We start from the raw sequence: 115343 nt of genomic DNA on the forward strand, positions 1-115343 counted from the left end.
TGTTTTTTACCTACAAGCACTTGCGTTGCAAGTGGTCGTGATAATGTGCGTAAACGTCGAAGTGAATTCGACTGACACATTATGCCCTCGCTAAAGGGGGAGGTTGAAGAAGGTGAAGTGTGTAATGACATGCTAACGAAGATATTAAAGACGATAGAGTTGTGACTCTGTTGGATGTATTGATTACCAGCTTTCTGAATAGTTAAAGACATACCAGTTTATGTCTGGCGACCATAGCGATACGGTCCCACCTGATCCCATCTCGAACTCAGTAGTGAAACGTATTAGCGGCGATGGTAGTGTGGGGATTCCCCATGTGAGAGTAGCACATCGCCAGACTCCTAATTCTCTGAGAAGAGACAGAAACCCGCACGTGCTGCGGGTTTTTTTATGCCTGCGTTTTATGAGTATGATAAAGTGACACTGTATTGCAAACTTTTCATATCACAAAGTTTGTCGTGTAAGAGTTACTTAATACTTTCTACTAAAATGTCATCAAGTAGCATTTTAACCAAAGAATCACGTTTTGTAGTTTTTAACATAAATTGTAGCTCACTGCGATTTAGTAGTGGATTACCCTTCCAATTAAAAGCGTCATCACCTATCAAACTAATTAATGCTACTCTATTCCTATTGTTGGTCGGCTCGTTTATGATAATAATACCACTAGGATTTAATTGATATGACCAGCTATAGCTGAAACCTTCAAAGTCTTCATATACTGTTGGTCTTTCTGCAAGTGTAGTATGGGTAAATACTGCAACTAGTATTGTGGCAACTATCTGCGCGTGTGACATAATCTAAAGCCCATATTTAATGAACAATTTGTGTTGGACTAGTATATGGCTATATAGTAGTTGTATGTTTAAAAGTAAAAACTTAGACTATAAACACAACAAACGAAGATACATATATCTTTGGCAGCTACAGTAATCTATGAAGTATTCAAAATCCAATATTACGTCCATCGTTACACTCTTTTTCATATCTTCCTCAATAAGCTTAGAAGTCGCGGCTCGTGAGGAAATAGAACAATTTATCGAGGATGTGAGTGCTCCTACATATGATTGCCCTGAACCCAAGCTTATACCGAAGTTGCTTGAATATTTAACATCGAATGAACTAAGTGAAGAGCAAAACATTCTTTTAACCATTGAAAGGACGCAACATGAAATTTGTATCGGGAAAACAAAAGAAGCTGAAGATGAATTGGCGGATATTATTGCGTTACCAAATATTGATAAGACTTCGGCGTATTTTGCAGAAGCAGTATATTTATTAGGTTTCGTTAAGGATCTACACAATGATCATGAGCGTTGCAAAATATATAACCGCGCGATTAAGTTATCTGAAGACAAGTTTAATGATGTGAATGTAAGTGCTAGTTCAGGTTATGTCACTGAATGCGAGAATTTTTCACTTCAGCAACAATTGTCTCAGATATATTCGTTGTTAGACGAGAATAGTAAAGGAAATGACCGGGGCCTATTGGCACACATATACAATAACCTAGGCCTTATTTATAGCCGTCATAGACTAGATTTTTTGGCTGCGGAGCAATATTTAAAGGCTCACAAGCTGGCAGGTGACATATACAAAGGTAGTAATCGTTTATCGTTGTTAACAAGTGCTCTAACGGCCTTAATTACGATAGAAGAGTTTGACCGAGTTGAAGCGCTTTTTTTAGAATATGAGGAAATAAATAAAGATGTAAATACTGGCTTTACTAATTTTATTTACCTAATGCAAAAGAGTCGTATGTATACTCGACAAAAAAAGTACGATGAGTTACGAGAAATAATAGCTAAATGGCGACTGGTTGACCCTGAAATAACCAACAAAGTATGGAATATGTATTTCGGGTGGTATGAAACAGTCTTGTGTATACATGACAATAATACAGAGTGTGTAAAAAACTTCTTTTCTGATCCAGAGTATAAAGCTAGCAGAGATGTCATGAATAACAGCAATAGCGTCGAATGGGTGACTTTCAAAATTAGAGCGTTATTTTTCCTTAATGAAATTGATGCGGCACGTGAAGCAGTTGAGAAACATATTAGAATTGAAAAGATACTAAAAGCAAAATCTAACAGAATTGCAAAGTCTTTAAACATAGCTGATTTATATACGAAGATTGAGGAATTGGAATCAAAAGTTGAGTTAGAAAGTAAGGTTGTTCGATACTTTAGTTATTTATTTGTAATGTTAGTTGTAGTTATTCCATTTGCAATCTATTTCTGGGCAAAACAAAGAGCAAAAAGACAATTGGAAATAGATCCAATTACTGGTTTATTTAGCCCAGAAGCGGTTATTAACAAGACTGCAAAGCTGCATGCGCCAAGTCAGTCTAAAGTCCATGCTTTAGCTATTTTCGATCTAGCTAACTTTAGAGATTTAAACCGATTAATAGGCGCAAGTAAGGGAGATTTGATCCTCAGAGAAGTTGCACAGACTTTAGCTACTGTCACGCGTTCTCACGATATTTTAGGCAGACTATCACCAGAACAGTTTTTAGTTTGCTTAACAGATATAGAGGAAGCGACGGCTAAGTCATTTTTAGAGCGTGTTAGAAAAGCCTTGGAAAGGACTTTCCTTGGCGGGCAACATGGAATAGACGCAAACTTACAATCTAGTATGAGTATATTTATTACCAGTGAAAAATTCGAAGATGTTAAGTCGATTTTAGATGATATGGTTTCATCTTTGAATGTAAAACCAATTGCTTAAATTAGATGAAGAGAGATTAGGTCAAATAGTTTAACTGACGCATGCTGATATCTGACTATGGGCAAAGATTAAACCTTACAAAAAATGGTACCAGAGGCCGGACTTGAACCGGCACACCCTTGCGGGCGGTGGATTTTGAATCCACTGCGTCTACCAATTCCGCCACTCTGGCTTTGGTAACCATGCTTTTGCAAAGTGGGCAGAATTATAAAGAGATATTACTTCGGTTCAAGTAGTTTTTGTCAAATTATGAAATTAATTAGCAAATTGATTTAAATATCAACAATTAAGTAAGGTCTGAGCAAAAGCTACACGATAATGTTTTAAGAAAAAGTTCTAGCTTGTACATTCTGATATACTAAAAAAAAAGACATTGAATATGCATTACTATGAGTACTTCTTCCAATAATATCGCTCAACGCGCAGGCTTTTTTAGACGGTTAGCGGCAATGATATATGACTGCTTAATTGCGGTAGCGATAGCGATGCTTTCTGGTTTGGTAATAGTGACATTTTTAGTTGTACTGTTTGAACAAAACATTATTGCTAATCATGGTTATCAACATGCCAATGAATTTCTCCAACAATCATTATTATATAAAATAGTTGTGCAAGGCTGGGTGTTACTTTGGGTCTCAGTTTTTTTCCTATGGTTTTGGAAGAATGGTGGCCAAACACTCGGCATGAGAGCGTGGCGTCTTCGTATCTACACACTGGATGAAAATCAACATATGGGCTATGGTCGCTTATTTATCCGCTTGGTTGCGTCGCTTTGTGGTTTAGGGACCCTATTAGTGCTGTTTGATTTTAAGAATAAACAATCCTTGCAAGACCGAATTGTAGGTACCGAGATGCTACTGTTAAGTAAGGACGAAAATCATCATAAAAGTTGGAGATAGTATTAATAGTACTTCATTTGCCTATTAATGACGCTAACAATTACCTTACCTTTTCAATAGGTAACCTGCGACGCCTGCAAATACTACGCTTGGCAATATCGCACCTAGTAGCGGTGGTAGCTGAAATACTAAACTTACCTGACCAAATACCTCATTGCTGATGAAAAAAGAGAAGCCGGCAAGTACTCCCATTATTATTCGTGCGCCCATGGTCACGCTCCTCAAAGGGCCGAAAATAAATGACATTGCTAGTAATAACATTACGATAACTGAAACGGGTTGTGTTACCTTTCGCCAAAAGGCTAGCTCATAGCGTGAAGAGTCTTGTTGATTATTTTCCAAATAGGAAACATATTCAAACAGCCCTTGTATTGATAGTGCTTCGGGTTTTACTGCCTCTATGCCAAGCCGGTCGGGTGTAAGACTACTCAGCCATAAAAAACTGCCTGTTTGTTGCGTATTTATTTTATTTTGACCAAAATTAAGTGAAGTGAGTTCGCTTAACATCCAACCAGTTTCAACGTATTTCGCATGTTTGGCTGCTAGAATTTCTTCAATTGTTAAGTCGTCGTTAAAGACATATATTTTTATGTTTTGTAGATTGTTTTGGTCAATGACATCAGAAATACTGACAAAATTATTCCCGTCTTTTGCCCAGGTGACGCTGTCAGATGACAGTATACTGCCGCCAGATAAGGCCTGCGTTCGAATTTCTTTGGCTTTGCTCTCACTTTGAGGCGTCACATATTCGCCGATTGCCATTATTGCAATAATGATGACTACGATAGATTTTGTGGCCGACACCGTAATTTGTGATCTACTCATTCCGGCGGATTGCATAACTACCAATTCACTACTTTGCGCCAATATTCCCATTCCGATAAGTGCACCCAGTAGTGTAGCCATTGGTAGAAATAATTCGATTTCACGAGGTAGGCTCAATAGAACATAGAGCGCGGCTACCGTCATGTCGTAGTCTCCTTGTCCAACACGCCTAAGCTGTTCAACAAATTTTATTAATGCGCTTAATCCGATTAGTACCGAGAGTGTAATCGTAGTCGTACTCAATAGGGTTCTGGCAATATATATGTCGAGAATTTTAAGCATCGTGTCTCCTTAAAAATAGCCGTCTAATATATGCCCCAGTTTTTCGATCTCTTGCAATTAAACCAATCCCTACCAAGAGCATTACTAAGTGAACCCACCACAAACCAATGACTGACGGTATCTTACCATCCTCCATTAAGCGGCGTGATGCCAGTAAAAGTAAGAAGTAACCTAAGTATAGTAGTAATGCAGGCAGCATTTTCCCAAAGCGCCCTTGTCTCGGATCTACTGCAGACATAGGCACGGCAATCATTACCAATAAAGGCAGGCTTAATGGAATAGCTAATCGCCACTGAAATTCGGCAGAGGCTTCTATGCCATCAATTTGCCATAGCTCAGAAGTACTTATTGCTGATAATTTTTTGCGTTGTTGCTCGTTTTCACCTTCGGTCACGACAATTGAATACTCGTCGAAATTGACAATGTGATAGTCACTTTCATGCATACCACCTTGATATTGCGTTCCAGCTGACAGCACTAATTTTTGTTCGCCGGATGGGCCTTCTTCTATGTTGCCCTTTTGAGAGTATATAATCTGATGTTCATCTGAGTCTTTTCTTTGTTGAGATAGAAATACTTTTTTAAGTTCGCCGTTACTGACTTCATGCGCAAAAATAACGGCATTATTGTCCCCGGTTTCTTGAAAACGACCAGGGATAAGTGCTGCTATACCTGATTTAGCTGCGGCGTCTTCTTTTAATTGGTACTCTTTTTCTAATGCTAGAGGAGAAAGATAAAGGGTGACACTAGCGGTCGCGATAGCGATTAGCAATGAAAAAACTAAGGTAACCCGAGTGATATACCACTCGCTGACACCACATGCTTTTAAAACAGTAATTTCACTTTCAACGTACATTCTGCCATGGGCTAACATTACACCTAGAAAGAGGCTTATAGGCAGCACTAGACTAGCTAATACTGGCGAATACAAGGTAATAAAGCCAAGCACTAAATCTGCCGGGACATTTCCGTCTGTAGCATCTCCCAATATACGCACGAAGCGAAGGGTGATAAAAATAGACATCAAAATGAAAAATACGGCGATTTGCGATTTGAAGGTTTCACGCAATAGATACTTAAAAATCAACATTTAAATTTTTTTCTTTTCCACAAAAATGGGTTTTTTGGTGGCAAGGCGCACATATTGCGTTAAACTTAGCATTTTTAGCACTTATGTATGTGAGCACGCTATATTCCACAAAGTTTAGCATAAAGGTATCCAACTGTTATACATAGTTTTGGCCCTAGCTCCGAGCAATTGTTCTTACGTAGATAAAAATAATAAATGAAACCACTTCATCCAATAAAGGGGATAGCATGGAATTTGGAGTAAAAAGCGGCAGTCCAGAAAAACAACGTAGCGCTTGTATTGTTGTAGGTGTGTTTGAACCTAGACGGTTAACTCCGGTAGCTGAGCAGCTTGATCTTGTGAGCGATGGATATATTAGTAATCTTATCCGTCGCGGTGATCTTGAAGGTAAAGCAGGCCAAATGTTGCTATTACATCATATTCCCAATGTCTTGAGTGAGCGAGTATTACTCGTTGGTTGTGGCAAAGAGCGTGAGCTTAATGAGAGACAATACAAACAAATCGTAGCCAAAACCATAAAAACCCTGAATGAAACGGGTTCTATGGAGGCAGTAAATTTTTTGACTGAGTTGCATGTTAAAGGGCGTGATACTTATTGGAAAGTAAGGCAAGCTGTCGAAGCTGCAAATGAGTCCGTTTATACCTTTTTGCAGCTTAAGACAAAGAAGGGTGAACCGCGTCGACCGTTACGTAAGATGATTTTTAATGTACCGACACGTAAAGAACTCACTGTAGGCGAGAAGGCGATTGAGCACGCTCAAGCGATAAGCCGAGGTGTTAAAGCCTGTAAAGATGTGGCGAATATGCCGCCAAATATTTGTAATCCACAATATCTAAATAAGTTAGCTTCAGAGTTAGTTAGCGAATTTGACAGTCTTTCGCTTGAAACAGTCAACGAGGAAAAAATGACTGAGCTAGGGATGAACAGTTATTTGGCGGTTGGCCGAGGCTCCGAAAATGAATCCATGATGAGTGTTATTCATCATACTGGTGGCCTCTCTAGTCAAGCACCAGTTGTGTTAGTTGGTAAAGGATTAACCTTTGATTCTGGTGGTATTTCGATTAAGCCTAGCGACGCCATGGACGAGATGAAATATGATATGGGTGGCGCAGCAGGCGTCTTGGGTGTAATGCACGCGATTGCCGCACTAAATATACCCATCAATGTTATTGGGGTTCTTGCCGGTTGTGAAAATATGCCTGACGGAAAGGCTTATCGTCCTGGTGATATTTTAACGACAATGTCTGGGCAAACCGTGGAAGTATTAAATACTGATGCTGAAGGTCGACTAGTGCTATGTGATGCTTTGACCTTTGTAGAAAAATATAAGCCCGATACAGTGATTGACGTTGCGACACTTACTGGCGCTTGTGTAATAGCCTTAGGTAAACATGCAACGGCGGTTCTTAGTAGCCATAATCCACTTGCGCACGATATTGTCAATGCATCAGAACAAAGTTCTGATAGAGCATGGCGTTTACCGTTATGGGATGATTATCAAGAGCAAATCGAAAGTCCTTTTGCTGATATGGCAAATATAGGTGGCAGACCTGCAGGTACAATTACTGCTGCGTGTTTTTTGTCACGTTTCACTAAGAAGTACAATTGGGCACATTTAGATATCGCTGGTACCGCTTGGGTGAGTGGAGCTAATAAGGGGGCTACCGGGAGGCCTGTTCCAATGCTCACTCAATATCTAATGAATAAGTCAATGGCCGCTACAGAAGATTAATATATGCCCTCACAGGTTATTTTTCACGAATTAGATGCCTCTGTTGATGATGCTGCCGCAATTTTATCGTTGGCGATAGCGCTTATTGAACAAGGTTTCGATGCCAAAAGATATACTACTGTAGTTTGTGCTGATAAAGCACAAGCTGAAGCTGTTGATGAATTACTGTGGCAAAACCCGGCAGACAGATTCATTCCTCATGCGCTATATGGTGAAGGCGATGATAAACCGGTACCTGTAGAAATAATATGGCAACAAGCGTTGTCTTCCGGGGGAAAAATTAGAAATCGCAGATTAATAGTGAATATGTCGATGGAAATGATTGAAAACTTCCATCAAATTGAATGTATACATGATTTTGTGCCAAGTGATACGACAGAAAAAGCCAACGCTAGGGCGCGTTATGCAAATTATAAAAATGCACAATGCAACATGTCGTTTAACAAAGCAAAATCTAATTAAGTAAGAGATGTAGTTAATGGAAAAGACCTTCAATCCCAGCCAAATTGAAAAAGCGTGTTACGCGCATTGGGAATCAAATGGGATGTTTCGTGCAAGTGGGTATGGTGAGCCATATTGTATTTTGTTGCCACCTCCGAATGTTACCGGCAGTTTACATATGGGGCATGCTTTTCAGCATACCGTGATGGATGCGCTTGTTCGTTATCGAAGAATGAAAGGGGATAATACGCTTTGGCAGTGTGGTACTGACCATGCTGGAATTGCTACTCAAATGGTTGTAGAGCGACAGCTCAATGCAGAAGATAAAACTAGGCATGACCTAGGGCGTGAAAAGTTTATTGAGCGTATTTGGGACTGGAAAGAAGAGTCTGGTGGCAATATTACCCAACAAATGCGCAGATTAGGCACATCGCCTGATTGGGAACGTGAAGTTTTCACCATGGATCCCAACTTGTCGAAAGCCGTGCAAGAAGTATTCATTCAACTATTTGACGAGGGGCTTATTTATCGTGGTAAGCGTCTAGTTAATTGGGATCCCGCTTTATTAACGGCCGTATCTGATCTCGAAGTGATTAGCGAAGAAGAAGATGGGCATATGTGGCATATGCGCTATCCATTAGCTGACGGGTCTGGTGAATTAGTGGTTGCCACCACTCGCCCTGAAACGATGCTTGGTGATACTGCGGTTGCTGTTCATCCTGACGATGAACGCTACAAGCATCTTGTTGGAAAAATGGTCAAGCTTCCAATAACCGAACGAGAGATCCCAATCATTGCAGACGATTATGTGGATCCTGAGTTTGGTACAGGTTGTGTGAAAATTACACCCGCGCATGATTTCAATGATTATGAGATGGGTAAACGTCACCAACTGCCTATGATAAATCTTTTTACCGATACAGCTTGCTTGAACGAGAATGTACCAGAAGCATATCGTGGTTTAGAGCGTTTTGAAGCACGAAAAAGGGTTGTAGAAGCGCTCGACACTAAAGGATTATTGGTACAAATTAAACCGCATAAACTTAAAGTACCACGCGGTGATAGAAGCGGTGTAGTGATAGAACCATACTTAACTGATCAGTGGTATGTCGCAGTTGAGTCTTTAGCAAAGCCGGCGATTGAGGCGGTGGAATCCGGTGAAATCCGTTTCGTGCCTGAAAATTGGAATAAAACCTATTACCAATGGATGCACAATATTCAGGATTGGTGTATTTCTCGTCAATTATGGTGGGGACATCGCATTCCCGCCTGGTATGACGAAAATGGAGAAGTATATGTCGGTGAGAATGAATCGGCAATTAGAGAAAAGCATGGACTAGCACCTGACATCTTGCTCAAACAAGACAACGACGTACTTGATACTTGGTTTTCTTCTGCCTTATGGCCATTTGCTACTATGGGCTGGCCGGATAAAACACCAGAGCTTGAAACGTTTGTGCCTAGTTCAGTGCTGGTGACAGGGTTTGACATTATTTTCTTCTGGGTAGCTAGAATGATAATGATGACTAAAAAGTTCACCGGCAACATTCCTTTCAAAGATATTTATATTACAGGCCTTATTCGTGACGAAAATGGCGATAAAATGTCCAAATCGAAAGGTAACGTTCTTGACCCGATCGATTTAATTGATGGGATTGAATTGGAAGCATTAGTTAGTAAACGTACATCAGGAATGATGCAGCCTCAACTAGCTAAAAAAGTAGAAAAAGCGACCAGAAAACAATTCCCTGATGGAATAGCGTCCTATGGTACAGATGCATTGAGATTCACTTTTGCGTCCTTAGCGTCCACAAGTAGAGATATCAATTTCGATATGAGCCGAGTGGAGGGTTATCGAAATTTTTGCAATAAAATATGGAATGCGACCCGGTTTGTGCTAATGAATACAGAAGAATTTGACACAGGCAAGCAAGGTGGTGAACTAACGCTTAGCGTTTTCGACAGATGGATATGGTCTCGTTTTCAAGATACTTTGAACGCATTTGAACAGCATATTAGTGATTATCGGTTTGATTTGGCCGCACAGAGTCTCTATGAATTCACATGGAATCAGTTTTGTGATTGGTATCTAGAGCTAAGTAAACCAATATTAAACTCTGATACGTCGAGTGAATCGGCTAAGCGCGGTACGCGCCACACGTTAATTAATGTGCTAGAGCATATGATGCGTTTATTACATCCATTTATGCCATATATTACAGATGAAATATGGCAGAAGATTGCACCACTATCTACTCAAAAAAGTGATGTAATTAGTATTATGTTGGCGCCATTCCCAGAATCATCCGAGGCACTTAAAGACAATCAAGCGGAAGCTGATATTGAATGGGTAAAATCTTTTATTGTCGGTATTCGCAACATTCGTGGTGAAATGGATATTGCGCCGTCTAAAAAGCTGGACGTACTTTTGCAAAATCTTTCTGGAGCAGATGAGATTCGACTAGCAAGCACTACTGACTATTTGTTGAGTCTAGCTAAGCTTGACTCCATTCAAGTACTAAGTAAAGGAGAGGAAGCGCCGGCTTCGGCTACCGCCTTAGTAGGGGAAATGGAAATACTTATTCCTATGGCTGGTCTAATCGACAAGGATGCTGAATTGGCTCGCCTAACAAAAGCGGAAGATAAGCTAGAAAAAGATGTGCTTAGAACACAAGGCAAATTAAACAACGAAAACTTCGTTAGTAAAGCGCCTCCTGCTGTCATTGATAAAGAGAAAGCCAAATTGGCGGATGCCCAGATGCAATTGGCAAAGGTAAAAGAGCAGAAGATAGCAATAAATGCGTTATAGACGCTTTTGAAATACACGAAAAAAAGCGGCTTTGTTACTATAAATTAAGCCGCTTTTTTACAAATTTTCTTTCAAATACAATGTGTATTCACCTAAATGTTTACCAAAGCTTAATTTGGCTTTTCGATAAAGTACGTGCCCCAACCATCATAATGAACGCCATGTTTTTGTGCGATTTTGACGAGTGCGTCGGTATCTTTGTTGAATGCCTCAAGGTTAAGCTCTTTCTCAGTGACAGCATCGTAGCAAAACACTATACCGCCATCATCTAACACTAATTCTTCAGCGTCTGAGACTTCGAAACCGGCCTTAAAGGTATCAACCGCGGCTTTTTCAAGTTTATCAAAATTATTGCAGGCAAAGTGATGCTCAATAACATGAGGTTTTGAATGGTCGGTGCCATCTTCCATCAGTGCTTCAATGGTTTCTTCGTTAAATTCATGCCATTCGAGCAATTCTTCATTATCCACGTATTTATTTCCTGTTAACAGTTAGGCTTTACTTGCCCGCTTGGCTTCGTCGGTGAGTGCAGCAAGCTTTTCTTTGTACATGTTTTCAAAGCGTTTGGCTATTTCTTTTGCGCTTTCGTCAGTATCCGAAGGTTCTGGCGGCATAATATCAACTAGCACCGTACCATTATTCCAGCGATTGAATCTAATATCGCTCAAATCACTGCAGCAAATCGGTACTATTCGTTGATTTGTTGCTCTTGCTAAACGAAATGCCCCTGTTTTAAATGGAAGTATGCCTTTGCCCCTGCTACGAGTGCCTTCAGGGAACATATAAATTGAAAGCCCTTTTTCTTTTACTTTTTTACTGGCTACATCAAGAGTGCCTCTTGCACTCGATGAATCTTTTCGGTCAATCAATATATTGCCTGACAACCAGTAAATAAGACCAAATATAGGCACCCATTTTAAACTTTTTTTCCCGATAGTAACTGCACCAGGTCTCGCTGACCTGCTGACAGTAATTAAGTCGTATGTATTTTGATGGTTAGCAATGTATAGATAAGATTCGTCATTTTTTAACTCGGGCGATGTTCTAACAATTAACGTAATGCCCATAATTTTCGACATCGTCGAATACGTGCGCCCTGCCCAATGAACATTATTAATATGCATGGGCCGGATTAAACAAAAAATCACTAAACCGGTATTGATAATAATGAAATAAATAAAAAGTACCAAAAAACGAAATACTGCTAACACCTGAGATCCAAAAAATATTCACATAGCGTGATTATACCTTCTGGTGATAAAACTCATAGTATATGTGTAAATTAATATTTAAATTTGCCGATATCTTACACAGTTGTCTTAAATAAGAATGAAAGTAATATGGCGTTATTTACCCCTGATGATCTTGACGAAGATATATTGCAAGATCTAAAAGAAGAAATACTTGAACTGTATGAAGCAAGCGAGCAAACACTCATTGAGTTGGAGTTAACACCTACTGACAACGACTTACAACGTGCTTTGTTTAGGTCTGTCCATACGATTAAAGGCGACCTTGGTCTCGTTGGTTTTACGCCAATGATTGAAGTACTTCAATACTTAGAAGACATACTTGATCTTTTGCGAAAGGGCGAGACAGAATATACCAGTGTGTTGAGTGATTTGGTTATGCGTCTAATGGACCGCGTGACTCAATTTGTCACGGAGTGTATTAGAGATGGAAAAGTTGAGTATGATAAAGAATCTCTAGACGAAACCATTGAAGTCATTAAAGCAGTTAATGACAAAAATAATAAGGACCATGAGCGTTTAATTTTGAAGGCATTGAATCGCCTTCAAAATAAAGAGGATGAACCGGAAGAAAATACCGTACAACTTGCTAAAACCGGTATTCCAAAAAATTTATCGCCAGAAAAACAAGTTGATCTTCTCTTTTTCAGGGAAGTTATGCGACCAATTGAGAAGCGATCCGGGTACAAGGAAGGTAGGGGAGATAGATTGGCAATACTGGCGTTTTATATAAACAGTCTACATGAAGCCCCTGTTGATGAAGCTCAACTCGCGGTCGCGTGCTATGTACATGACTTTGGTTTGGCATTCATGCCGCATGATATTGTTTGTAAGGAAGAGCGCTTAAGCGCGATGGAATCGAATTTACTACGTTCTCATGTTTATAAGAGTACTCGCTTGATTGAGCATCTAAATGAGTGGGACGAAGCTCGAAAGATAGTAATGCAACACCATGAAAATGTTGATGGCAGTGGTTATCCCTTAGGCATCGATGGCGAACAAATGTGTGAAGGTGCTAAACTGCTGAGTATTCTCGACCGCTATGACAACTTGATTCACCAAGCGCAAGAAAATGGGGAGCCACTCTCACCAAAAGATGCGGTGATTGCACTGAATAAAAATTATAGAGGTCAACTGAGTGGCACTTGGCTACGTTTATTTAATCAGGGTATGACACGTTATTTGACCTAACGCATCTGATTTTTCTCAAAGCAACGGACAAACGTTGAACACCTTCAAAAGCCGATAATTTATATCGGCTTTTTGAGTTCATACAGTAAAGCATTACCGGTTTACTGTCGTAAATTAGGTATGAAAATGTTGTTTATCCCGTAAAAACTTCGTTTTATCACATAACTCTGATATTTAAATTTCTATCCTCTACACTTTATTTGCCTTATATAGTCTTTCCCTAGACATTGGCATTGGAGGCTCATTGAGCCTCTTTTTTTCCTACCGCAAATTGCCTAGGTGAAGACAAAGCGCGGAATTACAAGTTGATTAGGAGCATATCATGCAAAAGTCATTTAAAGTCGCCATGTTAGTTGTTGGTTCTTGTTTCATTGTTAGTAACGCTTCTGCTGTGTCTAAATACAATGAGACTAGATTGATTAAGGTATGTGAAGCAATTCAGTCTGGTAGTAAACTCAAAGTATCTAAGCGAGTTAGAGACTTGGGCATTAGCTATCGTAAGCTGAATGAAAAACTAGTTTGCAATGGCGAAGACCCAATTAGTTTTGCAATACGACACGGTGCAGCCAAAAATGCTGAGTTCATAGCTAAACGCGCCGGTACAGAACTCTCAGATTCTCAATTAAATTTACTTGCCAAAGTAGCACAGAAAAAGTTAAAGCAGAAAGGATAGTAATATAGTGTAGGCAATGGCCTTGCTCTCTAGAGCTTGACCATTGCTATGGGTATGTAAATGGTATAGCAAGTTCTTCTTAAATTGCCTTCTTCGTTATTTCCAATCATAAAAGGTCTAAATTTTTATCTCTATTCTGACGATCCTCGGTCGATAAACTCTTCATTGGGACACAACATTTGTGGAGTAGTTGATTGATGTATAAATTCACGTTAAGAGGGAACTTAAATGCCCCCATTTCGGAGGTATATAAAGCATTTTCTGATCCTGAGAGAATTGCCAAATGGTGGGCGCCTGGCAAACTAAGTGTATGTCGGTATGTGGGCGAAGTCGCTGAAGGAGAGCAGTTTAGATTGGTAATGCAAAGTGATGACGGATTTCAGCAATCAGTTGAAGGAATGTACAATACAGTCGAAACGAATAAACGCGTGAGTTTTACGTGGCGTTGGGAAGATACCCACGAAATGACTAAAGTAAGCGTTAGTTTTGAACCCCAAAAGAATCAAAATACTAAATTTGAGTTGTCTCAAAATGGATTTAAATATCACAATGATATGTTACAACAACAATATGCGTGGTTAGACTGCTTAGAAAAATTGAGTAGCTTTTTACCAAACCCATCAATGACCTTGTCCGCTTAAGTTAGTGGCTTAAGGTTGATTCCATAAACAAAAAAACGAGCTAAGATTAGCTCGTTTTTTTGTTTTTACACAGTGCTCTTACTTCATCGCCAACATAATTCGCTTATTGTTGTCTAGCAAGCTCTGATGTTTGTCTGCTACTACTAAAAAACTGTCTTTTTCTGATGCTTTAATTGGCTTAGCTTTAGGGAGTTCTACCGTTCTCGGATTTCTGTGTACGCCGTTGACTAAAAATTCATAGTGTAAGTGTGCACCAGTAACCATGCCAGAGCGGCCAAGGTAGCCAATAGTTTGTCCCTGTTTGACCCATTGGCCTCGTTTTACTGCTTTGCGCTTAAAGTGCAAGTATTTGGTTGTATACTTTTCGCCATGCTGTATGAAAACATAATTTCCGTTGAATCTATTGTATCCGGCTTCTATAACTTTACCGTCACCAGAAGCTACGACGGGCGTGCCGATTGGTGCAGCGTAATCTACACCACGGTGAGGTTTGATGCGTTTTTGTACAGGGTGAAACCGTCTGGGGTTAAAATTAGAACTGACGTAGTATTTGAAGTTGATAGGCGCACGCAAAAAGCTTTTACGCATGCTTCGCCCTTCAGGTGTATAATAATTGCCGTCTGTATACCTAATCGCAGTAAATGTATCCCCTTGATTGATAAACTCTGCCGCGACAATATCACCAAATCCAATAAACTCGCCGTCAACATACAGTTCTTCATAGGCCAAATTAAAAGAATCGCCTCGACGTATCTCTTGCGCGAAGTCTATGTCCCACCCAAAAATACCAGCAAGTTCCATAATTTGATTGTCGGTTAAGCCGCCCTCAATGCCGGCGTGCCAAAAACTACTTTTAATGGTGCCTTGGCCAAAGCCAATAATTTTTTCAACATTTTTTGTCTTAATATCACTGTGATAGTTATTTTCAACTAATGATATTTGTAGTGTTTCGGTATTTGTAATTGGGTATTGTAATGACGTAAGTTGTCCTGCTTCATCAATATGGAGATATAGTATGTCGCTCGGTTTGATGCGTTTTAGTTTTTGTGCATGTTCACCTGCTTTACTTACTTTGTAGGTTGTTTGTGCAGATAACTTGTGCTTTTTGAGTATGCTTGCGAGTGTGTCGCCACGTTTAACTTTATGTGTAATATAATCTTCGGCTTCAAATAATGACTCGTCTAGGATACCTTCAGAATTAAGTTCTGGCACCGGCAACTCATATTGTACGCCGGGTTCAAGTTGCATCACTTTTACGTTACGTGACGCGCTAACATTGTCTGTGGGAAATATAAATAAAACGATCGTGACGAACAAAACCGCACCTAAAGTGTAGCGGTGCTTTTTTGGAAGATGTTTTATTGTATTGTTTATCATAGGCTCGTAAAATACACAGGTTAAAGGTCAGAATATACCGAATTTAGTCTGGTTTCCAGTCAAAAGGTTCACTTTACCATCTAAAGTATTATCGGCGCAAAATGAGTATCCTTCAGGATTTGGTTACTCCGTAATTATACCTTTATATATAAGTTACTTACTAAAGATTTACACAACATTCATTATTTTTTAGGATACAAACATGGCCAGTTGGGAAACAGCTTTCGCGGAAATTAAACGTGGTTCCGATGAGATTTTAATAGAAGAAGAGCTGATTGAACGCTTAAAAACCAATAAACCACTAAAAATTAAAGCTGGTTTTGACCCAACCGCGCCCGATTTGCATTTGGGGCACACTGTTTTAATCAATAAACTTCGAACCTTTCAACAACTGGGTCATGACGTTATATTTTTGATTGGGGATTTTACCGGTTTGATAGGGGATCCTACGGGAAAAAACGCGACTCGTAAGCCACTTACGAAAGAACAAGTGTTGGAAAATGCAAAGACCTATCAAGAACAAGTATTTAAAATACTAGATCCGGCAAAAACAACTATCCGCTTTAATTCAGAGTGGATGGATGCCTTGGGCGCTGCCGGAATGATTAAGCTTGCGGCAAGCCAAACTGTGGCCAGAATGTTAGAACGAGATGATTTCAAAAAACGCTACGCTAGTAATCAGCCAATTGCTATTCACGAGTTTTTGTACCCGCTTGTGCAAGGGTGGGATTCGGTCGCACTAGAGTCAGACGTTGAGCTTGGTGGTACTGACCAACGTTTTAACTTATTAATGGGACGAGAATTACAAAAGTCTCAAGGGCAAAAACAACAAACGGTGCTAATGATGCCATTGTTGGAAGGCTTGGATGGTGTGCAAAAAATGTCTAAGTCACTGAACAATTATATTGGTATTACAGATGCACCGAATGATATGTTCGGAAAGGTGATGTCAATTTCTGATGATCTGATGTGGCGTTATTTTGATTTGTTAAGTTTTAGACCTTTGAAAGAGATTGCAGAATTAAAAGCATCTGTAAAAAGTGGTAAGAACCCTCGAGACCTTAAAATCGAATTAGCAAAAGAATTGATTACACGTTTTCACAGTGAAGAGGATGCAGATACTGCTCACAATGACTTTATTCAGCGTTTTCAGAAAAACGCTATTCCTGACGACATGCCAGAGATCAATATTGCCTTACCATCTGACGGCATAGTTATAGGAAGTTTACTTAAATCAGCCAAACTTGTTGGTTCAACTTCCGATGCTATGCGGATGATAAAACAGAATGCGGTTAAGATTGACGGTGAAAAAGTAGCAGATACTCGATTGATATTGAATGAAACCGGCACCCGAGTGTATCAAGTAGGAAAGCGTAAATTTGCTCGTATTACCTTGTCATAACATCATGTTCAACTGATGTATGTGATACTAGGGAATTTGTTTCAAGCATTTCGCGGCAAGTAAAATACGCATTGTGTTTTACTTGCTTTCACTTTAAACCTCTACAAGTCGTTTTACGTTTGCGCCTGAACTATTGACCAAATAACTAGTAGTATTATACAAAATAAAATAATTAGCGTGCGGTCGAGCAAATTGAGCGTTCGCTGAATATCGGATAATTTAGGCTCGTGCTTACCATAGCACTTATCTCTTTTATACTTAATACCTTCTCGCATAACTGTGCCGCCAACGTGCACGTTTAAGGCAATACTTAGGGCGTGGAATGTGGGGTAACCACTAGCTTGCCAGTTTATGGGGCTGAACAAAAATGTGGGTAGTTTCCTGTAGCTGAACGCTTTCCCCGCTGCGATAACCAATAGAATATTCGTTATTTTAACCGGAATAAATTGAAGTACTTGTGTCAGCAAGTAACTAAAATAGCCAAAATAGCGAGATCTCTGCACCTTAATGTTCCAGGTTTGATGTGCTTCATATGCGAGTCGGTAAATTAGCGCCAATATTATGCCTCCGATACAATAAAGTATGATTACACAGCATTGTTGATAAATAAATCTTAGTGTCATGCATTCAATTAGGGCCTTGGTAATCCCAATTGGAGATAATCGGCGGGTTTGCCTAAAGATTTGGGATTGCAGTATATCTCTAGCTAATTGCTTTTTCTCATTTGCAAGTGCCTTTTTAACCCTTAAGGCATTTACTTTTAACTGACTGTACTCTAAACATACGTATAAAATTAACAAGTCAAGTAGTGCTTGCACATCTGCGAGGAAGTAAATGGTATAAATAATCGCTAGAAAAGGAGAGAGCAGCACAAAGAACCCTAATACGCCAGATATAGTGTGTTGCCGCTTCGCGTCGTTTGATGACACTACTTTATCTCGCATTCTAGCGCAGAGTAAGCGCCAGAATGTTAATGGGCTCGCGCTATTTGGTGTGGGAATTAATCGTTCGCAAATCCACGCGACTAATACTATCAGTATCGTAGTATATTCCGGCGCTATGTCGATATTGATAAGATATGCGTCCATTGACGAGGCTTGTGCAGCGTTAAATACTTTCCAACATGCTGAGAACTAATCGGGAAGAATTTTTTGATGCAGTGATTAAGTATTGTTCAAACGATACTGTCGACGTTTTTCCTGCAATGTCTGAGAGGCTGCGAATAATGACGAACGGTGTATCCATCATATGGCAACACTGGGCAATGGCGGCAGACTCCATTTCAACGGCTTTCATATCAGGAAAGTTCTGCTGTATACCTTGAGCAACTTTGTCATCGCAAATAAATTGATCACCACTGCATATTAATCCCGACTTTACCTTAATATCTGGAAGACTATCTGCCGCAGTATATGCTTTCTCGCTAAAACTGGCGTTAGCAACAAAACGCGCAGGCATTGAGGGCAATTGACCCAATGCATATCCAAAATTAGTTAAGTCGGCATCATGGTGTATCAGACTATCAGCTACAACAATGTCACCAATATTTAGCTCAGGATCAAAACCGCCGGCAGAACCAGTATTGATCACTAAATCAGGGGAGAATGACTGAATCAATATACTTGTCGCGACTGCCGAAGCTACTTTGCCAATACCGCTTTGTACCAAAAATATATCATGGCCAGATAATGTGCCAGCAAATACCTCTAAATACTCTGCTTGAATGGTGTTTGCGCCTGCCAAAGAAGCCTTGAGTATTTCTACCTCTTCTTGCATTGCGCCAATGATTGCAATTTTCATTTTTGTTCCTGACTGTAAAAAGCTGAGCGCAATAATAGCTACTCAGCCTTGAAATACAAGTATATGGACCTTCGAAAAGGATTTGCTTACTAGGCTACCGCTTTACGACTTGTGCTTAAGGGTCTCGTCGGCTTTGTCGACCGTTTGATTACTTCAGGTCTGTCGTTAGCCGCTACGAAAGGAATTTTGCCTTGTCTTCTGCGTAGTGGGATGAGTTTCGTTTCAATGCATTCTCGAATTTCCGCAAGCGTGTAACCATTTTTAGCTTTAATCCTCACGTGAGGTATAGATGCGGTGTCTAAAGCACCATTCACAAAAAAGTCTCGCTGCACGTTGTGGCCATCTTTACCAGCACCATAAACCAAATCAATCGCCATAACGGGTGTTAAGTCATTTTTATCACAAAGAACAAAATCAATATGTTTATTGCCTGCTTTTAGTAATGCACTGTTCGCTAGCTTTTTATTAGTGTCTGTTTTTAGACTCAATAGGTCAATTAGCCTAACTCTGCACAATACCCGGAACTCGTTTCCGACTGCACGTTCAATTAACATCAAAAACTGACGTTCTGCAGCGGTAAATAATTGCTTTTTCATTGCAAATGGGAAACTTAGTTTTGTATCGCTTAGTTTAATTGCAACAACGGACATACAAATAAGAGCGGATATTAATATAATGGCAATTTCCATGATGACTCCAAGATTTAACAACAACGACAATTTCGTTATCTATAAATATTAGAAAGCAATCAATGTGCCACGTTAAGAAGTTATGCTTTTTGTTTGACTAAAATATCGACTTGAGTACCGTCACCGTCTCTCGAAATAATCAGGGTTTTATTGTCGTCTGAGCTCTTAAGCAGTGTGCGCTCTTTAATTGTTGAACTTAATATTAGTTCTGGGTTTGTACTTTTATAAAATGAAATGACGTCATGTGGTTTCATTGGAATATGAAAAATCATACTTGCCGGGAATTCAACGGCAAAAATCTGACAAAGCTTGCCGCTCTCATGCACTTGAATGTTATTGAAACTAGTTGGACAATTTTCAGACGCACGTTGGCTTAAGTCAATGCCCTTTGTGTCTGAGGCAAATAACTTTGATGCGGTAAGTAAAAGTAGTAAAAAGCAAAGGTGCTTTGTGACCATAATACAAGTAGCGAGTTTTTGATTATCTTTCACAACAACCTCCTAGTTCTAATGCTTACATTAAAACGTAAAAGGGGAGGTTTAGGGTTTTTAAATTAGTTAATAGGTATAGAATGTAACACCATTGTTTCATGGTGTATTAAAGTTAATTGGAAAATGAAAAAACGCCGAGAGGTCTCCCTTCGGCGTTTCGATAAAGCGTCGTGTTGACCTTAAACTTCTAGATAATCGAGTATTCCGTCAGCCGCTTTTCGGCCTTCATCAATTGCCGTCACGACCAAGTCAGAACCTCGTACCATGTCCCCACCAGAGAAGATCTTTGGATTTGTTGTTTGGAACGGATAACGTGCGTTTGCTGGCGCTCGTACTCTTCCTTTTTCATCCAAGATTATGCCATAGTCTGCAAACCAGGTAGCAGGGCTTGGTGAGAATCCAAAAGCTATAATCACTGCGTCAGCTTCTAAGACGTGCGCTGAACCTGGGATTTCTACAGGACGACGGCGCCCCGCTGCATCTGGTTCGCCCATTTCAGTTTTTACGACGCGGACACCAACGGCATTGCCGTTTTCGTCAACAGCAATATCTACTGGTGAGATGTTAAACTGGAATTCGACGCCTTCTTCTTTTGCATTTACAACTTCACGACGAGACCCCGGCATACTTTTTTCATCGCGGCGATAAGCGCATATTACGGAATCAGCTTCTTGTCTGATGGATGTGCGTACACAATCCATTGTAGTATCACCACCACCAAGCACAACGACACGTTTACCTTTCATATCAATAAAGTCTTCAGGTGACTCTTCAGTCCCCATCACTCTTCGCGTATTTGCTACCAAGAAAGGCAGTGCATCATATACACCTGGTGCATCTTCGTTAGCAAAGCCACCTTTCATCGACGTGTAGGTGCCCATCCCTAAGAATACGGCGTCATAGTCGTTTAACAAATTTTCAAAAGGAATGTCTTTACCGATTTCGGTATTTAGTACGAATTCTATTCCCATCTCTGTAAATATCTTACGACGAAGTTGTACTATTTCTTTTTCAAGTTTGAACGATGGGATGCCAAAGGTAAGTAGCCCCCCAATTTCTTCATATTTATCAAATACTACAGGTTTAACACCGTTTCTTACAAGGATATCAGCACAAGCTAAGCCGGCTGGTCCTGCGCCGACGATTGCCACCTTTTTGTCTGTTAATTCCACGCCAGACATGTCTGGGCGCCAGCCCATTTCAAATGCCTTATCAGTAATGTATTTTTCAATACTACCAATAGTAACTGCGCCAAAATCATCATTAAGGGTACATGCGCCCTCACACAACCTATCTTGTGGGCAAACACGACCGCACACTTCAGGCAAGCTGTTTGTCTTGTGACATAAATCTGCCGCCTCGAGGATTTTCCCTTCATTAGCAAGTGCTAACCATTGAGGAATATAATTGTGTACTGGGCACTTCCATTCGCAATATGGGTTACCACAATCAAGGCACCTATCTGCTTGACCTTCCGCCTGAGACGACGTCATCGGCTGGTAGATTTCGCCAAACTCTTCTTTGCGCACTATTATCGGTTTTTTTGGTGGATCGATACGCGCAACGTCCACAAATTGGTAAATATTCTTTGCCATACTACTGTTCCTTATTGCGCCTGTACTCTGAGTTCAGCACTTGAGCGACTGATATGCCCAAGTAAGTTTTTTACATCACTTGTTTTTGGCTTAACTAATCTAAAGCGCTTCATTTCTTCCGCGAAGTTAGTTAATAAGCCCAGTGAATGCGCACTGCCAGTCGCTTCATAATGTTCGTTAATAAGGCCTCGTAAATGCTCTGAAAGAATTACTTTATCTTCTATACTCAGTATTTCTACTAATTCGAAGTTAACTCTGTGTGCTAGGTCGTCAAACTCGTCGTACAGGTAGGCAAATCCGCCCGTCATACCTGCGCCAAAGTTAACCCCAACACTGCCAAGGACCGCAACAATACCACCTGTCATGTATTCACAACCGTTGTCGCCCATGCCTTCGATAACCGCAATTGCGCCGGAGTTGCGCACTGCGAAACGCTCACCTGCGCGACCCGCAGCATAAATTTTACCGCCGGTGGCACCATATAGACATGTATTGCCCATAATAGCACTGTTATGTACATCGAAGCTAACGCCAGTGGGTGGGTGAATAACGAGCTTTCCGCCAGTCATTCCTTTACCTACATAATCGTTGGCATCGCCAATCAGCGTCATTTCTAAACCGCCAGCGTTCCATACGCCAAAGCTTTGACCAATGGTGCCTTTTAGCGTTACTTGAATCGGCGTATCCGAAACACCAGAGTTTCCGTATTGTTTAGCGATAGCGCCAGACAGTGTCGCGCCTACAGAGCGGTCGGTGTTTTTTACGTTGTATGATAAAGATATTGATGATTCAGTTTCTACTGCCGCTGCAGCATCCTGAAGCATTTGAATATTTAGCTCGCCTTTATCAATTGGCGTATTCGTTGTTTCGGAGCAAAACAATTGCGTGTGTTTACCCGCTTCTGGCTTTTCTAATAACGGAGAAAGATCCAGTTTTGCCTGCTTCGCTGTTTGACCATCAATTAATTCGAGTAACTCAGTACGGCCAACTAAATCTTCAAATTTGGCGACACCAAGACTAGCCATTATTTCTCGTACTTCTTGCGCAATAAACTTGAAGTAATTCATTACCATGTCAGGAAGACCAATAAAATAATTGTCTCGAAGCTTACTGTCCTGTGTTGCAACACCTGTTGCACAGTTATTCAAGTGGCATATTCTTAAGTATTTACAACCAAGTGCAACCATAGGGCCAGTGCCAAAGCCGAACGACTCTGCACCTAATATACCTGCTTTAACAACATCAAGACCGGTCTTTAGTCCACCATCAGTTTGTACGCGAACCTTGTGGCGTAAACCATTTTCAACCAAAGCTTGCTGTGTTTCAGACAAGCCTAGCTCGAAAGGGCTGCCTGCATACTTAACCGAGGTTAACGGGCTTGCACCTGTTCCACCATCGTAACCTGATACTGTGATCAAATCTGCATACGCTTTAGCTACACCTGTTGCAATTGTGCCCACGCCTGGTTCAGAAACGAGTTTTACTGATATTAGCGCAGTAGGGTTAACCTGCTTCAGGTCAAAAATTAGTTGCGCTAAATCTTCAATCGAATATATGTCATGATGGGGCGGAGGTGAAATAAGGGTTACACCTGGCACAGAGAAGCGCAGTGTCGCAATATATTTGTTTACTTTGTCACCAGGTAACTGGCCACCTTCTCCAGGCTTAGCACCTTGAGCCACTTTTATTTGTATGACGTTTGCATTGACCAAATAATGCGGTGTAACACCAAAACGCCCTGATGCGACTTGTTTTATTTTTGAGTTCTTTTCGGTGTTAAATCTTGCTGGGTCTTCACCACCTTCTCCTGAGTTGGATTGACCACCTAATCGATTCATCGCAATGGCTAATGCTTCATGAGCTTCTGGACTCAGAGCGCCAATCGACATTGCAGCTGTATCAAAGCGTGGGTACAAGTTTTCTGCACTTTCAACCTTATCTATGTCAATGGGAGTTTGGCCTTCACGAACAACCATTAAGTCTCTCAGATGACTCGGCGCTCGGTCATTTACAAGCGACGCGTACTTTTTATAGTCTTCGTAATCACCACTTACTACAGCCACTTGTAATGTTTTTACAACATCAGGGTTGTATGCATGGTATTCACCGTCATGCACATATTTAAGTAAACCGCCATGAGACAGGGTTTTACGTTTTATCCATGCGATACGGGCTAGATTTTGTAAGTCTTGTTCAAAATCTTCGAAGCCTGCACCTTGAAGACGACTCGTTACACCATTGAAACATAAATCCATTACACTACGATTAATGCCAATAGCTTCAAATAGTTTTGAACTACGGTAGCTAGCAACCGTACTGATACCCATTTTGGACATAATTTTGTAAAGGCCTTTGTTTATACCTTTACGATAATTTAAAACGGCCTCTATTGCTGTTGTGTCTATGTCTCCTTCTTCTACCAATTGCTCGATTGTTTCATAAGCGAGGAATGGGTAGACAGCAGTAGCACCTAAGCCAATCAAAACAGCAAAATGGTGTGGGTCTCTAGCCGAAGCAGTTTCGACGACTATATTTGCATCACAACGCAATTGCGCTTGAACTAAGGTTTTTTGAACAGCACCAACAGCCATTGGCGCTGGAATTGGTAATTTACCTTTTTCTATATCGCGATCAGATAGGATGACAAAGGCTGCATTTTTCTCTTTTACTGCAACAATCGTCTCTTCACAAATGCGTTTAACAGCAGCTTCTAAGCCTTCCTCTGGTGCGTAATTCAGGCTTATTGTTTCGTTGTGATAGTACTGTTGATCATATTCACGTAACTGTTTTAAATCGGTATAAACGAGTATGGGTGAATCAAACAATACACGTTTTGCATATCCACTTGTTTCGTTGAATACGTTTTGTTCGCGACCGATACAGGTAGCCAAAGACATCACATGATTTTCACGAAGCGGATCAATTGGTGGATTGGTCACCTGAGCAAATTGCTGACGAAAGTAGTCATACATTGTTCGATGCTTAGAGCTCATCACTGCCATAGGTGTATCGTCACCCATTGATCCAACGGCTTCTTGTCCATCTTTTGCTAAGACTTTAACAACTTGTTGAATTTCTTCGTAGCTGTAATTAAAAAGTTTATGGTATGTCGACATTTCGTCATTGCCATACACTCTTTTGCCTATCGCTTGCGCGTCACATTCTTCTATAGGTTTTAAGCGTTCGATATGGTCATTTAACCATTCAGAATAAGGATGGCGAGCCATTAAATCTTCGTCAATCTCATTTGAACGCCAGATTTTGCCCGTATGCGTGTCAACGGCAAGCATTTCACCTGGTCCAACACGCCCTTTTTCTAGTACATCTTGCTGGCGATAATCCCAAATACCTATTTCAGATGCTAGTGTGATTGTACCGTCTTTTGTCAACACATAACGAGCAGGACGTAAACCGTTTCGATCTAGATTACATGCAACGTGCCTACCATTGGTCATTACGATACCTGCAGGGCCATCCCAAGGTTCCATGTGCATTGAATTGAATTCATAAAACGCACGTAAGTTAGGATCCATCGTGTCGTTGTTTTGATATGCTGGTGGCACAAGTAAGCGCATTGCTCTGAATAAATCCATGCCGCCTGCTAGGAATAACTCAAGCATATTGTCAAGTGAACTCGAATCAGAACCTTCAAGATTTACAAATGGCGCTGCTTCTTTTAAATCAGGTAGTAAAGGCGTAACAAACTTGTTGGTGCGCGCTATTGCCCACTCGCGGTTACCTTTAATGGTATTTATTTCACCATTGTGTGCTAAAAATCTAAAAGGTTGCGCGAGTGGCCATTTGGGTAGTGTGTTTGTTGAGAAACGTTGGTGAAAAACACAAATAGAAGACGTTAAATCGGGATCTGCCAAGTCTAGATAGAACTCCGGCAGATCTTTAGGCATCACTAAACCTTTATATATATGCACAAAGTTGGACAGGCAGGCAACATAAAAATCTTCGTCATTTACCAAGCGTTTTTCTGCTCGACGACGCGCCATATATAAACGGCGTTCTACATCTGGGGCAATCCACCCGTTTTGTGCATTAACAAAAACTTGTTCAATCTGTGGTACACCTGTGCGCGCTAAATCACCCAATATGTCGTGATTAACAGGCACTTTTCGCCAACCAAGGACGTTGAGCATCTCTTTTTCTAGCTCTTCGTTTAATACGTCTCTAGCGGCATTGGCTACAGCATCGTCTTGACTAAGAAATACCATGCCCACGGCGTAGTTATTATTTAGTGTCCAGCCCTGTTCACTAGCCACTTTGCGAAAAAATGAATCTGGTTTCTGTAGTAGAAGACCACAACCGTCGCCTGTTTTTCCGTCAGAAGCTACACCACCGCGATGTTGCATGCGGTCTAGTCCCTGGATAGCAGTTTGAACTAATTTATGACTAGACTCGCCGTTGATATTGGCAATGAGGCCAAAGCCACAGTTGTCTTTCGAATCAGATTGATGATACAAACCCATGTTTTACTCCTTCCACGCGCAATTGCCTAATGCAATAATATGCGTGATTTGTTCTCATATTTTACATCAGAACCCATAACAAAATAACGACAAAAATGCCGACTACACGTTTTTTTTGATTTTATTATTAGTCGTTAGCGTGCTTTCAGAGGATACTTTGGCCTGAGGCCGTAGCGTATCGAATTATTATTCATTCCACTAAGCGGGGGGGAGAACATACCTATTTCGTGCCGAAAAATCAAATATCACTGAGTTTAATATTTGTATTCATATTATGAATGTATGCTAAGTATTTGAAAGTATAGGTAATAAATTTTGACAAAAAATTGACACTAGCCCGTAAACTAATTCGAACATTTTCAGAAAATACTTAAAAATAGCTACTTCATTTAGTTTCGCTTGTCTACATATTTATTCATTGGACGTGCAAAGTAGGTCAGAGAATGTACTTTTCTTCTTCCATCAAAGAACAAAGTACTCTATTTATATGAAAAGAATCCTGCTAGCATTCAACGTGATTAATTAGGAGTTATTGTATATGTTTTTGAAGCAACCGCCAGAGTCTTGGGCGATTAAGTTTGCGCAGTTCATAGACAAAATGGGTACTGTAAAGGTGAGTATCTTATTTGTCGCTTTCACACTGTTTTTTACGATTGTGGGCAGTTACATCATTCGTGCAAGTTTTGGCAGCGATATTGAACTGGATGACTTTATTAGTGCGATTGTTTTAACGCTGATTAGTGCACCTTGGGTACTCTACTTTTTTAGCGAACTTATTAAGCAGTTGGAACATTCACGCATAAACTTAGAAGAAGCAGTCTCGCAGCTAGAAAGATTAAGGCGACATGACGTTATTTTGAATAGAGAATTACAAAATAATATTCGCCAACTAAATTATGAAATTGAACAACGTAAAAATGCGCAGTTAGAGCGCGAAAAAATGTATACCGAACTTGAGCGGCAGATTAAGGAAAAATCCGAGCAAGAGTTAGAGGCTCGCCGCTTGTCTACTTTAACTCGTTCTATAATCGATGCGTCACCTGACCTAATTTATTATCGCAATGAAGAAGGGCGTTTTGCTGGTTGTAACAAGGTCGCTGAACAGTTAACAGGGAAAACCGAAGAAGAGCTCTTCGGTTTAACGCCACACGAAGTTTATGATGAAGATTTAGCCAGCCAAGTTGTAGCATCAGATCAACAAGTACTCGAAAGCAATACAAGTATTACCGAAGAACTTTGGTTACGCTTTGCCGATGATCGTAAACGCTACTACGAAATGCGAAAAGTACCATTTTATGATGGTGATGGTCATCGTTTAGGTTTATTGGCATTCGGTCGCGATATGACGGACAGAAGACGTTCGCAGCAAGCTATTGAGCAAGCGAGCAAAGATAAAACGAAGTTTATTGCGACGATATCGCATGAGCTGAGAACACCACTGAATGGTATTGTAGGCCTTAGTAGAATGCTACGTGATACCGATTTATCTACGGAACAATTCGAGTGGGTGAGTACTATTTATGCTAGTGCAATTACCTTAGGTAATATATTCAACGATATTATTGATTTGGATAAGCTCGATAGAGATAAGGTGGAAATACAACTCAAGACGGTAAATTCCGCAAATTTCATTAGTGAAATTGCCTCGATTATTCGACTACTTGCTGCGGATAAAAATTTAAAATTTGAGCATTCCGTTGTTGAACCTTTACCTATGGCGTTTGAAGCCGACGGTACGCGATTACGTCAAGTCCTCTGGAACATGCTTTATAACGCAGTTAAGTTCACTCAAAAAGGCTCGGTAAGTTTGCATGTTGCTTCTGAACAAGTTTCTCCTACACAAGCGTTAATGCGGTTTACAATCCAAGATACTGGTATTGGCATACCCAAAAAAGAATTAGACAAAATTTTTGCGATGTATTACCAAGTGCAACGTGATGATTTTCAGTCTGCTACTGGCACTGGTATTGGTCTAGCGATTTGCAAGCAAATGGTTGATAAGATGGGTGGGGAGATTCAAGTAAACAGTGAGTTAAATGTAGGGACTTGTTTCGAGATTACCTTACCCGTTACTATTTCTGAGCAACGTAGAGAATCGGAGGAGCTTAAGGTTGCCGGTCTTAACATTCTGTTAGTGGAAGATATTGAACTTAACGTAATGGTCGCCAAGGCCTTACTTGAAAAGTTAGGTCAACACGTTAGTGTCGCTATGACTGGTCAAGCAGCGATTGATATGGTGAAAGAACATGACTATGATCTTATTTTATTGGATATTCAGCTACCCGATATGACGGGGTTTGACGTTGCGAAAACGTTGCTAGATGAGGATTTAGTATTACACACTCCTATCGTAGCGCTGACAGCAAATGTTATTAAGACGCGTGAAGAATATCTGCAAAATGGCATGGATGACGTAATTGCTAAGCCGATAAAGAAAAGTAGGGTTATTAAAGTATTCAACGAATTATTTGCCGACGAAAATTTACTCGACAGCTCAGAAACAGTGGTGGATAAAGTGGAAATAAAGGAATCAGCACCGAAAGTAATAGATGCAGAGTTACTTACTATGCTAATTGATACAATTGGTGAATCGATGGTGTTTGCTAGCTTAAACGTGTTTCAGGATAAAATTCCAGAATACATGGAATTGTTGAGAGACTCGCTTACGGCAGAAGATAAAGATGAAGTATGCTCACAAGCTCACAAGATCAAAGGCGCTGCAGGCTCTGTTGGCTTGTCTAGAGTCCAGTCAACGGCCAACCAAATTCAGCAAGGCGATCACCCTGCGTGGTGGGAGAATGTGCATGATTGGGTTGAGCAACTTGACATGGCTATTCAGCAAGATGTGGATGTATTGAGTGCTTGGCTGAAAGAACAGCAGGTAGATGATTAGTCGATCAAAAATATCGTTGCGGTGCCTAAAAATGCAAATATTCCAACAACATCTGTAATCGTTGTTAGGATGACGCTTCCTGCCAATGCGGGATCTATTTTTAACTTCTTCATAATAATTGGAAGAGTGGCACCTGATAGGCCCGCGGCAATCATATTCATCATCATGGCAAATGCAATAACACCACCCAACGCATAGTCTTGTTTCCAAATAGCGATGACACTTGCTATTAACACAGACCAAATTAGTCCATTAAAAAAACCAATCGCTAGCTCTTTACGAACTAACCATAATGAATTGCTTGGACTCACGTGTCCTAATGCCATCCCGCGGATAACCAGAGTTAACGTCTGATTTCCTGCTACGCCGCCCATACTAGGGACAATCGTATTTAGTATGGCAAGCACGGCGAGTTGGCTTAGCGTCGTTTCAAACAAATCACTTACTGCAGCGGCTAATAGCGCCGTAATCAAGTTTACACCTAACCACACTGAGCGCCGTTTCGTACTTTGTCCAACGGGCGCAAAAGTATCTTCTTCGTCATCTAAGCCCGCCATGCTCATCATTGAGTGCTCGGCATCTTCTCTAATAATATCAACAACATCATCAATTGTAATACGCCCGACTAAATTGTAGTCATTGTCGACAACTGGTGCCGAAAGCCAATTATAACGTTCAAACATCTGGGCGACATCACTTTCTGGTGTATCAACATTTATTGCTTCAGATTCATCATCCATGATTTCATCAACGTTTACGTCTGGATGTGCTGTCAATAGACGCGATAACGATACAGTACCGAGTAAAACGTCACGTCTATTTACAACATACAGCGTGTCAGTATTTTCGGGCAACTCCGTCTTCAGCCGCAAGTATCTTAGTACAACGTCGATGCTGACATCTGATCTTACGGTAATAGTGTCGGTGTTCATAATGAAACCGGCAGTGTCTTCGCCGTATGAGAGGGCTTTTTCTGCTCTCATTCTGTCTTGCGCATCCATTGACGCTAAAACAGATTGAAGCACGTCTTCTGGGAGTGTACTTAGTGTTTCTGCTAAATCATCCGTGTCCATATCTTCAAGTGCATCTACTACACTAGAAGGTACCATTTTACTTATAATGCCGTTTCGAACGTCTTCAGATAACTCTTCGAGTACGTCACCGTGAAAATCTGCATCAAGGAGCTGCCAGAGTTCTTGGCGAGTTTTTGCTGGACTGGATTCTAATAGAAGTGCAACGTCACTTGCAGGTAAGTCAAGTAACATCTTGCGGACACGCACAAACGCGCCTGCATTTAGGTAGTAGGCTATTGAGTTTAAGCGCTCTTGAGTGTTGCTGATTACTTCTATCGTTTCAGACATAGAGATCCCTATCATTCTCTTTGTCAACTATACCATCAAATCAGTGTCATTTGTGTGAATCTTTGATTTATAAGGACTTATTCGTCTTCATTAAACTTATTTTCTATTAAAGATACCACAGCAGCCATCGCTGATTCTGCGTCTTTACCTTCGCATATTATGTTAACTGTTTTGCCTTGAGAGCTTTCAAGCATCATCAACGCTAGTACACTATTAGCGGGTGCTTCGTTGTCACCGTGAACTAAGGTAATTTCAGCCGTATGCATATTGGCTAATTCGACAAGTTTGGTAGCCGCTCTTGCATGCAATCCTAGCTTGTTCACGATAGTGACAGGACGTTCTAACTTCATGGTTGTTTATTCTCGTCTTTTTGTTTGATTCGCTTTAATTCTCGATGTTTTATTTGAACGTCACCATGGCTGGCTTTGAATGCCTCAGATAAGGATTGAGCAACAAAAACAGAACGGTGTTGCCCCCCTGTACACCCAATTGAAATAGTGACATAGCTACGGTTGTTGCGCTCTAAATGAGGAAGCCACGTACTAATAAAATTCTGCACTTGCCATATAAACTTCATGACCAGAGGTTGGCCAGAAAGAAATACTTCTACGGGGCCATCTAGACCAGTTAAAGGCCTTAAATCCGGATCCCAGTGAGGGTTTGGTAAAAATCTTACATCAAATACATAGTCGGAGTCTTTTGGTAGGCCATACTTAAAACCAAATGATTCAAAGACGATAACTAAATCAGCAGTTTTTTTACCGAGTACTCTTTCTCTGACTAATTCTGCTAGCTCATGGATAGATAAATGGTCTGTATTTATTTTTAAGTCTGCTTTTTCAGCCACTGGGCTGAGTATCTCTTGTTCAGTTTGAATGGCCTCTGTGAGTGAATTACTTAATTTAAATAGTGGATGCAGCCGCCGCGTTTCGCTATAGCGCTTTATAAGTACATCGTCACTAGAATCTAAATATATGATGGTAATTTCACAAAAATCAGGCAGGTAATCTAGTACTTCACTCACTTCTTTTTGTGCTCGAGGAAGGTTTCGAACGTCTATACTTACGCCCACTTGTTCATGTTCATCAGCAATTGCATTGACCAATGTGGGTAGAAGGTGCACCGGAATATTATCAACGCAATAATAACCTAAATCCTCTAAAGACCTAAGTGCAATTGATTTACCTGATCCAGATCTACCGCTGATTATTAGTAGTTTCACGTATGCTCCAAGGCAGTTTAGGTCTGGTTATGCTAGTGCTGCAACTATTTCATTTTTGTTTTCGGCATTGCGAATCGCTTTCACTATATCTTTGTTACTTAATTTTTTTGCAATGCCCGCTAGTGCTCTTAAGTGTGATTCTGCCTGTTCTTTAGGTACAAGCAGCGCGAAAAAAATATCAACGGGTTGATTGTCTATAGCATCAAAGTCTATTGCATGGTCGCTAGTGACGATGATCGCTGTCACATTTGATATGCCGTCAATTCGCCCATGGGGTATTGCAATTCCATTTCCGATACCGGTACTGCCCATTCGTTCTCGGCAAAGTAAACTGTTTAATACGTCCACTTGATTGAGAGATGGGTTTTGTTTAATCGCGAGTTCGCTGATTATCTCAAAAATTTTCTTTTTGCTGTGACACTCAACCGAACATTGAGTTCGGTCGAGTGAAATAATATCGGAAATTATCATATCTTACTTAGTGGCGCTTTAGCTTCTCTTTATGCTTAATGACTTGCCGATCTAACTTGTCAATTAATCCGTCGATTGCTGCATACATGTCAGTATGTTCTGAGTTTGCAAATATTTCTCCTCCATTGATATGCAAGGTTGCTTCTGCTTTTTGGTTCAGTTTTTCGACATTTAGAATCACATGTACATTGTTTATGTGATCAAAGTGGCGTTCCAGCTTTTCAAACTTAGTGTCGACGTAATTACGTAATGAATCAGTAATATCTACGTGATGACCAGTTAAGTTAATTTGCATAGTGCTAGGTCCTCTTTTCGAACAAGTCTAGATGAGACTTTTACGTTGGTTGGAAGGGGGAATATTCAGAGATTCCCTATATTTTGCGATTGTTCGCCGAGCAACTTTTATACCTTGTTCGGCAAGCAATTGTGCAATTTTACTGTCGCTGAGAGGCTTTGCAGGTGGTTCATCAGCAATGAGTTTTTTTATTAAAGCGCGTATCGCTGTTGATGATGCATTTTCTCCAGAGTCGGTTGCCACATGGCTGGAGAAAAAGTACTTAAGTTCGAAAATGCCTCTGGGCGTATGCATATACTTTTGCGTGGTTACCCTTGAAATCGTAGACTCATGCATATCAACCATTTCAGCAACATCATTCAGCACCATTGGTATCATTTTCTCAGGGCCTTTTTCAAAAAATTCTTTTTGTCTAGAGACAATACAATGCGACACCTTTAACAAGGTCTCGTTTCGGCTTTCCAAACTTTTAATAAACCATTTCGCCTCTTGTAAATGAGACTTGATAAATTGAGAATCGTTCTGATTTTTTGATGTTTTTGCTATTTGCGCATATGTTTCATTTACCGCAAGTGCAGGTAAGGCGTCATTATTTAATTCAACCATCCATATACCTTTATTTTTATAAACATTTACGTCAGGTACAATGTATTCAGGCTCTTTGGTTGAAATGGCGCTTCCAGGTCTTGGGTTTAAGGTCTTTAATAGACGCATAACTTCTTTTAATTGTTCTTCTTTTAACTTGGTTTTACGCATCAGCGTGCGGTAATCTTTGCTGCCAAGTAAATCAGCGTATTCTTTGATAAGGTTTTTTGCTTCCTCGAGCCACGGAGTGTCATCTGCGTATTGTTTTAACTGAATAAGTAAACACTCTTGTACATTTCTTGCCCCAGCGCCTATTGGATCGAGGAGTTGAATGCGTTTTAACACACACTCTACCTCTTCGATTTCAGCATCTTCACTGTCGAGAGATTCAACAATCTCTTCGCATGATGCGTTTAAGTAGCCCGACTCATCGATGGAGTCGATGATTGCCATTGCAATACTTTTATCTATCTCTGTGAAATGGCTCATTTCTACTTGCCAGAATAAGTGATCCTGAATTGAGTCGCTGGTTTCTCCTTGGAATATAAAATCTTCGTCAGGGTTATTACCTATCATCTTGATAGGCGCAGAGCTTGAACCTAAGTATTCTTCCCAAGAACTGTCTATTGGAAGGTCGTTGGGAAGGTCTCCATTTTGCAGGGCATCATGGCTATCAACTGCTTCTTCCATCGTGGTTGATGGCTCAGATGTCGAAGGCGTTTCAGTATTTGTTTGTCTATCAGTTGATTGTGGTTCAGCAGTTTGTTCGTTTCTTGTGCTTTCTTTGGAGTCTTGCTCAACGCTGGCCTCAGATAATTCCAATAATGGATTTGACTCTAATGCTTCTTGGATTTCTTGTTGTAGGTCGAGCGTAGACAGCTGCAACAGTTTTATTGCCTGTTGAAGCTGTGGTGTCATAGTAAGTTGTTGACTAAATTTTAACTGTAACGAAGGTTTCATTACTTTCCTTTTCTTGCATCTAACCCTAATTTAAGCCCAATGACTTATTACTAATGAGAGTTTTAGGCGCCTACATCTATAACGAAAATTGTTCACCAAGATATACATCTCTAACTTCTTGGTTTGATAATACTTGCTCAGCGGTTCCAGACGCAATTAGAGAACCATGACTAACGATGTACGCTGTTTCGCATACATCTAATGTCTCTTTTACGTTGTGGTCTGTAATAAGAACACCTATTCCGCGATCTTTTAACTGATATATGATCTTCTTTATATCACTCACAGAAATTGGGTCAACACCTGCAAACGGTTCATCGAGTAAAATAAATTTTGGGTTTGCAGCTAAAGCCCTTGCTATTTCTACTCTGCGGCGCTCTCCACCAGACAAACTCATGCCCAAATTATTACGTATATGATTTATATTGAAATCGTCCAATAATTCATCAGTCAATTGTTCTCGTTGCTGCGAACTCAGTTCTTTACGCGTTTGTAAAATGGCCATAATGTTTTCGAAAACACTCAGTTTTCTGAAAATCGACGCCTCTTGTGGCAAGTAACCAATACCATGTCGTGCACGTTCATGCATTGGTTGTAAGCTTAATTCGTTTTGGTCGATTGATATTTCACCTTTATCTAAGGGGACTAAGCCAACGATCATATAAAAAGTGGTAGTTTTGCCTGCGCCGTTTGGGCCAAGTAGCCCCACGATTTGGCCTGTCGATACTTCAATGCTGACATCTTTAACGACTTGTCGAGATTTATATGATTTAGCTAAGTTCTTGGCACTGAGGGTACTGATCACGGCTCATTACCTTTGTCATCGTCCTCAAAATCACCCACGCTGATGACCGTAGTAACTGACTGTTGGCTATCTGCATTAGTATTGGCAACGATTTGCTCTTGTACCATATTGTAAGATATCGAGTCAGCAGATACTGTAGAGTCATTTTGGGTGATTCTTGCAGCCCCTTCTAGACTAATTACCTTAGTTGCCACATCATATTTTATTAGATTTGCTTGCGCCTGTACCAAACTACCATCTTCTAATCTTTGCTCATAGCTCGCAGGAGTACCAACTGCACTTATTACTTCATTCCCTTGCCCTTTTGAAGCATCGGCTTCTACTCTATCGGCGTTTATCTTAAGGCTGCCTTGCGTGATTAATACGTTGTCTATAAAAACCGATGTTTTTGCTTTTCCATCTAACATTTGGTCTCGAGACGTTGCGCTAATCGTTTTCTGGAAATCGGTTAAGATCGAGTCAATTTGTTTTTGAGTTGTATCTACTTCAATATCTTCTGTTTGTGCAAAGATACTGAAACTATAAACAGTAAGCATCGCAATGCTAAATAGTGAAAAGGTATTCTTCAGACAGCTGCTACTGCGGAAAATACTGGGTTTGTACATGTTGTTTTAACTCATATTGTTGTGTTGCGAGATTCCCAAGAATCCCAATACTACGTACATTATAGTCCTCACCAATCATTTCAACCGCTTGATCTGAATAAATTGTTTTGTCGGTGAGATTAATTTCAATATACTCAGTTTTGATTTCTTTGACGTATTCGGTCGTATTTAAGTTCGATATAACAACGTTTCTTTCGAGCTGAATTTTACTACTTTCATACAACGTACCTTCTTCAGCTGTAATTTGCCAAGGTTCACCTGATTCGAGAAAAACGGTATATACCGGATTATCGAATACCATAAATCCAAACGGTTGATAATGTTCCATTTTGTCAGCAGCGACTTGGTGGCTTAGTACACCATTTTCATCAAATAACTTACTGTCTAAATTCACGGCTTCATATGTTGGTGTTAACACTAGCTCGTCGACTCTTTCGTTTATCTTTTTGTCGTCATCAAATAGCATCAACATGTACAAACCCAATAAGACAGTAAATACAATCGCAATACTTAAGCCTATTCTACTCATGTGCTAGATACTACTACCATATTGCTTATCCAATAAATCTCTTGATAAAAGCAGTAAATCACAAAATTCTCTAACGGCGCCTCTACCACCATTTAATGTTGTAACGTGATTTGCTAACTGTCTAATATATGGGTGTGCGTCATTTACGGCAACCTTGAGATAACTATTTTCGAATAAGCCTATGTCAGGCATATCATCACCAATACAAGCCACGTTGCTCTTAGTACAGGCTTTTTCTTTCATAATTTTTTGAATAGCGTCTGATTTGTTTTCTTGCCCTTGCACTATGTATTTTACGTTCAGCGACTGCATTCTCTGTTGAACAATAGAGGATTGTCTTCCAGTTATAACAGCAACTTCTATGCCTGCACTCATAACAGCTTTTATGCCATATCCGTCTTTGGTGTTAAAGGTTTTTAATTCTTCACTGCTATTGCCCATATATATATTGCCATCAGACAATACACCGTCAACGTCAAGCACGAGCAATTTAATTGACTTACACGCGTCAAACACACTTTGTTTTACAGGGCCGTACAAAGTACTTATTGTTGGCTGTTCGATTAAAGACATTACACAACGCCTGCTTGCAACAGCATGTGCATATTAAGTGCGCCAATCGGATGTCTATCTTCATTCGTCACTATTAGCGCATTTACTTTACGCTCTTGCATAAGATTGAGCGCTTCAACCGCCAGTGAATCAGCGTCGATAGATACGCCAAGAGATGTCATTACGTCTCCGATAAGGGCGTGTCTAACATTTATCCCCTTATCTAAGGCACGTCTTAGATCGCCATCTGTAAAAACGCCAATCATTTTATTATTTTTGACTACCGTGGTTAACCCTAAGCCTTTTGAAGATATCTCCAAGAGTGCATCAGAGAGTACATCAGTATGTTGCGAAATGGGTACTAAAGATTCTTTAAGCATAAGGTCTTGCACGGTTAAAAGTAGGCGTTTACCTAATGTTCCACCTGGGTGAGAAAAAGCAAAATCTTGTGCAGTAAACCCTTTTGACTCTAGCAAAGCAATGGCAATAGCATCACCCAAAACTAAGGTTGCCGTTGTGCTAGTAGTCGGCGCCAGCCCAAGCGAACATGCTTCGCTTTTAACATGTAAATTTAGCGCGACATTTGCAAACTTGGCAAGACTACTATTTATATTATTTGTAATCGCGATAACTGGAATTTTCAGACGTTTAATTGATGGTAATAAATGAATTAGTTCTGATGTTTCTCCGCTGTTTGATATAGCGATTAATGCGTCTTTTGAATCAAGCATTCCTAAGTCACCGTGATTTGCTTCACCCGGGTGCATAAAAAATGCCGGCGTACCTGTACTTGCTAATGTCGCAGCGATTTTATTACCTATATGGCCTGATTTACCCATACCAGTAACAACTACCTTACCTGTACAGTTGTTAATAAGTGCACATGCATCATCGAACTCTTCATTGAGCGAACGACTTAGTGCGTTCAACGCGTTAATTTGATTCTCAATGGTTTGTTTAGCGGACAATCTAAAGCTCATATCGGTCACGTGAATAGATATATTTGGTACGCTAAGAAACTTGAAATTAAAACGCCACCTTCTAATCTAGATATTCTGCGCGTGCCACGAATGTTAAAGCAAAAAACAAATAGTAAGACAGTTAAGCCAAGCATGACGAGAGAGTCTCTGCTGGCCGCAGAGATATCTAATGCGGAGGGCATTATTAGACCGGGCATTGCGAGCACCGCTAATAAATTGAAGATGTTAGACCCAATAATATTGCCTAGGGCTAAATCGTCTTCACCCTTTAATACCCCAGCTATGCTTGCTGCGAGTTCGGGTAAGCTTGTACCAATCGCAATTATTGTGAGACCAATGACTAAGTCACTTATGCCAAAGTACTTAGCAATAAAAACGGCAGAATCAACTAAAAAGCTCGCGCTTAATGGGAGTAGAACCAAGCCAATAAGCACCCAAAAAACGGCTGTTTTGGTGCTCACGCCAGATGGAATTTCATCTTCAGTTTCTGCAATTAATGGATCGCCTTTATCTACTTTAAAGGACAGCAAGGCCATCCCAGCAATTACCAATACAAACAGTGTGATTAATACAATGCCTTCCATGCGCGACATATAACTATCGTCAATGAAATAAACGGCTAATAAAGATATCAGTAATAGAACTGGCAGTTCTCTTTTGAGGGTGGTAGACGAAACCAATAAAGGTTTTATAACGGCAGTTAAACCGAGGACTAAGGCAATATTTGTAATGTTAGAACCGAGGGCATTTCCAACCGCGGTATCTGTTTTACCCGCGAGAGACGCTGTCGCACTAACCACTATTTCTGGGGCTGAAGAACCCATAGCGACTATTGTTAAGCCAATCATCATGGGTGAGACACCGATGTTTTTAGCCAGCGCAGATGCACCATATACAAATCTATCAGCACTCCAGCTTAGTACTAATAGTCCAACGAAAAATATGACAAGATTTATTATCACTATTTGTTTCTATTTTGTGTTTTATTAAGGACGTCTACGTATGACCTAAAGAATAGGTTTTCAAGTAAACTCTTTTTATCGCTGCAAGTCTACCATAAGTTAATTTACATTAATGACGTTTTTAAAGCAGCATATGAGTAAGCGATGTATTTATGAACAAAGTAAAGGAAGATATTTAGATGCGCAAACAACATCCACTAATTTTCTTACAATTTTTAACACTATATTTCGGTCTAATTACTTGAAATACGCTAGAATGTATCCATAAACAGGGAGCTAAAGGGATAAGTTGCTTCCTAAAAAATAAGCGATTACCAAGGACCACATCAAGCAAGTTATGACAGACAATATTATTACAGTGGAAAATATGTCGTTTTCTCGCGGTCAACGAACTATTTATGACAATATTTCGTTGAATGTAAAGCGAGGGAAGATTACCGCCATCATGGGCCCTAGCGGTATTGGTAAAACGACTTTGCTTAAGTTGATCGGTGGCCAGTTAATACCGTCTGTGGGTAAAGTAGAGTTTGCTGGGCAGGATGTGCACAGAATTTCGCGTTCCTCTTTGTATCAGCTGAGAAAAAAGATGGGGATGCTTTTCCAAAGTGGCGCCTTATTTACGAATATGTCTGTATTCGACAATGTGGCGTTTCCGTTAAGAGAGCACTCTGAACTGAGTGAAGATATCATTCATACCCTAGTTTTGCTCAAACTCGAAGCAGTAGGGTTGCGTGGCGCGCATGATTTAATGCCCAGTGAACTTTCTGGTGGTATGGCGCGACGTGCTGCGTTGGCTAGAGCAATTGCGCTTGACCCAGAGCTTATTATGTATGATGAGCCATTCGCTGGACAAGATCCCATTTCTCTAGGAGTACTGCTTGAGCTTATAAAATCGTTAAGCCAAGCCTTACAGCTAACCAGTATTGTTGTAACACATGATGTAACGGAAGTCCTTTCGATAGCTGATTATGTATATATATTAGCAAATAAGACAATTATCGGAGAGGGCACACCGGAAGAGATTCAACAGTCTGAATCTGCGCTTGTGCAACAATTTCTCGAAGGCAAGCCTAATGGGCCAGTACCTTTCCATTTCCCTGCTAAAGATTTAGCTAGCGAATTTATAGGAAATCAATAATTGGAAATTCTTCAACGGCTTGGACGTAATACGATAGATACTTTTGCATCAATTGGTGCGGCAAGTTTAATGCTCTATGGTGCTTTGATCGCAATTCCTAAATGGAAGAACATTCGCCTGACGGTTGAACAAATGTACGTTGTCGGCGTTCAATCGTTATTAATCATTTTGGTTTCTGGTTTGTTCATTGGGATGGTAATGGCCTTGCAAGGTTATACCATTTTGGTGAACTATGGTGCGGAGGGCAGTCTTGGACCAATGGTTGCGTTGTCGATATTGCGCGAATTGGGGCCAGTCGTTACTGCACTGCTTTTTGCGGGCCGTGCTGGTTCTGCACTGACAGCAGAAATTGGTTTAATGAAAGCTACCGAGCAACTTAGTAGCCTTGAAATGATGGCGGTTGATCCGCTACGTAGAATAGTATCTCCAAGATTTTGGGCGGGCGTTATTAGCATGCCAATGCTTGCTATAATATTTTCTGCTGTCGGTATTTTAGGTGGTCATTTAGTTGGCGTTGATTGGTTAGGCGTAGATGCCGGTAGTTACTGGTCGATTATGCAATCAACAGTAGATTGGAACGAAGATGTCATTAATGGCGTAATCAAAGCGTTAGTATTTGCGGTTGTTATTGTTTGGATTGCTTTGTTTAAAGGTTATTCGTGTATTCCGACCTCAGAAGGGATTAGTAAAGCGACTACAGAAACAGTCGTTTATGCGTCATTAGCTATACTCGGTTTGGATTTTGTATTAACAGCGTTAATGTTTGGAATAAGTTAGGGAACTATGACTAGTAGAAAAAATGAAATTTTAGTCGGACTATTTGTCGCGCTTGCGATTATCGCAGGATTACTACTTGCACTAAGAGTGGCAAATCAGGGCATGGCAGGGAACGGCGAAACGTATAAGCTCAATGCTAGGTTTGACAACATTGGTGGGCTAAAAGCGCGTTCATCAGTAAAAGTTGGTGGTGTTGTTGTAGGTCGTGTTTCAAGAATTTACTTACATGAGCAAGACTTAATTCCCGTTGTTGAATTAGAAATTGCGTCTGAATACCAAAATACTTTTCCAGATACGAGTAGTTTGTCAATTTTAACTTCTGGGTTATTAGGAGAGCAATTCATTGGTTTGCAACCAGGTTTTATTTTTCCTGAAGATCTAGAGATGATTGAAGAGGACAAAGTTTGTGACAATGCCCCATATTCAGATTGTCCATACTTGACGAATGGTGAAGAAATTTTAGATACAAAATCAGCACTGGTACTAGAAGATTTAATTGGCCAATTTTTATTTAACCAAGGAAATGAATAAATTATGAATCTATTTATCAATAACGGCATTAAACAATTTTCATTTCGCGGGTTTGTATTTATTGCGGCGCTTTTATTTGCAAATTTAGTATCTGCTCAAGACGTAGAGAAAGAAGATCCTTATCAAATGGTACAGGATGTAGCTTCAAAAACGTTTGAACGAATTAAAAAGCAACAGGATAAAATTAAGGCTGATCCTGAGATTCTACGTGCCATCATGGAAGATGAATTGATGCCATATATAAATTATCGATTTTCAGCATACAAAGTGTTAGGAAAATATGCGCGAAACGCTGATAAAAAGGATCTTTTGGAATTTATTACGGTGTTTCGTCAATACTTAATTACTAGTTACGCCGTAGCAATGGGGTATTACGATGATCAGGTCGTAGAATTCGAACCTGCAAAGAGTTTTGACGATAGAACAGATGTGACCGTACGTGCCGTAATTAAAGATGACGGCCGACCTGATATAAAAGTAGCATTTAAAGTGCGAAAAGATCGTAAAAGCAATGAATGGGCCGCTTATGACATGATTGCTGAAGGCATAAGTTTGCTATCCAGTAAGCAGAGTGAATTTGAAGAAGTGTTGCGAAAGGATGGCATTCAGAAAGTGATTGCATTAATGAGGGAAAGTATTAGTCAACCGATACAGCTCGAAGCAACTTCCGAGGCGAGTACTGGCTCGTGAGCATAAGTGTAGAAACTGAGGGTACTACATTTCGTGTAAACATAAATGGGCGCTTTAATCGCAGTGTGATTAAGCAGGATTTAATGTTGACAGAGCATGCAAATGCCATGACATTGCCATCAATAAGCCTAATTGAGGTTGATTTTACTGGTTCTGAGGAACATGATACAGCCAGCCTTGGATGGCTAGTGAATTTGGTTCGTGATATTAAGGCACATAAAAAACAAATAAAGCTAACTAACGTGCCTAGCGCGTTGCATGCGCTGGCAAAACTCAGTAACGTTGACGAGCTTATTTTTGATGAGAATTTAAATGACAAATGAAGAAGTAGAACAATTGCTGAAAAGTGATTTGGCGTTGAGTGATGTAAAAGTTAAGAGCGAAGGCACTCATTATCAAATAATTGCTATTGATGACCAATTTGAAGGTATGAGTCGAGTAAAAAAACAACAAATGATTTATTCGCCATTGTCTGAAAAGATTGCTGATGGCACTATTCACGCTATTACTATAAAAACATTCTCAAACTCACAATGGGAAAGAGAAAAGTTGTTCAACTCATAAAAGGTTCTTAATGGATAAACTGGTCATAAACAAAAGCCCTGCTTTAAAAGGTTCGGTAGTTATTTCTGGTGCAAAAAATGCTGCACTGCCGCTGTTAATCGCCAGTTTGCTTGCGGATTCTGTATGTACATATACCAATGTACCTAACTTAAAAGATATTAAGACGACCTTACTATTGCTCAAAGACCTAGGCGCATCCACTAATCATATTGATACCAATTCAGTTGAAATAAACGCGAGTCAATTGGAAAGCGTTACGGCTTCATATGATTTAGTCAAAACAATGAGGGCGTCCATATTAGTGTTAGGCCCACTGTTAGCTAAGCATGGAAGGGCAAATGTGTCTTTGCCTGGCGGGTGTGCAATTGGCGCAAGACCCGTTAATTTACATTTGTCTGGTTTAGAAAAAATGGGTGCTAAAATAGATGTAGAAGAAGGCTACGTTAGAGCTTCTGTAAACGGACGTCTCCAAGGAGCCCGTATCTATATGGACATCGTGAGTGTTGGTGCTACTGAAAATTTGATGATGGCTGCTTCCCTAGCCGAAGGGGTAACCGTAATCGAAAATGCCGCTAGAGAACCAGAAATTGTTGATTTAGCGGATTGCTTGAATGCTATGGGGGCAAAGGTCTCTGGAGCAGGCACAGAAAATATTACGATCGAAGGCGTGGAGCGACTGAACGGTTGCGAATATAGTATTCTGCCCGATCGAATCGAAACCGGCACTTTCTTAGTTGCCGCAGCCGTTACAAAAGGCCATATTCGGTGTGAAAATGCCGCACCGCATACACTTGATGCAGTGCTAAATAAGCTGGAACAGGCGGGTGCTAAAATTGGCGTCGGTGAAGATTGGATAGAGCTTGATATGCAAGGTAAAGCGCCAAAAGCCGTAAATATCAAAACGGTGCCTCATCCTGGTTTCCCAACGGATATGCAGGCACAATTTGTTACACTGAATGCTGTTGCAGAAGGTGCTGGTGTTGTCACAGAAACAATATTTGAAAACCGTTTCATGCATGTGCCCGAGTTGCAGCGTATGGGAGCAAAGATTGAATTGCAAGGCAACGCTGCAATTACTGAAGGGGCTTCTGTGTTGAAAGGGGCGCCGGTAATGGCGACAGATTTGAGAGCGTCAGCAAGCTTGATTATTGCTGGTTTAGTTGCTGAAGGTGAAACCACAGTATCGCGTATTTACCATCTTGATCGTGGCTATGAAAAAATAGAAAGCAAGCTAGGCAACTTAGGCGCAAATATTCAGCGAGTTGCTGAGGCGTAACTGTATACTAAGACCCATATTAAATACCATACAGAGGGCTTTATTTAAGCTCTCTTTAGGACGATAAGACTGACTAACTTCTTGCAATCAATGCTGGATTTAGTTTCCCAATTACCGCCTGAATGTGAATAACTTTCCCATTTCTGTTTACTTGAAAGGTCAAGTTAGTGCCTGGTGCACTTTCCGCCACCACCTCCATGATTTCTGCGCTAGTGACTGTCTGTCCGTTGACAGCCGTTAATACGTCATTTGTTCTTATGCCGGCTAGTGCTGCTGGACTTCCCTTGTCGACACTTCTGACAAGAAAACCAGTACCATCACGGAGCTCACCACCATCAACCCCTAAGTGACCTCTCGTAACCGTTCCGCTAGTAATTATTTCATCCATTACACGTTTTGCGAGTGCATAAGGCACCGCAAAGTTAACGCCGTCAACGCGCTCGTTCCTAGATTGAAAGCTCGCATTGGTTATACCAACCAAATACCCATTGCTATCAATCAATGCACCGCCAGAGTTACCTTGATTAAGGGCGGCATCGGTTTGGATGAAATCGAAGTAGTTTGCCAAGCCTTTTCTACCGGTTCTGCTCACGATACCAGATGTTATTGTTTGTCCAAGGTCAAGCGGGTTTCCAACCGCCATTACGATATCTCCTACACGAAGGTTAAGAGATTCCATTTGAGGCATTACGACTAGATCAGGTGCTTCGTGAATTTTTAGTACGGCTAAATCAGTAATAACGTCAAAGCCAACCAGTTGGGCATGAAATTTTCTATCGTCCTGCAATTGAACAAATATGCTATCTGCATTACGAATAACGTGATAACAAGTTAACAAATAACCTTCATTTGACATGATGACAGCGGAGCCAAGTGATATTCTTGAGTACGATCTATTGCTAAATATTCCCGTGTTTTCGTAACTTTGGCTGTAGATATTTGCTACTGCAGGTGCGCTTTGTGCTAAGGCTTCGTAATAAGATAGCCTCGGAGGTACAGTTTTCTCGCGATTAAGAATATTTACGTTCAGCCCTTCACCCTCCCTGAATTCAGGGAAAAACAAGAGTAATATTGCTGCAACTACGCAACCAAGCAAGGCAGGCTTTAATACAGCTATAAAAATCTTATTTATTGCAGACATACAGGTATTGGTATATTCCTTTTATGATTAAACTATAGCAAAAATAAGTACACCACAACAGCTCATACGCGGTCTTCGGATAAACTAAAAAAAGCTAACACCCATATATAGTGCCAGCTTTTTGTAGAAATTACTTTTGCATCAAAAAGTTAAGCGATAAATTAACGAATAATGATAAACAATGAGCTATTGCCACGTTGCACATTTAGCGCAATTACACCTTCACTGTCTTCTATTCTTGACGTCAATTCAGATACTGAGCCAACACGTCGACGATTAACGCCAACAATCACGTCGTCTGTTCGCAAGCCAATTCTAGCAGCAGGAGAGCGTTCAATGACTTCTGTCACCAAAACGGCACCAACATTATTCTTTTCGGTATTTTCAAAGGTAGCACCTTCTAACGCAGGGTGTATCTCTTTTGCTTCTGCAATGAGATCTTCAGCAGCACCCAAAACAACATTAAGTGTTAGTTCTTCCCCATTTCTAAGTATGTTTAACTTTACTTCGGTCCCGGCGCCAAGGCTACCTACTTTGCCACGTAGTTCAGAGAAGCTGCTAATTTCATTATCATTTATACCAGTAATGATATCGCCAGATTGAATACCCGCTTTTTCAGCGGCTGAATCTTTTGTTACTTCATTGACAAATGCAGCTTTATTCGTTGGGGAATTCATCGCTTCAGCTAGGCCAGCATCTAAATCTTGTCCTTGTATACCCAAAAGGCCTCTGCGTACTTCGCCAAATTCGATGATTTGGTCAATTAAGCTTTTCATCATGTTACTGGGGATCGCAAAACCGATACCTACGTTCCCACCATTAGGCCCGAAAATAGCAGTGTTAATACCGACTAACTCACCGCGCAAGTTTACGAGCGCTCCTCCAGAGTTGCCTCTATTTATGGCTGCATCTGTTTGAATAAAATCTTCATAACCACCAATATTTAGGCCAGACCGTCCTAATGCACTTACAATGCCTGAGGTTACCGTTTGACTTAGTCCAAAGGGGTTTCCAATGGCAACAACAAAATCTCCGACGCGAATTGCGTCCGAATTAGCAAGTGGCAGTTCAGCAAGGTCTTCAGCCGGCACTTTTAACAGTGCAATGTCACTTTGCGCATCTGCGCCAAGCTTTTCTGCTTCAAGTTCTCTGCCATCAGTGAGCTTAACCAATATCTTGTCGGCATTGTCTACTACGTGGTTGTTTGTGACAACATAGCCTTTTTTTGCATCAATGATGACACCAGAACCTAATCCTTTGAAAGGTCGTTCACGTTCCTGCTGTTGTGGATTTCCAAAAAAGTACCTAAACATTTCAGGTACTTGTTGTTGACGAGCTGTTTGCGTACCTTCAACCGCAATACTCACAACCGCTGGAGTGGCTTCTTCCAGCATAGGCGCTAGAGATGGCACGTCTTTTTCAGAGAAAAAGGGAATCCCAGCATTTACAGATGTCGTCACAAAAAATGAAAAGGCAGAAATCACTACAACAAAACATTTTCTATAAATAATATTCATTTAACTCATTACTCCTAATGTCAAATACCCTCTACAGACTCAACGTTGGGTTCATTAGTTCAGAATCCAAGTGCTATTTGACGACTTTTTCATCAATTGAGTTATCAACAAAAAGTCCTGATGGGTTATTTGCAAAGTCTCTTGGTTGAGCATCTTCGATTTCTGCTTTCGGTGTATTAATTTCAATGGTCTTATTACGTAGGAAGACACTTGCTTGTTCACCATAAAAAGTTGACTTTTCACCCGGTTGATTTGGTTGAGTCAGCGCATTTTCGTAATTGTCGATAGAGTTGCTCAGAATATCAAGCTGTTGCTTTAAGTTAGAAAGCCCGCTTTTTGTCGTAGAGACATGTTCATGCGCTTGTTGCGCTAACAATGCCTTCAGTTCAGCTTCAGTACTAGCCATTTGTTTAGTCTTTTTTGATTCATGATTTTGGGTCAGTTTCCAAGCGATCGTGGCACCTAATAGAATACCCACAATTAGTCCGATTAAAACGCTTATTCCGTCCATTATATACTCCTATGCATGCTAATGAGTCGGATCATTGAACATTCGGTGTGTTCATGCAAGAGGATATTGTGTAAATTTATGTAAGCGTCGTATAATTTGGTCAACGACGACAGACAGGAGCCTAGACAAGTAGTATGACGCCATGGGAAAAATATCAGGACGATTTGACGCGTATTGAATTTCAATATGACTCCGCCCAAGAGCAGGCTGTAAAAGAGCTTCAGCGCTTGTATGATGAGCTTACTCAACCGACTAAGAAGCTCACTTGGCGGGTAAAGTTAGCGTCAAGGTTTGGTAAAGGAATGTCAAAGCCGTCGATACAAGGTATCTATTTTTATGGTGGTGTGGGGCGGGGGAAAACTTATTTAGTTGACACCTTCTACGATTGCTTGCCATTTCAGCGCAAGTTGAGAATACACTTTCACCGATTCATGCATCGTGTCCACAAAGAGCTGAAATCGCTTCAAAGCCAGCCTGACCCTTTGAAAGTCGTCGCGAAGACATTGTCTGATGAATGCAAAATAATTTGTTTTGACGAATTTTTTGTATCAGATATTACTGACGCAATGATTTTAGGTACGCTTATGCAAGAACTGTTTGCGCAGGGAATAGTGTTGGTTGCAACATCAAATATTGTGCCCGATGAATTGTACAAAAACGGTCTGCAACGTGCTCGATTTCTGCCTGCAATAGAACTGATCAATCAAAATACGCGTGTTGTGAACGTAGATAGCGGCGTTGACTATCGTTTAAGAACCCTAGAACAAGCTGAAATTTATCATTATCCATTGGACGATATAGCACAACGGAATTTGAATACGTATTTTGCTCAGTTAGCGCCGGATGATGGAAAGGTCGATACATCGATAGAGGTCGAAGGGCGAGACATTGCAGTAATGAAGATATCCGATAGTGTCGTCATGTTCGACTTCTTGGCGCTATGCGATGGACCTCGAAGCCAAACGGACTATATTGAACTTAGTCGAGAGTTTAATACGGTATTGCTGGCAAATGTATCTCAAATGGGGGAAGCGTCTGATGATATCGCAAGGCGATTTATTGCTATGGTAGATGAGTTTTATGAACGCAAGGTGAAGTTAATAATTTCAGCAGAAGTTCCCCCCGAAAAACTCTATTCACAAGGTCGCTTAAATTTTGAATTCAGGCGTTGTTTAAGCCGCCTTAGCGAAATGCAGTCGCATGAATATTTAGCACTTCAGCACATGGCGGGATAAAATTCACTTTGTTAGGTGAAGTCTTAGTGCATATTCGATTATACTAGGGTGTTAATTAGTTCAAATTAGTGTCGCTAGTATAGATACCAAGCGCCAAAAAACTAAAAATGAGATTGTAATGGGAAGAAAATTCGAAGTAAGAAAAGTGTCGATGGCAAAAACAGCTGCCGCAAAGACCAAAGTTTATTCTAAATATGGCAAAGAAATTTACGTGGTTGCAAAAAATGGCGGAGCAGACCCTGATGCTAATTTGTCTCTCAGGCGATTGATTGAAAAAGCAAAGAAAGATCAAGTGCCTGCACATGTAATAGAAAAAGCAGTTGATAAAGCCGCAGGCGGCGCAGGTGAAGACTTTGCACCTGCAAGATATGAAGGTTATGGGCCTGGCGGGTTTATGGTTATCGTTGATTGTTTAACCGACAACGTGAATCGAACAATTACTGATGTGAGAAATTGTTTTACCAAAACAGACAGTAAATTAGGTGCACAAGGCTCAGCCGCGCATATGTTTGATCATTTAGCTATTTTTGGCTTTAAAGGCGATGATGATGAAGTTGTGTTAGAAGCGTTGATGGAAGCTGATGTCGATATTCAAGATGTGGAGGTCGACGATGGTGACGTGACTGTTTATGTGCCCCACACTGAATTTTTTAAAGCCAAAACTGCGCTAACAGACGCGTTTGATGGTATGACTTTTGATGTAGAAGAAATTACGTTTGTGCCTCAATCACAGACTGAAATCAGTGATGATGCCCGCCCAATGTTTGATAAATTTATGGATATGTTGAACGATTGTGATGATGTTCAAAATATATATCACAACGCAATTGTGCAGGAGTAAACTTCTTCTGATATACTCGCCGCCGAAGTCAGCCAGACAATCGCTGCTAAGTAACTTTTTCGTTATTTAGGGGAGGAAAGTCCGGGCTCCACAGGGCAGGGTGCCAGATAACGTCTGGGCGGCGTGAGCCGACGACAAGTGCAGCAGAGAGAAGACCGCCATGTTTGCCGTAAAAAGCGCGTGGTAAGGGTGAAAGGGTGCGGTAAGAGCGCACCGCATTACTGGTAACAGTTGATGGCGAGGTAAACTCCACTCGGAGCAAGACCAAATAGGTTTCCAATCGATGCGGCCCGCATTGGAAACGGGTAGGTTGCTTGAGCTAGTTAGCGATGACTGGCCTAGAGGAATGATTGTCCAAGACAGAACCCGGCTTATGGCTGACTTCACTTTCAAATTTAATAGGTACTTATTTGTATTAGTTGAGCAATTATATCATGCTCAGTTCTATCGCTTTTAGTACAGCTCTCGTCCGATCCCTTACGCCTAGTTTTGATCGAATATTAGATACTTGATTTTTTATTGTGCCTTCTGAGCGGCATAGGCTTAATGTCATTTCCTTGTTACTACATCCTGCTGCTATTAAACGCAAAATTTCGGTTTCACGCTTACTAAGCGATTCTGGTAACGAAGCTGACTCAAATTCATTTGGAATGTGCTGTAAGCCTTGCAGTAACTGCTCTGTAATTGATGGTTGTATTAACGTTCCTCCCGCGTGAACGGTTTCGATGCTTGCAACCAGCGTTTCTAGAGAGACATCCTTCAACAAATAGCCTTTTGCACCAGCTTTGACAGAGCCTAGAACTGATTCATGGTCATCAAAGGTCGTTAAAATAATAACGGGGATAAAAATGCCTTCTGCATGCATTGCCTTTAAAGTATCAATGCCATTTTGATAGGCATTCGTATGTCCATAAGTACGACATGGATATCGGTGATGTTCCTGATTATATTTAAGGCTTCTTTACCATTGCTTGCTTCGGCAACAACGTCGATGTTACTGGACAATGCCAGTAAGCTTTTGATACCGTGCCGCACAAGCATTTGATCGTCAACAAGCAGTACTCTTATTATGTCAGCCTACCGGTAGTTCAATAGCGGTTTTAAATACGTCAGGTTTTAGGTCAAAGTGTAGTCTACCATTTAAGTTAGTAATTCTTTCCTTCATTCCCTTTAAGCCATTTGGCATTTTAGCTGTGCTTATGTCACTGAGTATTTTGCAACATGTTTTTAAGGAAAATATTGCTAAAAATCAATGGATTTTGGAGCATATTGGTCACATGATTGGTTCAGGGATAGAGGCGTATACTGCGTTTCTCAGTTTTGGTGGCAGACGAGTCTTGCAGGTTGGTGTGTGGGAAATTCTATTTTGGATTGCGCCAGGCATTATAGGTAGCATCGCCTCTTATATTGTTTCCAAGAAATACAAAAAGCTATTTCATATTAAAGTGATTGGTGTTGAATAATACAGGTGTAAACCACGGTGTCGTTTTAGTCTTCACCCTCGTAATAATACTAGGCTACAAGCCCCCTGCCTAATATTCGATTTGAAAGTAATGACAATAGTTCCAATTCGTCTTCACTGCGCTTTCCGTCTACTTCTGTAATTTCCATTGCGACCTCAAAGGCGCGCGCTGGATTTAAGTTTAAATCTTTTCCTAGGTCTCTTAGATATTGGGTCGCTTGCCGAGTATCTATTGCTTGCCTAGATTCATGGATTGCCTGATTTATGAAAGCTGGCTGCACTACGCCGTTATGCCACGCCATTTGTTCAACTAATGCCGTTAAATAGTCCTGCTCAGTTAGTGTTACTTTGCCGTCTATTTGGTAAAGTAACACCGTCATCCGGATTAGCGCTTCATTAAATAATTGTTCTTCTTCTAAATTAATCATTTGTTGATTCTCGATAGCCATCAAATCTTGCCGTACAGACTTTTTATAGACTAGGCAGAGCTTATATGGTTCACAATACTTCCGTAAGATTTAGAATTGTTAGTGACTAAGCAATATTTTCAGATGACGTCAGCAGCTTTGAAAAGTTGTAAGTGTACATTGGTCAGTGAGTTAATATCTCGTTGATATCCGCCACCGATAACTGCGATCAGCGGTAAGTTTAACGCCTTACACTTTTCAAAAACGAAGCGATCTCTTTGATATATCGCTATCGTTGATACATCAAGGTGCCCTAAATCGTCGTTTTCGTGCACGTCTACGCCCGCATCGTAGATCACCGCATCGGGTTTTGCTTCTTCTATCGCTAGTTCGAGTGCATTTTTTACAGTTAATAAGTACTCGTTATCACGCGTGCCTTTCGGCAGAGGGAAATCTAAATTTGATCTCTGCTTGTTGTGAGGAAAATTCTTCTCTCCGTGAATAGAAACAGTGAAAACAGAAGCATTGTTTTGTGCTAATTTTGCTGTGCCATCTCCTTGGTGTACGTCACAGTCGAATATCAATATTTTCCGAATACTTGCATGTTGCAACATATTGAGCGCACATAAGTACAAATCGTTAATCATACAAAAGCCGGCGCCAAAGTTTCCAAAGGCATGGTGGTAACCGCCTGTAAGATTGATTGCTCGTCCTTGTTGTAGCGCTAATTCTCCGGCAAGTATGGTGCCCGCTGATGCAGTCAGAGTGCGCAAAATAAGTTGCTCTGACCAAGGGAAACCGATTTTTTTCATTGCAGCAGGTTCAAGTGTGCCCGCAGTTAAGTTTTTGATATAGCTCGGATCAAAAATCTTCGATAATACAGCTGGATCCAAGGCTTTAGGTTTATAAAAACGTGTATTCGATACGCCTAAGGATATTAATCTATCTTTAAGCGCCTGATACTTTTGGATTGGAAATCGGTGTTTAGTCGGTAAGTCAAGTTGGCTATAAATAGGATGGAAGACCAATGCAGTCATAGTTTACGCTAACTCAAAATAGACATTGTAAAAGTGAATATCAATATATCTACGTATTGTGATGCACTAATAATTAAAGAGTAAAATCACGTTTTTAATACGCGTTTTTATTAATAAAACCTTTAAACACAGTGGCAAAAATTATTTTGACGTCGAGCCATACTGACCAACGATGTATATAATCCAAGTCATATTCGACACGCTTCACCATTTTATTCACTGTTTCAGTTTCACCTCTAAAACCGTTTACCTGCGCCCAACCTGTAATGCCTGGTTTTACTTTGTGGCGTAACATGTAACCTTCAATCAACTTTCGGTATTCCTCGTTGTGCGCAACCGCGTGTGGGCGAGGGCCAACAATGGACATTCGACCTTGTATCACGTTGATGAATTGAGGGAGTTCATCTAAAGAAGTGCGTCTAAGGAAGCCTCCAAATGGTGTAATACGCACGTCGTTCTTTGTTGCTTGTTTTACGACATCTCCATTGTCTTGCACGGTCATTGAACGGAACTTATAGACTTTTATTTTTTTGCCGTCTAGGCCATATCTGAATTGCTTAAACAATACAGGCCCTTTAGATGTGACCTTGACACCGATCGCAATAGCAAGCATCGGAATACTGATCATTGCCAATATTAGTACTGAGAAAACTATATCTTCAATACGCTTTAGAACATTGTTTGCACCCTGAAATGGCGTGTCGAATACGCTTAAGGTTTGTACTGCGCCAACGGTCTGCCAACGAGCATTTAGTAGATTGTAAATAAAGAAGTTTGGAATAATATAAACGTTACAGGTTGTGTCGCTACATTGATTGAGGATCTGCATTATTCGTGATTCTGCGCTCATTGGCATCGCTACATATATGTAATCAATCTTACCTTCTTTGGCAGCCTTTACGACATCAGCGATAGTACCGGCAACTTGATTCTGAAATTCATGGGGTAGGCGTTTATCATCACGATCGTCAAAAATACCGAAAAGTTGGATACCGAGTTGTTCATTTTCGACTAACTGGTTCATTAAATTAAAACCAGAGGGGGTAGCACCAATAATTGCGGCTGCCCTAGTATTTCGCCCTTTTTTACGAACCGAAAATAGTACTTCTCTAAATATTAATCGCCAGGCGGTTAGTGCAGGGAAACATAATCCAAGCCACGTCATTAATAGGTTTTGCGGCAGGTTTACTAAATTAGGGAAAAAGAAAGAAAATATAACCAATGCTAAGAATGTTATTGCCCAAGTGATTGCGGTCATCTTTAACAATGTGGTTGTTGATTGCGTTCTCCATGACCGGTAGAGATCGAGTGCTTCGGCAAAAATATTGAAAATAATTATGCCTACTAGTAGCATTATTGACGTGTCAGGTTTTATTGGGAAACCGTTGTTAAAAAGAAGGAAGTAGTAAATAAGCGTTATTGATACTAAATCAGTAAGTCTGTAAAGCGTAGCAAAGCTACTTTTATTCGACTGAATTATTCCGCCGCGGTTGTTCCTGATTTTACTTTTCATTGTTGATGCTACATCCTAAAACGAGACTTTAGATCTGCTTTTGCTGTATTTATATTCTAATTATATGTAGTTAATATTAAAGGTAGTATGCGTGATTAACTACATAAAAATAAGCTTTTATTCAGAATTTTTTATTTTTGCTATTAAAAACAATTTAAAGTAACACAAATTTTTAAAAAGTAGACAAGCTTGTTCTACTAATTTTAATTGTTACAGATGCATGAAATAGCATGCACTTAATTTTCATTAGGTAGATCTTAATGTATACTCGCGCTCAGTTGCTGCTATGAGATTAGCGTAGAGAATAACATACGAACAGTTTTAGGAAGATTGTGTGGCTTACAATTTGCTTGCACAAAAGAAATGATACTTACTATCGTACGTCGGGTACGCAAAGAAATTAAAGGAATACCATGTTAAAAAGACTTTCACTAGCTGTAATTATTTCCGGGCTTTGGGGAGTGAACAATGCGAATGCACAAGTAGGCCAAGATGCTTCTAGCGTCAATATGGGTCCTTTTGATTTAGTACCAAAGGTTACGACCGGATTAGAGTATAATGACAATTTAATTCGTTCAGCTTCTGGAAGTGTTGATTCTTGGTCTTTTTTTGTTGCACCAGAATTGGGCATGTATACATCGTTAGGGGCAAGCGATTTCTCCGTCAGATATAGGCTTTCCGACAAAAATCACTTTAGTAGTTCCGAAGATGATTATACTGACCATTTGCTTGTAGCCAATGTTGACATTGACCTAAATGCTAGGAATCGAATTCGCTCAGGTGTCAGATTTGAGGATGGGCATGACGCCAGAGGTACGGGTTTTTCTATTGGTAGCGGAGATACACTGGTCGAACCTGATCAGTACAAAAGGTCTTCTGTAGATTTCCTCTACTCTTACGGTGCAAGTGGCGCGGATGGTAGACTGAATGTAGACTTCAAAGTTGATAATTTAGATTATGACATTGCTACATTCCAGTATCTCGCAAGAGATAGAAAAAGAACGACGCTCGGAGGTACTTTCTTCTATAGAGTTGGCCCTGCAACTGACCTTACATTTGATGCACGAAGAAGTTACATAGATTACAAGGTTGCACTCAACCCAGCGAACCCTTTCGATAGCAAGCAAGATGAGTTTTTGGTTGGACTGAGCTGGGAAGCCACATCCCAGACATCCGGTTTTGCTAAGATTGGCTATCAAACAAAATCTTTTGACTCTAATGAACGTGATGACTTTAACGGCGTGGATTGGGAAATAGGGATGATTTGGGAACCGGTTTCTTACTCTGAATTTACCTTTAAAACTGAGTCACAAACAAATGAGACTAATGGCGAGGGCGATTTCATTCAGGCTGACTTGTATGAATTTGCGTGGGAGCATGAGTGGTTAGCTAGATTAAGTAGCAACGTGAGACTTAATTTTAGAAATGACACATATGAAGGTGTAGCGTTGCTAGGCCAAGAACTGCGTTCTGACGACAATTTTGAAGGTGCAGTTTCTGTGAACTACGACTTTAGACGCTGGGTAAAATTTCAAGTGACTTATCAATATACTGAACGAGATAGCAACCGGAGTTTTGTGAATTTTGATCAAAATTTATTTATGTTTAATGCATATTTGTCTCTTTAAGTACGGCTTTTAGTTATGAAAATAAACAATGTTTTTTCAAGTTTCTTTTTTGTGTGCTTGTTATTGATTGGTATGGCAGATAGTCATTCGCAAACTGACGAGAGCGATTATGTTTTGGGGCCTGGTGATGTTATTTCAATTACTGTTTTCGGACAGGGTGACTTAAGTGTTGAGGCTCGCTTATCTAATTCTGGCGTTTTGAGGTATCCATTTCTTGGTGACGTGCAACTCATTGGGAAGACCGTTGAGGAGCTAGAGCAACTTATTGATACTGGTTTGAGAGGAGATTATTTGATCGATCCTTCGGTTTCTGTTTCCGTCAAAGAATATCGTCCCTTTTTTATTAACGGAGAAGTGAAAAAGCCAGGTGGATATGCATATCAACCAGGTTTGTCTTTGGATAAAGCTATAGCCTTAGCCGGAGGGTTTACTGAGAGAGCCAATAAAACTGAGGTTTCACTCAAAAGAGTCGTTGATGGTGAAGAGGTCGTGCTGGATAAAACAGTGAATGAGACTGTTTCGCCAGGCGACATCATCACAGTCAAATCAAGATTTTTTTAAATAGATATTTCACCTTCCGGAAAAACAGATGATAAACGAAAAATCAAAACAGATAGACGCTAAACTATTTGATGTTGATACAATAGACATTGGACAATACATACAGACGATTAAACGATATATATGGAGAATACTTGGTTTAGCGGTCTTTTTAACAATTTTGGCGGCACTTATCGTACTCTCAATGAAACCAAGCTATACTGCTAAGGTGTCGTTGTTGATCGAAGCAGAACAGGCAAACGTTTTATCTATAGAAGAAGTTTATGGGCTTGACTCTAGTAGGAAAGAATATTTTGAAACGCAATACCAGATATTACGGTCACGACAAATTGCGGAGAGAGTAGTTGAAGAACTTAATCTGCAAGATAATGAACATTTTAATTTAGACATTCATGCTGCTAATAAAAGTGGTTTCAAGAAAGAGCTAGAGAAAGCCTCTGACAATGTTCGTGAACTGCTTCCCTTTCTTCCTAAACAGGAGAGAAACACTCCTACGGAAGAGCAGCGACTTAGTGCTCGAAAAAATTTCGCAGTGTCAATTTTAAAAAATAGTACAACTGTTAAGCCTATTAAAAATACGCAAGTAGTCGAAGTTTTGGTTGAAACACCCGATGCATTGCTCAGTGCTGAGTTAGCGAATAAGATTGCTGATATATATATTGAAAGTTATTTAGAAGCAAAGTTGGAAATGACGGAAAAAGCTACGTCATGGCTTAATGAAAGCTTACAGGAGCTTCGTAGTAAATTAGATAATGCAGAGCAAAGTCTCTCTGCATTTTATGAGTCAAATCAGGTTGTCGACATTGACGGTGTGGTTGGTTTAGCTTCCGAGCAGGTCCAACAGTTGAGTAGTCAGTTACTAAATGCTCAAATAACTTATCAGCGTGCCGAATCTATCTACAATCAAGTAAATAGTCAGGACTCCAGTATTGAGCAATTGGCTAAAGTACCAGAAGTCTTGAATCATCCGTCAATTCAGTCAGTAAGAAAAGCGGAGATAGATGCTAGTAGCCAAGTATCTGAGCTATCTGAAGTATATGGCCCCAAGCATCCTAGGTTAGTTTCAGCTAAGGCTGAGCTTAGTTCAATTCGTCAGAGTATTGAATCTCAAGTACGTAACCTTGTATCTGGTATTAACAGCGAGTATGACACTGCCAAAACTAAAGTTGCATCTTTGCAACAGGATTTGAACAGTGCTAAGTCTGAATTGCGCCAATTGGCTAGCCTAGATAATCGTCGTAAGGTATTGCAGCGAGACGTTGATATAAACCAGCAATTGTATGATTCATTTTTTACACGTTTAAAAGAGACTGATCAATTAGGTGGTTTTGAATCAGCAAATGCTAGAATTTTGGATAAAGCACAGCGCCCTCATTCACCGTCTAAGCCGAAAAAAGGCTTATTGATAACGGCTGCCTTCGTCTTTAGTTTTTTCTTTGGTGCATTTATGGCGTTATTGTTAGAGGCATTAAACAGCGGCATTCGTTCAGTTGACGACGTAGAGAAAAAACTATCACAACGTATGCTCGGTATTATTCCTTGGGAGCCACACAAGAAAAAAGAAAATTTGTCAGTTCGTCACTTTTTCGACCCGTCTCATCATTTATTTAGTGAGTCTGTACGAACGCTAAGAACTAGTCTGCAGTTACTTAATTTAGAAAAGACGTCGCAGACTATATTGGTGACTTCAAGTGTGCCAAAAGAAGGCAAGAGTACAGTGTCGGTTAATTTATCTTTTGCACTTGGTCAGCTTAGTAATGTGTTACTTTTAGATACAGACCTGCGCCGTCCGTCCATTGGAAAGCTATTCGAATTACCTGGCTTTCAACCTGGAGTAGCAAATATCGTGGCAGGTACGCATACACTAGATGAGTGTGTTGTTAGGGACGAAGATGCCAACTTAGACATTCTGGCTGCCGGTACGCTACCACCAAATCCACAGGAGTTACTTGCTTCTGATAAGTTTGCAGCGTTAATGGAGCATTTAAAAAGAAAGTATGACTATATTGTTGTTGATAGTGCTCCCACGCAAGCGGTGAGTGATGCGATAGTCGTCTCGAAGCATTGTGATTCATTAGTTTATGTCGTAAAAGCTGACAGCACGAGTGCAAAGGTAATTAACAGTGGATTGTCTAGGTTTGTTGAGATCGGCCACAGAATTGATGGTGTAGTTCTAAATCAGGTTGATTTAAGAAAAGCTAGAAAGACTGGCGAGTACACCGGATTCTACGACCAATATGGTTACAACAGTTATGTCGGCTCTGAAGGTAAATCTTGATTGACTTACATAGCCATATTTTGCCTGGAATCGATGACGGAGCCAAAACGCTACAAGATTCGATAGAAATGGCAAAGTATTCAATTGAACGAGGCGTAACACATATGATGTGTACGCCTCACATTCATTTTAATAGATTTAACAACACTTATGACTCCATAGCTCATATTTTTTTTCAAATGCTCGAGGCTGTCGCTGAGCAAGGGCTTGCACTCAAGTTGGCGTTTGGAGCCGAGGTAAGAGTTGCGCCAGAAATTATCTCTCTGGTAAAAAGCAATACGCTTCCATATATAGGTGAAATAAATGGCAAGTCTTGTGTGTTATTAGAGTTGCCTCATAGCCACGTTCCCGCAGGTGCTGATACTTTGATAAAATGGCTCATAGCCAATGAAGTACAACCAATAATTCCTCATCCAGAAAGAAACCGAGAAATACTCGATGACTACAACAAAGTTTTATGGCTTAAAAAATTAGGTTGCTTGTTTCAATTGACCGCGGGTGCTGTCGTGGGAAAGTTTGGTCAAGATATCCAACTACTTTCCGGTAGAATGCTAGACGACAGTCTTCCATATTATGTTGCTTCAGATATGCATAATCTGGATAAACGTGCAAATGACATGTCTGATGCATACGATTATGTCGAATCGGAATATGGGACGTCACATGCAGAATCACTATTCATCACTAACCCAAAGACAATTACCGCAAGAGTTGATTGGCAATAACAAGTGTTAAAATTGAAAACGTTTTTACTAGCAATTAGGGATAGCGTTAAGGCAATTTCTAATTATCCTCTGTTGGCTTTTATTTCACTCATTAGTGTGATGGGGTTTACTACGTCATTAAGATTTGGTCTTGCCAATATTGATTTTTATTTTGTTAAGAACTCGATTGATGAATGGCGTGCTGAACAGACAGTCCAAAGTAAAGAGTCTTTTGTCAGTACTGTTGACGCGATTTCGTCCGCTAGGCATAAACATGCTACGCACCCATTGTATTGGGATATGACAGGGCAAGTCGTCGAATGGGGGGTCGTTAATGGTTATCTGACACATTCGCAGCTGGATAATGCCGAAAAATTATATCTCAAAGCAACTACGCTGCGGCCTGCTTGGCCGGTTACTTGGGCCTCATTGGCAATGGTCAAATGGCGTAAACGTCAACTAGATGAGCAATTCTCTACCTATCTTGATAACGCAAATAGACTAGGGACGATGAAGCCAGAGGTTCACGTTGCTTACGCTAAAATTGGCTTGGCGCTGTACCTAGCAAATCATCCTTTTTTTAATAAAATAAGGGGTATAGTAATAAAACGGTTAATGTCTGGACTAAGACACCCAGCAAGTAGGCAGGAAATACTTAATTATATTATTAAGTATAACCACATGCGCACGGTATGTCGTTGGGCGGAGATAAGTCAAGAAGAGTACGTCCGCTTAAATATTTTGCGCTGTGAAATTTCGAGTGCGAATCTTTAAACTGCTAGAAATCATTGATAATGCAATAAATAAGACAAAGTAACAGGCGTTAGCATACGCTTGAAATGGGAAATCAACTGTTGCATGAAGCATCATTCCGAAAATAGCCATTGAACATGCAAACCCTACTCCCTTAAATATAGAATTTTTACGCTTTTTCATTGCCCTAAGGCCTTTGTATAAGCTAAATAGTACTATGGCTGATAAAAGGATTGTGCCAAGTAAACCGTACTCGATAACAAACTGTAAATAATCGTTATGTGCATGGTCATAGAAACCAGAAATGTTTGACTCTTGGTAGCTCGGGAATATGCTGTAAAAACTGCCGCCACCTGTGCCGAAGACAGGGTAATCTTCTATTATTTTAGATGCTTCTTTAACTACCTCATCTCTAGATTCCTGCTCAATACTCGTTTGGACTATTCTGTCTTTGACTCGTTCAAGTCCAAAGTAGGCGCTTACTATCAGCAAATCGATAATAAATATGCTTGCTACCAATATAAGCAATCCATTACTTCTATTTCTTATTAGCGTTAATGCGAGAATTCCAGTTATTGCCATTGAAGAGAAGAATGCTGTATTCCCCATTCTGGAACGAGACATTACTAACGCAATGACCATCACGGCAAGTGCAATACGCACCAATGCCTTGCTACTTAGCATCGTCGAAGCAAACGCTCTAAGCATATCCTTTGGCGACACGTTTTTTTCTTTTTCAATTGACGTAACTAATAAGCCCATACCTGCACATAAGCATAGCATTAGGAAGTTTGCATAGTGGTTTTTATAAACAAAACTGCCTGTGGCGATATCGTTTACCTCTAGTCCAAAAACTAAGCTAGAGCTTGCATTCAGTAAAATTTCCAATGACCCATAGACTGCTTGAAATGTGCCGCTAGCCACCATTGTAGTGAGTAAAAGTTTTACACGGGATTCAGTGTTGACTAATTGCAGTGTCAACATTAATAAACAAAAATAGCTGAGCAACTTAATTAGATTAATTTTGCTCTGTCCTAAATCTGTTGATATATATCGTGAGGCGGCATTGGTCAGATCATACATTGCCGCAGAGTGCGGGGATAAGAGCTCTAGTAAAAATGAGGGCAAGGGTAAAATTTGAAAAACAGAGTAGATAATAAATGCAATCCAAATTGTTAGCATGGATATATATTTACTGACGCCGAGAAGTTTGTCTTTCCTAAGTGCCCAAGCAACATAAGTTGACACGCCAAAAATTGCTAATTGCATTATACTCCACGCCCATGGCCGATTAGAGCCGAGAGGGATGGGAAGGGAAAATATGATCATTAATAAGCAATAAAACGACTTTTGAAGATTTGTGGTATTAGGCGTGCCACTAAAAAATTTTGTCAAGCAAGATACCTACAGTAAAAAGCCCCTTCGATGAGGGGCTTATGATACATAATTTGTTTAGTTTGTCGAGGCTGTTGTATCGCCACCGCCAGTTCCACCAGCACCTGTTCCAGCACCTAGGGGGGCGATTAATGTCGTCACCTCTCCACCAGCCGCTGCAGCTTCAGTAATTGTGCTTGGGTCTGCTCCAGCCTGTAAAGCAACTAATAGAGCATCTTGTGCTGGGATTACGCCAGCTAAGGTCGCGCCATCTATCGCTTCCTGCGCAAAATTAGGATAAAGCTGAACAGCTAAAGTAACAACCTGAACGACTTTCCCAGCGTTCAACTCGCTAAGTACCTTTACTGCATCAATTAGACTGTTAGAAAGCAACATCTCTTGAAAAAAACTTGCAGATAGCTCTTTATCAAGCGCGACTGTAGATTTTGCCTCCGCTGACAAAATTGTGGCGTTCTTTTCTAATGCAATGTCAATTGTGTTAGATACTGCGTCATTCTGACTAGCACCAGCGTCCATATCTCCCAATATCTGTTTGTGAATCCTTGTCCCTGGCTGATTATCATCGCCGTATACTGCAAGTTGCTCTTGAGCAGCCAAAGTAAATGGCAGTATGAGGAGTAAGCAACTTATAAAATAACGATTTAACATAAAATTTCCTTAAATTAACAGCGACTCATTTACACTGTTTCTCGTATTTTACTGCTAGTGTGATTTGTAATCAATAAAGATATTAGTTCAATTAGAAATTAGCGGCATTGGTCTGCTAATATGATACCCTTGGAAATACTTTATTCCACAACTTGACAACCATGAAAGCTCTGCTTCCGATTCTACCATTTCAGCAATAATATCAATGGATAAGCTCTCCGCGATACTAGTTAAAGACGAGACGAACAATTGGTTGTCTTGATGCTGGTCTATATCTCGGGTAAATTTGCCGTCTATTTTGAGATATTTTGGCTTGAGTTTCTGCAAGTGAGAGAAGCTAGCTAGTTGTGCGCCAAAATGTTCGACGGCAATTTCGACACCCAGTGCTTTTAGTCTAGATACAACGTTTTCTAGATATTTCGCATCTTGGACAAGTGCCCGTTCTGGAATTTCGATAACCAATCTTGTGCATACTTCTCTATGATGGTGCAATTTCGTTAATAGCCATTCACTAAAGTCATTATCTAACAATGACAACCTGGAAAGATTTAAACCTACTTTTTCAGTTGATTGAGGGGCTATCTGTATCAACATATTCGCGACAATCAGTTTATCGAGTACTTGTGAAAAATCCAGTCTTACCGATGCAGGAATCAGTTGGTCCATTGGCGCTGATTCATGATTGTCATGATGAAATCTAGCGAACCATTCAAAATAGACCGGCTCGCTGTTTGTCTTATCAACAATAGGCTGTTTGACAAAGGTCGCATGTTGCCTCTCGACTATTTGAGTAAGGATTTCTTTCCAATCCGTATTAGAGTGAAATACATTCAAGTCATCTGCCAACTGCCAACTTTTGTCGTTCTGCAAGGCCTTGGCTAATGCACTATCGGCTTTTTCCAATATCGTATGTAAAGAGTCACCCGTAACAAAGGATGTAACGCCAAGGTGCGCGAAACCACTCTCATGTTCACTTTTCTCTTTGCGTTTAGTTTCTCTAATAAACTGTTTAGCTATGTTTTGTGCTGTTTCACTATCGCAGTTTTCTGCAATCATCGCTATGTCTGCGCCATTCAATCGAAAAATTGGTGGGGTCTCAAGATAAGTAACTGCGGAACTCCGTAATAACGCAACCATAGATAGAAGGTATATATCGCCCGCGTTCATCCCACTATTTTTGTTTATTGAATTTAGGCTACTTGCTCGCGCTATAACGAGGTAGTTTGTTGTCCCTACATGACGGCCACGCAAAACGTTATTCATATTGATGGTGAACGCCCGCCGATTGCCTTGTGCAGTTAAACTATCGACATATGCAAATTTTCTATATTCCTCACTTTGAGACAAAATGCGATTGAACATTGTTGACAAGGATTTAGACATTGCATTTAACGCTATAACAATTTGTGACAGTTCTCGTGTAGACGGGACCTTTTCTATCATTTGAAATTTTTGATGGCTGATGTCATTGGCTTGAGCAACAACCGAGTTTAACGGCGCTTGAACAATCTTTTTAATTAGTAGCCATACGAAGAGTAAAGAAAATAGAAAGGCAGCAAGGATGATCGCGGCAGATTGTTTTGCGCTCAGCCAGAGTTGAAGGTAGCCATAGCTAGGGTTACTCTCTACAACTAAATATCCTTCAATGACCCAGCCTCCGTTAATTTCTGTGCTGGCTGATGGCGCCCTAATACTAAAGGTTTTTATAAACCATTGGGGCACATCAATATATTTTTGGTCAGATTTTTTTTCAATTAATACATTGTGTTGCGCATTTTTTAATAGGATAGAGTTATAATATCCACGATCAAAAATTGCATTTGTCATTGTTTCAATGATAGGTAAGTTTGTGTTATCTCCAATATATGGCGTTATCGACAAACCTAAAGATGTCGCAGTATCTTGGGCGTGAGACTGCAATTGCGTTTCGATAAATTGTCGAGTACTAACTACATTGAAAATCAGTGAAACTAAAAACACGAGTAACAAAATAATGAAAAAACCACTACTTAATTGTTTTGTTAGCGACATTACAAAGCTCCTTGTGTTGCTAAGCTATACCTGTAGAGTATTAAGGTCATTTAAGTTCCTCTTGCATTCTTTTATTTAGATCGACCCACATGCTATTCTGGCCGCCTTTTTGTACCTTTCGCCCTCGTCCTTGTGACTTTGCTAACCATAACCCATCGCCGTTGAAACTAAAAATTGGAATTAAATCTCTGCGCTTAGATGCAGGTAGAATTCTACGATTAATGTTGTCTAGTACCAAGGGAACTGAATTTGGTTGTTCGTAATAAGCTAACACCATATGGGCTTGTCTAGTCGGTCTTGTGGCAGTTACATACATTAGCCTAAGTTTGTCGTTAGATACGCCCATTTCTAACAACGTGAAGTATTTGGCTATGACGAAGTCTTCACAATCGCCAGCGTTATGGCCGATAAACTCGGTGGGTGTCGCCCAGTAATCACTTGCTCCCCATTGGCTAACATCGTTGACAAACTCATGCTGGTTAAAAAATTTATTGACGGCAAAAAGCTGTTCTTCGAGCTCTTCATTCATGTGTTCATTAATTAGCGCTTGCCACTCTCTCGCGCGACCTTCTGCATCGTCCCCATATTTGCTCTTCATTGCTTCAAACAGTTTTTCATTGAAATTAATCTTTGATAGTCCATACTGCGCGATCAACATCAAGCTTACACAAAAGCATATGTTTTTGAATCTGCGGTTCAACATGGTCAGAAATGATGTTCAATGTGAGGGGTAGATATTGTATTTAACGTAGTTTCTTCATAAAACCTTAATCTTTTGAGGCATAATTAGGGTGTAATTCATTAGAACATAATTTTACTTTGAGCTGACATTGCGGGAAACTATGGCTTGGGCGCGTAATTTGCTTAATACAAAATTCAGATACTCAATATGGGATTGGCATGGAACTGATGGATGTTACTTTTACTAATGTGGGGGAGGCTGATAACAATCAGTGTTTTACATGAATTTTCCGATAACTCTATCCCTGAGTGCAGTGCCACAACGGATATTATCCAATATGCCCCTAATTGTTTGCGACGAAAATATTCATCATTTATTGCTTGGAGCAAAAAGTATAGATATTCCAGTTATTATTATTTTAATACTAGCGGCTATTTCGAAATACCTAAATGGATTTACAACTGCTGAATTGAGTCGATGGATAGAGCTATCATTCAATCGGGCAAAGTCATTGTATTACGGCAATCAGATTCTTTTATCCGTCGTTCATAACGAAGTAGGTAAAGATGGTGCTTATGGTCGTTTTCTTGATAATAAAAATATAAGTGAGTTTGCGAAATATTTGATTAATAGATTAGATTAGTAAAAGATCAAAACGGTCGGTGAAGCTATCAAAAATTTACTTTCAGGAATGCAGTTAATGAATGTTTTGAATTTACAGGTATATAAAGATAATGGCTAATATCGCAATAGTGTTGCATGATTTACGAGGTGGTGGCGCCGAAAAAATGATGGTTAGACTAGCAAATCAACTTGCCGATGAAGGCGATGTTGTTAACTTGATCCTAATAACGAGTGGTGGCATAAATAAGCGATTTTTGCAGCCTAATGTTAACTTGATTGAACTTAATTGTAAGCGGACTTTGTCGGCATTTAAGCCCCTAAGGACAGCCCTAAAAAAAATTAGGCCTGAAGGGATCTTGGCTGCATTAACTCACATTAATGTGATTACCGCGATAGTTTGCTATAGCTTGGGCTGGTCTAAAAAGTTAAGCGTAAGTGAGAGAAATGCGTTTTCTCTCGATAAGAATGTAAATACGAATGCAGTAATGAAAGCAGCATATTTTCTTGCGCCTTTTGTATATAGAGCATTACCCAATCCCGTCATTGCCGTCTCAAAGGGGGTGGCATCAGATTTAGTTGAATCTACGATCACGCGGGACAAAGATGTGACGACTGCGCCGAACCCAGTCGTCATTAAAGAGACAATTGATGCTGCAAAAGCGCCCCCAAGCCATAAATGGCTTGTCAATAAATCTTTACCTACGATTATTGCCGTTGGTCGGCTCACTAATCAAAAAGGCTTTGATATGCTTCTTGATGCATTCTACCAAGTTAATAAGTCTCTCAATTGCCGTTTAATTATTTTTGGTGAAGGCGAATTACGTGAACAACTGGAATCTCATGCTCGCAGTCTTGGTATAGAAGACAGAGTGTCCCTGCCTGGATATACCGCAAATCCGTTAGCAGAAATGAAAGCTGCTGACCTTTACGTTTTGTCATCTCGTTTTGAAGGAAGCCCGAATGCAATTGTAGAAGCAATGTCTGTTAGCACGGCAGTAGTTGCGTTTGATTGCCCTCATGGGGCGAGAGAAATTTTACAGGATGGCAAAGTTGCACCACTCGTCGAGTATATGAATGTTGAAAAGTTAAGTGCAGCGATTGTGCATGAATTACAAACTGCCCTGTCCCCAGACTATTCGGCAGAAATAAAGAAATTTACAGCGCAAGCCGCCGCAAAATCATACCGCAAACTGATAATTGAGCGAAAGTCTAGGAATCAATAATGAACAAGATTGCTTATAGGGTCTAAATGAAATTAGATATTAACCAGATCTACAAACTGTTTTTGCTTATTAGTATGAGCTTTTATATCGGCTTGATAGACTTTGTAAATAGGTTATTTACTGGAGGAGTGAGTTATGGCGACATGGAGGGTGCTTCATCAGGAAATATAGTTAATCAACTACTTGGACTCTCGTTGCTTGGATTTATCTTCGTATTTCTCCGTTTTTCTAGTGTGTTTTCTATAAGTGCGGCGCTAAAAAGCGGGAAGATTTGGTGGCTATTGATTGCTTTTTTTGCGGCAAGTATTGTTTGGTCTTACGAACCGACTGTATCCATTCGACGAATCATCGCTTTCTCTACACTAATAGTAACTTGCTACTCGCTCGCAGTAATATTCTCGGCAAAAACCTTAATTACCTTTGTGGCAGAGCTCATTTTTTGGGTAACGCTTGTTGGTTTTTTATATCACTTTGGCACTGGCGGGGGGCTATCGTTCGGCTTCGGTGATAGAGCCGCGGCTATGCGGGGTATTTACTTTGATAAGAACGGAGCTGCAAGAGTGTATGCTTATGGTATTATCTTATTTTTTGCTCTTAAGCGGTACGCTACTTGGAGTGACATAACAAAAATAGCAATATTAAGTTTTGCTTTGCTGACATCTGCATCTGCCTCTGGCGTCGTGATGGCATTTTTTGGCGTCGGGTTACTTTTTGTTTTCAATTTGTTTAAGGCTAGAACTAAGCAGCAGACTTTGCTGCAATTCGTTATTTTAATATTGGCGCTGTTCCTAGGTGCTTATTTAGTATCAGTACTTTACGAACTATTGCTCGCTGCTTTAGGTAGAGATCCTGAGCTGTCGAATAGAGCCATAATATGGGAATTAATTTTTCCATTAATTGAAGATGAATGGCTTAAAGGTTATGGCTTTGGTGCATTTTGGGCAAGTAGCGCTGTGCAAGGCTTTGTTGAACGATGGGGATTTATTGGTAATGCGCATAGTGGCTATTTAGAGGTCTTGCTCCATGGTGGCATTATTGGTTTAGTAATTTTAATTCTTATTTTTCTTAATCATCTTAAGCATGTGTTAGCACTTTACTTAGAACGCAGAGAAGACGATTTGTCGAGCTTGTTCTTTGTGTTACTTATTATTCAATTAGTAGTAAATGCAGTCGGGTATGTTATTTTAAATCATAACAGTTTTGATATGTTTTTATTCACCCTGCTGTATTTTGTAGCAGTCAAGCAGTATTTAACAAAAAGTGTAGGTAAGAATGTATGGGTGAGCGAAAGATAAAAGTTTCGATGGTAGTTGCGCAATATAATCGCGCCGATCGAATCGCTGAATCTATCGGGTCTGCGCTAGATCAGGACTTTGAAGATTTTGAGGTGGTAGTCGTTAATGATGGCAGTCCTGACGACAATGTAAGAGTAGAGTTAGATAAGCTTAATAACGACAAACTTGTTGTTATTCACCAAGAAAATACCGGTTTTGTCGGTGCCGTCAGAAAAGCGATTTCTGCTTCCAAAGGTGAGTATATCGCTATACATGGTGCAGGCGATGTGTCTTTGCCGAGTCGTATTCGAAAGCAAGCGGACTATCTTGACCAGCATCAGAATATTGGGGCTATCGGTTGCTTTTATGAAAATAGAATCTTTGGTAAAAGTGATGCGTCTGTGATTCAAGTGCGAACAAACGACAGGGAGTTGTTTACGGTAAAGGACTTTGAAAAAAACCCAATTCCGTATGGGCATGGCGATGTAATGTACCGGAAAGCGCTTTATGACGAAGTTGGCGGTTATCGCCCATTTTTTAAGTTCGCACAAGACCACGATTTATGGTTACGCATGGCGTCGAAGGCTGATATGGCATTGTATCCAGAAGTGCTGTATCAGCGTGGTTATTTCGAGGCTGATGGTATTGCGACAGACATGAAAAAATTGGTGTTACAGAAGTACTTATCTCACTTTGCAATTCAGCTACACAATGAAAGAAAGCTTGGTGGCAAAGACAGTTTAGATAAAATTGGCCCGCAAGCTGCCTTTTTACGTGGGTCTGATAAGGATTTGTCCCAATATTTTTCATGGAAAGCATTAAGTCACTTTTACCAAGGAGATAAGGATATGGCACGCTATTTAGCAAAACTATCGGTGAAAGAAATGATCAGTACCAAGTCATTAGTGGTATTCGCACTAATATCGCTTGGTCAAATCGAACTCGTTCACAAAGGTTTAACAAAGTTAATGTCATTTCACCCTAGAGAAAAAAAATGGAGAATGTGATCTTGGTCTCACACAATAATAAGATTGCAGCCTTATAAACTACCAATATAGTAGAACCAAATGTTAAATCAATTAATTGAAAAATGTTTATCTGAGTTTGGCGAGATATGTAATACAAGCAGCAATGCAGCGGATTTCAGTTACTGGAAAATTGGCGGCCCTGTTAAGCTATTAATTGAACCCTCATCAGTTGAACAATTACAAAAAGCAATTAAATATATAAATCTATACTCAGACGTGCCTAGCCTATGTGTAGGCGACGGTTCAAATTTGCTATTCGATTCAGCAGGTTTTGATGGTGTTATCATCAAGATAGGAAACGCACTAAGTAAACTGGAGTATGACCAAACGGGCACCATAGCCACATGTGAAGCAGGTATATGGGTGCCTGAGCTTGCTTATCAACTTTCTTTAAAAGGCCTTACTGGCGTTGAGCACATTTGTGGTATACCAGGTCGAATTGGTGGTTTAGTTTATATGAACGGTGGAAGCAATCGTCGCTCAATCTTAGAAAATACCTTAAAGGTCGAACTCATAAATCGTCTAGGAGAACTCGAAGTAGAGCACGCGAAGGATTTACCCTTTTCGTATAGAACATCGCCGTTTCAAAACGATGGAAGGATTGTTGCAAGAGTCACCTTGTCTTTAATGCAGGGCGAGCGCAAAGTCGTGCGCGCGAAGATGCGCAGTATTCTTGCATCTCGTCGGAAAAAATTTCCCCGTAAGTTGCCAAACTGCGGTTCTGTATTCCTGTCTGACCCCAAAATGTACGACCTTATCGGGCCTCCAGGCTTTGCTATCGAAAAAGTAGGTTTAAAAGGGTTGAAGCAAGGGCAGGCCCAAATTTCACCAGTGCATGCCAATTTTATTGTCAATAATGGCGGCGCTACTAGCGACGATGTACTGTATCTAATTAGAAAAATTAGACAGGACGTTTATGCAGATACTGACTTTTTAATGGACTGTGAAGCTCGCTACGTTGCACCCAATGGTGGCCTTTGCCAGGCACATATTAAAGCGGAAGCGTTGTTTGGAAGTGTCGGAAAATAACGTAGCGGATACGCTTGCAAGACGCTCTGAGTTAGACAATTGGGTATATAATTAAATGTATTAGAGTATGATTGAATAGCTATCATCTATAGCTATTCAATCGTTTAACGTGTTACTTAAGTTGAATCTTTGCGCCGAGTAATTCCATTTTTTCAGCGAATCTATCGTAACCACGTGTAATTTGCCACGCATCATGGATGCGAGTTTCGCCTTCGGCAAATAATGCTGCAAGAGATAAGGCTATGCCAGCTCTTAAATCCAAGGCTTTAACATCTGCGCCTTTTAAAGCAGTACCACCATCAATAATCAACATATTTCCATCGGTATGAGAATTCATGCCCATTTTATTTAACTCACTCGCATATCCGTATCGACCCGGAAAGCGTAAATCGACAAACTTTGATTGTCCCCGTGCTCGGGCTGAGTAAACCGCTAATATCGGTTGCATGTCAGAGTTAACGCCTGGATATGGTCCTGTGCTTAGTTCTAGTGGATAGCATTTTGAGCCTTTAACTATTAAAGAATTGTTGTGGCGGTAAAGCTTAGCGCCAGATTCTCTTAAATAAAACAGAGGGATATCTAAATGTTCGTATGGAAAATCAAGGATCTCTACTTCCCCGTCTGTTACTGCGGCGCCAACTAACCAAGTTAACGCTTCAACATTATCGGGGATTACGGTATGGGTCGTACCACGTAATGAATCTTTTCCTTTTACTTCAATATGCTCTTGCCCATAAACGGTTATTTCAGCCCCCATCGAGTTTAACATATCAATTAAATCTAATATTTCCGGGCGTACATGCGGATTCCAAATCCTTGTAATACCATTTGCTAAAGAGCCCGCGATTATTGCATTTTCTGTTGCGCCAGTAGAGCGAATTGGTAGGTGTATATCTGCGCCAACTAGACCGCCTTGGGGCGCTTCTGCACACAAGTAGCCATCTTCATCCCACACTTTTGCTCCAAGAGTTTCTAGGAGCATAACGTGCAGATCGTAAGCACGGTCACCACCACCACCACCAATACTACAACCGCCAGGCAGTGGTACCGCTCCTTTTCCAGTTCTTGCGGTTAGCGCGCCTAAAATCAATAGTGTGTTACGAATTGAACGACCATCCCATTTAAGATAGTTGTCAGGAGCGCTTGTTTCGTTTACGACTAAGGTGTCACTTGTGACTACACAAGATTTCCCCAATACATCTAACATCTCTTTATGCACTTGAGCATCTAACAAAGTCGCTGGGTAATTTTGAATGACCACAGGATCTTCCGTAAGTAGCGTGGCTGCCATGAGTCTTAGAACAGAGTTTTTAGCCCCACTCACTTTGACAGTGCCATTCAGTGTTGCAGGTGAAAGCGATATAGTGTTTATCTGTTCAATATCTATTTGGGTCATTGCGATGTTTCCATAAAGAGTTTGTAGTTCATTTAAAGTACTGCTATTTAAATTATACCAGAATAAAAAATTAATTAATCTTCTTGTCGGATGTATCTAGCCACTATTAGTTTTTATGATTTGGGAGATATTAGTTTTGCCGGTACGCCGACAAGCACACCGTTTTCAACTGAGCTTGATTTATTTACAACCGCATTGGCTCCAATTTTTGTTCCATTCGCTATTTTTATTTTACCGTAGAGCTTAGCTCCGGGCGCTATATAACATTCATCTCCGAGTTCGGGAACATCATTACTATTATCGTAACTAGCGCCAACATTTACGCCGACGTGAATCTTACAATTTTTTCCTATTTTTGCTTTCGGATTAATTACTATATTTCCGTAATGCGGTAAGCACAGTCCAGGGCCGATTGTATTTATTGGAATGCTAAAACCTAATTTTTTGCTTATACGTTTGAATCTAACTAAATAAAAAAATTTAAAGATTTTCTGGGTAATGCCAGTTTTAGAATTTGTATAAAACTCAAGCTTCCTTAGCATTCTATGAAATCGCCACATATCACTGGTAAAGTAATCGAAGGCTCTGGTTCGAAAACCGCTTTTCGAAATATCGCTTTGTAAATAGTAATCTAAATCTGCTCTGTTTTTTATCATTTATTTTTGTTGCCGTATATTTACGTTATTAACTGCTCGATCGACATCGATGTCATCGATAAATATATTTTTATATATATCAAATCGATATCTCTATGTTAAAATTTACTCTGTTTTTTTGTCAGAAGCTTTAAAATGGTTAATTTTATTCTGAAGCCTCTCAAGTTTATCTCGAACCAAGCTTTTAACAACGCTTAAATAGCCCATTTCTTTACATACTTTTAATGTATAAGTTAACCAATTGTTGCGTTCAAATACGCTCTCTAAATAATAATTTGTCATCCTCTTCTTAAATGCGTTTTCGCCAATCAACTCTCGATTCTTGTATGTAGCTAAGCATTTTTTCTGTATTTCCAAGAACGACATTTGTGAAAAGCCGGTAGTCATTCGCTGAAAATGCCCTGTATTATATATAATTAGAGGTTCTTGGATAGAATATATATCACCATATTCAAACAACCGTAAGTAAAAATCCCAGTCCTCAGAATGAGGTAGTGTGTCATCAAATCTCACTTTTTCGGCAAACTTTAAACGGGTCAATAGTTTACTTGGGGGGCCAATCCAGTTTCGAACCAAAATGTTATCCTTGGTAAACACGCGAATGTTGCGGTCTAAAATTTGCCCGTTTCCAGACATAACGTGAGAAGAGGAGCACGCTACATATGTTTTATTCTCAAGCAAGACTTTTAATTGTAGTTCCAGCTTATGCGGCAGCCAGATATCATCATCGTCAAGAAATGCTACAAACTCAGCTGAAGCTAGTTCGATTCCTTGATTTCGACTAGCAGATAGACCTTTGTTCTGTTCATTTCTAAAATACTTAAAGCGCTCGTCACCTGCATACTTTTCGACAACAACTTGGTAATCTTTTTGAGAGCAGTCGTCGACTAATATCAGTTCAATATTGTCATGCGTTTGCCCGAGCACACTATCAATTGCTTCGCCTACCAATTCAGGGCGATTGTAAGTAGTGATAATACAGCTCACTTTGTGCGCTTTGTTGGTCATAAAACATCCTAACTTTATATTATATTATATTACTCGTAAATATCACTTTCTATTTAACATCGCGTTTATTTTCTGGAGAGAAAACCCTTAAAGTTGCTAACAAACCTCCGTTCAACTATTGATAGCAGAGTTAAATAACTCATAACAGCGATGATAATTTGGTATACAATAAGTTCGGGTAAACTGACAACGCCGACAAGATACTGTTTGGCTACTAATAAAACGATAACCATAAACGCCGTACATAAACTCGGTTTCAAAAACGACACCATTAATGTTGAAAAGCTCACTTGAGAGACATTTGTCGTAACCTTAAAGTTTACAATACATACAATGAATAGGCGCAGCATAAGTCCAATCACGAATGAGAATAAGCCAAAGTATTTGTACAATAGCATGTAAGCGACTAACGCAATCCCGCTACCAACAATCTCACCAATCATACCTTTGATTGTTTTCTTTACGGCAACTAAGTAGCTAGGAAGAAATATGAAGTAAAAACTAGCAGCAACAACTAATGATATATACCCTAATAACGGGTATGCCTTCTCCCACTTTTCTCCAAAAATAAGCGACACCAACTCTGGACCGACTATACCAAATCCAGCAAACAGCGGCATAATAAAAAATAATGCTAAGCGAGTGGCATCCACAAAAAAAGTATCGATGTCTTGGTTATTATTTTTTCTGTTTGCGAATACTGGTTGCGCGTAATTAACTATTGCGCCAAGTATGGCATCTCTCGGCAAATAAACGAGCCTATTAGCGAAATTGTAAATACCTACGGCGGCAGCGCCTAACGTTGCCTCAATGGCAATAATGATTCCATTGCCAAAAAATTTGAAAGAGAATGCTTTTCCACTTACTGGCAAGCCTACTCGTAGTAAATCGTATGCCAATGTTTTGTCAAACACTAAGGGGAGTCTTAGGGGGTGTGCAACAAATAGCATTAGACTGGACACTGCAGACATAATAAATGCTTGTGCGACAATGGCCAATGAGCCAAAGCCTTGAAATGCGAGAAAAATGGCGCCGCTCATGCCTATTACTTTGCCGATTAATGTGCGCTTAGCTAAGGACTTAAAATTGCCAGACTTACGTAGCGTAGCAATATGAATACGAGTACTAATTTGCACGGGCAAATAAACGGCCGCGATAAACAACGTGAGTGTAAGCGTTGGGTCATTAAGATAGTGGTGTAAGCTAAAGAAAAGTATAGGAGCGGTAAGAGCGCAAATCAACATTGAACTCCAAAATACTGTACCGCAAAGCCTATCGTTAATTTTTTTAAAACTGATTAACGCACTATCAAGCACAGAGCTATAGAAAAACGATAATAATTCGAATATGCTCAGTATAAATATACCAATACCCAGTTCCGTTGGAGTAAGTAATTTAGCGAATACTAAAAATGAGATCACGGAAAGAAAAACAACACCAAATTTTTCTGTAAAAACCCAAAATAGTTTAAATAGACGACCTTTTGCAGCCACTAATGCTAGCCTTGTTAATGTGAGTTAAAAGAAACTACAAATTTTATTTTGTAGTTTTGAAAGAGTATTCTAATTTTATTACGATTAAATTGCACGCAAACAACAAAACATAGGGTATTTACACTTCAAAATGCCGGAAGATGCCTTAATACTGGTAAAATTATTATTCTACGGTAAGCGACGAGTGCTCATTAAAATTATAGCCAAATAGCTGTATTTCTTTCGCATAATAAGTATCGATAATGTTTTTCGCTACTTTACTCATAATAAGATCCTGATTTTTCGTCGACCCATGCGTTTCCTGAGGTAAATCATGGGTATCAAGTTTCAATACCTTGCTAATATGCATAAAATCTGGTTCTAACGTCTCGAATTTCGCAACAAAGTCCATTTGAATGTTGCCATGATAATCCTGTAGCCAAAACAATTGAGACTTTAAATACCCTTTGCCTACATTTTGCTGCATAAATTGTTCGAAGGTAAGTTCACTTGGAATGCCGTAGTTTTTTTGATGCTCAGGATCACGGATAACATTCATGTACCAAGAAAAAGCTCTGTCCCAGGGGTTTCTCACTACGGTAAATTTAAAATACTCTGCTAGTTGGCGTTTAGTTACCGAAAGGTTGTTATAAGGGTTTTTGTGCGGTTTAAGCTTGTGTCGAATAGTCTTCACAACTTCTTTTGTGTTTTCTTTATTCGATAAGCAAATTGGCAGATTGCTTGCCAGAGGCTGCATCATACGATAGGTACGATGATCTTGTCTGCCTCGACCGTTATACTGTTGGAAATGACCCAATTTTTTTTCAATACTTGTGCCAGCACATTTAGGTATGTGGACAAAAACACACTTGTGAATATGTGAGATCAAAAAGTTACCTGTATCTTGATAAGGAATTAATAATATTCATACTTAAAGTGCGTGATAATACATAAAATATATCGATTTCCAATTAGAAGATTTGAAAATGTATAATTTTTTTTGTTTTCTCTAAAAATCGTTGCAAATTAGAGACATAAACGAGATTTTTATTGATTCGATTTGTATGTAAGCGAAAAAAATATGACACTAAAGGAAACGAGGATCATTATCCTCTCGAATTTCGTGGGGATGTAAGTTGATTTCATTTTCTGGAAACATAATGGGATGGGTATTGGGAAAAATCTTTGGTGTATTTGGACATACCTTTGTGAGGCTGAGGGACTGCTATATTCTCAAATACAGCACAACGATCCGCAAACAACTTGGCAACGTTTCCTCAAGCCGGTTAGTGCGAATATTTTAGTAAACTTCCTCGGGATTTATTATGTCTATTTTTTTCCACGAAAATACAAGAACGGCAAGAGCGGTATCTTTATTGTTATTTCTCTTTATTCTTAGTTCATGTGTAAACTTTTCTACTAAACACGATGTTACTCGCACTAGCTCTCAGCTAGGTGAAGAATTACAAAAATTGTTATTGACGACGGGTAGTACCGTTATCTCTGATAACTCAGTGTTAGCCAATTTTAATAGTTACCCAAATGCCAAGATAAAGGATTTTGTGTTAGCAAACGAGAATTTGGTGTCTGCACTTTTATTGCGACGTGCAAAAACTAACAGTCTGTCTATAGCACTTGAGCAGCTTACAAAGTTTGATGATGAGGAAGATACTACGCTGGTAGTGAGCGCTTTATTACTCTTTCCAGACGAACAGCAACATTTACTTCGTAGCCTTAAACAGTCTAACGTATACACCGACGAAATACTGAACGATGCAGTGCTCTATAGTGCGCTAGATCCTTCTCTTCTCTTTGAAAAAACGGCAAGTAACGGCGGTAGTGAGTACAGAATTACGCCACTGATCAATTCTGTCAGTGTATCTCTTTATACATATGAGTCTGGCGTCTACAATCAGGTGTATTTTAGAAAAGTAGGTACGCCAGAGTGGCAAGACGCAAGAAGTCTTGAATGGGATGCAATATCTAACGCAATGACGGGCTCCATAATACACTTGGAGGGAGATACTGATTATGAGGTTAAAGTATTTGTTGAACAAGGCAGTAATGAATACACACACCTATATGGCTTTTCGACGCGTCCCAACTATCCTAGTGTAAGTAACAGTACTATTTATTTAAGGGATATATATTCCGGCGGCTCAATTGATTTGAGCGAATATATTGACGCGGGTACACCGGATGCTTGGGTTAGGGTCGATGGGACTGATGTTGAAATTATTGGTGACCAAGAAAATAATTTTGCGCTGTCTTTAGGTGACCTTAGCCATATCGTATTGGAAAATATAAACATCACAAACGCAAAAATATACGGCATATATGCACGCCAAGCACACCATGTATGGATAAATAACTGTGAGATACAAGGGTACGGTCGCACTGCAGGCGATGTAAGAGATGGGGTATCATATATAGATGCGGACGCGACTCGTCCAATCAATTATGATTCGGGCATATATCTTCGCGAAACCGGCGTGGTTACGGTAGAAAACTGCGAAATTCATTCACCAAATATTGCAGCAAATCATTGGGGCCACGGGCATCCCTATGGCGCCAATGCAATGCTAGTGACAGCCAACCATAGCAATCCAGAGTATCAAGGGCAGTATATTGTCCGAAATAATAAATTTTATGGTAGCGATGATGTAAGATTCAATGATGTTATCGAGAGCCGTTTGAATTTAAGACGCCACGGTGGGTTTATAAGAGACTCTGCTATTCATGATAATTATTTGGCTTTTGCGAACGACGATATTATTGAACTAGACGGTGGGCAGCATAATGTACTCGTTTATAACAATAGAATCACGCAGGGATACAATGGAATCAGCATTGCACCTAACATGCATGGGCCTAATTTTATTTTCAATAATTACATCTACGATTTAGGCGATCAACGAAACTATGAGTGGGCTGCGCTGAAGATGGGGGGAATAGTGTCAGCGCCTGGAGGAGTAACAAATTTCTTTTACAATATCGTCCATACTGACGGAAACGGCATTGCGGCAGGGCGTGTACGAAATGATAGTACTTTTTGGGTGAACTCTAGAAACAACTTGTTTTTACTAAATCAGTATTCCGACGGCAAGCGAGGCTACCCCTATCTTGATACTGAGAACTATTTCCTCAATGAATTCAAAAATGACATTGTGTTCAATCTACGTAAAGTACGACCTGAATTATATGCTTTAAATGCGTCAGATATATTGTTACATGAAGACTCTTACGACATGGAGTTTATTTATTCAGCAATAAATTCTGCGACAGTGTTTTCTCGCATTTCTTTTGAAAATAATATAAAAAACTTTGGTGTCACACCCAATGCTACTGATCCCGTTGGAGACCAAGACGATAAAACCAATTTGATCGATTTACATGAAACGTTGCTTTCTTCTTTTTCGAACCAAAATAAAGATAACGGGTTTTATGTGCATTCTGAAAGCAGTATTGAGTTAGAGGGCAACACTTGGGTTACACTGCCTGTTGACCCTAGTCAGATCAATGATAATACTGAGTTTTACTACCAACTTACAATTGAGGGTGAAATGCCTGAAATTGTAGGGTTTGCTTTTGAAAACGACAATACACTCTCGTCAGACCGAACTGTAAAACTTGCGGGCACTCAATCTTACGGTATAGCAATTGGTGAGCATGCGTCTAAAACGATTTCTGGCAGTATAAGGATTAGTGACCTTATCGATGGTAAAGTTGATAGAATTGTTTTTATTCTTGACAATGACTCTCGTCGAGATTCAAAAGTTACTTTTGCTGACCTTAGTATTGAGGTCGACGTAACAAATGTGTTTAACGCGTTATCCGATAATCAAACTACAGATTTACAGGTAATCGGACTGACACAATAAAACTTTGCGCTATCAAAAAACGCTTTTTTGCCCAACGTGAAAGGGGGAATTGAGTTGACCATTTTAGTCATGGATATAATTTTAATATAGGTGCTGAAATTAACACCAAAAATAACATCAGAAATTACACGAGAATTGGTATAAATTGTTTCCAATATTCTGGTAGACTTTAAGGTAATGATATTTCGAGTTTCGTCTATTTGTATGTTAGGAAGAATTCACGATGGATGTAGATGATATAGAGTCAGTGAATGTTGGTGGATTGAAGACTGCCTGCATATCGAGAAAGCAATTAGTTGAGATAATACAGGGTGTGGCTGATGGTTATGACAGAAGTTCAGGAAATTCCAAACCGTTCGTAATTTTTGATTCAAATGGGCACGGTGTATCTCTAGCGAATGCTGATTCATCCTTTATGAATGCACTTTCACAGGCAGACTTAATACATGCTGATGGACAAAGTATCGTGAGCATGAGCAAATGGATCGATGGGCCAAATATTCCTGAACGGTCGGCAACTACGGATACAATTCATGACATCCCAATGTTTAATTCAAGAGTCATGAGGCATTATCTTTTAGGGGGAAAAGAAACCGTTGTAAATGAATGCGCAAAAATTTTGAGCGAGAAATACGATAATTTTTTGGTTGCGGGTAAGCACAATGGTTTTTTTGATAGGAGTAATTGTGAAAGCGTTATTCAGGAAATTAATGAATCAAATACTGATGTATTATGGGTTGGTTTGGGTAAGCCTCTCGAGCAAAAATGGATTATTGAGAACAAATCAAAGCTCAATGTACCTGTAATTATTACATGTGGCGGTTGCTATAACTATATTACAGGCGACTACTCTAGGGCACCTGAATGGTTGCAAAACTTAGGACTTGAATGGTTACACAGAGCATTAACAGAACCTAGAAAATTTTTATGGCGTTACATCACTACTAATCCCCATAGTATTTATTGTGTACTTAAGCACAAATCTAGATAGCTCCTATGAAAAAAGTACTTTTTTTACACAAAGATTTTATTAAAGGTGGTGGGATTGAAAGGGTTCATCAAAATTTATCTATTGCGCTAGATGGTATTGGCGTCAAGAGTTTGTTTTTTGTCCTCCAGGGTTATGGTGATAGCCTAGAAGGATTTGATGCATTGAGTTCCCACCGAGAAGCGTTTCGGCCGGAAAAAGACTGTAATAGATTCAATAAATTAATTACGTTGACGAAATTCTGTAAACAAAACCAAGTTACTTCCATTATATCTGCTACTGAAACTGCAAATATATATGCATGTATGCTGAAGATTGTAATGCCAAGTATAAACGTGATTTATACTAGGCACTGTGCTTTTGATGTAAGTGATCAAAAATTGTCTCCATTTACAATTAGACTGTTATATAACGTTTTTGCGTTAAACGGAAAGATTGTTGGTGTGTCTAAGGCTCTGTGCAAGGATATACAGACATCTCTTTTGTTTGCTAGAAAATCTAATGTCAATTTTATTCCAAACGCAGTTGTTTCCATAGACATACTAAAGAGCTCGGAAAATAACACTGATGGCTGGCGGTTTTCAAATTACTTCATAGCAATAGGTCGACTAGTAGAACAGAAGGGCTTCGATATGTTAATCGACGCTTATGCGCTCTCCAAAAAGAAAGACCCAACTCTACCTAAATTGGTAATTGTTGGTGACGGAGTAGACCGCAAAATGCTAGAGAGTAAAATAACAACAAAAAATTTAGAGCACTCTATTTTTTTGGCGGGTTATACAATAAATCCATATTTTGCATTGAGTAATGCTGAGGCTTTCATTTTATCTTCTCGACACGAGGGAATGCCTACAGTACTTGTTGAATCTTTAGCGTTGAATACTCCAGTTATAGCGTTTGATTGTCCAACTGGGCCAGGCGAATTAATTAATCCGAAAAATGGTTTGCTAGTAGATAATGCGAACGTGGGTGCTCTCAGTGAGGCAATTACGAATTGGTCTTCGTTGCCCAATAAAAATCTAGCTGAAAGCGTTGAGCATTTCCACTTTTCAGTAGTGGCTAATAACTACTCGACCCTGCTTTAGGAGTTTATACAGCTTTGGCTAAAATCTCTTTTGCCTCATTTTACAGTGTTTCATTAGTGGGTTTTTGTTACTGAGTTGAATAAGCTTACTATCAGTCACGCGTTGTATCTCTAATATCGCTGCAATCTTTTCATTCACATACCAGAAAAAAGCTAAGTGGGATTCCCAGACGTTTCCAACTTAGTTTGCGAATACGTGTTTACTAGACGTTTATCCATGGCTAAGAACATAACATTAACAAAAAAAGCGCTTCATGATTTAGAAGCGCTTTTTGTCGAAGAAACACTGTTTAGACTATTGGTTTTTTGCTCTTCCAGCGTACAATGCACCAAGTATTAACGTAGATAATAACAATCCTAGATAGGGAGTATTTACACTACTCACTGCAGTATTTACAGCACCAATACGAAATTCGGTAATCTCAATATTTTTTAGTTGAGCGCCGGTAATATTAAAATCAATCTCGTCTATACCGTCTAACGCTAATGCTGGAAGCAACATTATTTCGTCAAACGTATTCATATCCAAGTTTGAAAACGAGTGACTTGAACTGACTATTCCATTATCGATAAAATCAACATTTAAACCAGTAATCTGGTGTAACAAAAAATAATTCCAGTCATTATAAAGAGAGAACGATGTAATTGAAAACTCACTGTTGAGCTTTATATTAACGTTGATCGGATTGGTGTCTGTAATATCGTCACCGGCACCGCGCAAGCCAACGAACCGCTTATCCCAATCACCATGTTGTCTCAGTACGCCATCAAACAATGCGTCTTCATACAGTATGTTCCAACCAGTCGGCGCTGTTATAGATAAAGAGTCAATATCATCGTTTGATATGAATGACGCCGAAGCGTTGAATGTAATGGCTGGTAATACTATAGATGACAAGGCCATAATAAACTTTTTCATATATAATCCTTTTTAACTAATTCAATTAGTATTAACTAAGCAAATTAAATGCCAATTGTGTAAGTGCTTGATTGGCTGCCAATAAATACTATTCTTTAGTTTAAATATATGCTAATTTTTTGAACACGTAAAGAAAACTGACAGATATTTTTCGGACACAAAAAAGCCGCGTAAAAACGCGGCCAAGATTTATAAGCGTAATATGTTTTACACCCTATTGCGCCTAACTAATACAAAACCTATAAATAGAGCAAGTAAGCTGCCCAGAGCTGGTACTGAAGCGCTAACAGGGTTGGTACTAGCACCGATTTGTATTTCAGTGATTTCAATATTGGTTGCCTGGACGCCACTTATTGCAAACTCGATACTGTCGACGTTCGCGATAGATAAGGCACTAGCTAACTCAATTTTAGCAAATGTATTCTGGTTCAGCGACGTAAATAAGAAGCTTGACACTACAGAACCTCCAGAAAGAAAATCAACTGAAAGATCAGTGATTTGTTGATTTAGTATACTACCCCAGTCATTAAATAGTGCAATTGAGTTGATAGTCACTGCGTTAGATAAGTCGATAGAAAAATCGATAGTATTAGTACTATTGAGCGCTGCGCCGCTACCCCTTAATCCGACAAAACGATTTGTTTTCGGTCCTTTCTGTGCAGTGTGGCCATCAAACAATGCTTCAAAATTTAAATGTGTCCAGCCAATTGGAAGAGATATAGAAGACGATGAAATATCACCGGTTGTAATAAAACTAGCTGATGCGTTGTAACTAGAGACTAAAAGCATGATCAACATCATTTTGGTAAGAATATTCTTCAAAATATAATCCTTTTTAACTACGTAAATAAATTTCACTAAAAGTACCACTAAGCACTTTATATGCCAAGCAATCAAAGTTGTTGAATATCAGGGAATTAGGCCACTTTAAACTGACCGAAACTCACACATTCGTCTTGATTTGTAAATTATATTGACAAGTAACCATTAATAGCTTGCCCCATATACTTAATATTAGTCATATTTCATTTTTTAATTCGCGTATAATTTCGTCAGCCCCTTGTTTGGTTAAATGGCCATAATCAAATTGAATTGGTGAATTTGGGTCAGTGCGGTATTTACATAGCATATTATCGTCACACATAATCTCGTTAAGATCGTAATAGATCGAATTTAAATGCGGCACCATATCTTTCATTTTTTCATTTAATGTAAATTTATTTTTTATAACTGAATCACTGAGGTTCAAACTCTTATTTAGTAAAACTGACCGTGCTAGCAATAGCGGTAACGCAGTATCATACTCTACAATTGGCCCGAGGAGTATAGTTTTGCTAGAGTTTAAAGATAACGCATTCATAGTTGCTTCAAGATAAGTAAGATCATCTTCACGCCAACGCGCAGAAATGAGTATAACGTCAAAGCTTTCTTCAAGCAGTTTTTCAGAGTAAAACCAGTTCATCATGTCTGTACAGCGTGTTTCTCCTTTAGCCTTTAAGAGAGGGCGACAACCACTTGCATTAATCTGAATCCAATTGTACTGAGGGTAATTTTCAACTAAACTTCCATAAAACATAGCAGCATGACTGTCACCAAGTAGTACCGCATTTGGTTTTTCATTTGACGTGCTTGCACATATATTTTTATCATAATCCGCAAAAGAGTTGGTCTTTGACGTACTTGTAATAAAACAAAGGTCACGCCTAAATTGTAGTTTATAGTCTGAAAATTCCCTATAATTTACATAATTTGATAGTTGTCGAGCTTGCTCAGGCACATTGCGTAAATTTAGTTTTTCGTGTGCAAGCAATAGTCCTAAAAGTGCAGTAAAAATAATACATACGGCTGATGTTAACGTTACAGCTACTTTGTCCCAATGTTTTGACTTTTCTCCTCGGAAGGGTCGCTCAATAAATTTAGTAGAGAGGAAGGCGGCTAATAAGCTCACTAACAATAAGCTTATTTTTTCTGGTAAACTTATAATTCCTCCAGAATATAACTTCCAAAATACAACTAACGGCCAATGCCACAAATATAAACTATAGCTTACTTTTCCGATCTCAACGAAAGGTTTACTAGTTAAAATACTTCCAGTTATTCCTCCAGAACCGAACAGAATGATTAGAGACGCTCCGACGCAACTATAGAGTGCATTGATGCCGGGAAAAGCATCACTAGACGAAATAAGAAAGTAAGGTGCGACAATAAGGGCCAAGCCCATTAACGAGCCAAGACCATTAGATTTTTGTATTATTAATGATTTGTGTATAGCAATAGCTAATACTGAACCCAAGCCTAACTCCCAAGCTCTAGCGGGCAGCAAGTAGAAGCCAAATGCAGAAAATCCGCCATCTACAGTTAAGTAAAGGCTAAAAGCAAAAGAGAATATACAAGCTAGAGAAATTATTTCTAATACCCTGCCTTTAAAATATTTACATATAACAAATAGTATCGGCGGGAAAAAGATATAAAACTGCTCTTCTACTGAAAGAGACCACGTATGAAGCAGTGGCTGGGATTCTGCTAGTGGGGAAAAGTAATCTAACTGTGACCAAAAGTAGAAGTTTGATGCGAAAGCTGATGCTGCTGCAATTGATTCACCAACTTGTTTTTTCTCGGCAGGAAGCATTAACAACTCGGCCATTAAAAGCGTAAAAACAAATACAACGCACAATGCTGGTAATATTCGTATTGCTCTTTTTTTATAAAAGTCTAATAAACTGTATGTCTGACTTGATATTTGTGTCAGTAAAATACTAGTGATTAAGAACCCACTAATTACAAAGAAAACGTCAACTCCCAAGAAACCGCCAGAAATGGCTTTTACATCGAAGTGATAGAGCACTACAGGTAATACAGCTAGAGTGCGCAATCCATCAATGTGTGCTTGATACTTCATATTTTTAACTCACTTTAGTGCTAGTTTTAAAGAAAAATTTAGGGATTGGATATAACCAAGTGTGGAAGCAAAATCATTGAATCAACGATGTCTAAGCTTTAAATTAAAAAATAATAATGACACGATATCCTGTAAATTCAACCCCCTCTCCATTCAGTTTTTAATAGGCTCTCGACTTCCAAACTTGATGTAATGGCCTCTTCCTTTTTTTTGTATCGTTTTATCATGATTGAATTTTCAAACAACAATCAACTCAGGAGAAAACCAAATGGAGGTTGCAATAACAGGAATTGATTTAGCAAAAAATACTTTTCATTTAGTATGCTGTAATGACAACAAAACTATTGCTCGTAAGAAAAAACTGATAAGGCATTAATTATTGCCATTTTTAGTCATTGTTCCCAAGCATCGGTGTTTGTCAACGGCGCATGTCGGTTGCTCTATAACTTCTTTCCAGCTTCAAACTGCATGTTATTTAAGATAAAGTTCGCTGCAATTTGAGAACCTTTCTTACTTAAATGGGCTTGGTCAGCAACCATCATGTGACCATTCTCGTAAATTGTGCAACGCCTTTCATTTTTACAAAAAGCGCTATGGACATTTATTATACTTACTGTGTTATCATTTCCAACAATGTTTATAAATTTTGTAACCGTATCAAGTCCCTGTGATGGCGTCATATCAAACTTGTTATTTGGAATTTTCTTCCCTATAAGCCTTGACGCTAAAAATTTGGGACTGCCGAGAGTATAAATTGGTAGTTGATTAATTAATACAACTTGAAAGTTTTCTTTTTCCAATGCCTTTAACGTATCTAAGATGTCATGTAAGTCATAGCTATTTTTTGTTTCAGCGTAATGCCAGTTCGAAGCTAAAATTACGGTGTCTATATCATTTTTGCTTAAATAGTCAAAAAAATCGTTATTATTTTTTTTACAGTTTGGCCTAGCTAAGATTTCAATGTTTAGGGTAGGGGGGCAGCCAGCATTAGCAAAGACTTGCAAGTCAAATGGGAGATCTTTTGCAGATTTAAACCCGCTAACAAGGTGATTCGCATGTGAATCACCCCATAAAACTGCATTCGAATTGGATGTTATACTTTCTATGATACAACTATCAGGCTGCCATTCTGAGAAAGTTTGATTTGTTTTTAAGAAGCAGTTTTTCCAAGAAGAAGAGTCTTCGGAATATACCTCAACGGAACTTATATCAACTTTAATTCTTTCAGGCATACCTTGCTTTATACTTATGTACCCACCTAAGAATATAAAAAACGCAGAAAAAACAATCGTGTAAATTAAAGGCGTTGCTATTGACGAGTTTTTAGACCGCTTCCTAAAGGGTTTTTCAAGTGCATAATACGATAGCAGGCTCAAACCAAGAGTAATACATATTAATACCATTTTGTCTAAATTCGTGAAAGGCCTGATTATCCAATATCCATAAAATACGACTACAGGCCAATGCCACAAATAAAGGGAGTAGGAAATTTTACCAAGGTAAACGAATAAAGGAGAACTTAACATTCTAGAAATGTAGCTGTCATTCGGTCCTGCTGCGATTAGTAGTAACGTGCCAATAACAGGCAGCAACGCTAAATAGCCGGGGAAGCTAGATGTTTTGTCCAAATACCAAATTGCAAACGCTATTAAGCTTGCACCTATATAGCTCATTGTATTGCTTAGCTTTTTAAAGTTTAACTTGTTATTGTTTAGCGCCACGGCAAGTGAGGAGCCGGCCAGTAACTCCCAGAACCTCAATGGAGAGACATAGAATGCTGCACTCGGAGAACTTTTTAAGACTAATGTTCCAGCTATAAAAGAAATTAAAATTAAAAAAACTAGTATTTTAGCAATGTGTTTTTTCAAGTTCTGGTGTAAAAAAGCCAGCAGGATTGGGAAAATAAAATAATATTGTTCTTCTACTGCTAGGGACCACGTATGCAGGAGAGGTTTTAGCTCTGAAGGGCCAGAAAAATAGTCACTTTTTAGCCAAAAAAAGAAATTTGAAAGATAAATGGATGTTGCGATTGCGCTCTGGCCAAATTCTTTAAACTCATCAGGCATGAAGAGTAGGTAAGCAAAAATAAACGATGCTATTATCATCCCAAAAAGCGCAGGAAATAGGCGTCGCATACGTTTTTCATAAAAATGAGCAAAGTTAAAATTACCACCATCTAAGTCTTTGAGTGTAATAGAGGTTATTAAGTACCCCGAAATTACAAAAAAGATATCCACTCCAGCATACCCTCCAGATAGAGAATAAAAACCGAAATGAAATAACAGAACAGACGAAACCGCGATAGCTCTTAAACCATCAATATCAGGGCGATATTTAATCATAATTTTTTTATTCTCATCGGACAGGTGTGCTTATTGCTAAGAGTTTATTTTTGCAATAGTGTTATTCTTAACTAATCCACTCGCCCATATCGGTCTGAATACCTAACAATATCGTCTTCACCTAAGTAAGAACCAGATTGAACCTCGATAAGTTCAAGTAAGATTTTGCCTGGATTTTCGAGTGCATGTACGACTCCAACGGGAATGTACACCGATTCATTTTCAGTCACTAATTTAGTTTCTTCACCAATCGTGACACTTGCCGTACCACTGACCACTATCCAATGCTCAGCTCGATGATGATGCATTTGCACTGATAGCTTTTCACCAGGCTTAACAGTTATCCGCTTTACTTGATATCGTTCACCATTATCGATACTGTCGTAACTTCCCCATGGCCTAAACACTTCTCGGTGAAATTCGAACTCAGGTCGCTTTTCTGACTTAAGTCGGCTTACCACTTTTTTGATGTCTTGTACTTTGTCTCGATTGGCAACCATTACCGCGTCTTTGGTTTCAACCACTACCACACTATCCAGGCCTATAACACTGACCATGCGCTCTTCAGCGTTGACATAGCTATTGCTAACGCCCTCAAGAATAACGTCGCCTGAGACTGCATTATCTGCATTATCTTTGTTACTGGTATTCCATAAGGAGCTCCAACTGCCGACATCATCCCATCCTGCATCCAAAGGCACCATGCATGCATCAGATGTTTTTTCCATGACAGCGTAATCGATTGATTCGTCTGGGCAAGCCTCAAAAGCCGTTTTTTCCAACCTAACAAAATCGAGATCGTCTGACGTTCTCTCGCAAGCTTTTTCACAGGCTGCATAAATATCGGGTCGATGCTTTTTTAGTTCTCGCAAATACACATTTGTTTTAAACATAAACATACCACTATTCCAATAATATTTACCTGTAGATAAATATGCCTCTGCGGTTTTTTTGTCTGGCTTTTCTACAAATTCAGAGACAACGAAGCCATGTGTATTTTTATTACCTGATTTGATATACCCGTAGCCCGTATGAGCTTCCTGAGGTACTATACCAAAAGTGACTAATTTGTCTTGACCGGCTAGTTTATAAGCTTTATCTATAGCTTCTTCGAAGGCTTTATTGTCTTTAATTAAATGATCTGCTGCCAGTACTAATAACATTTGTTCTGGCGCCTTTTTACTTGCTAACATCGCGGCCACTGCAATCGCTGGGGCAGTATTTCTTCCTACCGGCTCGAGTAAAATTGCATCATTTTTTGATGAAATCTGACGTAACTGTTCTGCCGCTAGAAAGCGATGGTCTTCGTTGCAAATTATTAGTGCACTATCGACTTTCTCTTTTGGTAGGCGTAACAATGTGTCTTGCAGCATAGTATGTTCAGAGGTTAGTCTAAGGAATTGTTTGGGCAACGCCGCTCTTGACTTTGGCCAAAGGCGGCTTCCAGTGCCGCCAGCTAGTATTACAGGTTTGATCATTCTTTTTCCTATTAAGCGCTTAATCATGGTTAGTATTTACATAACCGACTAACCATCTTATCGACCGTAATACGATTTGTACCAGTCAACAAATTTGCTTATTCCCTCATCAAGATCGGTTGAAGGACGATACCCTACATCATTCACTAATGCTTCGACATCGGCATACGTTGCCTCGACATCGCCCGGCTGCATAGGTAGCATATTTTTTTCTGCAGTTTTTCCAAGTGCTTTTTCGATTGTTTCAATAAAAGTCAACAAGTGAACCGGCGTTTGAGCTCCTATATTGTATACTCGCCATGGCGCTTTACTGGAGCTTGGTTTTGGTGCCTTACCATCCCAATCAGGGTTTGCTTTAGCTATATGAAGAGTAGACTGAACAACACCCTCTACAATATCATCTATGTAAGTAAAGTCTCTACGATGGTTACCATAATTGTATACGTCAATAGGCTTACCTTCACTTATTGATTTGGTAAACTTAAATGGTGCCATGTCGGGTCGCCCCCAAGGTCCATATACAGTAAAGAACCGAAGTCCAGTTGTGGGTAAGTCGTAAAGGTTACTATATGTATGCGCCATCAACTCATTTGCTTTTTTACTTGCTGCATAAAGTGAGACTGGGTGATCTACATTGTCGTCGATTGAAAATGGCATTTTTTCGTTCGCACCGTAAACAGAACTGCTTGAGGCATAACAAAGGTGTTTAGCTTTATTATGTCTACAGCCTTCTAGTATATTCATAAAGCCAATGATATTTGAATCTATGTAAGCATGCGGATTTTCGATAGAATATCTCACGCCAGCTTGTGCTGCCAGATGGATAACGTGAGTAAATTGGTGTTCTTTAAATAGGGTTTCCATAGCGCTCTTGTCAGCAATATCCATTTTCATGAAGCTGAAGTTATCGGCGTTTGGGTGCTCGTTTATCCACTCTATTCTAGATTCCTTTAAACTTACATCGTAGTAATCATTATTGTTGTCTATCCCCACAACTTCTATTGCGTCATCTAATAGTTTACGTACGGTATGTGAGCCAATAAACCCAGATGCACCGGTTACTAATATTTTCACTTGATTACCTTAATGTTTGTCGATTGCCCGTTTCGATTAATTAGGAATGATAAATCCTAAAACCATCTTACGTCAGATTATGCCATGAATTTTTTTTTTCTATAAATAAATTCTTGATTATAATCAAAGTAGCTTTAGGTTGTTTAACATTCGGTACTATGATTTTATACATTGTTAACCTCTGGGCTACATGTAAGTTGCCTATTGCTCCATTAACCACTTAGCAATTGCATCTCGCGCCATTGGTTTACTGATATAATAACCTTGTCCTTTATGACAGCCCCATTTTCTCAGGAGTCTCATGCTTGCTCTGTCTTCGATACCTTCTGCTACGACAGTGAAACCAAAGTCATTGGCTAACGCGATTATACGACGGCATATCCATTGGTTACATTTTTGTGTTGGCAGATTTTTTACAAACCAACGATCAATCTTGAGTACATCTATGGGCAGGGTCGTTAAATATGAAAGCGAAGAATACCCTGTGCCAAAGTCGTCGATGGCTATTTTACACCCCGTATCTCGCAATTTTTGCAGATGAAATTTCGCAAGTTCGCTATCGTTAACGATTATTGATTCCGTAAGTTCGAAGCTTATTGCATCATGACTTAACGCATAGTATCTAAAACTTTGGAGGCAATTGGTCACGAACTCCTCATCAATAATATCTTGTGCAGATATATTTATTGCAATCGATATATTTTCTTTAGTTGCTCTAAACGCAATAACGTCTTTCATTGCAGTGCGTAGCACCCAAAGAGTAAGTTGATTGATAAACCCTGCATCTTCTGCAATTTGAATAAACTCGTCAGGTCTAATAGTACCTAATTCGTCGTCATGCCAACGGGCAAGAGCCTCTATATGACTCACTTCACCGGTCTGCAAATTCAGTTGTGGTTGGTACTCCAAGTAAAGAGACGCTGAATCCGTTAGGAGTGCATTTTTCAAGTTGCATATGATTTTTCTTCTACGAGAGAATTGATTTTCTGCCGAGGTTGAGTAAGTTTCAATTTTCTTATTCGATTTTTGAGCTATATCCAATATCATACTTACTCGATTAAATAATTGCTTTGCCGTGTCTGCGTCATCTGGACAATGCATAATGCCGATCGCCGTTGAAATGTTAATCGAAATTCCGTTGCAGAGAACGTCGGCCTCTAATTGTCTGCATGTTTCGATGATTTGCTGTCGGTTTCTGCTCGTTTCTGGTAACCACAAGAACTCCCCTCCATTGAGCCTAGCCGCCATACCTGGTAGGGCCTTTAGCCGTTTTGCTATGACCCTTAAACACTCATCTCCATACTCATAACCGAAAACATCATTTATTTCTCGAAACTTAACCAAGTTAATCCCAATGATTTGAAAGACATGCCTTTTATTTAATAAGTGATCTATATGAGCTTGCATAAAGCGTCTGTTATACAAGTTGGATAAGGCATCTGTTTGAGATTGACGAAGGATCTGCTCTTCTCTCGACATAATGTTTTGCTGCATCGATTTAAAAGCATTCAATAGCCTTCCAAATTCTACTGTATGAGCCTTTTCATTTATCTCTTTTGGATAGTGTCCTTGCGATATAAATTCACTATATTCAGTGATTTTTTCTAATGGCTTGGAGATGTGCTTAGCTTTATAGATGGCGGTTATGATTGCCAAAATAATGGCGATGAGGGATAGTCCAGCAATTGTCGCTACTAATTCTACAAAATTTGCAGAAATACGTTCCGCATTGAGTGATAAGTAAATATGAGGTATGACGTTAATACCATTCTCTATGTCGACTTTAGCGGTGTAAAGTGGCTGAAGCCCAAAAACGACAGATAAATTAAATAAGTCAAAGTGGCTACTGGATAAAATCCAATTGTCTAAAGATTTTTCAGTAAGCTCTAGGCCCTTAATGGTGGATAAGACCTTTGTTGGTTTGTCAGGAATAACCAATGATAAATTTAGCCGTATTTCATTGGAAAGTGTTTTCAATAGCGCTTGATTGAGTTCATACCCTGCCACCAAATACGTGTCTTTCAATAGTGCTTGTTGGTTGGCACTAATTAACCAAAATAAACGCTCGTTCACATAATAGAAACTATAACTTTTTGTATTGTCACGGAAGTAAGCTAGGATCTCGTTAATTGATTGATCATTAAAGTCGATCTCGTTGTTTATTTGGCTCTTAGCCGTCAAATTTGGAGCACTAAAGAATAATAAATCACTGTTTAGTTGCGTTAAAAATTCTTTTAAAACAGCGTCAGTCTCTGACTGTTGTAACTCATTGTGTTTCGTTGAGTCTTCAAGTAGTAACGTTAATTGGGAGGATTTACTTGTCGCAAGATTGTTGATCTCTTCGTTAAGCAAAGGTGCAACATTTTCAAAAGTACCGTAAATGTTTTTATGTACCGTCGCACTTAAGTTATCCCATACTGCCAATAGCATTATAATTGCCGTGCCTGATACCAGCAGCACAACCATTCTTACAATACTAAAATACAGAGTTTTATGCATGGCTTTATCATACATAAATTAAAGATAAATATAAGGTGTAGATAGCTCGTGAAGTCTATTTTTTGACCGCTAAATTACACTTTGACACAAATTCGTCATAAAATTTACACTTTAAACGTTATGCATAGTTTAGACTAAACAGCCGGAATGTATTTTGAGTGGACTTGAGTAACGATTGTTTGAAAGTCGCCACCGTAATAGTTTAAGAAGAACACAATAGATAATGAAAAAACCGTATTTAATAGCCATCGGATTTACTCTTGTACTAGTTTTATGGATGTTATCTGGATTATTTGTAGATGCTAACGTTGAAGAAAAAGCGTCGATAGAGTCTGATAATAGGCCATTGTTTACTGTGGAAGTTGAGGAGATGTTTGCGGTAAAAACACCCCTGTACTTGAAGATACAGGGACAAAGTGACCCAAATCGAATGGTAGAGGTTAGAAGTCAAATTGATGGTTTAGTAAATAGTATCGACGTGCTTGAAGGATCGCTTCTGGAACAAAACGTCAATATGATAACTTTAGACATTGAAGACCGAAGATTGCAGTTAGCGGAACAAGAATCTTTATTAAAAGTTAGGCAAAATACCAACGAACGTTTATCAAAATTGGCAACTAAGCAATATCAATCAGAAAACGAAATTGAGCAAGCTAAAGCGAATATTAAGGCATCTGAAGCGGCAATTGCGCAAATTAAGCAAGCGATATCGTTTACAAATATCGCAACGCCGTTTCGCGGATATTTGCAAAAGCTGCATATTGAGGAAGGAGACTTTGTTCGCATAGGTGATGTCGTCGCTACATATATAGAAACAGACCCTCTGATTGTCGAAATACAAATTTCCCAACAAGACATTGAAAAAATAAAAATGGGTGATCTTGCAGATATCGACTTAGCGACAGGGCAAGTTGCGTCCGGGAAAGTAACATATATTGCGCCAAAGGCTAATGATGAAAGCCGCACATTTTCGGTAGAGCTTACGGTTGAAAACCCTGACAATAGATACAAAGCTGGCATAAGTGCGCAGGTAACGTTAGCGACAAATGAAGTTGAAGCGCATTACATTACGCCATCACTTTTTTCGTTAAACAAATCCGGTGCTGTCGGTGTTAAAACGGTTGACGCCTTAGGTGTCGTCAAATTTCATCCAATTCAGTTACTGCAATCCGACACTGGAGGGAGTTGGGTTAGTGGTTTGCCTGACAAAGCCAATGTCATTGTCACGGGGCAAGGGTTTGTTAGCGAAGGTACTACGGTGAAGGTGGTAAAAACAACTCAAGCAAACGGCACACGTTCGAGCTTAGGAGTGCAGTAACATGAATGGGTTTATTGACGCCGCGTTTTTACGTACACGGACCGTTGTGCTTGCCTTTGTCATGATTGTTATTGCTGGAAGTGGCGCATACGTCTCTATCCCTAAGGAAGCCGACCCAGATATTGCGATTCCGATCATTTATGTGTCTGTCGCTTATGACGGTATTGCGCCTGAAGACAGTGAACGCTTGATAGTACGGCCCTTAGAAAAAGAATTGCAGTCTATAGAAGGCCTAAAGGAAATGCGCGGCACAGCAGCGCAAGGATACGGGGCAGTTACCTTAGAGTTTGATGCCGGCTTTAATGCCGAGCAAGCCTTACTTGATGTGAGAGAAAAAGTTGATTTGGCGCGTGCTGAGCTTCCCCCTGGTAGCGAAGAGCCGCGGGTTATGGAAGTGAATGTCTCTTTGTTTCCAGTACTTACTGTTATTCTATCGGGTAATATACCGGAGCGAACGCTTGTAAAACTTGCTCAGCAACTTAAAGACCATATTGAGGCGATATCAGGCGTACTCGAAGTCGATATTGGAGGGGAAAGAGAAGAACTACTTGAAGTTGTCATCGACCCAATAGCGCTTGAAACATATAACTTATCATTTACAGAAGTATTTAGTTTTGTCGCACAAAATAACCGTTTAGTTGCAGCAGGGGCCATCGACAATGACGCTGGCCGAATGGTATTTAAGGTCCCGGGTGTAATCGAAAATCTCCAAGATTTAAGCTCTCTTCCAGTTAAAAAAGTAGGCAATACGGTTATCACCTTTGATGAAGTTGCGAGTATCAGGCGTACGTTTAAAGATCCCAATAGTTTTGCCCGAATTGAAGGCGAAAATGCGATTGCCTTAGAAGTATCAAAACGCACAGGTGCCAATATTATTGATACGATTACTGACGTACGTGCTGTAGTCGAGCGTGCACAAGTGTTTTGGCCTAACAACGTCAATATTAGTTATCTACAAGATAAGTCCGACCAGATTAAAACAATGTTGGGTGACTTAGAAAACAATGTGCTTACCGCCATTTTATTAGTCATGGTTGTGATAGTCGCCATTTTAGGCGTAAGGCCGAGCATCTTAGTTGGTCTGGCTATTCCGGGGTCCTTTCTTGCAGCTATGTTGGTATTGTACTTTTTCGGAATAACGATGAATATCGTTGTGCTATTTAGTTTGATATTGGTGGTGGGCATGCTAGTTGATGGGGCCATCGTTACTATCGAACTCGCTGATAGGAAGATAAGCGAAGGGGAATCGCCTAAAACGGCATTTGCGTCTGCGTCTAAACGTATGGCATGGCCAATTATTGCATCAACTGCGACTACACTTGCCGTGTTCTTTCCCTTACTTGTCTGGCCTGGTTTGGTCGGCGAATTCATGAAGTTTTTACCGCTTACAGTAATTATTACCTTAGTTGCCTCGTTGTTCATGGCACTTATTTTTATTCCTGTCTTAGGAGCCGTTATTACACGAGCGCGCAGTGGTGCGAATGACGTAGAGTCGCTCCGAGACCCGGCTTTTCAGTCAATCAAAGCTGCTGAGAGTGGAGATTTGAACACTATTGGTGGTTGGGTTGGTTCATACTTGACTGTTTTAAGAAAAGTAATAGCGCACCCAGGTAAAACGACTGCTGTTGCTGTCTTCGCACTAATTGCCACTTATTTTGCTTACATATCATTTGGTAAGGGCGTTGAGTTTTTCCCGAGTATTGAACCCGAGTTTTTGCAAGTTCAAGTACAGGTAAGAGGAGACTTGTCCATCAATGAGCGAGATGCACTAGTGAGGAAGGTAGAAGCTAAATTACTTGGGCACGAACACTTAAAATCTGTATATACCAAAACGATTGGCGGTGGTGCACAAGCACAAAGCGATATGCCAGAGGATGTGATTGGTGTAATTCAGCTGGAATTAAATGATTGGCAAACAAGGCCAAACGCTGTGTCGATTATGGACGATATGCGCGACGATATCGGTGATATTCCAGGTATCAAGTTTCAACTACGAGAACCTGCACAAGGGCCATCTGGCGGCAAACCAGTTCATCTAGCCATTCAAGCCATGAGCAACGAGAAGCTCGCCAAGGGGGTAGAGCACACCTTGAAGTTAATGGACAGCCTAGACATTTTTACCGACATTGAAGATAGTCGCCCGTTACCTAGCATCGAATGGAAATTGAATGTGGACAGAGAGCTAGCGGCCAAATTTGATGTCGACGTCAGTATATTAGGTAATGCTGTAACACTTATTACCAACGGCGCGCTTTTAGCCGAATATCGCCCTGATGACGTAGAAGAAGAAGTTGAGATACGCTTACGATTTACTGAGGAGTATAGAAGTCTTGAGCAGTTGTACCAGCTTAGAATTCCGACGGCTAATGGTGCAGTTCCTATTGCTAATTTTGTCAGCTTCGAACCGGCACCAAAGATAGGCCGCTTAGACCGAGTTGACGGTGTGCGCACAATGACTATTAAGGCGAATGTCAAAGATGGCGTATTGCCCGACGATGCGGTAAAAAGTATGCGCCTAGCGTTAGCAGATGAACCACTACCTGAAAGTGTGAACTTGTCATTTAAAGGACAAGATGCCGACACACAGCAAGCAATGACTTTTTTAAGTACAGCGTTTGTTGGCTCGATATTTTTGATGTTAATAATATTGGTCACGCAGTTCAATAGCTTTTATCAGGCCTTTGTTGTACTAAGTGCAATTGTATTTTCAACGGCGGGCGTGTTGCTAGGTTTGTTGCTTTCCAATCAAGCCTTTGGTGTTGTAATGAGCGGAATTGGCGTCATTGCACTAGCCGGCATTGTTGTGAACAATAATATCGTGTTAATTGATACGTTTAATGCACTAAAGGCATCTGGGCAAAGTGCGCACGAAGCAATTCTCAGAACCGCAGCGCAACGAGTCCGCCCTGTGTTATTGACCTCGGTTACCACTATTTTAGGCTTAATCCCTATGGTTTTCGCGTTAACTATCGACATCATTGGCCGAGATATTGCGGTCGGTGCTCCGTCGGCTCAATGGTGGACGACACTCGCTAGTACTATTGCTGGTGGGCTTACCTTTGCAACAGTGCTAACATTAGTGCTTACGCCAGCCTTGCTTATGTTAAGGGAGGGCAAAACATAGCGCAAAAAGGAACGCAGAGGGTATGTTAGTTAAGTTTTTAGTATTTACGTTGATAGCAATATCTACATACAGTTTAACGTCGACTAAAAATGCAAAAGCTTACGAGACAGAAAATGGTACTTATTCGTCAAACGATTGTGCTTCATGTCATCAAGCACAAGCAACAAACTGGGCTACATCGCATCACGCACAGTCAATGATGCCGTTAACACCGAAAAGTGTCAAAGGGGCATTTGGTTCACAAAGTAACCCAGTTACAGCGTCTCATATGGGATTGTCTGCGTCGTTTTATTCAAGTCGTAAGCCTGACACTCCCAATGACCTAAAAGATTATTTTTTAACGCTAACTCGCAATGGAAAAACCAGTACATTTAAAGCGAGTTATACTTTTGGGGTGACACCCTTACAACAGTATCTTGTCGAAGTTGAATCAAAGATCCCCATCAACGCAAGTCTCAAGCGTAAAGACAATACGGGCCATCGCTATCAAGTATTTCCGTTTGCATGGGATTCACGGCCTAAAAGTGAAGGCGGTCAACGTTGGTTTACGCAATACATTGACGAAGACATAAAACCAAATGATCGGCTGCATTGGCAGCAACCGTTGCAAAACTGGAATGGCATGTGTGCGGATTGCCACTCAGACAACCTAAAGCGCGGATACAACAGCAGTACAAATATGTTCGATACGTCGTTTTCGGCAGTTAATGTTAGCTGTCTTGCTTGCCATGATGATAAAGCAGTACCACATCAAGCATCTAAAAAGAAGGTAGCTAACGTTGGTTCGTGGGTGCATGAGCAGGGCACTGCAACGGCAGTATGGAAAGGGGAGCGTAAAAACAATGATTTTATGGAAACGTGTTTTGCTTGCCACTCTTTGCGTTCTCCATTGACTGATGGTTTTAACAGTCAAGATGGCTTTTATGATCAATTCATTCCCTCATTATTAACGCCACCTTTGTATCATGACGATGGTCAAATTAAGGAGGAAGTGTATGTTTATGGGTCATTTTTACAAAGCAAGATGTACCATGAGGGTGTCACTTGCCTAGATTGTCATAATCCTCATTCAAATAAAGTAAAATCTGAGACGAATGCACTTTGTGCGCAATGCCATTCGCCGCAGGTATTCGATACCAAAACACATCATGGTCATCCTTTGGGCTCTGAAGGGGCAAAATGTATAAATTGCCATATGCCCAAAAAGAACTTTATGGTCGTTGATGATCGAGGAGATCATAGTTTTAAAGTGCCACGTCCAGACTGGTCGCAAAAATACGGTATTCCAAATGCTTGTCAACAATGCCATGACGATAAGTCAGATGACTGGGCAAGTGCTGAACTTGCTAAACTGCACGGTAACCTTAAGGCGCGACCAGCTGAAGAGTCTTATATTCAACTGGTGTCAGGCGTAGCTACAAACTTGAATCAGTACTGGACATTTATTTTTGATGAATCTGCGCCTGCAATTAAACGCGCGACGGTTCTTTCAATACTTGGTCAGCGACACGCTGTAGATCCTGAAAAGCTTCGAAAGGCTTTGCGAAATGAAAATGTTTTAATTCGCTTAGGCGCGATGGCCGCGACAACTAATATGCAAGCGCAACAGGTTGCAAGTCTCTTATCTCCTTTGTTGAACGACACTGCTAAAGCCGTGCGTGTCGATGCGGCAAGTAGATTAGCAGGCACACAGTTGCCACAAAATTACTTATCATTATTTAGACAAGCATTTACTGAACTGGAAGCTATGCACGCGACAAACAATTGGCGAGGTGAAGGTCGAATGAATGCTGGTATTGCTGCATTAAAAATGGGACAGATAACTGACGCAGAATCTCAATATGAAATGGCGACGTTTATTGATCCTTATTTTGCGCAAGGATATGTGAATCTAGCGGATGTATATCGCTCTGTTAACAAGGTAAAGAAAGAACATGACGTTTACAAGAAAGGTATTCAATATTTACCCAAAGATGGTTTAATACGATATGCCTATAGCTTGTACTTTGTTCGCCAACAAAATTATAACGATGCACTCGTACAAGTGAAAAGCGCTCATGAGTTTGAACCTGACAATACGCAATACGTTTATGCATATGCACTTATACTTGAGCGAAATAACAGGCTAAAAGACGCGGTAGAATTGCTCGCGCCATATGCTGTAGATATCACTAGTCCGTTAAGTGAGTTGTATCATCAATATAAGAAAACGTGCCAATTAAAAAATGAATGCTAAAGTAACGGCTTGTTAATAAAGTAAAGCGTGCCGAGCGCGAAAGGCTTTCATGTGATTGAATGCAGCAATAATCATAATTACTTGTGATTACTGCTGCAAATGCTGTAATTAAGTACTGGACTTCACTTTTTCAATCCACGCTGTCACTCGACGTTCTAATAACGCCATAGGCATAGCACCACCCCCTAATACAGTATCGTGAAAGGCGCGAATATCAAATTTATCTTGAAGTATAGATTCAGCTTTTTTACGCAATTCTTGTATCTTTATCATACCGATTTTATAGCTAGTTGCTTGCCCCGGAATTACTAAGTAACGGCGCACTTCACTGCTTGCCTGTTCGGCGGTAATTGCCGAATTTGCACTAAAGTATTCAACCGCTTGTTTTTCGGTCCAGCCTTTAGCATGTAAGCCCGTATCAACGACTAGGCGAATCGCCCGCCACATCTCTGAGCCTAAGCGTCCAAACTCTGATAACGGGTCAACATAAGTATTTGGCATTTCTTTCGCCAACCATTCAGAATACAAGCCCCATCCTTCGCTGTATGCGGTAAAGCCTGCCTGAGTACGAAAGGTAGGGATTTCGGTGAGTTCTTGTTGAATAGCGATTTGCATATGATGGCCAGGTAAACCTTCATGGTAGGCAATCACTTCTAGTTCTCGCTTTGGCATTGCAGTCATATCTGACAAGTGTGCATAGTAAATACCCGGGCGCGAACCGTCAGGGGCTGATGGATAATAGTGTTGTGCTGCGCCATCTTGTTCTCTGAAGGCTTCAACACGCTTTACTTCCATATCTGCTTTAGGGAGTATGCCAAAATATTCGGGTAACACAGCTTTAATGCCGTTAATTGCGGCGGTTGCGTCATCAATATATCCTTGGCGTCCTTCATCTGTATTTGGGTAATATAAGCGTTCATCTTCCTTGGTATCACGTAAGAAGATAAAAAATTCAGATAGTGAGCCTTCGAAGCCAAATTCTTTTTTAACGGCTTCCATCTCCTCACGCAATCTAGCGACTTCTGCAAGCCCTATATTGTGGACTTCTTCTGCAGTAAGACTAGTCGTTGTGTGATTGGCCAATCTTTCATTATAAAAATCAGTGCCTTGAGGTAATTGATTTGCGCCTATGGCAACTGCGGGCGCGTTTACCTGATCTTCTTTTTGCCAAGCGATTAAGTTTTGGTATGCTGGCAACCATTCATCAATTAACGCTTTTTTTATGCTACTACGCAATTGCTCTGCTTTATCAGTGTCAATTTTTTCTTGTTCAACTAGCGCAGCTACCTTTTTCTGAGCGTCTGCCCATATTGCACTGTCTTCACCATCATCGAAAGGTGCGCCAGTGATTATCTTTGTGGCTTCATCAATCACTGATTCGAAAGCAAAATAAGGCGGCCTAACGCCCTTGTCTGCAATTTTCTTCGATTGCTTAATTAACTCTTCAAGCGCGACGGCACTGCCAGTTATTCTCGAAAGGTAATTGTCCATGTCTTCACCGCTTTCAACCCTATGAAAGGCGATAAGTAGCTGTGGAAAAAAGCTGTGTATAGATTGCATTTGTTCAAATACGTAGCTGTTATACCTAAACTTGTCACTTTTTTCTGATTGTTCAGCCTGATAGACCCAGATGTCGTAAGATATCTTTGCGTCTTCACTCAGTTTGTCGTAATCAAATGATGATTTTAGTTCGACGAGGTTAGCTCGGCCTCTGGCTAACGCAGCGTCCTGAGCCGCTTCTGAGACATCGTCTATTTCTCCTTGCCGTTCACTTCTGCCTAAAAATGTCAACTGAATGGGACTTTGTAGAAGTTCTTCTTCGTACTTGGCTTCAAACCATGCATTTAACCGTTTAGTTTCCGCCTGTATTTTCTCGGACGTAGTTGCCATTGCGGTGTCAGCTTGAACGGCTGAGTTGTTGGTTTCTGTTGTGTTTTTATCGCTGCTGCATCCACTTAAGGCAAGCGTGACAGCAAGCGCAATGATAGTATTTCGCACTGTAGTTTATCCCTTATTGTTTTAGTTATTATTAACCACTTATTATTAACAATTATTGTTTGCCAAAGCGATGGCAGAACAATACTAATATATATTAGCAGTTCATTATTGATAGTCATAAAAGTTTCATCGGATTTCATTTTATTGTTGACAATTGTACCGTTTGGTAACAGGTACGAATGGCATGAGTTTAGTAAAGCCAAACGCGAGTGTTTTATATTTGGCTGGTTTTCTCAATATTGCGGTGCACTGATAACAATTAGTGGTTGATCTGATATGCAATAGTACGATAGTGTTCAAATACAAAAAATATCCTTCAAATATAAAAGGTGGGGCCGGGTATGCGTTTGAGCTGTCGCTTATTATTCACGTTGTTTCTTGGCGTGTGCATAGGTGTAAACGTATCAGCTCAGTCAGAAGTTAATGGCACTACTTCATTATCACTTGATGCGCAGTTAGATGAAGAATTACGCGCGTTATCAATTGACAAAACAACGCTAGCACAAGGCAAAAATAAATACATATTGTACTGTCTCGCATGTCATGCAAAAGACCTGTCCGGCGGGAATGGTTTTAATCTTAAAGATGGCGTTTGGGTGCACGGTAATCGGCCAAGTGACCTTTTTAACAGCGTATCTCGTGGGTTTTTAGCTCAGGGCATGCCAAGCTTCAAAGACATCTTATCAGAGAACGACAGAAAGCAAATCGTTGCTTACGTTATGTCAAAAAGAGAAGGTTTTGACAACCTAACATATGAAGTATATGCCCTTGATAGTAATGATGACACTTCGCTTGTCGGAAAAACACCCATAAAAACTGGGAAACTTCATGACAATCTCATGGACTTTACAATACCGGAAATAAAAGAGTTTGGTGTCGTGTTCGAGGGGGACTTTTATACTTACAACGACCAACCCACACGTTTTCGGATGGGAGGGCGTGCATTTGATTTAATGACGTTAGAAATTGACGGTGAATCGGTTGAAAAACTATGGAAAAAAGGCTGGAATCCGACTTGGCTCCTTAAACCCGGTAAGCAGTATATAAAGCTTACTTATTTGAGTTCAAAAAATCCCGATTATTTAGATACTAACTTTTTAGGCTATGTTACGCCTGAAGATGGAAGTATTAAATATTTTGCCACAACTGCGAGAGCGCAGGGATTAATGGCAAATCGAACCTACAACATAGAAGCAAAAGCACACCCAGTACTCCAACGTAAAAAGATCCATAAACTGCCAGCAGGCACCATTAGCGTTGGACTGCCTGAGAAAGTGAACTTCGCATTTGACCCAAGCAAGTGCGCAATAAATGCATTGTGGGTCGGTGATTTTCTTAATATTGGACCAAACATCGATAGAAGAACCGGCGATCCTAGCTTGCCATTGAGTGAGTTTATCTTTTTTGCGCCTAATGGGATTTCGCCGAGCCAAGGTAATTGCGAGTATTTAGGTTATGCGCGTAATCAAAACATCCGTTTCAATTACTTGCTAAATGGCATTGACGTTTCTCTGTCTGCTAATTCGTTGGAAAAACACCGCATCTCATTCATTTTTGAGATAAAAAAATTGGACGTTGATGGAGAAAACAAAAAGATGACTTTCTCATTGCCAGATATTCCGTCACTCAAATATTTAAGTGAAGACGGAGCTATTGATGAACTCGGTTGGTCCTTTTATCCAAAAGAAAATACTAGTTTTAAGTTGGATGTATTGGTAAGTAAGGATAGCTCATGAAAGCAACATTGTTTGTGTCAAAGTCACTAGTCGTTAGCGTATTGTTTACATTCTATAGTGCATTCGCGGACAACAGTTTTACCGCACCTAAGGGCTACAGTATCGAAACCATTAGTCTACCCGAAAACACAAAAATGAATATTGCAGGCTTGGATGTAGCGTCTAATGGTGATGTCTATGCTGCTACTCGTCTAGGTGAAGTTTGGGTATTAAAAGGCGGAGCTGACATAAGTAATACAACGCCGATATGGCGTCGTTTTGCAGATGGCTTGCACGAAGTGACCGGTCTTTTGGTGGACGACGACAGCATTATGGTTGCGCAAAAACCAGAATTAACTCGACTTGTCGACACGAATAGTGATGATATTGCTGAACAATATTTGCGGGTTGTCAAAGGTTGGAAATTTCACAATAACTATCATGAATATCATTATGGTCCAGTAAAAGATAATGAAGGGAATTACTATGCGGCGTTGAATTTAGCGCATGGTGGTAAAACGAGTTTAGCGATGATGGGCAGCGACGGCGGGTGGCGTGGATGGATGTATCAAGTAAACACGAAGGGCGAGTTTGTGCCCTATGCCTCGGGCTTACGCTCGCCTGCAGGTATCGGAATTAGTCCATCCCAAGAATTATTTTTTACTGACAATCAGGGGGATTGGATAGCCACGTCTAAATTGCATTACGTTGAAAAAGGCAAATTTTATGGGCATCCGGCTTCTTTGATTGATCACCCTGACTACAGTTTTGACAAAGTACATAATATGACGGCAGGTGATTTTGCGGCGTTAGCGGAGCCACCAACGGTATGGTTTCCTCATCGTGAGGTCGCCAATTCGCCCGGCAATCCTGTATGGGACACAACGGACGGACAATTTGGTCCATTTGCGGGGCAGATGTTTATTCCAGATTATACGTTTTCAAGTATTTTTCGCGTAATGTTAGATAAGGTAAATGGGCAATATCAAGGCGCCGCAATGAATTTTATGGATGGCTTTCAGAGTGGCAACATCCGCATTCAGTTTGATGATAATGGTCAGCTTTGGGTTGGACAAACGGCCAGAGGGTGGCCTACTCGAGGTAATAAGCCCTTTGGTTTACAAAAAGTTGTTTGGAACGGCGAGCAAGCATTTGAATTACAAAATATAAAACTTACTCGTGCTGGGTTTTCTCTTACATTTACCGACACAATCGATGAAACATCTGTAGTTCCCGACGCCTTTAGCATTCATCAATGGCGTTATCGATACAGCAAAGAATATGGGTCGCCAAAACTTGATGAACAAATTATTGAAGTCACCGATACGGTCCTGTCAGAAGACAAAAAGACGATAAATATTTCACTCCCCCTAACGCCAAACAGGGTATTGTCTATTGCGTTTGACGGCATAGCGGCAAATAGTCAGCAAACACCAAGTACCACTGAATTGTTTTACACATTAAACCAAGTTATTCATTAGTAAGGGAATCTGTAGTATAAATTGTGGTGAATTTAACGATGCGTTAAAGATTGCGCCATCATCCACAAGTACAAATTTTCATTAAATGGGTAGTCTTGCCTGCGGGCTTTACCAAACCCATCCAAGGTAATTACGTGCCCGCTGACTTGGTGGCCGAACCCATCGAAGGTTGTAAATCTTGCAGGCTGGCGAGGGTGGCAATCGTTTATTGCTTCCACTGCTCGACGGCCTATACTTTCGTTAATAACATTGTCTGCTAAACCGTGAAAAGCCCATACAGGTACTACCGCAGCGTCACATATATTTTGCGGTATCGCCTGATTGAAAAAACCGCCAGCAATAGGCACTATCGCCGCGACTTTGTTTGGATATTCTAACGCGTAGCGCCACGCCATTAAGCCACCTTGGCTAAAACCTGCCATGTAAATTCGGTTAGTATCTATTTGGTAGTTGGCAATTGCAAAATCAACAAATGCATTCATGCGCTCTATGCTGGGGTTTCTTAGTACCGAACGTTGCGGAGAAAGGGTGATTAACTGAGATTCATTATTCCATACTCCATCACTTGCTAGTGTGGCTGGGCCGCCACCAAAGGCAAATGCATTGATTGTATCAAATCGTGTGTCATTGATTGTTGAGGCATCCCCTCCGCCACCGTGATGATAAATGAACAAGGGATATTTTTTGTCAGCGTCTTCGCCATAAGACGCTGGCAGCTGTTCTATATATCCAAGATGAGAGTTGCTTTCACCGACGGGGCGAACTGAGTAGGATTGTGTGACATCATCAATGACTCTGACAAGCCGAGTTTTAGCGATCGCATCATTCCCGTTATTGTCAGTTACTCGGTAACGCAGCAAATAATCGCCCGCAATTGATGAATTGACTTCGCCATGAATAGATATGGCTGCACTTATATCGTTATCTTGACTATCTATTGCTTGGGCTCCTAATTCTTCATATATGTCGCCGGCGGCTATACGTTGTGTAATGCTGCCATTTATACGTATTTCCGGGCGCTCATTATTGACCGAGAAATCAGGTGTAGGAGTATTCCAAAAGCCAGGTTCTGGATTGGGGAGGCTTGGCGTTAAATCTTTCCAATTCTCGACGGTAAAGACGAGGTCTTGATCTGTGTCCGTTAATTTAATCGTTCGATTGACAACATCTTTTCCGGAAGGACTTACTTCAACGCTACGCCAATTGCCACGAGTAAATTTGAATACTATTCTGTTACCTGCATCGGTTTGAAAATTTAGTGCGTAATGTCCGTCAATAAGATGTTGAAATGAGAAATCTGAGTTGCTACCACCTGCCCATTCGTCGATATTGCCTGACATATAGATATTATCACTTAAGGGCGTGTTATTAGGCGCATGCAAGCTTATCGAAACATTGACTAAACCTGTGTACATAGGGTCTGGCTCACTGCCCGGCGCAGCGATAGGTGGAATGTTAGTCGCATTTGAGGGTGGGCTTGGTTCAGGTGTTTCAGGTACAGCGGGTTCAGGAACTATTGGCTCAGGAACGACTGGTTCGGGAATCATTGGTGCGGTGGTTGTTGGCGCTTGAGTGTTCGATGGGGGAGGAGAGTCCGAGCTACCACATGCATTAACAAGTAACACTACAATAAGGAAAAACCATTGATATTTAGTGTGCATAATTCGTCCTTTAATTGACACATTTTATGTGCAAAATCGCTTTCGTTATATGACATAAATATACTGAGAGTAGACCTAATACTATGCGCTTTCCAGTTATGGCGAGCTATTTAGTGGTTATTCTGTCATAAATAGTGCAACTAAGATCGGCGTCCTTGAGATATTTTACCAACGATAGATGAATCTAAAGCCACACCATAGCTGATTTTTATTGTCATCAGTACGCTTTATATCGTTGCCTGCAATATTGTATTCGACTGTTCCTTGCAGTGACAATTTGTCATCAACCCAATAAGACAGTGCGCTTCCAACCATAGAATGACTATAACCATCATACAAGTCACTTGCGTAACCATAGTCATAGGCGACACCAAGGTATAGTGAGAGGTTTGAACGGGGATTAATATCTATTTCGTTGCTCAACGTAAACTCAATAAAACTACCATTAGTCTCCTGACTATATACATAGTCAATTGACGGTCGTAAGGAGGTCAACACAAGGGTTGATACGCCTGCGGTTAGCTCATGATCGTTTTCATCATCGACGATAAAGTCAATATAAGTGTAAGCAAGGTAGTAATCGATGTTTTTGGCGTTGTTCGCATATTCAAGCGTTAGGAGTAATTCTTGATAATCAATGGACGCAGCGTCGCCAACACTCACATTGACGGAATACGACTCGCTCAAATCTTTTGTCGCAGATAGCCAATATATACCGCCGTCTGTTAGATTGTCTCTGCCTTCGGTAACATATTTATTGTCAAAGCCTATGCTAAATTCGCTTGCCAAGACGGATGCAAAAATTTGTAAGCTTAGGCATACAAGTAAAGTCTGCATTGGTAAGCGAATTTTATTCGTGCGCTTGATTGTAATCAAAATACTTAAGGGATAAGAATTAATTGCAGGATAATAACGCTATGTGGGTATTAGTGCCACAGGGAAAGTTTTGTAATAGATATGAAAGGTTTGTTCGATAATCTGCTATGTGTGAGCTAACTCGTGTCTTTCCGGTAACTGACTAATTTACCGATAAGTGGTGTGTAAACGAAGAATGCGTGGACGTTAGGATAAATCCTGCCCAATATTTGGGGTGTTTATACCTTCCAGAGCGAATAAACTTCTGCCTACTGGCCTGCAACGCTTTAGTAGAGTCGCCATTAAACTTAAATAAATTCTTGTAGTAGTGCAGCATGAAGGTAGCCGTCGGCTTGTCTGGTACTTCCCAGAGCGTACCAATCGTTGAGCCAACCCCTTGCGCCAAAAAACTGTAGGCCAATCCTTTTATACCTTGTCCACCATAAAAACGGCCCATTTCAGACTCACAGGTGCTAAGTACAGCTAGGTCTGCGTTAAATGGTGTTAGCAATAAATCATCTATGGATAAAAAACCTAAATCATCGATGTCAGATCCTGTATTAACTTTAGCGGTCACAAGCCCAATAAAGTCTTGTTGCGTGTCACTGACAAACCCATGCATGCCTACATGCAGTATGCCAGCATTTCTGACATCTTGATTAAAAAATATTGATGCCGTTGCTTGTTGTTCCGTATATACGAGGGCATCTCCATTTGCGAATAATTTTTGGATATCTATTGCAGATTCACCGGTCCATGGCAGTGGCTTAAAGTTTTTGTACCAGTGATTAAAATCTTTGTCTGTTGCAATGTTTTGCTGATACGTAGGGTTAGCGACGATAGCTATTTTTTTTCTATCTTTTAACACCTTGTCCTTTTTAGATGTATGAAAATATAGAGAGGCTGAGGGAGTGCGAGTCAATGTATATTTCTCACCAATATAGGTGTTGTCATTGAACAATTGACTGAAAGATGTTTTATGCAAATCTGCTGTTGGCAGGATAATAAGTCCTTGCAAGGTTTTATCTGAAAGCAGCTCGTCACGTATCAATAGATTTGCCTGTTTGTGTTCGGCTGCTATTGACTTGGCATCCAAATGCAATAAATCAAAATGCCATTTGTTTTTAGTTACTGTAAATCTATAGTACTGTTCATCTACCGTGATGTATTTTATAAGCGCAGTGCCATCGCTCAATTTCGTTTGTACTTGGTCAATATCGATTACGCCGAAGTCATTGGCCGTTATTTCTGCCTCTTTATAGTGCTTCTGAGCAAGATATATATCTTTCGCTTTATTGAGTTCAAACTGCAACGTATCTTGCGTTTGGGTACTGTCAGGTCTCGCACTTTTCAGTAATGCTTTGGTTATCTTTGCTCGTTTGTTTAGTTCTTGGGTTATATCCAATTCACCGTCACTGCTTTTTGCTTGTGAGAAGTAATATCGTCGTTGTTGGTGCACTGCAGCGTTTATTGTTTCATGCATTGTCCAAATTAATTTATGTGCCGCTATGTCGTCAATTTGCACGAGAAACGTTGATGCTTCATCAATAAAGTTGACTGCCTGCTGAGTCCAATTTAAGCCTAATTCGTCAGCTTGCAGTGTATAAAGTGTTTGAATTACGCGTTGCATAGCTTCTTCAAATAAAATGTGGATACGTTTGATTTTTGCAGTGTCGGATAACTTGCTGGGAATAACTTGAATTTTAATGGTATTAAGTCGAAGAAAATCGCTGACGTTAGGTATTGTTTTTTGATGCAAGGCCTGGATGAGGCTATTGGTAACGGAAGGTTTTGAATAGGCGATGCTTGTTTGTGTGAAAAACAACAGATCTTCTATGTCAACGGTATTTACCGAAGAGAAAATTTCTTTTCTTAATTCATCGAACTGCGCATCGTCGAGTATGCCAAGTTTCGCTCGCGCAAACAGTGCCCTTATTTTTACACCATTGGACAATTTCGGTAGATGCTCCTGTATTAACGGCGCAGATTCTTCAAGCGCATGTAACGCCTGATCATATTGGTTTTTGAGTAAGAATAATTTGCCTAATTGGTATTTAGCGTCACCTATGCCGACTTCGTGCTTTAAATGTTCACTTACCTTCAATGCTTTATTTAAATATTGCTCGCCTTTGTCATAGTCACCGAGTAAGACATAAGAGAACCCTAAATTGGTATAGCTTAAAGACAAAAACCTAAGATTATTTAATTCAACATCATAGTAGATGCTTCTGCGTAAAAAGTGTTGGGACTTAGCGAGTTGACCACTCAGCGCCATAAGCCGCGAAGAGTTGTGAGTAAAATCTGCTAATAGCCGCTTAAGCTGCATGTTCTTGGGTTGTTGAATAAGGAGACGCTCTAATTCACCAATGGCATCGACAATGATCTGCGCGGCGATTGGATAGTCTTTCTTTATTCGATAATACGTCGCTAAGCCGTTCTTAATATCGGCAAAACAATCACTCGTTGGATAACGTATTCTGGCATCTTGACACAGGGTAAGTGCAGTTTCTAAATAAACTCTACCGGTTTCGATTAACGCTTGATTTTCGCCATAGTCGCCTGCTAATAATGATGAAAACCCAAGCAGCGCCAAGCCTTCATACGTTGGTGTTGCGTCAGGTGTATTTGAAAAGCGCTTATACCATTGTTGCATTGTATTGTAGGCGGTAACGTAGTGTTCCCCAGCAAATTCCATATTTGCTTTAATTAACAAGTAATCAAGCATGTGTTTATTGTTTAGTACTTGGCTTGTATTTGCATGTTGAATTGCATCGTTGATAAGAACAGATGCTTCGTCGAGCTGATACGTATTGAGAAATAAGGTGGCGTGTAGTAAGACATGTTGAGGTAAGGTGGGTGTTCCGGCGGCTATCGTTAGGTATTCAGACGGGTTAATAGCGTCGTCGAAATAAGATTTGTTTACGACCCTTTGTAAACGAGCGAATTCTGTGTATTCAGCATTATTTCGTAGGGGGGTTGCTGTAATTCGCCTGTCCTTGGTAAATTGTTTTAGCTGCGAAATACTGCAAGTTTCAAAGTCGCTCTCATAAACAAATAGGGGAAAATGCCGATTGCCTGACGACGCATATTTGTGCGCAGGATAAGCGCACGCTTCAGCAATGAGTGCCAAGTCACCCTCTAGTTTCCACAGTTGTTCAGACGCTTCTGGTAATTCTGACGTCGCAGCCTCTACATTAAATGCTGAGAACAACCATAAGAAACATAACGTTAAATGAGGGAGTAATTCTTTATGTGTAATGCCTAGCCGCGCCATCGGTAACTAGTTGTGCTAGCAGTACTTTTTTGTTCGTTGCCGGATGTGTTACTTTTAATTTCCCAAAAATTAGTGGTGATGTAAGCTTTTTCTTTTGGGTCAAACTCAATTGTAACCATCAACAAGGAGACTAATTGATTGTTCAGTTTTCCTTCCATATTGCATCTCAATAGGTATTTATTATGAGGATCTTCGTAAAATGTACTTGTGTTAAAGAACGCCAAAGCTGCATTGTCCCACTGACCAGCTGCCGTGAGCAACTTCATTTTATATAGTGGTAGCGATGCTTCTGGCTGGGAGACAGTATTCATAGACAGCATAAACGAATCATCAGTATCTAACACCGGTGTGGCTACCGGCATATATCTGCTTACTTCCGGTGGAATATTTTCTCTATCAAGCACCTGATCAACCCACGCATTTTGCACTTCCCATATGTTGCGGTTATCTGCCATGTTCTTTTCCTTTCGTGATAGGAGATGTATTATTTGCCATAAATTTATTCTATTTTCTTTTTTGATTTCATCGATATTGTAAAATGGCTTTACACGGTCAAGCAGAACGCTTCTGAGTTCTTCAAACTTACAGGTACCATACTCAGATTTAACGTATTCATAAATCGACTTTCTGACAACATCAGCTACAACTATACTCGTAAGTAAACCAAGGCTACGCTTGTTTTGACGAGTTCGTCTATTGACTCTAGCTTCATCTAGCACGGTTAACCATAAAGGGCTTGGGAGCTCCTTGCCCTGGACAGTGAGTACATTTCTCAATTTAGCTGACGGCTGATATCTGAAGTTTTTTAACAAATTATCTGCGGCGTTTGAAGGTAATTTATTTTGCAGTTGAGTATACAAGTGCCGCCCTGATATAAGCTGTTTATTATTGCCAGCATGAATATTCGCTTTTGCTATATTTATTTGAGTAGCATTGTCTAGAATGTTGTGCATTCCCATAGCAACATTCAATGAGACCATTTTTGCGGATTGCATGCTGGGGGAATTTTCATTAAAAAAGAATTGCCAATCTATTTCAACGTCAGACGTCATTGGAGACTTAAAATTTAACAAATCGTTAAGTGTCTTAGTCGTATCTTGGCTAAGATCGTAAGACGGTTGTACCATACTATGCCCAAATCGAAAGCAAGCGTGAGAAAACTCTGTCGGTACTGAGGGGAACGTGGAGCTTTCACTCATTAGTCCCAATGGAATCGATTGATCCTCAAAGTAGCACTTATAAACATGCTCATGTAACACATGCTGCAAATAATCATCTATAGTTATCAGTTGAAACAGCGAAATAGTTAGTCGTTTGGCAGTGTCGAATCGAGTATCAACAGGTACAACGATACCTAGTTGTTCATTTACTCTTTGCATACACATATTGTGTATACGCTGCCATAGACGATGAAATTGCAAAACAATAGCATTTTCTGCATTTCGTGGTTCTGGTATTATTGCACGATAGTTAACATCTCTATATACATCAAAGCTCTTTCCTGAATGTCTGAAGAGACCATCGGAATCAAACAGTATTGAATGCGAGGCACTGTCACCATATAGACTTTCTAAATTTAGTAGAGGGGAAACATTTCTGCGATCAGCCAACTGTCGCCCCATAGTATTGCTTTTGGGCACTATGTCGTGAGCAATGAATTGCCCAAAATATGTAAAACCGGCAGGTAGTGAATTTGCCCCCGACGTTTGCATTTGACTTTCGTCTGATATTGCCTCAGTAAATTTAGTGTTATCTATTGGCAGTAACAAGTTCTCAGCGATGTTTGTTACTTGTTCTTCTGTTAGCAAAGGCTTTTCGAGTGGTTCGAATAAATACCATCCATTGTTGTTATTCACTGTTTTTTATTCCTTTGTCACTTGTAAATCGAAAGATAATAAGGCTTTTTCGGATTGAGTTAATGTCAGTTTATACATACCATTCTCTATATTTTTCGAAGATAGTAGATGTATGATTTCATTATTGCTATTGGGAAGCACTCGTGTTTTTACAACCGTGGATACATTATTTTTTATGACTAAATTAAATTCTCCGGCACTATTGGGCGGCAAATCTATCACTAAAATTTTGTCGTTATCTTCTGCAGAGAAATCGACTTCTATTATCTGTTGCGCACTTCGATAGGTTTCTAGATAAATTAAACTTGGACTACTATTGCCACTCGGTGCCGATGTTGGAAAATAGACTAGGGCAACAAAAATAATACTTGCGGCTAGTGCAAAAATACTCGTCGATATAGGGATAGAGAAGGTGCTTTTATCGTTGTGTTGATACTGATAACGTTCCTTCAATCCGGCTTTAAGCGCAATATCCATCGTTAAATCATCTAGTAAGTGAGGGTGGTCCATTAAATACTCTTCAAACAATACGGCTTCTTCCGCATTTAGTTGACCGTTTATGTATCTGTGAGCAAACGCTTGCTCATTGTCTAAGTTCACTACAAAGTCGTTCATCTTAAGTGCCCTACACTTGATTTCGCCTTTACGAATTCACTTTCCGAGGCTGTACTTAAAATTTTATTTATTTCGCTTATATATACACTGTGTTGTTGAGTTAAAAAATCTCGCATGGCTTTATCAAAAAAATTTGGTGGGGGGGAGTGATTGTCGTGATACCCAAAAGATGCAAATATAAAAAATGCAAAGACGAATACCGCTAATTTACCACTATCGCTGTTTGCCAGTTCAGGATACTGTTCAAAAATTAGGCCTTTCAGGCGCACCCTTGCTCGATGTAATACTCGGTCAAATTGAGCGACCGTTATGTTTAGCTCGTTACATATAGTAGATTTTGGTTTTTCGTAAACGAAATAGTCAATTAATATTGTTCTATCTCTGGTTTGTGACAACTGGTTAATGCATTGCTCTGTGATGTTTAGTAATTTTTGAGAGTGCACTAAATGCAATAATTCTGCATTTTGGCAAGCATGTTTAAGATCTATTTCATCCGTTGCTTCAGTGGCTTGTCTTTTTCGCTTTCGGCAATAGGCAATATAAAGGTTTATACCCACCTGACGAACAAAAGCACCAAGGGCTGACGGGTTGGAAATCTCAGCGTTTCGGGCTTTTTCGAGTACAATGATGAATGTATCTTGCAGCAGATCGGCTGTTAAATCAGGATCTTGTACTCTCTTATATAAAATAAAATATAAGCTTTTGCTATATCGTTCTATTAGTTGATGTTCTGCCTTCCTATTTCCGCTTGATATCGATTTGAGCAATAATTCTGGCGTCTCAGTGTGAACACTACTTATCGAACCTGTGTCTGTTTCTGACAACAAGGTTAGTCCTTCTTATTGTATTGCGAGTGTTTAAAAAGCGTACCGAATATTTTTCAGGAATTCAATTACTCAAATTACGGTTATTTGAGTTAATTTTTGACAGTTTGTAGGGTAGAGCTGAGGCAGTTTAAAAATGGTGCCCCCTCCCTGACTTGAACAGGGGACCTACCGATTATGAGTCGGGTGCTCTAACCAACTGAGCTAAAGGGGCACATTAAAACTTTTAAGTTCGCGTTTACGTCTCGAAGAGGATTGTTCACGTTCAGTGAGTTGTATGCTCTTCTGGCTTAAGCTATTAAGCCATGCTGCGAAGCGGAGCGCAGTATAATGATTTTTTTGCATAATGTCATCCGCTGAAATCACTTTTTTCACAAAAATATCTGCTAACTTGTTGCTTATGCTAAAGTTTGCGCAATTAATGCCGTCATATATATGCAATGAATGAAAAACTTTGTTATGTTTATCTATAACACTCAAGATATTTGGAGTTGAGAATGAAAGAAGATCCGTATTTGCTAAGTGGCCGCAATACGATTATTCATAAGCTACGGAAGGTAGACTTGTTGATTGTAAATAGTAGACAAGATCCGGTCCTTATGGTGATGCACAACGGCATTGAAGTGTATGAAGGTAGCGTACCCAAAAATAAATTAGAAGCGAAGCGCATGGACGTCGCAGTTGTCGATATTTCGTCTCCAGATAATTTTGGTGATTACAAGAGCCTGTTATTTATTCAAACACTGAATAATAAAGAGTTTAAAGTCGATTACTCAAGAAAAGCATCACCGAATCACTTCATAACCATTCACCAGGAGAGCACTTTTTAAGCTCTCCTGTAAATTACTCTTTTTGTTACCTTCTTTAATCCTTATTTTCATGCTTATTTCTCGGCTAGGCCCAATAAATATTCAAATTCTATACTTAAGCATAAAAATACGTGCATTTGTACTAAGGTTAATGCGTTCTTATACGATATATACAGAATGACACGTGTATTTTAACTAACAGCTAACGAGACGATATATGCTTTCAGTTCTCATTTGTGACGATTCGATGGTCGCACGAAAACAAGTTGCTAAATGTTTGCCTCAGGATTTAGATGTAAATATACATTTTGCTAAGCACGGAGAGGAAGCACTTGATGCAATCGCATCAGGTAAGGGGCAGTTGCTACTACTGGATTTAAACATGCCGGTAATGGATGGTTATGAAACGCTCAAGAATATTCAAGACCATGAACTGTCAGTAAAAACGATCGTTATATCCGGTGATATTCAGCCTGAGGCGGCGGAACGCGTCGCAAATCTTGGCGCGCTAGATTTTATTAAGAAGCCTGTTAATGCTGAAGAGTTATCTGAAAAACTCACGGAGCATGGTTTTTTATGTGACGAACCTCAAATTGATGAAGCGCTTGACGAGCTGCCCGAAGAAATTAGAGATTGTTATCAAGAGATAAGCAATGTTGCCATGGGGCAAGCAGGCGATCACCTTGCGCGTATCATGAATGTATTTGTTGAATTACCCATTCCCAACGTGAATTTAATTGAAGTATCTGAATTACATATGATGCTATCTGATATCGATAGTCACGAATCTATCTCTGGTGTTTGCCAAGGCTTTTTAGGTGACGGCATAAGCGGTGAAGCGCTTTGCATTTTAAGTGATTCTAGCTTTACAGATATTGCTAGAATTCTCCAAGTGAACGAACACATGGATGACCAAATGCAATTAGAGCTATTAATGGATGCCGCAAGTTTGCTTATAGGTACGTGTTTACGTGGTATTGCAAATCAATTAGACATGCATTTTAGGCAAGGTCATCCGGTCGTCTTAGGTCAACATCAAAGTGTGGATGAACTTATAAAATCCAACAAGAGTGCTTGGAAAAAGACCTTGGCAATTGAATTGAGTTACGGCCTAGAAGGTTTTAATGTGCAATGCGATTTAGTGTTGTTGTTTACCGAAGAATCAATGGATATGATGAATTCTAAACTATCTCATTTATTGGAGGACTAGTTATGGCTACGTCGAATGTGGATCAAGATACATTGAACGAGTTGCTAGAATTCCATTGGATGATGGATATGATTCAAACGGTGGATGTTGGCATTGTCGTGTTGAATCGCAATTCTGAAGTTAAAGTCTGGAATGGTTTCATGGAAGCGCATTCTGGCATGTTGCCGTCAGATGTTCGAGATAAAAATATTAATGATTTATTCCCTGATATAACGACAAATTGGCTATCACAAAAACTCAAACCAGTCTTTGAATTGCGTACGCGTGCGTTTATCACCTGGGAACAGCGTCCATATGTGTTTAAATTTAGAAATTACCGTCCTATAACCAGCGCTGCGCCATTTATGTACCAGAACGTTGTATTTTCACCTTTGGTGTCAGCGACAGGCACAGTAGATAACGTTTGTATGATGATATATGACATGACGGATGCGGCTTCAGCTAAAAAGCAACTGCTCGAACTGCAAGTGCGAGCTAATGAAGCTAGCGAAAATGAGGCGAGTGAAGGCGCCAATTAGGGTCTATAACATACAACAAGAAGTCTGATTTAGATAACTTGGTCTACCTCTTGCTTTATCGTTTTATTATCAATTAATCAACGCTGGAAATTTGTCACAGCGGGAATAAAACAAAAGAGCAGTTGTTTGTATGGTTAAGTTTGCTTCATTCATTCTAATGTTAGCACTGATCACAAGTTGTGGCGGTGGTGGTTCGGAAGACAAAATCCCAGAAAAACCGGCGCCTATTTTGGTTACCGCAGGGGTTGACCAAACGATAAACGAGAACACTTCACTGAGTATTTCTGGTGCCGCATCAGGTGGCGTTGGAGAATATGCTTATGCCTGGACGGCTGATGCTACTCTTACTATCGAACACGAGAATACCACCAGTGCTGATGCCGTACTTTCTGTGCCATCAGTCACTGCACTTACAAATTATACAGTGTCACTTACAGTAACTGATGAAGAAGGGAAAACAGGAAAGAATCAGTTTACGTTAACAGTTGAACCAATAAATTTACTCCCAGACGCGATAATCGAAGTTTCTCAAATGACCGATTACGGAGATAACAAATTTCCAGTTGGGTCCTTAGTAAACCTTGATGCAAGTACTAGTTTCGATGAAGATGCGCCGAGTGACATGCCCCAAATTGCCGCTTATTCATGGCAACAGACTGCCGGTACATTAGTGCTCTCGTCGTCTGAACTTACGCAATCTACTTTACAGTTTACAACCCCAGTGTCCGATCAAGAAGAAACGATTACGGTAGCCGTGATGGTAACCGATCAAGAAGGGGCAAGCAGTCAAGCCACAGTTGACATAATACTGTTGGGGCAAGCAAGTACAATCCCAGACTTAGCGGTTGGTACGGATGTCTCGGTCTTTACTGGTGAACGCATTGCATTAAGCGCGGTTGCTAGCAGCAAAGCGCCGCGTGCAGCGCCGTTTTCTGTGACTTGGCAATCTTCTGTAAATAATGAAGGCAGTGTTGCACGCATTGGCGCTTCTGACCAGTTTAATACATACGCAGAGGCGCCGTTGGTTAGCCAGACACAGAGT

General features: G+C 40.1%; 97 protein-coding genes, 2 tRNA genes, 1 rRNA gene and 1 other RNA gene (1 of these 101 running past the window's edge). 44 read left to right on the forward strand and 57 right to left on the reverse strand.

Annotation, left to right across the window (positions count from 1 at the left end):
- Window positions 1–223: 223 nt before the first annotated feature.
- Window positions 224–339 (forward strand): 5S ribosomal RNA (gene rrf, locus QQK00_RS18810).
- Window positions 340–467: 128 nt separating this feature from the next.
- On the opposite strand, the gene QQK00_RS18815 is transcribed toward rrf, so the two are convergent.
- Entirely contained in the window at window positions 468–797 is a 330-nt protein-coding gene (locus QQK00_RS18815; protein WP_284219237.1) for a hypothetical protein, read from the reverse strand.
- Between the two features lie 139 nt (window positions 798–936).
- Here QQK00_RS18815 and QQK00_RS18820 point away from each other — a divergent pair, with 139 nt between their 5' ends.
- Entirely contained in the window at window positions 937–2727 is a 1791-nt protein-coding gene (locus tag QQK00_RS18820; protein WP_284219238.1) for a GGDEF domain-containing protein, read from the forward strand.
- 85 nt (window positions 2728–2812) lie between these two features.
- On the opposite strand, the gene QQK00_RS18825 is transcribed toward QQK00_RS18820, so the two are convergent.
- A tRNA-Leu gene (locus tag QQK00_RS18825) sits at window positions 2813–2899 on the reverse strand.
- Window positions 2900–3116: 217 nt separating this feature from the next.
- Between QQK00_RS18825 and QQK00_RS18830 the strand changes: the two genes are divergently transcribed.
- The gene (locus QQK00_RS18830) at window positions 3117–3626 is read left to right on the forward strand and encodes an RDD family protein (RefSeq protein ID WP_284219239.1); all 510 of its coding nucleotides are present in this window, start codon (window positions 3117–3119) and stop codon (window positions 3624–3626) included.
- A 45-nt stretch (window positions 3627–3671) separates the two neighbouring features.
- Here QQK00_RS18830 and lptG read toward each other — a convergent pair whose 3' ends face one another.
- On the reverse strand, window positions 3672–4733 hold the full coding sequence (gene lptG / locus QQK00_RS18835) for an LPS export ABC transporter permease LptG (protein WP_284219240.1): 1062 nt from the start codon (window positions 4731–4733) through the stop codon (window positions 3672–3674).
- Entirely contained in the window at window positions 4726–5823 is a 1098-nt protein-coding gene (gene lptF, locus QQK00_RS18840; RefSeq protein ID WP_284219241.1) for an LPS export ABC transporter permease LptF, read from the reverse strand. The genes lptG and lptF overlap by 8 nt, the downstream gene beginning before the upstream one ends.
- Before the next feature lie 227 nt (window positions 5824–6050).
- On the opposite strand from lptF, the gene pepA reads away from it, so the two are divergent.
- From pepA to QQK00_RS18855, 3 genes are read left to right on the forward strand one after another with little or no spacing between them, the layout of a single operon-like run.
- A complete protein-coding gene (pepA, locus tag QQK00_RS18845) occupies window positions 6051–7556 on the forward strand; it encodes a leucyl aminopeptidase (protein WP_284219242.1) in 1506 nt (501 codons plus the stop codon).
- Between the two features lie 3 nt (window positions 7557–7559).
- Entirely contained in the window at window positions 7560–8018 is a 459-nt protein-coding gene (locus tag QQK00_RS18850; RefSeq protein ID WP_284219243.1) for a DNA polymerase III subunit chi, read from the forward strand.
- Window positions 8019–8034: 16 nt separating this feature from the next.
- On the forward strand, window positions 8035–10806 hold the full coding sequence (locus QQK00_RS18855) for a valine--tRNA ligase (RefSeq protein WP_284219244.1): 2772 nt from the start codon (window positions 8035–8037) through the stop codon (window positions 10804–10806).
- A gap of 110 nt (window positions 10807–10916) precedes the next feature.
- Here QQK00_RS18855 and rraB read toward each other — a convergent pair whose 3' ends face one another.
- Both rraB and QQK00_RS18865 read right to left on the reverse strand, forming a co-directional pair.
- Window positions 10917–11276 (reverse strand): ribonuclease E inhibitor RraB, encoded by a 360-nt coding sequence (rraB, locus tag QQK00_RS18860; RefSeq protein ID WP_284219245.1) that lies wholly within the window; start codon window positions 11274–11276, stop codon window positions 10917–10919.
- Window positions 11277–11297: 21 nt separating this feature from the next.
- Entirely contained in the window at window positions 11298–11885 is a 588-nt protein-coding gene (locus QQK00_RS18865) for a 1-acylglycerol-3-phosphate O-acyltransferase (RefSeq protein WP_284219246.1), read from the reverse strand.
- A gap of 261 nt (window positions 11886–12146) precedes the next feature.
- Here QQK00_RS18865 and QQK00_RS18870 point away from each other — a divergent pair, with 261 nt between their 5' ends.
- From QQK00_RS18870 to QQK00_RS18880, 3 genes are all read left to right on the forward strand, one after another.
- Window positions 12147–13247 (forward strand): HD domain-containing phosphohydrolase, encoded by a 1101-nt coding sequence (locus tag QQK00_RS18870; RefSeq protein ID WP_284219247.1) that lies wholly within the window; start codon window positions 12147–12149, stop codon window positions 13245–13247.
- Window positions 13248–13569: 322 nt separating this feature from the next.
- Window positions 13570–13920, forward strand: coding sequence for a DUF3718 domain-containing protein (locus tag QQK00_RS18875; protein ID WP_284219248.1), 351 nt, complete (start codon window positions 13570–13572; stop codon window positions 13918–13920).
- Between the two features lie 197 nt (window positions 13921–14117).
- Complete coding sequence (locus QQK00_RS18880) at window positions 14118–14561, forward strand: SRPBCC family protein (RefSeq protein WP_284219249.1); 444 nt, start codon at window positions 14118–14120, stop codon at window positions 14559–14561.
- 78 nt (window positions 14562–14639) lie between these two features.
- On the opposite strand, the gene QQK00_RS18885 is transcribed toward QQK00_RS18880, so the two are convergent.
- Window positions 14640–15938: a peptidoglycan DD-metalloendopeptidase family protein gene (locus QQK00_RS18885; RefSeq protein ID WP_284219251.1), complete on the reverse strand. Its 1299-nt coding sequence runs from the start codon at window positions 15936–15938 to the stop codon at window positions 14640–14642.
- Window positions 15939–16140: 202 nt separating this feature from the next.
- On the opposite strand from QQK00_RS18885, the gene tyrS reads away from it, so the two are divergent.
- Complete coding sequence (gene tyrS, locus QQK00_RS18890; RefSeq protein WP_284219253.1) at window positions 16141–17340, forward strand: tyrosine--tRNA ligase; 1200 nt, start codon at window positions 16141–16143, stop codon at window positions 17338–17340.
- Between the two features lie 113 nt (window positions 17341–17453).
- Here the strand turns inward: tyrS and QQK00_RS18895 are convergent, their stop codons facing one another.
- The 6 genes from QQK00_RS18895 to gltB form a co-directional block, all read right to left on the reverse strand.
- Window positions 17454–18428 carry a cobalamin biosynthesis protein CobD/CbiB gene (locus QQK00_RS18895; protein WP_284219254.1) on the reverse strand — a complete coding sequence of 325 codons (975 nt, stop codon included), beginning with the start codon at window positions 18426–18428 and terminating at the stop codon, window positions 17454–17456.
- Between the two features lie 19 nt (window positions 18429–18447).
- Complete coding sequence (locus tag QQK00_RS18900; RefSeq protein ID WP_284219255.1) at window positions 18448–19140, reverse strand: 5'-methylthioadenosine/adenosylhomocysteine nucleosidase; 693 nt, start codon at window positions 19138–19140, stop codon at window positions 18448–18450.
- A gap of 89 nt (window positions 19141–19229) precedes the next feature.
- Window positions 19230–19829, reverse strand: coding sequence for a DUF2726 domain-containing protein (locus QQK00_RS18905; protein ID WP_284219256.1), 600 nt, complete (start codon window positions 19827–19829; stop codon window positions 19230–19232).
- 80 nt (window positions 19830–19909) lie between these two features.
- Window positions 19910–20320 (reverse strand): hypothetical protein, encoded by a 411-nt coding sequence (locus QQK00_RS18910; RefSeq protein WP_284219257.1) that lies wholly within the window; start codon window positions 20318–20320, stop codon window positions 19910–19912.
- Window positions 20321–20499: 179 nt separating this feature from the next.
- Window positions 20500–21915 carry an FAD-dependent oxidoreductase gene (locus QQK00_RS18915; RefSeq protein ID WP_284219258.1) on the reverse strand — a complete coding sequence of 472 codons (1416 nt, stop codon included), beginning with the start codon at window positions 21913–21915 and terminating at the stop codon, window positions 20500–20502.
- An 11-nt stretch (window positions 21916–21926) separates the two neighbouring features.
- A complete protein-coding gene (gene gltB, locus QQK00_RS18920; protein WP_284219259.1) occupies window positions 21927–26393 on the reverse strand; it encodes a glutamate synthase large subunit in 4467 nt (1488 codons plus the stop codon).
- A 538-nt stretch (window positions 26394–26931) separates the two neighbouring features.
- On the opposite strand from gltB, the gene arcB reads away from it, so the two are divergent.
- A complete protein-coding gene (arcB, locus tag QQK00_RS18925) occupies window positions 26932–29286 on the forward strand; it encodes an aerobic respiration two-component sensor histidine kinase ArcB (protein WP_284219260.1) in 2355 nt (784 codons plus the stop codon).
- Here the strand turns inward: arcB and mgtE are convergent.
- The 12 genes from mgtE to QQK00_RS18985 form a co-directional block, all read right to left on the reverse strand.
- The gene (gene mgtE, locus QQK00_RS18930) at window positions 29283–30647 is read right to left on the reverse strand and encodes a magnesium transporter (RefSeq protein ID WP_284219261.1); all 1365 of its coding nucleotides are present in this window, start codon (window positions 30645–30647) and stop codon (window positions 29283–29285) included. The genes arcB and mgtE overlap by 4 nt on opposite strands.
- 77 nt (window positions 30648–30724) lie before the next feature.
- Complete coding sequence (locus QQK00_RS18935) at window positions 30725–30997, reverse strand: HPr family phosphocarrier protein (RefSeq protein ID WP_284219262.1); 273 nt, start codon at window positions 30995–30997, stop codon at window positions 30725–30727.
- Entirely contained in the window at window positions 30994–31869 is an 876-nt protein-coding gene (rapZ, locus tag QQK00_RS18940) for an RNase adapter RapZ (protein WP_284219263.1), read from the reverse strand. Before rapZ ends, QQK00_RS18935 begins: the two co-directional genes overlap by 4 nt.
- Window positions 31870–31896: 27 nt before the next feature.
- The gene (gene ptsN / locus QQK00_RS18945; protein ID WP_284219264.1) at window positions 31897–32340 is read right to left on the reverse strand and encodes a PTS IIA-like nitrogen regulatory protein PtsN; all 444 of its coding nucleotides are present in this window, start codon (window positions 32338–32340) and stop codon (window positions 31897–31899) included.
- Window positions 32341–32347: 7 nt separating this feature from the next.
- Complete coding sequence (gene hpf / locus QQK00_RS18950; RefSeq protein ID WP_284219265.1) at window positions 32348–32635, reverse strand: ribosome hibernation promoting factor; 288 nt, start codon at window positions 32633–32635, stop codon at window positions 32348–32350.
- A gap of 27 nt (window positions 32636–32662) precedes the next feature.
- Window positions 32663–34180, reverse strand: a complete 1518-nt coding sequence (locus QQK00_RS18955; RefSeq protein ID WP_284219266.1) for an RNA polymerase factor sigma-54 — start codon at window positions 34178–34180, stop codon at window positions 32663–32665.
- A 76-nt stretch (window positions 34181–34256) separates the two neighbouring features.
- Window positions 34257–34982 (reverse strand): LPS export ABC transporter ATP-binding protein, encoded by a 726-nt coding sequence (gene lptB / locus QQK00_RS18960; protein WP_284219507.1) that lies wholly within the window; start codon window positions 34980–34982, stop codon window positions 34257–34259.
- On the reverse strand, window positions 34982–35590 hold the full coding sequence (gene lptA, locus QQK00_RS18965; protein WP_284219267.1) for a lipopolysaccharide transport periplasmic protein LptA: 609 nt from the start codon (window positions 35588–35590) through the stop codon (window positions 34982–34984). Before lptA ends, lptB begins: the two co-directional genes overlap by 1 nt.
- Window positions 35562–36119 (reverse strand): LPS export ABC transporter periplasmic protein LptC, encoded by a 558-nt coding sequence (gene lptC / locus QQK00_RS18970; RefSeq protein WP_284219268.1) that lies wholly within the window; start codon window positions 36117–36119, stop codon window positions 35562–35564. Before lptC ends, lptA begins: the two co-directional genes overlap by 29 nt.
- A gap of 3 nt (window positions 36120–36122) precedes the next feature.
- Window positions 36123–36692, reverse strand: coding sequence for a 3-deoxy-manno-octulosonate-8-phosphatase KdsC (gene kdsC / locus QQK00_RS18975; RefSeq protein ID WP_284219269.1), 570 nt, complete (start codon window positions 36690–36692; stop codon window positions 36123–36125).
- On the reverse strand, window positions 36692–37651 hold the full coding sequence (locus QQK00_RS18980) for a KpsF/GutQ family sugar-phosphate isomerase (protein ID WP_284219270.1): 960 nt from the start codon (window positions 37649–37651) through the stop codon (window positions 36692–36694). Before QQK00_RS18980 ends, kdsC begins: the two co-directional genes overlap by 1 nt.
- A 5-nt stretch (window positions 37652–37656) precedes the next feature.
- A complete protein-coding gene (locus QQK00_RS18985; RefSeq protein ID WP_284219271.1) occupies window positions 37657–38613 on the reverse strand; it encodes a calcium/sodium antiporter in 957 nt (318 codons plus the stop codon).
- 337 nt (window positions 38614–38950) lie between these two features.
- On the opposite strand from QQK00_RS18985, the gene QQK00_RS18990 reads away from it, so the two are divergent.
- Genes QQK00_RS18990 through murA form a run of 7 tightly spaced genes read left to right on the forward strand, consistent with a single transcriptional unit; the run spans window position 38951 to window position 43589 of the window.
- Window positions 38951–39751 carry an ATP-binding cassette domain-containing protein gene (locus tag QQK00_RS18990; protein WP_284219272.1) on the forward strand — a complete coding sequence of 267 codons (801 nt, stop codon included), beginning with the start codon at window positions 38951–38953 and terminating at the stop codon, window positions 39749–39751.
- Window positions 39752–40528: a lipid asymmetry maintenance ABC transporter permease subunit MlaE gene (gene mlaE / locus QQK00_RS18995; RefSeq protein WP_284219273.1), complete on the forward strand. Its 777-nt coding sequence runs from the start codon at window positions 39752–39754 to the stop codon at window positions 40526–40528.
- A gap of 6 nt (window positions 40529–40534) precedes the next feature.
- Complete coding sequence (gene mlaD / locus QQK00_RS19000; protein ID WP_284219274.1) at window positions 40535–41059, forward strand: outer membrane lipid asymmetry maintenance protein MlaD; 525 nt, start codon at window positions 40535–40537, stop codon at window positions 41057–41059.
- A gap of 3 nt (window positions 41060–41062) precedes the next feature.
- On the forward strand, window positions 41063–41749 hold the full coding sequence (locus QQK00_RS19005; RefSeq protein ID WP_284219275.1) for an MlaC/ttg2D family ABC transporter substrate-binding protein: 687 nt from the start codon (window positions 41063–41065) through the stop codon (window positions 41747–41749).
- Window positions 41746–42072: an STAS domain-containing protein gene (locus QQK00_RS19010; RefSeq protein ID WP_284219276.1), complete on the forward strand. Its 327-nt coding sequence runs from the start codon at window positions 41746–41748 to the stop codon at window positions 42070–42072. Before QQK00_RS19005 ends, QQK00_RS19010 begins: the two co-directional genes overlap by 4 nt.
- A complete protein-coding gene (locus tag QQK00_RS19015) occupies window positions 42062–42313 on the forward strand; it encodes a BolA family protein (protein WP_284219277.1) in 252 nt (83 codons plus the stop codon). Before QQK00_RS19010 ends, QQK00_RS19015 begins: the two co-directional genes overlap by 11 nt.
- Before the next feature lie 10 nt (window positions 42314–42323).
- Window positions 42324–43589: a UDP-N-acetylglucosamine 1-carboxyvinyltransferase gene (gene murA, locus QQK00_RS19020; protein WP_284219278.1), complete on the forward strand. Its 1266-nt coding sequence runs from the start codon at window positions 42324–42326 to the stop codon at window positions 43587–43589.
- Between the two features lie 73 nt (window positions 43590–43662).
- On the opposite strand, the gene QQK00_RS19025 is transcribed toward murA, so the two are convergent.
- The 3 genes from QQK00_RS19025 to QQK00_RS19035 all read right to left on the reverse strand — a co-directional run bounded on the left by QQK00_RS19025 (window position 43663) and on the right by QQK00_RS19035 (window position 46758).
- Complete coding sequence (locus tag QQK00_RS19025) at window positions 43663–44730, reverse strand: S1C family serine protease (protein WP_284219279.1); 1068 nt, start codon at window positions 44728–44730, stop codon at window positions 43663–43665.
- Window positions 44731–44891: 161 nt separating this feature from the next.
- Window positions 44892–46247: a DegQ family serine endoprotease gene (locus QQK00_RS19030; RefSeq protein ID WP_284219280.1), complete on the reverse strand. Its 1356-nt coding sequence runs from the start codon at window positions 46245–46247 to the stop codon at window positions 44892–44894.
- Window positions 46248–46320: 73 nt separating this feature from the next.
- Window positions 46321–46758 (reverse strand): ZapG family protein, encoded by a 438-nt coding sequence (locus QQK00_RS19035; protein WP_284219281.1) that lies wholly within the window; start codon window positions 46756–46758, stop codon window positions 46321–46323.
- Window positions 46759–46892: 134 nt separating this feature from the next.
- Between QQK00_RS19035 and zapE the strand changes: the two genes are divergently transcribed.
- The 3 genes from zapE (at window position 46893) to rnpB (ending at window position 49223) form a co-directional block, all read left to right on the forward strand.
- Entirely contained in the window at window positions 46893–47993 is a 1101-nt protein-coding gene (gene zapE / locus QQK00_RS19040) for a cell division protein ZapE (protein ID WP_284219282.1), read from the forward strand.
- 118 nt (window positions 47994–48111) lie between these two features.
- Window positions 48112–48834: a YebC/PmpR family DNA-binding transcriptional regulator gene (locus QQK00_RS19045; protein WP_284219283.1), complete on the forward strand. Its 723-nt coding sequence runs from the start codon at window positions 48112–48114 to the stop codon at window positions 48832–48834.
- Window positions 48835–48858: 24 nt separating this feature from the next.
- Window positions 48859–49223, forward strand: an RNA gene (gene rnpB / locus QQK00_RS19050) — RNase P RNA component class A.
- A 38-nt stretch (window positions 49224–49261) separates the two neighbouring features.
- Here the strand turns inward: rnpB and QQK00_RS19055 are convergent.
- Both QQK00_RS19055 and QQK00_RS20455 read right to left on the reverse strand, forming a co-directional pair.
- Window positions 49262–49699 carry a LuxR C-terminal-related transcriptional regulator gene (locus tag QQK00_RS19055; protein WP_348521166.1) on the reverse strand — a complete coding sequence of 146 codons (438 nt, stop codon included), beginning with the start codon at window positions 49697–49699 and terminating at the stop codon, window positions 49262–49264.
- Between the two features lie 5 nt (window positions 49700–49704).
- Window positions 49705–49875, reverse strand: a complete 171-nt coding sequence (locus QQK00_RS20455) for a response regulator (protein ID WP_348521167.1) — start codon at window positions 49873–49875, stop codon at window positions 49705–49707.
- 158 nt (window positions 49876–50033) lie between these two features.
- Here QQK00_RS20455 and QQK00_RS19060 point away from each other — a divergent pair, with 158 nt between their 5' ends.
- Complete coding sequence (locus QQK00_RS19060; protein ID WP_284219284.1) at window positions 50034–50297, forward strand: hypothetical protein; 264 nt, start codon at window positions 50034–50036, stop codon at window positions 50295–50297.
- Between the two features lie 49 nt (window positions 50298–50346).
- On the opposite strand, the gene QQK00_RS19065 is transcribed toward QQK00_RS19060, so the two are convergent.
- From QQK00_RS19065 to QQK00_RS19075, 3 genes are all read right to left on the reverse strand, one after another.
- Complete coding sequence (locus QQK00_RS19065) at window positions 50347–50745, reverse strand: TerB family tellurite resistance protein (protein ID WP_284219285.1); 399 nt, start codon at window positions 50743–50745, stop codon at window positions 50347–50349.
- A gap of 98 nt (window positions 50746–50843) precedes the next feature.
- Window positions 50844–51740: a histone deacetylase family protein gene (locus QQK00_RS19070; protein ID WP_284219286.1), complete on the reverse strand. Its 897-nt coding sequence runs from the start codon at window positions 51738–51740 to the stop codon at window positions 50844–50846.
- Between the two features lie 94 nt (window positions 51741–51834).
- Window positions 51835–53253: an undecaprenyl-phosphate glucose phosphotransferase gene (locus tag QQK00_RS19075; protein WP_284219287.1), complete on the reverse strand. Its 1419-nt coding sequence runs from the start codon at window positions 53251–53253 to the stop codon at window positions 51835–51837.
- Window positions 53254–53666: 413 nt separating this feature from the next.
- Between QQK00_RS19075 and QQK00_RS19080 the strand changes: the two genes are divergently transcribed.
- The 5 genes from QQK00_RS19080 (at window position 53667) to QQK00_RS19100 (ending at window position 59198) form a co-directional block, all read left to right on the forward strand.
- The gene (locus QQK00_RS19080; protein ID WP_284219288.1) at window positions 53667–54881 is read left to right on the forward strand and encodes an outer membrane beta-barrel protein; all 1215 of its coding nucleotides are present in this window, start codon (window positions 53667–53669) and stop codon (window positions 54879–54881) included.
- 72 nt (window positions 54882–54953) lie between these two features.
- Window positions 54954–55442 (forward strand): polysaccharide biosynthesis/export family protein, encoded by a 489-nt coding sequence (locus QQK00_RS19085; protein ID WP_431307767.1) that lies wholly within the window; start codon window positions 54954–54956, stop codon window positions 55440–55442.
- 28 nt (window positions 55443–55470) lie between these two features.
- Window positions 55471–57720, forward strand: coding sequence for a GumC family protein (locus QQK00_RS19090; protein ID WP_284219290.1), 2250 nt, complete (start codon window positions 55471–55473; stop codon window positions 57718–57720).
- Window positions 57717–58445, forward strand: a complete 729-nt coding sequence (locus QQK00_RS19095; RefSeq protein WP_284219291.1) for a tyrosine-protein phosphatase — start codon at window positions 57717–57719, stop codon at window positions 58443–58445. Before QQK00_RS19090 ends, QQK00_RS19095 begins: the two co-directional genes overlap by 4 nt.
- A gap of 3 nt (window positions 58446–58448) precedes the next feature.
- Complete coding sequence (locus QQK00_RS19100) at window positions 58449–59198, forward strand: VpsP family polysaccharide biosynthesis protein (protein WP_284219292.1); 750 nt, start codon at window positions 58449–58451, stop codon at window positions 59196–59198.
- Here the strand turns inward: QQK00_RS19100 and QQK00_RS19105 are convergent.
- The 4 genes from QQK00_RS19105 to QQK00_RS19120 form a co-directional block, all read right to left on the reverse strand.
- On the reverse strand, window positions 59157–60446 hold the full coding sequence (locus tag QQK00_RS19105) for an O-antigen ligase family protein (RefSeq protein WP_284219293.1): 1290 nt from the start codon (window positions 60444–60446) through the stop codon (window positions 59157–59159). The genes QQK00_RS19100 and QQK00_RS19105 overlap by 42 nt on opposite strands.
- A 183-nt stretch (window positions 60447–60629) precedes the next feature.
- Entirely contained in the window at window positions 60630–61220 is a 591-nt protein-coding gene (locus tag QQK00_RS19110) for a hypothetical protein (protein ID WP_284219294.1), read from the reverse strand.
- Window positions 61221–61307: 87 nt separating this feature from the next.
- Complete coding sequence (locus QQK00_RS19115) at window positions 61308–63251, reverse strand: bifunctional diguanylate cyclase/phosphodiesterase (protein ID WP_284219295.1); 1944 nt, start codon at window positions 63249–63251, stop codon at window positions 61308–61310.
- 46 nt (window positions 63252–63297) lie between these two features.
- The gene (locus QQK00_RS19120) at window positions 63298–63909 is read right to left on the reverse strand and encodes a transglutaminase-like cysteine peptidase (protein WP_284219296.1); all 612 of its coding nucleotides are present in this window, start codon (window positions 63907–63909) and stop codon (window positions 63298–63300) included.
- A 337-nt stretch (window positions 63910–64246) separates the two neighbouring features.
- Here QQK00_RS19120 and QQK00_RS19125 point away from each other — a divergent pair, with 337 nt between their 5' ends.
- From QQK00_RS19125 to murB, 5 genes are all read left to right on the forward strand, one after another.
- Window positions 64247–64576, forward strand: coding sequence for a hypothetical protein (locus QQK00_RS19125; protein ID WP_284219297.1), 330 nt, complete (start codon window positions 64247–64249; stop codon window positions 64574–64576).
- Window positions 64577–64667: 91 nt separating this feature from the next.
- Complete coding sequence (locus tag QQK00_RS19130) at window positions 64668–65780, forward strand: glycosyltransferase (protein ID WP_284219298.1); 1113 nt, start codon at window positions 64668–64670, stop codon at window positions 65778–65780.
- A 26-nt stretch (window positions 65781–65806) separates the two neighbouring features.
- Window positions 65807–67075, forward strand: a complete 1269-nt coding sequence (locus QQK00_RS19135; RefSeq protein WP_284219300.1) for an O-antigen ligase family protein — start codon at window positions 65807–65809, stop codon at window positions 67073–67075.
- Window positions 67057–68061, forward strand: a complete 1005-nt coding sequence (locus QQK00_RS19140; protein WP_284219301.1) for a glycosyltransferase family 2 protein — start codon at window positions 67057–67059, stop codon at window positions 68059–68061. Before QQK00_RS19135 ends, QQK00_RS19140 begins: the two co-directional genes overlap by 19 nt.
- A 60-nt stretch (window positions 68062–68121) precedes the next feature.
- Complete coding sequence (gene murB, locus QQK00_RS19145) at window positions 68122–69111, forward strand: UDP-N-acetylmuramate dehydrogenase (RefSeq protein WP_284219302.1); 990 nt, start codon at window positions 68122–68124, stop codon at window positions 69109–69111.
- A gap of 112 nt (window positions 69112–69223) precedes the next feature.
- On the opposite strand, the gene QQK00_RS19150 is transcribed toward murB, so the two are convergent.
- The 5 genes from QQK00_RS19150 to QQK00_RS19170 form a co-directional block, all read right to left on the reverse strand.
- Window positions 69224–70507, reverse strand: coding sequence for a UDP-N-acetylglucosamine 1-carboxyvinyltransferase (locus tag QQK00_RS19150; RefSeq protein ID WP_284219303.1), 1284 nt, complete (start codon window positions 70505–70507; stop codon window positions 69224–69226).
- A 113-nt stretch (window positions 70508–70620) separates the two neighbouring features.
- Window positions 70621–71163 carry a serine O-acetyltransferase gene (locus QQK00_RS19155; protein ID WP_284219304.1) on the reverse strand — a complete coding sequence of 181 codons (543 nt, stop codon included), beginning with the start codon at window positions 71161–71163 and terminating at the stop codon, window positions 70621–70623.
- 105 nt (window positions 71164–71268) lie between these two features.
- Complete coding sequence (locus tag QQK00_RS19160; RefSeq protein WP_284219305.1) at window positions 71269–72171, reverse strand: glycosyltransferase family 2 protein; 903 nt, start codon at window positions 72169–72171, stop codon at window positions 71269–71271.
- A gap of 65 nt (window positions 72172–72236) precedes the next feature.
- Window positions 72237–73664 carry an oligosaccharide flippase family protein gene (locus QQK00_RS19165; RefSeq protein WP_284219306.1) on the reverse strand — a complete coding sequence of 476 codons (1428 nt, stop codon included), beginning with the start codon at window positions 73662–73664 and terminating at the stop codon, window positions 72237–72239.
- A gap of 163 nt (window positions 73665–73827) precedes the next feature.
- The gene (locus QQK00_RS19170) at window positions 73828–74532 is read right to left on the reverse strand and encodes a sulfotransferase family 2 domain-containing protein (protein WP_284219307.1); all 705 of its coding nucleotides are present in this window, start codon (window positions 74530–74532) and stop codon (window positions 73828–73830) included.
- 436 nt (window positions 74533–74968) lie between these two features.
- Between QQK00_RS19170 and QQK00_RS19175 the strand changes: the two genes are divergently transcribed.
- The 3 genes from QQK00_RS19175 to QQK00_RS19185 all read left to right on the forward strand — a co-directional run bounded on the left by QQK00_RS19175 (window position 74969) and on the right by QQK00_RS19185 (window position 79597).
- Window positions 74969–77524 carry a right-handed parallel beta-helix repeat-containing protein gene (locus tag QQK00_RS19175; protein ID WP_284219308.1) on the forward strand — a complete coding sequence of 852 codons (2556 nt, stop codon included), beginning with the start codon at window positions 74969–74971 and terminating at the stop codon, window positions 77522–77524.
- Between the two features lie 223 nt (window positions 77525–77747).
- Window positions 77748–78515, forward strand: a complete 768-nt coding sequence (locus QQK00_RS19180) for a WecB/TagA/CpsF family glycosyltransferase (RefSeq protein ID WP_284219309.1) — start codon at window positions 77748–77750, stop codon at window positions 78513–78515.
- A gap of 5 nt (window positions 78516–78520) precedes the next feature.
- On the forward strand, window positions 78521–79597 hold the full coding sequence (locus QQK00_RS19185) for a glycosyltransferase (protein ID WP_284219310.1): 1077 nt from the start codon (window positions 78521–78523) through the stop codon (window positions 79595–79597).
- Window positions 79598–79891: 294 nt separating this feature from the next.
- On the opposite strand, the gene QQK00_RS19190 is transcribed toward QQK00_RS19185, so the two are convergent.
- From QQK00_RS19190 to QQK00_RS19220, 7 genes are all read right to left on the reverse strand, one after another.
- Window positions 79892–80515 carry a hypothetical protein gene (locus QQK00_RS19190; RefSeq protein WP_284219311.1) on the reverse strand — a complete coding sequence of 208 codons (624 nt, stop codon included), beginning with the start codon at window positions 80513–80515 and terminating at the stop codon, window positions 79892–79894.
- A gap of 207 nt (window positions 80516–80722) precedes the next feature.
- Window positions 80723–81337 carry a hypothetical protein gene (locus QQK00_RS19195; RefSeq protein WP_284219312.1) on the reverse strand — a complete coding sequence of 205 codons (615 nt, stop codon included), beginning with the start codon at window positions 81335–81337 and terminating at the stop codon, window positions 80723–80725.
- Between the two features lie 196 nt (window positions 81338–81533).
- Window positions 81534–83414 carry an acyltransferase family protein gene (locus tag QQK00_RS19200; protein WP_284219313.1) on the reverse strand — a complete coding sequence of 627 codons (1881 nt, stop codon included), beginning with the start codon at window positions 83412–83414 and terminating at the stop codon, window positions 81534–81536.
- A 440-nt stretch (window positions 83415–83854) separates the two neighbouring features.
- Entirely contained in the window at window positions 83855–85756 is a 1902-nt protein-coding gene (locus QQK00_RS19205; RefSeq protein ID WP_284219314.1) for an acyltransferase family protein, read from the reverse strand.
- 71 nt (window positions 85757–85827) lie between these two features.
- A complete protein-coding gene (locus tag QQK00_RS19210) occupies window positions 85828–87231 on the reverse strand; it encodes a mannose-1-phosphate guanylyltransferase/mannose-6-phosphate isomerase (RefSeq protein WP_284219508.1) in 1404 nt (467 codons plus the stop codon).
- A gap of 60 nt (window positions 87232–87291) precedes the next feature.
- On the reverse strand, window positions 87292–88308 hold the full coding sequence (locus QQK00_RS19215) for an NAD-dependent epimerase (protein WP_284219315.1): 1017 nt from the start codon (window positions 88306–88308) through the stop codon (window positions 87292–87294).
- A 201-nt stretch (window positions 88309–88509) separates the two neighbouring features.
- The gene (locus QQK00_RS19220) at window positions 88510–90807 is read right to left on the reverse strand and encodes a bifunctional diguanylate cyclase/phosphodiesterase (RefSeq protein WP_284219316.1); all 2298 of its coding nucleotides are present in this window, start codon (window positions 90805–90807) and stop codon (window positions 88510–88512) included.
- Window positions 90808–91030: 223 nt separating this feature from the next.
- Here QQK00_RS19220 and QQK00_RS19225 point away from each other — a divergent pair, with 223 nt between their 5' ends.
- The 3 genes from QQK00_RS19225 to QQK00_RS19235 are packed head-to-tail and all read left to right on the forward strand — an operon-like array spanning window position 91031 to window position 97485.
- A complete protein-coding gene (locus QQK00_RS19225; RefSeq protein WP_284219317.1) occupies window positions 91031–92125 on the forward strand; it encodes an efflux RND transporter periplasmic adaptor subunit in 1095 nt (364 codons plus the stop codon).
- A gap of 1 nt (window position 92126) precedes the next feature.
- Window positions 92127–95249 carry an efflux RND transporter permease subunit gene (locus QQK00_RS19230; protein ID WP_284219318.1) on the forward strand — a complete coding sequence of 1041 codons (3123 nt, stop codon included), beginning with the start codon at window positions 92127–92129 and terminating at the stop codon, window positions 95247–95249.
- A 22-nt stretch (window positions 95250–95271) separates the two neighbouring features.
- Entirely contained in the window at window positions 95272–97485 is a 2214-nt protein-coding gene (locus QQK00_RS19235) for a cytochrome c3 family protein (protein ID WP_284219319.1), read from the forward strand.
- A gap of 108 nt (window positions 97486–97593) precedes the next feature.
- On the opposite strand, the gene QQK00_RS19240 is transcribed toward QQK00_RS19235, so the two are convergent.
- Window positions 97594–99483 (reverse strand): DUF885 domain-containing protein, encoded by a 1890-nt coding sequence (locus QQK00_RS19240; protein WP_284219320.1) that lies wholly within the window; start codon window positions 99481–99483, stop codon window positions 97594–97596.
- A gap of 341 nt (window positions 99484–99824) precedes the next feature.
- Here QQK00_RS19240 and QQK00_RS19245 point away from each other — a divergent pair, with 341 nt between their 5' ends.
- Together QQK00_RS19245 and QQK00_RS19250 are read left to right on the forward strand one after the other, a co-directional pair.
- Window positions 99825–101219 carry a c-type cytochrome gene (locus QQK00_RS19245; protein ID WP_284219321.1) on the forward strand — a complete coding sequence of 465 codons (1395 nt, stop codon included), beginning with the start codon at window positions 99825–99827 and terminating at the stop codon, window positions 101217–101219.
- On the forward strand, window positions 101216–102679 hold the full coding sequence (locus QQK00_RS19250) for a DUF7133 domain-containing protein (RefSeq protein WP_284219322.1): 1464 nt from the start codon (window positions 101216–101218) through the stop codon (window positions 102677–102679). Before QQK00_RS19245 ends, QQK00_RS19250 begins: the two co-directional genes overlap by 4 nt.
- 32 nt (window positions 102680–102711) lie before the next feature.
- Here QQK00_RS19250 and QQK00_RS19255 read toward each other — a convergent pair whose 3' ends face one another.
- From QQK00_RS19255 to QQK00_RS19285, 7 genes are all read right to left on the reverse strand, one after another.
- The gene (locus QQK00_RS19255) at window positions 102712–104340 is read right to left on the reverse strand and encodes an alpha/beta fold hydrolase (protein ID WP_284219323.1); all 1629 of its coding nucleotides are present in this window, start codon (window positions 104338–104340) and stop codon (window positions 102712–102714) included.
- Window positions 104341–104505: 165 nt separating this feature from the next.
- The gene (locus tag QQK00_RS19260) at window positions 104506–105177 is read right to left on the reverse strand and encodes a hypothetical protein (RefSeq protein WP_284219324.1); all 672 of its coding nucleotides are present in this window, start codon (window positions 105175–105177) and stop codon (window positions 104506–104508) included.
- A 181-nt stretch (window positions 105178–105358) separates the two neighbouring features.
- Window positions 105359–108469 (reverse strand): CHAT domain-containing protein, encoded by a 3111-nt coding sequence (locus QQK00_RS19265; RefSeq protein WP_284219325.1) that lies wholly within the window; start codon window positions 108467–108469, stop codon window positions 105359–105361.
- Window positions 108457–110325 (reverse strand): peroxidase family protein, encoded by a 1869-nt coding sequence (locus QQK00_RS19270; protein ID WP_284219326.1) that lies wholly within the window; start codon window positions 110323–110325, stop codon window positions 108457–108459. Before QQK00_RS19270 ends, QQK00_RS19265 begins: the two co-directional genes overlap by 13 nt.
- A gap of 6 nt (window positions 110326–110331) precedes the next feature.
- On the reverse strand, window positions 110332–110940 hold the full coding sequence (locus QQK00_RS19275) for an anti-sigma factor (protein WP_284219327.1): 609 nt from the start codon (window positions 110938–110940) through the stop codon (window positions 110332–110334).
- Window positions 110937–111764 (reverse strand): RNA polymerase sigma factor, encoded by an 828-nt coding sequence (locus QQK00_RS19280; protein ID WP_284219328.1) that lies wholly within the window; start codon window positions 111762–111764, stop codon window positions 110937–110939. Before QQK00_RS19280 ends, QQK00_RS19275 begins: the two co-directional genes overlap by 4 nt.
- Before the next feature lie 137 nt (window positions 111765–111901).
- A tRNA-Ile gene (locus tag QQK00_RS19285) sits at window positions 111902–111978 on the reverse strand.
- Window positions 111979–112261: 283 nt separating this feature from the next.
- On the opposite strand from QQK00_RS19285, the gene QQK00_RS19290 reads away from it, so the two are divergent.
- From QQK00_RS19290 to QQK00_RS19305, 4 genes are all read left to right on the forward strand, one after another.
- Window positions 112262–112594 carry a hypothetical protein gene (locus tag QQK00_RS19290; RefSeq protein ID WP_284219330.1) on the forward strand — a complete coding sequence of 111 codons (333 nt, stop codon included), beginning with the start codon at window positions 112262–112264 and terminating at the stop codon, window positions 112592–112594.
- A 196-nt stretch (window positions 112595–112790) separates the two neighbouring features.
- Window positions 112791–113783 (forward strand): response regulator, encoded by a 993-nt coding sequence (locus QQK00_RS19295; RefSeq protein WP_284219331.1) that lies wholly within the window; start codon window positions 112791–112793, stop codon window positions 113781–113783.
- Between the two features lie 2 nt (window positions 113784–113785).
- Complete coding sequence (locus tag QQK00_RS19300; protein ID WP_284219332.1) at window positions 113786–114301, forward strand: PAS domain-containing protein; 516 nt, start codon at window positions 113786–113788, stop codon at window positions 114299–114301.
- Window positions 114302–114431: 130 nt separating this feature from the next.
- Window positions 114432–115343 carry the 5' portion of an Lcl C-terminal domain-containing protein gene (locus QQK00_RS19305; RefSeq protein WP_284219333.1) on the forward strand. Its footprint extends 813 nt past the window's final position, so only the first 912 of its 1725 coding nucleotides appear in the window; the start codon lies at window positions 114432–114434; the stop codon falls past the right edge of the window.

Origin of the sequence: Agaribacter marinus, from assembly GCF_030160655.1 — a bacterium.
Lineage (GTDB): Bacteria > Pseudomonadota > Gammaproteobacteria > Enterobacterales > Alteromonadaceae > Glaciecola > Glaciecola marina.

What these genes read in the sequence shown, in the direction of transcription:
- QQK00_RS18815 (WP_284219237.1), bottom strand. Translation starts at nt 797, where the DNA reads ATGTCACACGCGCAGATAGTTGCCACAATACTAGTTGCAGTATTTACC.
- QQK00_RS18820 (WP_284219238.1), top strand. Translation starts at nt 937, where the DNA reads ATGAAGTATTCAAAATCCAATATTACGTCCATCGTTACACTCTTTTTC.
- QQK00_RS18830 (WP_284219239.1), top strand. Translation starts at nt 3,117, where the DNA reads ATGAGTACTTCTTCCAATAATATCGCTCAACGCGCAGGCTTTTTTAGA.
- lptG (WP_284219240.1), bottom strand. Translation starts at nt 4,733, where the DNA reads ATGCTTAAAATTCTCGACATATATATTGCCAGAACCCTATTGAGTACG.
- lptF (WP_284219241.1), bottom strand. Translation starts at nt 5,823, where the DNA reads ATGTTGATTTTTAAGTATCTATTGCGTGAAACCTTCAAATCGCAAATC.
- pepA (WP_284219242.1), top strand. Translation starts at nt 6,051, where the DNA reads ATGGAATTTGGAGTAAAAAGCGGCAGTCCAGAAAAACAACGTAGCGCT.
- QQK00_RS18850 (WP_284219243.1), top strand. Translation starts at nt 7,560, where the DNA reads ATGCCCTCACAGGTTATTTTTCACGAATTAGATGCCTCTGTTGATGAT.
- QQK00_RS18855 (WP_284219244.1), top strand. Translation starts at nt 8,035, where the DNA reads ATGGAAAAGACCTTCAATCCCAGCCAAATTGAAAAAGCGTGTTACGCG.
- QQK00_RS18865 (WP_284219246.1), bottom strand. Translation starts at nt 11,885, where the DNA reads ATGTCGAAAATTATGGGCATTACGTTAATTGTTAGAACATCGCCCGAG.
- QQK00_RS18870 (WP_284219247.1), top strand. Translation starts at nt 12,147, where the DNA reads ATGGCGTTATTTACCCCTGATGATCTTGACGAAGATATATTGCAAGAT.
- QQK00_RS18875 (WP_284219248.1), top strand. Translation starts at nt 13,570, where the DNA reads ATGCAAAAGTCATTTAAAGTCGCCATGTTAGTTGTTGGTTCTTGTTTC.
- QQK00_RS18880 (WP_284219249.1), top strand. Translation starts at nt 14,118, where the DNA reads ATGTATAAATTCACGTTAAGAGGGAACTTAAATGCCCCCATTTCGGAG.
- QQK00_RS18885 (WP_284219251.1), bottom strand. Translation starts at nt 15,938, where the DNA reads ATGATAAACAATACAATAAAACATCTTCCAAAAAAGCACCGCTACACT.
- tyrS (WP_284219253.1), top strand. Translation starts at nt 16,141, where the DNA reads ATGGCCAGTTGGGAAACAGCTTTCGCGGAAATTAAACGTGGTTCCGAT.
- QQK00_RS18895 (WP_284219254.1), bottom strand. Translation starts at nt 18,428, where the DNA reads ATGGACGCATATCTTATCAATATCGACATAGCGCCGGAATATACTACG.
- QQK00_RS18900 (WP_284219255.1), bottom strand. Translation starts at nt 19,140, where the DNA reads ATGAAAATTGCAATCATTGGCGCAATGCAAGAAGAGGTAGAAATACTC.
- QQK00_RS18905 (WP_284219256.1), bottom strand. Translation starts at nt 19,829, where the DNA reads ATGGAAATTGCCATTATATTAATATCCGCTCTTATTTGTATGTCCGTT.
- QQK00_RS18915 (WP_284219258.1), bottom strand. Translation starts at nt 21,915, where the DNA reads ATGGCAAAGAATATTTACCAATTTGTGGACGTTGCGCGTATCGATCCA.
- gltB (WP_284219259.1), bottom strand. Translation starts at nt 26,393, where the DNA reads ATGGGTTTGTATCATCAATCTGATTCGAAAGACAACTGTGGCTTTGGC.
- arcB (WP_284219260.1), top strand. Translation starts at nt 26,932, where the DNA reads ATGTTTTTGAAGCAACCGCCAGAGTCTTGGGCGATTAAGTTTGCGCAG.
- mgtE (WP_284219261.1), bottom strand. Translation starts at nt 30,647, where the DNA reads ATGTCTGAAACGATAGAAGTAATCAGCAACACTCAAGAGCGCTTAAAC.
- QQK00_RS18935 (WP_284219262.1), bottom strand. Translation starts at nt 30,997, where the DNA reads ATGAAGTTAGAACGTCCTGTCACTATCGTGAACAAGCTAGGATTGCAT.
- ptsN (WP_284219264.1), bottom strand. Translation starts at nt 32,340, where the DNA reads ATGATAATTTCCGATATTATTTCACTCGACCGAACTCAATGTTCGGTT.
- hpf (WP_284219265.1), bottom strand. Translation starts at nt 32,635, where the DNA reads ATGCAAATTAACTTAACTGGTCATCACGTAGATATTACTGATTCATTA.
- QQK00_RS18955 (WP_284219266.1), bottom strand. Translation starts at nt 34,180, where the DNA reads ATGAAACCTTCGTTACAGTTAAAATTTAGTCAACAACTTACTATGACA.
- lptA (WP_284219267.1), bottom strand. Translation starts at nt 35,590, where the DNA reads ATGTACAAACCCAGTATTTTCCGCAGTAGCAGCTGTCTGAAGAATACC.
- lptC (WP_284219268.1), bottom strand. Translation starts at nt 36,119, where the DNA reads ATGAGTAGAATAGGCTTAAGTATTGCGATTGTATTTACTGTCTTATTG.
- kdsC (WP_284219269.1), bottom strand. Translation starts at nt 36,692, where the DNA reads ATGTCTTTAATCGAACAGCCAACAATAAGTACTTTGTACGGCCCTGTA.
- QQK00_RS18980 (WP_284219270.1), bottom strand. Translation starts at nt 37,651, where the DNA reads ATGAGCTTTAGATTGTCCGCTAAACAAACCATTGAGAATCAAATTAAC.
- QQK00_RS18990 (WP_284219272.1), top strand. Translation starts at nt 38,951, where the DNA reads ATGACAGACAATATTATTACAGTGGAAAATATGTCGTTTTCTCGCGGT.
- mlaD (WP_284219274.1), top strand. Translation starts at nt 40,535, where the DNA reads ATGACTAGTAGAAAAAATGAAATTTTAGTCGGACTATTTGTCGCGCTT.
- QQK00_RS19005 (WP_284219275.1), top strand. Translation starts at nt 41,063, where the DNA reads ATGAATCTATTTATCAATAACGGCATTAAACAATTTTCATTTCGCGGG.
- QQK00_RS19015 (WP_284219277.1), top strand. Translation starts at nt 42,062, where the DNA reads ATGACAAATGAAGAAGTAGAACAATTGCTGAAAAGTGATTTGGCGTTG.
- murA (WP_284219278.1), top strand. Translation starts at nt 42,324, where the DNA reads ATGGATAAACTGGTCATAAACAAAAGCCCTGCTTTAAAAGGTTCGGTA.
- QQK00_RS19025 (WP_284219279.1), bottom strand. Translation starts at nt 44,730, where the DNA reads ATGTCTGCAATAAATAAGATTTTTATAGCTGTATTAAAGCCTGCCTTG.
- QQK00_RS19030 (WP_284219280.1), bottom strand. Translation starts at nt 46,247, where the DNA reads ATGAATATTATTTATAGAAAATGTTTTGTTGTAGTGATTTCTGCCTTT.
- QQK00_RS19035 (WP_284219281.1), bottom strand. Translation starts at nt 46,758, where the DNA reads ATGGACGGAATAAGCGTTTTAATCGGACTAATTGTGGGTATTCTATTA.
- zapE (WP_284219282.1), top strand. Translation starts at nt 46,893, where the DNA reads ATGACGCCATGGGAAAAATATCAGGACGATTTGACGCGTATTGAATTT.
- QQK00_RS19045 (WP_284219283.1), top strand. Translation starts at nt 48,112, where the DNA reads ATGGGAAGAAAATTCGAAGTAAGAAAAGTGTCGATGGCAAAAACAGCT.
- QQK00_RS19055 (WP_348521166.1), bottom strand. Translation starts at nt 49,699, where the DNA reads ATGCATGCAGAAGGCATTTTTATCCCCGTTATTATTTTAACGACCTTT.
- QQK00_RS20455 (WP_348521167.1), bottom strand. Translation starts at nt 49,875, where the DNA reads ATGCTTGTGCGGCACGGTATCAAAAGCTTACTGGCATTGTCCAGTAAC.
- QQK00_RS19060 (WP_284219284.1), top strand. Translation starts at nt 50,034, where the DNA reads ATGTCACTGAGTATTTTGCAACATGTTTTTAAGGAAAATATTGCTAAA.
- QQK00_RS19065 (WP_284219285.1), bottom strand. Translation starts at nt 50,745, where the DNA reads ATGGCTATCGAGAATCAACAAATGATTAATTTAGAAGAAGAACAATTA.
- QQK00_RS19070 (WP_284219286.1), bottom strand. Translation starts at nt 51,740, where the DNA reads ATGACTGCATTGGTCTTCCATCCTATTTATAGCCAACTTGACTTACCG.
- QQK00_RS19075 (WP_284219287.1), bottom strand. Translation starts at nt 53,253, where the DNA reads ATGAAAAGTAAAATCAGGAACAACCGCGGCGGAATAATTCAGTCGAAT.
- QQK00_RS19080 (WP_284219288.1), top strand. Translation starts at nt 53,667, where the DNA reads ATGTTAAAAAGACTTTCACTAGCTGTAATTATTTCCGGGCTTTGGGGA.
- QQK00_RS19085 (WP_431307767.1), top strand. Translation starts at nt 54,954, where the DNA reads ATGGCAGATAGTCATTCGCAAACTGACGAGAGCGATTATGTTTTGGGG.
- QQK00_RS19090 (WP_284219290.1), top strand. Translation starts at nt 55,471, where the DNA reads ATGATAAACGAAAAATCAAAACAGATAGACGCTAAACTATTTGATGTT.
- QQK00_RS19105 (WP_284219293.1), bottom strand. Translation starts at nt 60,446, where the DNA reads ATGCAATTAGCAATTTTTGGCGTGTCAACTTATGTTGCTTGGGCACTT.
- QQK00_RS19110 (WP_284219294.1), bottom strand. Translation starts at nt 61,220, where the DNA reads ATGTTAAATCGTTATTTTATAAGTTGCTTACTCCTCATACTGCCATTT.
- QQK00_RS19115 (WP_284219295.1), bottom strand. Translation starts at nt 63,251, where the DNA reads ATGTCGCTAACAAAACAATTAAGTAGTGGTTTTTTCATTATTTTGTTA.
- QQK00_RS19120 (WP_284219296.1), bottom strand. Translation starts at nt 63,909, where the DNA reads ATGTTGATCGCGCAGTATGGACTATCAAAGATTAATTTCAATGAAAAA.
- QQK00_RS19130 (WP_284219298.1), top strand. Translation starts at nt 64,668, where the DNA reads ATGGCTAATATCGCAATAGTGTTGCATGATTTACGAGGTGGTGGCGCC.
- QQK00_RS19135 (WP_284219300.1), top strand. Translation starts at nt 65,807, where the DNA reads ATGAAATTAGATATTAACCAGATCTACAAACTGTTTTTGCTTATTAGT.
- QQK00_RS19140 (WP_284219301.1), top strand. Translation starts at nt 67,057, where the DNA reads ATGGGTGAGCGAAAGATAAAAGTTTCGATGGTAGTTGCGCAATATAAT.
- murB (WP_284219302.1), top strand. Translation starts at nt 68,122, where the DNA reads ATGTTAAATCAATTAATTGAAAAATGTTTATCTGAGTTTGGCGAGATA.
- QQK00_RS19150 (WP_284219303.1), bottom strand. Translation starts at nt 70,507, where the DNA reads ATGACCCAAATAGATATTGAACAGATAAACACTATATCGCTTTCACCT.
- QQK00_RS19155 (WP_284219304.1), bottom strand. Translation starts at nt 71,163, where the DNA reads ATGATAAAAAACAGAGCAGATTTAGATTACTATTTACAAAGCGATATT.
- QQK00_RS19160 (WP_284219305.1), bottom strand. Translation starts at nt 72,171, where the DNA reads ATGACCAACAAAGCGCACAAAGTGAGCTGTATTATCACTACTTACAAT.
- QQK00_RS19175 (WP_284219308.1), top strand. Translation starts at nt 74,969, where the DNA reads ATGTCTATTTTTTTCCACGAAAATACAAGAACGGCAAGAGCGGTATCT.
- QQK00_RS19180 (WP_284219309.1), top strand. Translation starts at nt 77,748, where the DNA reads ATGGATGTAGATGATATAGAGTCAGTGAATGTTGGTGGATTGAAGACT.
- QQK00_RS19185 (WP_284219310.1), top strand. Translation starts at nt 78,521, where the DNA reads ATGAAAAAAGTACTTTTTTTACACAAAGATTTTATTAAAGGTGGTGGG.
- QQK00_RS19190 (WP_284219311.1), bottom strand. Translation starts at nt 80,515, where the DNA reads ATGAAAAAGTTTATTATGGCCTTGTCATCTATAGTATTACCAGCCATT.
- QQK00_RS19200 (WP_284219313.1), bottom strand. Translation starts at nt 83,414, where the DNA reads ATGAAGTATCAAGCACACATTGATGGATTGCGCACTCTAGCTGTATTA.
- QQK00_RS19205 (WP_284219314.1), bottom strand. Translation starts at nt 85,756, where the DNA reads ATGATTAAATATCGCCCTGATATTGATGGTTTAAGAGCTATCGCGGTT.
- QQK00_RS19220 (WP_284219316.1), bottom strand. Translation starts at nt 90,807, where the DNA reads ATGCATAAAACTCTGTATTTTAGTATTGTAAGAATGGTTGTGCTGCTG.
- QQK00_RS19225 (WP_284219317.1), top strand. Translation starts at nt 91,031, where the DNA reads ATGAAAAAACCGTATTTAATAGCCATCGGATTTACTCTTGTACTAGTT.
- QQK00_RS19230 (WP_284219318.1), top strand. Translation starts at nt 92,127, where the DNA reads ATGAATGGGTTTATTGACGCCGCGTTTTTACGTACACGGACCGTTGTG.
- QQK00_RS19235 (WP_284219319.1), top strand. Translation starts at nt 95,272, where the DNA reads ATGTTAGTTAAGTTTTTAGTATTTACGTTGATAGCAATATCTACATAC.
- QQK00_RS19245 (WP_284219321.1), top strand. Translation starts at nt 99,825, where the DNA reads ATGCGTTTGAGCTGTCGCTTATTATTCACGTTGTTTCTTGGCGTGTGC.
- QQK00_RS19250 (WP_284219322.1), top strand. Translation starts at nt 101,216, where the DNA reads ATGAAAGCAACATTGTTTGTGTCAAAGTCACTAGTCGTTAGCGTATTG.
- QQK00_RS19255 (WP_284219323.1), bottom strand. Translation starts at nt 104,340, where the DNA reads ATGCACACTAAATATCAATGGTTTTTCCTTATTGTAGTGTTACTTGTT.
- QQK00_RS19260 (WP_284219324.1), bottom strand. Translation starts at nt 105,177, where the DNA reads ATGCAGACTTTACTTGTATGCCTAAGCTTACAAATTTTTGCATCCGTC.
- QQK00_RS19265 (WP_284219325.1), bottom strand. Translation starts at nt 108,469, where the DNA reads ATGGCGCGGCTAGGCATTACACATAAAGAATTACTCCCTCATTTAACG.
- QQK00_RS19275 (WP_284219327.1), bottom strand. Translation starts at nt 110,940, where the DNA reads ATGAACGACTTTGTAGTGAACTTAGACAATGAGCAAGCGTTTGCTCAC.
- QQK00_RS19290 (WP_284219330.1), top strand. Translation starts at nt 112,262, where the DNA reads ATGAAAGAAGATCCGTATTTGCTAAGTGGCCGCAATACGATTATTCAT.
- QQK00_RS19295 (WP_284219331.1), top strand. Translation starts at nt 112,791, where the DNA reads ATGCTTTCAGTTCTCATTTGTGACGATTCGATGGTCGCACGAAAACAA.
- QQK00_RS19300 (WP_284219332.1), top strand. Translation starts at nt 113,786, where the DNA reads ATGGCTACGTCGAATGTGGATCAAGATACATTGAACGAGTTGCTAGAA.